We start from the raw sequence: 114784 nt of genomic DNA on the forward strand, positions 1-114784 counted from the left end.
CTCACATGTAGCGAGACCCTCCGGCTGGTGGAACGGACATTAGACATTACAGTCATCAACGCAATCGGCACGATAATCGACAGTAGCGATACTAGAAAGACCATCGGCAGTTGCGGCATCTGCCAACTGAGTAACAAAATCAACGTGATTAATACTATCGGAAGTGCCAATGTTTCGGCCTTCAGAGGGTATCCGGAAAAACGTTGTAATGCGGTGGCGGTCCTAACGCGCGCTTCGATGATACTCAAGCTTAAACCGATCACCGCTAGGGTAATGGCAAAGGGATACACTTGCGTTAAGTCAACGCCGGGTACCTGTTCTAGCACGAGTGGTAAAAGGCTTAGAAAAGGTGACCAGAGCACTGCCATACCGAACCCTCGGCTGAGCACCCATTGAGACAGCTGATCGATTCCCTGTTTCTGCTTAAGCTGATCCCCAACAATAATTACCGAGGAGAAGTTGGCTACTGAGGAGAAAAAGTGCATTCCCAGTAATGTCGTGATAAAGCTTCGTAGACCGGGCTTGCTTACTTCACTGCCTACCTGACTGGCCATGCCGATGAAGCTGATGGACGTTAATAGCATAGCCAGTTTGAGGTGTTCACCAAACAGTGCTTGAGTCGATAGAGCAGCCCCCTGACTCCATGCGAGCACTGCGGCCGCGATGCCAATACTTAATAAGATAAGAATCTGTTTTCGTTGTTTCGGCTTCAGGCGTGGCATCTCGATTGTTATATAAAGCCAGCACAGGAGTGTTGCGAGGCCGGCCAGCCCCACTGGGAACGCAATAGTGAGTAGTGTCAGTAGGCACATTGTGAGCACGATACAGCCGGAAATTTTGGCACCGGGCCAGCTTTTGCTTAACGTGTGAGAAAGTGAATTAGACATCATTGTGACCCTATGAGCAAAAAAAACTGGAAATTACTTAATATATTAATTATATTATTGGCATAGGGTAATCGCTACCTTTGAATAGGTAAATGGGCAAGCAGGTGTTTTGCTACGAAGATTGCACAAGACAATGCGAAGGTGAAAATCAGATATGCTAACAGAACAACAGATACAACTAGCGGCGGAAAAGCTTTATCAGGCAGAGAAGGACTGTACACAGATTCCTGCGTTGACGCTTGAACACCCCGAGATGACCATGGATGACGCGTATGCCATTCAGAAGACTTGGGTTGATCAGAAGATCGCCAACGGTGCCAAAGTTAAAGGCTATAAAATCGGGCTGACATCACGTGCCATGCAGATGGCTGTGAATATCAATCAGCCGGATTACGGCGTGTTATTGGATGATATGTTCTTCGCCGATGGTGCCGAGATTAAAGCGTCTGATTTCCCTGATCCACGTATCGAAGTCGAACTGGCGTTCGTCCTGAAAGATCGCTTGGAAGGGGATGATATCACCATCTTTGATGTCTTGAATGCCACGGACTATGTTATTCCATCGTTAGAACTGATTGCGGCTCGTTGTCATCGTACTGACCCTGAAACCGGTTATACCCGTAAGGTGTACGACACGATCGCCGATAATGCGGCGAATGCCGGTATTGTGCTGGGTGGTCGGCCGATTAAACCGATGGATATCGATCTACGTTGGGCGGGTGCGCTGCTCTATCTGAACGGTCAGATTGAAGAGACCGGTCTTGCGGCGGGCGTCTTGGGTCATCCGGCTAACGGAATCTGCTGGGTGTGTAAACGTTTTGCCCCTCACGGTGTGGCGCTGGAACCCGGTCAAGTGATTCTGGCAGGCTCCTTTACCCGTCCGGTTGCGGTAAAAGCGGGTGACACTATTCATGCAGATTACGGTCCACTGGGTGGTATCTCTGTGAAATTCGTATAAATAAGAGGACGTTATGGAACTTCCTGTTAATAAATTTAAGCAAGGCCTCAAAGGTGATAAGCCGATGTGGGGTTTGTGGCTCGGTCTACCCGATGTCAGTTGTGCAGAGATTGTCGCCGGTGCGGGGTTTGATTGGTTGCTGATCGATAGCGAACATGCACCGTTTGAACTGAGTTCAACGATGCATCATCTGCAGGCGATTGCGCCCTATGGTGTGCCAGCGATTGTTCGTCCTGAAGAGGGTCGCACGGCGCTGCTAAAACGGATTCTCGATATCGGCGCACAAACGGTCTTAGTGCCGATGTGTGATACCGCTGAACAGGCTCGTGAACTGGTTAAAGCGGTTAAATACCCACCGCAAGGTATCCGTGGCCTCGGTAGCTCATTAGCCCGTGCGGCTAACTGGAATCGAATTCCAGGCTATCTGCAGAAAGCCAACGATGAAATCTGTCTTGTGGTACAGGCCGAAACGGTCACCGCGATGGAAAACCTAGCAGAAATCGCGGCAGTTGATGGTGTTGACGCGGTCTTTATTGGCCCCTCTGATCTATCCGCATCAATGGGGCATATCGGCAACCCGGATCATCCTGAGGTGGTGGCGGCGATCGAGCAGGGTTTTGAGGTTATCAATGCGGCGGGCAAAGCTGCTGGGTTGCTCTGTATCAATCAGGCTAAAGCGCAGCACTATGTTGCCAAAGGTGCCAAGTTTGTCGGTATCGGTGTCGATACCCTGCTGCTGAGTAATGCAGCTAAACAGTTAGCTGAAAGTTTTAAAGCCGGTGACTCAACGTCTCAAGGGCAGGCTGAGTCTTCTCAGTCCAGCGGATATTAATTTTAGGTAGAGAGTTATGAGTAATAATCCAATCGTTAAAGGTAAGTTGGTGTGTGTTGCGCTGAATGATTCAGAGCAGTTCAATGCCATGCAAGCAGAGTTCGCAGAAGCGCCGTATAAAGGCGCGCCAACACAGCCGGTTCTGTATTTTAAACCGCATAATACTTGGAGCACCGATGGTTCCGTGGTTGAGTGGGCTGACGGTGCTGAGAGCATGGTCGTCGGTGCCTCACTGGCGGTGGTTGTTGGTAAAGAGTGCTGCCGTGTTAGCGAAACAGAAGCACTGGACTATGTTGAAGGCTATACCCTAGTCCATGATTTTTCACTGGTTGAGCAAAACTATTACCGTCCCGATATCAAAGGTAAGTGCTTGGACACTTCTGCGCCGATTGGGGCTGAGGTCGTTGCCGTTGCAGACCCTCAAGCATTGACCGTGGTGACATCGGTGAATGGCACGGTGGTTAATGAAACCCCGGTTGCACAGTTGGTACGCGGCGTGGCTGAACTGATCAGCACTATCTCTTATATCATGACGTTACAAGCCGGTGATGTGATTGCTGTCGGCTTCCCTGGGCAACGTGCTCCGGTAGCGAAAGGTGACAAGGTGAACTCGGTGATTGCCGGTGTCACAGAACTGAACAACACACTTGGCGAATAAGGGGATCATTCGAAATGAAACACGCACGCGTACTTTTTAATGGCTCCGAGCTGGATGTAACGGTTGAAGATTCTTTTGCTGAAACGGGCCTGCTGAAATCAAAAGTTGATGGTCAGTTGATCAATGAAGCTGATGTGACTTGGCTGTCACCGATTAAAGAGCCAGGCACTATTTTTGCCTTGGGTCTTAACTATGCGGATCACGCCGCCGAGTTGGCCTTCGAGCCACCGAAGGAGCCATTGGTGTTCCTGAAGGGGGCCAACACGCTGACCGGCCATAAGCAAAACGCTTACCGTCCCGACAATATCGAGTTCCAACACTATGAGTGTGAGCTGGTGGCAGTGATCGGTAAAGAGGGCAAGAATATCGCCCGTGAAGATGCGATGGATTACATTGCCGGTTATACCGTGTGTAATGATTTCGCCATCCGTGATTATTTGGAAAACTACTACCGTCCTAATCTGCGAGTTAAGAGCCGCGATTCACTTTGCCCAATCGGTCCATGGTTGATTGACAAAGATGACGTAGGCGATATCAGCAACCTGAAACTGACCACTCATGTGAATGGTGAGTTGACGCAGGAAGGCACCACCGCCGATATCATTTTTGATGTACCTTTTTTGGTGGAATACCTGAGTAAGATTATGACCCTGAAACCCGGTGATATGATTGCCACCGGTACGCCAAAAGGTCTGAAAGATATGCAGCCAGGTGACACAGTGGTGTGTGAAATTGAGAAGGTAGGGGCGTTGGTAACGAATATCGTATCCGAGCAAACATTCTACGGCGACAAGTATTGAGGGATAGATTGATGAGTGCACAATTACAAGAGAATATCGCTAAGGCCGAAGGTTATTTAGCACGTTTTAAAGACAACACGCTGGGTCATTTCATCAACGGTGAATGGACGCTGGGTAGCGGTGAAACCTTCGATAACACCACACCGTTTGATCAAAGCTATCTGGGTAAAGTGGCAGCGGCGTCTGAAGATGATGTGAATGCGGCTTGTGAAGCGGCGGCAGCGGCAGCGGCGAGTTGGGCGGCCACACCGGGGGCAGAGCGTCGTAAAATCCTACACCGTCTGGGTGATGAGCTAGAAAAACGCGCAGAAGAGATCGCCATGGTTGAAGCAATGGATTGTGGTCAGGCGCTGCGTTTCATGCGTCAGGCAGCGGTTCGTGGTGCGGCTAACTTTCGTTTCTTCGCTGATCAAGCTCCTGAAGCACGTAACGGTTTGTCTTTGCATCAAGCAGAACACACTAACTTCACCGTGCGTAGCCCGATCGGTCCTGTGGCGGTGATTACGCCGTGGAACACGCCGTTCATGCTGTCGACTTGGAAAATCGCGCCAGCACTGGCATCCGGATGTACTGTGGTACATAAACCAGCAGAACTGAGCCCGCTGACCGCTTCTATCTTGGCAGAATGTGCCGATGCTGCCGGTTTACCGAAAGGCGTTTGGAACATGGTTAACGGTTTTGGCACCGTGGCGGGTAAAGCGCTAACACAACATCCGGCCATTAAAGCAGTGGCGTTGGTCGGTGATTCTGCGACGGGTAAGCTGATTCAGGCGCAAACGGCACAAACCTTGAAGCGTTTACACCTTGAGCTGGGTGGCAAAAACCCAGTGATCGTGTTTGATGATGCGGACTTTGAACGTGCCCTCGATGCGACTGTTTTCATGATCTACAGCCTCAATGGTCAGCGTTGCACCAGCTCTAGCCGTCTATTGATTCAGAGTGGTATCAAGGATAAATTCTTAGCGGCCCTGAAAGAGCGGGTTGCTAACATCAAAGTCGGCCATCCTCTCGACCCTGAAACGGAAGTCGGCCCGCTGGTACATACCGGTCACTATGAAAAAGTGACTAGCTACTTTGAAATTGCTAAGCAGGATGGTGCCACTATTGCCGTTGGTGGTAAATCACTGCGCGATGAGATGGGCCCGGGTAACTTCGTCACCCCAACCCTGTTTGTCGATGCGAAAAACACCATGCGTATCGCTCAGGAAGAGATCTTTGGTCCTGTGTTGACTGCTATCGAATTCGACACCGAGGAAGAAGCGATTCAACTGGCCAACGAAACGGTTTACGGTCTGGCTGGTTATATTTGGACTAGCAATACCGGTCGTGCCATGCGTATGGCTCACTCGGTTGAAGCGGGTATGCTGTGGGTTAACTCGGAAAACAACCGTAACCTGCCATCACCTTTCGGTGGTGTGAAAATGTCCGGTATCGGCCGTGACGGTGGTGATTGGAGCTTTGATTTCTATATGGAAACCAAAAACGTCTGTATCGCTCATGACACCCATAAGGTGCCTGTACTCGGTCGCTAATTAAGCGACCGATTGACGCATCTGATATCGACAGCTGGCTGAGATACTCTCTTTGCCAGCTTTTTCCGTCTTTAGGTAGCATGATGCTGGGTGATTTTGAACCTAGTGTGAAGCAAAAGCGGACACATTAATCGGAGTAAGTTATGCCTCATTTCATTATGGAATATTCAGCCAACCTAGACGATGATCTAGATATTCCAGCCCTGTTTGAAAAGCTCAATGAAACCGCCATCGCCACCGGCGTCTTCCCTATCGGTGGTATTCGCACACGGGCTGTTCGTTGCGAACATTTTCGCGTAGGCGAAGGTGACCCAGATAACACTTTTGTGCACCTTACCGCGAAAGTGGGTTCGGGTCGTACCCCTGAAGTCCTCAAAGCCGCCTCAGACGCTATCTTTGAAACCTTTAGTGTCAGCCTAAAACCGGTTTTTGATCGTCGCTGGATGAGCGTTGGTTTTGAAATGATTGAGCTACACCCCGAGCGCAACTATCGGATGAACAACATCCATAAAAAACTGGCTGATAACGCTTAAACGGACCCTGTCAAAGTGACATCAGCTCGGTTTGCCGGACAACCTTTTATCGTCTGAGATGTTTGATCTGATAAAAGGTTGTGTCTTTTTGATAGTGTAGCTGTATGTATATGAGTCTTGTTAATAATGGCTTAGGAGTCGTGGTCAATTAACCTTAAGCGGTTTTTGCTTGTTGTATTCGTTGATTGAATTTATCGTTTACCACCAAGGCTAACAAGATGATGCCGCCACCGATAGATAAGCGCAAAATATCTGCATCGCGGTTCCAGAAAAGGACGTTAACTAAGATTCCGGCAGGGATGAGTAAATTGTTGGCGACCGCTAATGTGCCAACACTCACCTGCGTTGCGCCTTTATTCCAGGCGAAATAACCCAAGCCTGATGCTACAACACCCAAATAGGTCAAAATTGACCACTGAAGTGTGGTGGTGGGGAGTTTCTCGGGGTTGCCTAGCATCAGGTAGCAAGGGATAACGACGGCCAAAGCCCCCATAAAAAACCAACCAAATACTGTGCGCTGAGGTAGGTCTGGACGCTCTTTGGCAATGATACGCTTGTACGCCACTTGTCCTGATGCAAAGCAGAGATTAGCCCCTTGAACAATCAATAGGCCTGTTAAGAAGCCTTCATCAATACCCTGATAACGGATGGTAATCGCACCGACCACTGCGAGTAATGCGCTGATGACAAAGCCAATATTAAGCCGTCGATCCAGTAAATCATTTAGCAGGGTGATGTAAATGGGCGTCATGACTGTAAATAATAAGACTTCGGGTACTGATAGATAGAGAAAGGACTGATAATAAAAGCCATACATAATGCCCAGTTGGAACGCGCCACATACCATCAGTTGTAAGGCCATTTTAGGCTTGATTTGACGTAGCTTTAAAAACGGCAAGAAAATGATGGTAGCGAGTGCGACGCGCATCAATACAGAAAACCAAGCATCGACTTGTCCTGCAAGATAAACACCGATCAAGCTGAAAGAAAACGCCCACAAAAAGGTGACGGCAATAAGCATTGGCATGACAATCAGTTCCGCATAGATAAAGTGGCGCTCAGTTTAACGATTTCTCCAATTTGGGTAAATCTGTTTACTTAAATAATTCGCAAAGGTGACAGAAGGTTATTTATTGATCGCTTCTTTGTTGAAAGCTAATCCTGTATATCTTCGGTATTAAGATATAGTGCTGTCCTTGTTTATTTTCTTAGCCAATGTTAACTGTGGCTTTGACATGACGCGATAAAAACACGTATATTTGCTGCCGTCGAATTGTTTCGATTTCGTTCTCGGGGCGGGGTGAAACTCCCCACCGGCGGTAAAGAATTATTTCTAAGCCCGCGAGCGCCTTTAAGATTGTTCTTTTAGGGTCAGCAGATCTGGTGTGACTCCAGAGCCGACGGTGATAGTCCGGATGATAGGGAACGTGTCAGATAAAATATCCAACTGAGCCGCTTATTAGTGGCTTAGCTGACGTGCTATAAGCAGTATTTTCCTGTCCGTTCGCCCTGATTCTCCTTTTATTTATGGGTTTTTACAATGAATCAGAGCTCAACGAATTTCACTATTGCAAAACAACGAATTGCTTTTCTACATGCGACTTGGCATGAAGAGATCGTTCTCAATTGCTTGAATGGATTTAAACAAGAGTTAACTACGCGCGGTTATGATGCATCGCTGATTGAGGTGATTGCAGTACCCGGTGCTTTTGAAATTCCATTACAAGCGAAACTGCTGGCAAAAAGTGGTCAATATGCCGCCATTGCATGCAGTGGGTTGGTGGTTGATGGTGGTATTTATCGCCATGACTTTGTGGCACAAGCTGTCTGCAGCGGCTTAATGCAAGTTCAATTAGAAACAGAGGTGCCGGTTTTAACCGCGGTACTCACGCCCCATCACTTTCATGAACATGATGAACATAAAGATTATTTCTCGCGTCATTTTATAAAGAAGGGTGTTGAGCTAGCACATGCGTGTGATCAGGCGATTCAGTTAACCGCAAACGCGAAGAAAGCATTAGTCAGTTAAGCGTCTATGGATAATATGGCGTTGCTACCGTCAGGGTCTGTCGACGTCATCTATCATATTAATCGTACACGGATCGCTATAGAAAACTCATTAATATTGCCGTGTCTGTCCCATCACAACTCATCTCAATTAGATGATTATACTTTAACAAGCTCGGCCGAATTTTTGCCGCCTATAGCGAAGCGAATCTTTTTTAAAGATCCCCATAGTGTGAAGACACATATGCCTGAGTGTATCGGTTGCTTCGCCAATTATATCGGCAACGACCGCAGCGGCCGTTGTTCTACGATTATAGGTATTTTGCAGTAACTCTGGTTAACATCAAGAGCGTTCCACGCTGTTAAATAAAGTCGGACGCAATAGTAGCGGTATGACCCCTTTATAACAGGTAAAGCGATATCCTAATCTTTACTTGAGCTAAAGCTGTGTCCCAATTGTCACGTCTACTGACTCTATCGTTATCGTGAAAAGGGGTGACTGGTTAATCTTTCGTTGCAATAAGCTGGGCATGAAGAATGTGCTATTCCGCTGTTTGAAGGAAACTTTGCGCGGATCTGACCGGTTGAAAAGAGCCAGTTAAGAAGTGCCTGTCCCAATTGAATCTTGATAGTCAGCTATAGTGTATGGGTGGAGTGGGCTATTTTGGGCTACATTGTTGGATAACGGGTGGGATTGAGGGCAAGAGTGAAGCGTTATTATTCAGGCTTTGTTCCCTTATCCCTGTGTCGCAAGATAACAGGCCACCTTATCTAGACAATAGTGAACATGCTGACATGTTGATCAACATGTTACGTTTCAATTTCATAAGTTATGGAGAAACGAATGAATCAGCGATATATAGCAAAATTATATGCCGTTTTCTTACTGCTGTTGTTATATGGCTGTACACCGCTTATTGGCCCTCATAGCCCTGCGGCCTATGAGAACGCCACCTCACTCAAGGCTGAAGTTTTAACCGTCCTGAGTAAAGCGAATACACCCTATGCGGATAATGAAGCTGCGATTGACGTGATCAAACTTAAAGCGGAAATGGCATACGAGTTTGTCAAAGGTGTGCCCGGTAGTCAGCAGTCTGCTAAGCAGTGGGAGATACTGAAAGATCCTGAGGGTGATCTTTTAGGTCAATTCTTCAAACGTTGGCAGCAGCGGGGCAGCCTTTCTGACATTCTTATTCAAGAATATAAGGCGTTAGCGGCGGATGCATTTGACGAGATTATTTGCTTAGAAGCCAATAAGAAGGAAGCGACAGACTGCATCGTAAGAGGAGCACCTAATAATGGCTGATTTCGATGATTTTTTAGCAGCATTAAAAGACAACGCCGAAGTATTAGCAAAAGAGATCTTTGATGGTTATAAGGATCAAGCAAAGCAGGATGCCGAGGCATTTATTGATAAAGCCAAAGATGACCTAGAACGCTGGACGCGTCTACTTGCCAAGGGTGATATTAACGAGGAAGACTTTAGCGATCTCGTCAATGCTAAAAAGGCGCTGGCGGAAATGTTTGCACTTCGTCAAGCGGGTCTCTCGCTGATTAAGTTAGAAAAATTTCGTAAAGGTTTTATCAATCTGGTGGTCGATACGGCCTTTGAGGTTTTTGTTTAATTCCCTTCAGTACTTGGTCGCTAGGGCGCGGTGAGTTTATTCTACCGGCTGCATTCTAGGTGGCTCTAATCTAATGATCAACGATCGCAGGATGAGGTGTGTTTGTGCCTATCCTGTGGTGACCTCGGTTACGCGTGAAGAAAAACTCATACCTTGCAGGCCTTCGATCATTATTTCGACTACAATATTCGCCGTTCAATCGACTGTATGGTAAGCAAAGCCGGAAATTCGCACGCCATACTTGATTCAACAAAACGTTATCCTGCCATTCTTCATAGCGCATACAAAAGGAAATCGTATGACAGAGCTAGGGCTATACCTCGGCCTTCTTATATTAATTATTGGCGCAATCGGTTTGATTATTGCTGCTTTCAGAACAAGCATTCTCTGGGGATTAGCTGTTTTATTTCTTTGGCCCTTTTCCATCTTTTATGTGATTTTTCACTGGCAAGAGGCAAAAGGCGCATTCAAGCTACAAGTGTTTGGTTTTCTACTCCTTTTCGTCTGCGCTCTTATCAATGAGGACGGGACGTCTTCAGCGGTTAACGTTATTCGATCGGATGGGGGGTATTTTGGGTCAAACCCGACTCGTAATTCTATATCTGATGTTACACATCAACGGTTCAAATGCGATGGGCGGCAGCACTGTAGTCAAATGCATTCGAGAGCTGAGGCGATATTCTTCATCAACAACTGTCCTAACACGAAGATGGATGGTGATCACGACGGTCGGCCTTGCGAAAATGATTCTAGATTTTAAGCTATCACTGCTCACCGTGTTATTACGTTTGTTATGAGGAAAGTATTCAATGACGCGTTGTTTTAAGCCGATGAGTGGGGTCGTCATTGCATGGCTAATGGTTGGCTGTACGCATATACCACCGTTGCCTGACTCACAGCATTACCATGAAGTTTTATATCAATGTGAGCGAGGTAGCGCGATGGTTCATTTCTATCTGCAACAATCTCGGGCGCTGCTGATCCGTGACAATCATACAATTGAATTACGACAGGAACCGGCCGCGTCCGGTTTTCGCTATAGCAATGTCAAAGTCACTATCAGAGGCAAAGGTGATCGAATGTCACTCGAAATAGGGCGGATGATGCCGATTGCTTGTGAAGCTGAATAGGGACTCGCTTAATCGATTATTGTCTTGGGGTTTAATGTCTTATCAGGCGGGTGAAGAGCTGGACAAAGGCACATTGAGAAGTGTGTTAACCCAGTATGAAGAGGAGCCTTTACCCGTAAATATCATTCATATGGAAGGTCGTCGGGTTAATGCGAAAACTCGACGTTTTATCGATTTGGCTGTGCAGACCTTAAAGCAGAACCCTTTTATTATTTCATAACCTTCCTGCGGCATGTTGCGCTGAAGGTTTGCGACTTTCTCAAGCCGTTATTTTAAGAGCTTATTTTGAATGCCTGTCCTAAGTGTCAGTTCAAGTGTCAAAGGTTGTTGTGTATCAATGCGGGCGAGGTGTTTTTACCTTATCGTTCCTAAGGTGTTGTGCTCCTTAGCAAAACTTTACATAACCTTACATGAAAGGGCTCATTTGTGTTGTGACGAGCCGTGTAGAATAGGGTTCCGGATTTGAACAAGGGAGCAAGGCGGATGCTTCTTTCTCTTTGTCTGCCCGGTATGCATCGGTATTCTCTATCGGTGTTTTAAATGGAATTTACTGAAGACGATCGATCATGAAACAGATTAAAATTTTCTTTGTTGCGTTGTTGTTGATATTGACTGCGGTATGGCTGTTGGCTGATAGCTTACTCCCAGAACCGTTCACTTATTTCAGTTTTCGTCATGTGTTTGTGCAATACAGTGGTGTGATTGCCATCGGCGTGATGAGTATTGCCATGATGTTAGCGTTACGGCCGAAATGGCTTGAACCTCATCTTGATGGGTTAGATAAGATGTACCGCTTGCATAAGTGGCTCGGGATTACCGCGTTGGTGGCCTCAGTGATTCACTGGTGGATGGCGCAAGGTACCAAGTGGATGGTGGGATGGGGCTGGTTAGCTAAGCCAGAACGAGGCCCGCGTGGACAAGAAACGCTTGGTTTTATTGAGGGCTTGTTTCGTAGTCAGCGTGGCTTTGCTGAATCGGTGGGCGAATGGGCATTCTATGCCGCTGCTGCCCTAATAGTGTTAGCGCTCATTAAGCGGTTTCCCTATCACTTGTTTATTAAAACGCATCAATTGATCTCTATTGCTTACCTCGTGTTGGCCTACCATGCGTTAATCTTAATCGAATTTGATTATTGGTTGCAGCCTGTGGGTTGGTTGATGGCGCTGTTACTCGCGGGCGGCAGCGTTGCAGCTGTCGTAGCATTGACGGGACGGATAGGCAGAGATCGGAAAGTGACAGGGGCGATTGATGGTCTCATTTATTTCGATGCCTTGCGAACATTAGAGATCAGTGTGCAGCTGAAGCGTGGCTGGCATGGACATCGAGCGGGTCAGTTTGCCTTTGTAACATCCAACCCCAAAGAGGGGGCTCATCCTTATACCATTGCGTCTGCTTGGGATCGTGATGATGGGCATATTGTCTTTATTACTAAGGCTCTGGGGGATCATACCCGACGTTTGCGCAACACGCTTAAGACCGGTATGCCGGTGACTGTGGAGGGGCCCTATGGTTGCTTTGATTTTAACGACCCTCAAGCGCGTCAGATTTGGGTCGGGGCGGGTATTGGCATAACGCCTTTCATTGCACGGCTGAAAGAGTTAGCTAAAATACCGGGTGATAAACCCATCGATCTATTTCATGCGACGGCTGATTATGATCAGTCTGCTATGGATAAATTAACGGCGGATGCTGAGGCGGCAGGGGTTAAACTGCACGTGCTGGTGAGTGGCAGAGATGGCCGTTTGGATTGTAATCGAATCTGTCAAATAGTGTCTCAGTGGCAGTCTGCCAGCGTGTGGTTTTGCGGCCCCTCTGGATTCGGTTCCTCGCTACGAAAAGATTTTTTGGCGCAAGGTTTATCCGCTAAACACTATCATCAAGAACTGTTTCAGATGCGCTAGATTGGCGTTGATGGCGTGAATGACTAGGGTGTAACGCAGGCTAAAAATACAGTCGCTTGCTGGCCTAGAAAAAGGCTGACAAACGGCGAATTTAGTTGTCATAATAAGATCATAGATTTTTTGCGCGTTGCATGGTCTAGGTCAACAAACTATTGTCATTAACCGGCTATAGTTGCAAGCTTGAGTTGTATTTTAGAATTGTATTTTCAATAAAGGGATTGTTTTAATATGTCTATTCATGAATTTTTTGTTCCTAATGTATCCCTAATGGGCGAAGGCTGTTTTGGTAAATTGCCTGAGCGGGTAAAAATGCTGGGCGGTAAAAAGCCGTTAATCGTTGCAGATAAAGGTATGACGGGTTTAGGTTATACCGCTCGCCTCACCGAGCTGTTACAAAGTGCAGATATTGCCAGCGTTGTGTATGACGATACGGTGCCTAACCCAACGGATACTAATGTCGCCGAAGGTTTGACTGTTTACAATGAGAATGGCTGCGATATGTTGATCTCATTGGGTGGCGGTAGCGCACATGATTGCTGTAAAGGTATCGGTCTTGTTGCCTCCAGTGGTGGTACGATTCATGATTATGAAGGTCTAGATCAGGCGACAGCGCCACTACCTCCTTATATTGCGGTCAATACAACGGCGGGTACGGCGAGTGAAATGACGCGTTTCACTATTATTACCAATACCTCAAATCACGTTAAAATGGCAATTGTTGACTGGCGCGTAACCCCCGATGTAGCGATTAATGATCCTGCGTTAATGGTTGATATGCCACCCGCATTGACGGCAGCTACCGGTATGGATGCGCTGACTCATGCGGTTGAAGCTTATGTTTCGACGGCAGCAACACCGATTACCGATGCGTGTGCAATGCAGGCGATTCGTCTGATTGGTAAATACCTGCGTAACGCCGTTGCTCGTGGCGATGATATGGAAGCCCGCGATAAGATGGCCTATGCAGAATACCTTGCTGGTATGGCGTTCAATAATGCTAGCTTGGGTTATGTACATGCGATGGCGCATCAACTCGGCGGTATGTATAACCTGCCTCACGGTGTATGTAATGCTTTGCTACTGCCGCATGTTTGTCGTGTAAATATGATTGCGGCCACTGAACGTTTCGCTGATATCGCAGATGCCTTAGGCGAAGTAACAGATGGCCTATCTGAGCGTGATGCTGCGCTGTTGGCAATCGATGCGATTGAAACCTTGGGTCAAGATGTCGGTATTCCTCGCACATTGGGTGAGTTGGGTGTTAAGAGTGAAGATATTGATACGATGGTGGGTAATGCGCAGAAAGATGTTTGCTGCCTGACTAATCCTCGTAAACTGAGTGATGCCGAAGTGGCTGCGATCTTCCAGTCTGCACTATAAGTCTGTATTAAGTCTGTATTATTAATCAGTCTTGCTTAAAAACTAAACACCCGGGTGGATTACTTCACTCGGGTGTTTTTTTAACTTAGCCGTAGCGTTATAAACATTAGCGGGTAATCAGCTACCCTCTTTGATTGACTCTGTCTAGTCTATCTGCTGCTACTTAGATAAGACTTTTATGAACATAGTTCTCTGCTATCACCGCATTGCTTGATGGTATTGATAGGCTTAAGCGGAGATAGCCGCTATTTCGATGCACTTTTCACCGTGCTGATGGCCTTGTATAGCTTTATTAATCCGTTTAGTCATTCTCTTTCGTTGCTACTGTTGTTACTACTGTTGTTACGACTGTTGTTGTTAATGATGCTGCTGTGGTTGGACGAGGCATGCTCACATGATTTTTAGGCGAAAAGAGTATGCATTTATTATTGCCTCACGGTGTGTGATTATCGGCGAATAATTGATCGGTGGTTTCGGACAGAACGTGATTAAAGACGAGCCTCGTTGAGCGGCGTGTCGATGTTGATGGTAGGCATATACGGTGCTCAATTATGGCCGCTATTGACTCAAGAGACAGTAAGACTACTAGTCTGAGATCAATTAATCGGCTATTTGTCTGCATTTTCCTTATTTTAAAGCTGTTTTGAGTGATTAATGCTCAGATAATAGCGACGATATATTGTATGATTGCGCGAGGCTGGTGGACAGACCTACAGGTGTGAAATTGATCATATGCGAACGCTTTGATGACCACGAACACCGAACACTATTTTAAAACTAATAATACTGTTAAAACTTAATTTATTCAGAGAGAAGTGCCCATGTCGAATAAAGAAAAGAACGTTCATGCCCATGACGAAGATTTTCTGTCCCCAGGGGATCGCCGTGATCCTGACTACAAAGACCTTGATGAGGTATCACTGATACCGGTATCCGGATTGCGGCTTTTAGGCTTGATCGGCGGGCCAGTAGTGGCCGCCATCATCCTGATGTTTTCTGCCCCAGAGGGTATGCCGCTCGAAGCATGGCGTTTAGTGGCAATGGCTTCTTGGATGGTGATTTGGTGGCTAACTGAAGCGGTGCCTATTCCTGCGACGGCACTGTTGCCGTTAGTGCTAATGCCGTTGTTGAGTATCGATAAAATTAAACCCGTGGCGGCTAATTATGGTCACCCACTGATATTCCTCTTTCTGGGCGGTTTTTTGTTGGCCGCAGCCATGCAGCATGTTGGCTTACATCGTCGCATCGCATTGAAAATTGTCAGTTTAATTGGCACATCACCTTCACGTATTATTCTGGGTTTTATGTTGGCGACGGCCTTTCTGTCGATGTGGATTTCGAACACAGCCACCACCATTATGATGTTTGCTGTCGGTCTATCCGTGATTGATTTTGTGTCTAAGCAAACCGATGATAAGAAAATGGTGCGTAATTTCGGTGTGGCGCTGATGTTATCAATTGCCTATAGCGCCTCAATTGGCGGTGTGGGAACGCTTATTGGTACGCCACCTAACGCGCTGTTGGCGAGCTTTATACAAAACACATATAACATTGAAATCAGCTTTTTTAACTGGATGTTGCTGGGTGTGCCGGTTGTCGTCATTATGTTACCGGTCGCCTGGTTACTGTTAACCCGAGTCTTATTTCCGTCGCATCAGATTGCCATTAAGGACCCCAGTGCGGTTGTAAAGCGTGAATTGTCGGCGTTGGGGATTATGTCTCGCGGCGAAAAATTAGTGGCTGTGGTGTTTTTGTGTGCAGCATTGGGTTGGATCTTCCGTAAGTTTATCGTTGAGCTCACAGGCCTGCCATTGAACGATACCATCATCGCTCTGTTGGCGGCGTTAGTGTTATTTGCGGTGCCTATTTCAGCCAAAAAAGGTCAGTTCGCGTTGGATTGGGAAGCGGCACGTCATGTGCCTTGGGGCGTTTTGTTACTGTTCGGTGGCGGTCTGGCTCTTGCAGGCGGTTTCAAAGGTACAGGTTTAGCAGAGTGGATCGGCAATTCCGTTGCTGGGGTCGAGGTGAGTACACTGGTACTGGTACTGCTGGTTACCGTAGCAATTGTTTACCTGACTGAAATTACATCTAATACAGCATCAACGGCCACTTTTTTACCGATATTAGCAGCGGTCGCTGTGGGGTTGGGATTAGATCCTTTGATACTCTGTGTCCCTGTGGCGCTGGGCGCTTCAATGGCCTTTATGATGCCGGTGGCTACTCCACCTAATGCGATTGTATTCTCTTATGAGTTGATGGAATTAAGAGATATGGTGCGAGCAGGTTTCTTGCTTAATATAGTTGCGATTGCGGTGGCTTTCGGACTCTTTACTCTGCTGGCTGACTTTGTCTTTGGGGTTAGTATTTAAGCGCTACACTTAACGTCGAGCTGCGAATGCAACGATTGCCGCTCGGCGTTTATCTCCGTATATGACTTTTTTCAATGCTTCAGCATACGATTACCGTTAACGTCTCAATCAGCGTATCAAGTTCCGACCTAACTTAACGCGATTTTTCTCTCTATAGATTGAACCAATATTTTTAATTGTATTCTTACTTATAGCAACGAATAACTGATCGTTGGTATGCTAGGCCAGATAATCTAGGGCTGTCTGTTAGTGTTTGAGGCTCTGTAGACTGATGTAATAGGTTCAATATAAATATCAAGGAGTGTCTTATGTTAAAGCGTTATGTGATTGCGCTTACGGCTATTCTCTGGGGTTGTCCAGGGTTTGCCGCCGAGGGAATGGTTAATATTGCTAGCGAATATAGTGTGTCTGAAACGGGTGATCGGTTAGATAAAGTTTTAACTAAAAAAGGCATGACTGTGTTTAACCGAGTGCAACACTCGGAAGCTGCTGCTAAGGTTGATATCAATTTACGCGACACTCAGGTGATTATTTTCGGTAATCCGAAGGTGGGTAGCCCTCTGATGGCCTGTCAGCAAACGGTTGCTATTGATCTGCCACAGAAATATCTCGTTTGGCAGGATGTTAGCGATCAGGTTTGGATCTCCTATAATGATCCGGCTTATCTGCAGAAGCGACACGAGATTGAGGGCTGTGATGCGGTGATCAATAAAGTGGCAAAAGCGCTGTTAGGCATGGCGAGTGCGGCGGCCCAGTAAGCTGTTGCTGTTGTTATAAACGACTGCCATACAATCCTTAACATTGTTAATCGTCTTAAATGCTTACCATGCTCTGTATATTGACGATAAAACAGTGTGATGTTGTGGGGCAGTCAATTTTTTAGCTTCTTCCTATCCATATTTTTAAGTTGTATGTGGTGGCTGCTTTGCGGCCACTATCTTCACAGTCTTCATAGCGCTTTTCGAAGGGCTACCTCCTTATTGCACATCGTTTTAGCGATGTTGACATCGATGTTACCGAGTACGCGCTAAGGTTGATGATCGTCAGCGTATCTGTGTCGGTTAATTTTTTGAACAAATGTTTGAATTGCATCTAGACTTACAGAAACGGCTTAAGTGATTTCGTTAGCTAGACATGTGCTTAGTTGCCGATGTCGATAATCCCTAGAGTAGCTTGGACGTTAGGTTGAGGTTTTACAGAGGCGCTGTGTATGTTGAAACGCTATCTCATCATGTTGCTGATCGGTCTATGGGCCTGTGTCGCGATTGCCGCGGAAGGTGATGACAGTAGCGAGGCATCCATACTAACAACTCAATTAAAGCCTGAATATATTGTTGCTCTTTCCGTGTTAGCAACGGCGGCTTTAGTGCTGATGTGGGGGTTATTTTGGCACTCGGTGGCTAAGTCTCAGGAAAATGTAATGGATATTCTCAGGAGCCCAGCATTTTTTAAAACAGTCACGGTGATGGGCGTGATTGCAGCCACGGTGGTATTAAGTTTGGCAGGCCGCCTCGAGGGAAATATAACGGGAGCCATTTTGAGTGGGATTGCCGGCTATGTTTTGGGGCAACTATCGGGAAAAAATGAAAAATAAACGTGTGAGCGTTAACGCTTTGAAATAAGGGGGCATCTACTATGAAAAGATCCGAAATTGTTCGTTTACAGGAACGTGTGGGGACGTTAGGCGATGGTTTTTGGGGGCCGATGAGTATTGCTGCTTGTCAGCAACATCTTAAGAGTTTGATGCCATCGCCTCATCCATTTCCCATTGAGGGGACGCCTGAATTTATTGAGTTTTTTGGTCCTCACGGCGATAAGCAGTACAGCCCACCACGCAAAAAAATCATCCTGCCATTTACTATTTTTTACGCTGATACGCCGGTAAAAACTCTTTGGGCACATGAACAGTGTGCTGACAGTTTATTACGGGTATTCGAACGGCTAGCAGAGGTTTATCCTGATGACGCTGCACGAGAAGCTGCCGGTATTCTGGTTTACAATGGTTTATATAACCCTAGATTAAAGCGCTACAGCTTAAGCTCATGGTCGATGCATGCGTGGATGAATGCCATTGATATGAATGCCGGTCGAAATGGAAATAAAACGGCTTGGCCGGTCAATGCCTCAATGCCCATCGAGGTGATGGAGTGCTTTGCACGGGAGGGCTGGTTATCTGCCGGTGCCTTTTGGGGGCGTGATGCGATGCATTTTCAAGCCACTGCGCCTAGTGCATGATGAGATCCTGAGTGGAATTAACGCTCTCGGTGACGATGAGTTGATATGATGTATTGTGTTTTAACCGAGTGATGATGCACCGGTACATCGATCTTGGAGTTGAACATGGCCATGATAAGCTGCGATGATTGTCATCAGGCGATCTCGGATAAAGCGGATAGCTGCCTCCATTGTGGTTGCCCAGTTGGGGTTGAGCAGTATGATGACAAGCGACGCATTAAGACCGCATGGGAGGCGGTGAGTCGTGCAAAAACGCCGATCAATCTATTTGCTATCGCGATGATGTGCTGTGCGTCTATTTTAGGGATGAGTGCGACTCAGATTGATAACGCAACGGCGCTAACGGCTTTCACCTATACGTTGCATGTGTTTATGGCGATCACGGGGATGTTTTTCGTTACTATTCTGTTTTGTCGTAAAGGCGTTTATCATCCTGATGATTTAGCCAAAGCCAAACGTGACGGCGTGAGTGATGAGTTGGGGGTTGATCGGCCGCTGATCGCGGCGCTGTTAATTGTCATTATGCTAACGGCTTATGCGGTTTATCAGGCAAAAGCCGCCGAAAGACAGTCGCAGACGTCGACTCAATCGCAGCAGGCCGCTAGCGTTACTGAATAGTGCTAGCTTAGGCTTTAGGTGTATTATGTATCGCACGCTCATGCGAATGCAGCCTGAGTGGAGTAGCTGTCATTGCGATTATGGGTTCAGATTAGTCTTCTCACTGCGGCTCTATGCTAATCATTATTCCCCCCGTTAGATGAGATCGATAAATTCCATGTTTGAGTTAAAAACCCTCGCGCTTTATATCCTCACCGCGGTTGCTGAAATTGTCGGTTGTTATCTGCCATATCTCTGGCTGAAGCAGGATAAAACAATCTGGTTATTACTGCCGGCGGCACTCAGCTTAATGCTGTTTGCTTGGCTATTATCGTTGCATCCGACGGCAGCAGGGCGAGTCTATGCGGCTTACGGTGGCGTTTATATTTTCGTCGCTTTGGTATGGCTTTGGTTGGTAGATGGCATTAAACCCACCGCTTGGGATATGGTCGGTGCCAGTGTGGCATTACTCGGTATGGCGATTATTATGTTTGCTCCTAAATCGGTTTGATCAGTGATAGTTTTACGTACTGTGAAAGTGATATGAGGGTGAGGTGAATGTATGTTAGGGCCGAATTGTGAGTGTTGTGATAAAGACTTGCCACCTGATTCAACAGAGGCTTACATGTGCAGCGATGAATGCACCATTTGCCATGATTGCGTTGTACACCGTTTAGCGAATGTTTGTCCTAATTGTGGAGGTGGTTTTAGTCCGAGGCCAATACGTCCTGCAATAGCGCGTCGAGTAGGGGGGAGTTTGCACCATCAGCCAGCCTCAACGGCACGCATTCATACTCCCTATACCACGGCAGAGTTGAGCGACTGGCGTGATTCAGTTAAAGCGATCAAGCCTGAGGATCGATAAACTAATCAGAAGGGATTTTGTTATGGATATCACAACGCATTTTATACGGCTGGCAGATTATAATCAGCGCATGAATGGTCAGGTCTATGACGCTTGTGCCAAGCTGACGGTTGATCAGTTAAACAGAGATTGTGGTGCGTTTTTTGGGTCTCCACTGGGAATTCTTAACCATATTTTGGTGGGGGATTTACTGTGGTTATTACGCTTTTCGTTACATTCCAAGGGGTATCATTCACTCGCCGAACTTAAGGCTTTGCCGAGTCCAGTGACATTGGATGAGATACTCTTTGCGGATTTAGCCTCCCTTATGGCTGCACGACATCGGGTTGATACGGCCATTAAACAGTGGCTAGTATCCGAAGTTAGCGCTGATGATTTTAACCGTACGTTACGTTATCGCAATTCGAAGGGGCAGGTGAGTGAACGTGAATTCGCCGGGTTAGTCAGCCACTTCTTTAATCATCAAACCCATCACCGTGGTCAGCTATCGACGCTGCTTTTTCAATATGATATCGATGTGGGCGTGACGGATTTATTGATCGATATTCCTGATCTACAGCAGGCTGCGGATCAACAGAGCTTGAGGGATTAATCTTTGTTGGTATGCCGCCAAGCGCCGCGTATCAGAGAAGGGGTTATTCGCCCTGACTACCCTTGATCGCAAACAGTGAAGCGAGTAGCGCCAAGGATACCAATACCAGTGGTAGCATATTGATGCTGAATTCAATCAGCAGTGGAGTGATTTGTGCGACTAACGAGCCAATGGTTAATTGGAAAAAGCCCAGCATTCCCGTCGCGGTTGCCACCGCGCCGGCGGTCGATGAGATAGCCGCCGCTTGTGCGCTTGGCTGACTTAAGCCACGACCATAGGTATACAACGCCATTGGAATAAAGAGTGTCAAAAAACTGAAGGGAGTGAGTAAAAACAGCCCGAGCATGAACAATGCACCGATGCCTGAGAGGCTATTGCCCGCCAACATCATTCTTCGAGTGCCAACTTTCGCGGAAATCTTGCCGGCGGTCAGGCTGCCAAACCAAAAACCACCCGCCACCAGTAGAAACCAGTTACCGTAATCCGCGGAGTTACCCTGTAAAAACTCAGAGACTAAGAAAGGCGCGCTGGTCATAAAGACAAAAAAGCCGGAGGCGATCATGGTGGCCGATAGTGCACAAAAAACATAATTTCGGGATGACAGCACGGTGCCGTAGCGGGTAAAGCTTTGTAGCAGCGAGCCCGTGTTAGATTTTGCTGTTGCGGTTTCCGGCAGCGTGAAGAGGGCGCCAAGCCAAACGAGGGTGCCGAGTATCATCGATACCCAAAAGACCGATTGCCAGCCCACCGCTAAGTTAAGATAGCCGCCCATGGTGGGGGCCAGTGCTTGAGCCGAAGCGATCCCCATGGTGATATAACCAAGCATCCCGGCGGCTTTATCTTTACCATGCTGATCGAGAATAATACTACGGGCCAGCAACATCCCGGTACAGCCGCCAGCAGCCTGAAGAATACGGGCCAGCAGTAGTTGCCATACCTCAACGGCAAAGGCACCCAGTAACGCACCCAAAATATGCAGCATAAATCCCCAGAAAAACACTGGCCGACGGCCATAGCGATCGGCTAATGGGCCGCTAATCAGTTGACCAATGGCCAACGTGAGCAGATAAAAGGTAAAACCTAACTGGATTGTAAATGGGCTGGTATCGAACTGCTCAGCCAACACGGGCATCACCGGCGCATAGAGGTTGAGCGCCACGGGACTGGCAATCGCCATTCCGGCTAACAATAAAATGGGAGTTTTGACTTGCGCGGTGGAAGAGGTTGGCATAGTGGGGTTATCGTTCTGTCAGGCTTGCTTGAAAATACTTAATAAGTTAACAGAATACACCCGTAGAACTGAGATCACCAGTAAAACGGGTAATCTCAGCGGTTTCTATCGATATGTTTTAGCGCTTATCGGTCGATCTCACTAAAGCCTTTTTGTAGGGCGTAAACGATCTTATCGACCTCTTCTGTGCCGATAGTTAACGGCGGCGAGAGAATGATCTTAGTGCCAACTGGGCGTACAATAACACCTTCACGCAGGGCTACAGCCGCGATTTGATTAGCAAAGCCAGACATCGGATCGATTGGCTCGCGGGTGGTCTTATCGGTGACCAAGTCGATCGCCAGCATCAAGCCCTTACCGCGTAATTGACCGACGGATGGGAAGTCACTCAGGGCATTGGTCAACTTGGTTAACATCTCCTGTCCCTGAACGGCAGCATTGGCCGGAAGGTCTTCATCTTGGACAATCTTCAGGTTAGCAATGGCAGCGGCACAAGCGACTGGATGGCCAGAATAGGTATAACCATGCATCAGAGCACCGGTGAAGCTTTGGCAGTTTTCGATCCCTTGTGCTACGCGTTCATTGATGACGGTTGCGCCTAATGGAATGTAACCGGAGTTGATGCCTTTCGCGAAGCACTGAATATCCGCAGCAACGCCCCAACCCCGGACACCAAACATGTTACCACTACGGCCAAAGCCCGTGACGACTTCATCGGCGATCAGCAATACGCCGTATTTATCACAGACAGCACGAATCAGTGGCCAGTAGTTAGCCGGAGGAACGATAACGCCGCCAGCCCCTTGAATTGGTTCAGCAATGAACGCCGCTACGGTGTCAGGCCCTTGGAAAAGAATTTCTGCTTCCAGTTGTTTCGCACAGAGGTGACCCAGCTCTTCAGGGTTCTCGCAATTCCAGGGATTGCGGTATAACCAAGGAGTATCGATATGCACACAGCCTGGCAACATTGGTTCATAGTTAGTACGGAAGACAGTGTTACCGTTGACCGAAGCACCACCGAAATGAACGCCATGGTAGCCTTGTTTAAGGGAGATATACTTGTAGCGCTGAGATTGGCCGATTGCTTTCCAGTATTGGCGAGCAACTTTTAGCGCGGTTTCAACGGCGTCGGAGCCGCCTGAACTAAACATCACTTTGGCCATGCCTTCCGGCTTAGTCATCTCGATGATCATATCGGATAGCTCAAGCACCCGTGGGTGGCTGATACCATCAAAGATCTGGAAATACTCGAGTTCATCCAGCTGAGCTTTAATGGCATCTTTAATTTCGCTGCGGTTATGACCGGCGTTAACGTTCCATAAGCCACCGACACCGTCGACTAGCCAGTTACCTTCACGATTCTGAACATAGTTACCGTCACCCTTAACAATTTGAATATGGTTGCGGGCATTGGGATCACCAGGGTGAACCATTGGGTTCCACAGGGTTTGCTTGTTTTCACTCATTTGATAACTCCGGATGCTTCTTGTTGTCAGAGCCGCAGCCATACAGCGATATGCACATGTTGACGTATGAACACAGGCTACGGGGTTAGATTTATTATGAATTGATCAAGCGAGGAGGGTATCAACCAGAAGGTTGATATAGGTGGGTCTCTGTTCACCTCATCCCTGAGGTCGGTGTCTATGGGGCAGAAATTAATGAAGGTTATAGAGCAATGATGTTATTTCAGTCTTACTGTTTACGCCGGTTTTGGTGAAGATATGTTGTAGGTGAGTTTTAACGGTTGCCAGGCTGCAATCAAGGCCTGAAGCGATGCTTTTATTCGGCAACCCCTGACTGACCAGTTCGACCACCATGCGCTCTTTTGGCGTGAGTTGGTATTGATCGCAAAACAACTGAAACTGACTATGCTTTGGTGCGGCTAGGCTTTGTTCCAGTGAGAACTGCATAAACTGGTGTAGTTGGTTCGCTTTACGAATATCTTCCATACGCATTTCGGGTTGCTGTTTGGAGGTAAACAGAGCGAAGCCGGCGATCAGTTGATTATCTACCCGCAGAAACAGCTCGACAATATCTTGCACGCCCCAAGGCGAGACGAAATCGCGGTAATAGGGGTGGTTATAGCGCTCTTGAGTATTGACCAGGTCATTCATTTTAACGACCGAGACATCGGCCTGTTCGACAAATTGAGTCGGGTGCAGCGGATCGAGCTTATAAAAGGTATCCATGTATTGTCGATGCATGGCGGGTTGAAGCTGCCATGTTTTATAACAGATCGGCTTACGCTGGTTGTCCACTAAATAGGTGGCAGCCTTGGAAACATTGAGCACACTGGTCAGAAGTTTCAGACATTCGTCTTGAAAATTGTATAGGCCAGCGGGGTAAATATTATCGTTTTTTTGCATTACCAGCTCCTGATTCTCAACCAAGAGAAACAGAGTACGATAATTAACCAGCAAAAACAACTTAATATATTAAGTTAAAAGCGTGTTTATTTGGACATACAAAAACGCCTGATCATCGTTGTTATCCAACAGGGATCAGGCGTCAGTGGGTTATCGCATCGGGGAAGTTACCCTGAGCGTTTGGTTTTATAGTTACTCCATAGATAGACCGTAATCGATAACACAATCAGAGACAGCAGTGTCAGACTGATCGGACGGCTAATAAAGATACTCAGGTCGCCGTCGGCAACACCCATCGCTTGGCGAAAACGGGTGAGAAAAACCGGCCCGAGTACCAGCCCTAGAATGATCGGAACCGCAGGGATATCATTTTTACGTAATACATATCCAAACACTGCAAAGCCTAAGGCGATCAGAGCATCGGAGAACTGGTAGTTTTGGCTATAACTACCGACAAACCCCAGCACGAGTATAAAGGCGCCGATAAAGCGTCCCCGAATGCGGGTTAGATTGACGATCCATTTGGTCGCAAAAGTGAGGTAGACAAACACGACGATGTTCATCAAAAACAGCGAGATATAAAGCCCAGAAATAAACTCGGGGCGTTCGGCAAAGAGGGCTGGGCCCGGCACATAGTTATGTACCATGAATACTGCCAACAGCATCGCCATTAGCGCATCAGCGGGAATGCCGAATGCCAGTAAGGGGATCATCACGGAGGCTGTGACCGCATTATTGGAAGTTTCTGAGGCGATAATACCTTCAGGAGCGCCATGGCCAAATTTTTCCGGTGTCTTGGAGAATTTTTGCGCCAGCGTATAGGAAAAGAACTGCGAACCAAATTCGCCCACCCCTGGCAATAGTCCCATGACAACCCCTAAGGCCGCAGAACGGATGACGGTGATCTTGTGCTTTAACAACACGCCGAAGCCGCCAAATAGCCCTTCACCTTCGAGTTTGGTGACACTGGAATCATTTTCACGGACAGAGAGCAGTACAAAGGCTTGTGACATGGCAAACAGGCCGATCACGGCTGGCACCAATGGGATACCGTTAATTAGCCATTCTTGATGAAAGGTGTATACCTGCGTACTGAATGACCGATCTAGACCGATAGTGCCAAGGAACATACCGAGCCCCAACATCATTGCCGCTTCGACAACATGTTTACGGTGGGCTAGCACGACAAAAATCATCCCAAGAGCCGCCAGCATTGCAAATTCAGCTGAGCCAAACAGCCGAGCAATTTGAGACAGCATCGGTGCCAGCAGCACGAGCGATAGCACGCTGATAATGCCGCCAACAAAGGATGAGGTGTAAGCAATAGAAAGGGCTTTCTTACCTTCGCCACGCAAGGTCATCGGATAACCATCATAGGTGGTTAACACGGCCACAGGGGTGCCCGGTGTATTCATTAGAATGGCCGGTATCGCACCGCCATACCAGGCACCACCGTAGACCCCTAACAATAGGGATACACCGGCAAGAGGTTCCATTGAAAAACTCAGCGGCAAGAGAATGGCAATGACACCCGCAGGTTCAAGGCCTGGTATTGAGCCAATGGTAACGCCGATCAGTGCACCGATAATAATGGCCAGTAACACATTGAGTGTACCGACTTCGTTTAAACCTAATAGTAGGGTTTCCATATCAAAGTTACGTCTTATAGATATTGGTTAGCAATGTCAGACCAGCTATCCGGTAGCAGGCTGTACAGCCATACATCCGGCAACCACAGGCTGACACCGACACGGAAAATCAAGATCATCGCCGCGAGAGTTCCCAGCGTCGCCAGAAACCAAGTGCGATTCAGCAGGCGAGATAGCCACAACAGAGTTGTGGTAAACAGCAGAGTCGAGAGTGTAAAACCCAATACCGACAGCGAATTGATATAGACAAAGAAAAGAACTGCCGAAATCAGAGCGGTACGGTAGCTACTGAGGGTTTCGAATAGAGACTCGATAACGTTCCAGCGCTTAAGGAAGCCATCGTTGATGGATTGAATAACCCGCACACTGGTAAAGATGACTAATAGCGATAGCCCCACGGATGATCCAAACATTGGCTGTAAAAACCAACCTCGCTGGGTGTGAATCAAGGGCGTTTGAAAGGGTAATAAACACAGTAATATCAGTGCTAGTGCGAGGATACACCAGTAGATGCCATAACGTTTTTCCTGAGGCAGCTCGTCGGTATCATTGTCGGTGTTATTTACCAGACTACTCATGAGTTAGACCCTTATTATTTTGAATTAGCAGGGAGAGACTGCAGCGAACCGAAGTGGAGGCTGCAGTCATTGTAGGCATTACTCTTTCATGTACTCCAGTAACGCTTTAGAGGCTTCATAGTCATTGGCGACCACGTCTTCAGCGAATTTGCCGCCGATCCAATAAATACCAGCACCGGTGGTGGCACTAAGCTCTTTAACCCGATCGCTGGAAAGAGCTTTCTCAGCAATCTCACCGATACGCTGCTTAACTTCTTCAGGTGTACCTTTCTTCACAAACAGGCCATTCCAAGTCGTTTGGCTTATACCGGTTTGTTCATTTAGTGTGGCAACATCAGGCGCAATGCTGAGGCGATCGCGGGTTAGCGATGCGAGCAGCTTAACATCGCCGGATTGCAGGCATGAAAGAATCAGCTGTGTCGTGGTGTTAATGACATCAGCATCGCCATTTGCAAGGGTAGAGCAGTCAAGCAAATCGAAAGCGGCATCAGAGGAAAATTTTATACCCTCTTGGGCAGCGGCTTTAAAGGTGACTGCAGTTGGCAGTGCCTGATAGCCAAAGTGACCTAGAGATATATTGTGAGTCTGGGAGTATTCGGCTAGTTCTTCAATGTTGTTGTATTTGGAGTCAGCTTTAGTGGCCAGCACAAATGGGTAATCGAGGAAGATACCAATAGGCTCAAATGAATCTTTGTCATATGGGGCATTACCGGATAGCAGATGGGTGGTAAGAATATCGGCCACAAATGAGCCGATGGTCAGGCCATCAGCCCGAGCACGGGCGACGTTAGAAGCCCCCACAATACCGCCACCGCCAGGTTTGTTTACGACAGTCGCAGGCTTATCCGTTTCTTTTGCCATCTCTTCCGCAATTATGCGGGTCAAGATATCTTCAAGATCACCCGGAGGCCATGGCACTACGAACTTTACCGGGCGGTTAGGGTAGTCGGAGGCATTTGCAACTGAACCGATAAATGGAGCCGTTGCAAGTGCAGCCAGAGCACAGATCTTTATTATTCTCTTCATGGGCATTCCTCTAAGTTTTTTCGGTTGTTATAAATTATTTTTTCTTTAATGGTACGATCAGTACAGGGATCTCACTATGGTGAATCACCTTTTGGGCTGTTGAGCCCAGAAAGACGCGAGACATGGACGAGGTTTCTCTATCTCCCATAATGATCATGCTTGCATTCAGCCGCTTAGCCGCTTTCAGGATAACCTGATCGGGCTTGCCAGGCGAAACCTGAATTGTTGGTTCATAAGGCAGCTCGAAATCATCCTCGAGCTCACTGTTAAGAAATGCTTCTATGCGCTCGCCGATACGTTTCTTGAAACTGTCGATCAATTGTTGCTTATGTTTTTGCGATGCATTGACCGGCAAGAAATCGTCGATAAAATCATCCATCGGTTCGAGTGCGTGCAGGAATACGATACGTGCGTGGTTATTAATGGCCTGTTTGACGGCCATCCGAAACGCCGGTCGGCTGCCTTCAGTGATATCACTGGCGTACAGAATGGTGTCGATGTCAGGTAGCATATTAATAGTCCGTTTGAATTTTTCTTACATCTCATTACAGAGCAAAATGCCGCCACTGAATATCAACCATATGGTTGATCGGGCTTTTATACGATCTTTATCAGCAGCAGAGCCAGCCGTCTCATCCGTTTGTGCAATTTACCGCTGTGCAACGGCGATCGGTTTCTGTTGCTGTCTGTAATCTATTTAAGCGGATTTGATAGGGGGGGCTCTATCGGCCAAAGGGTTGAGAAGGGTAAGTTAAGGACAAAAAAAAGAGCTTACCGGGGTAAGCTCTGAAAAGCCTTCAACAGAAGACGTGCGAAGCGACGCACTCACTGGATGTTGTTGCAAGTCTATCCATGGTGTCAGTAGTACGCTGCCTGTCAAGCCAGAACAACAGACTATGCTATTAAGCCTGTTCGTTACGCCGTTCGGTATCGACCAAAGGGTTGAGCCAAGGTTGCTGTTACCACCGAGCGAACCATTAACTTTGGTTAAGGCAGGCTAGCGTGAACTGTTTCTTGCCCCGACGTAGCAGCACAAATCGTTGATGCAGTGCCACGGCCTGAGTAATCGCTTGATCGGCATCTGTGGCGGTTACGCCATTCAGTTGTACCGCGCCGGCAGCGATGAATTCTCGCGCCTGACGGCGAGAGGAAGCCAGATCTGAGCTGACCAGTAGATCCGTCAAGGTCATGGGCAGGCTCACCTCGCAGCAGGGCAAACCATCCTGTTCGAGTTGTTGAAACTCCGCCTGGTTTAAGTCCTCGACTTGACCACTAAACAGCGCGCTGGAGATTCGTTGAGCCTGTTCAAGGGCGCAATCACCATGCACGAGGCGGGTCATCTGTTCGGCTAGAATACGTTGCGCTTCGGGTTTTTGTGCCCGCTGTTGATCATCTTGCTCTATTTGCTGAATCTCTTTTAGAGATAAAAAGGTGTAATAACGCAGAAATCGATACACATCGGCATCGGCGGTATTGAGCCAAAACTGGTAGAAACCATAGGGCGAGGTCTTGTGTGGGTCGAGCCAGATAGCGCCGGATTCGGTTTTACCAAACTTGGTACCATCGGCTTTAGTGATCAGCGGTAAGGTTATGCCGAATACCGATTGTTGATTGAGGCGACGGGTTAGATCAATGCCGGCGGTGATGTTACCCCATTGATCATTACCGCCAATCTGTAGCGTGCAGTCATAGCGGCGATTCAGTTCGGTAAAGTCGTAGGACTGAAGCAAACTATAGGAAAATTCAGTAAACGAGATGCCTTGATCAGGGCGTTCGATACGTTGCCGCACGGACTCTTTATTAATCATCGCATTGACGGAGAAATGCTTACCGATATCACGCAAAAAAGACATGATATCCATGCCGGCCATCCAATCGCCATTATTGGCAATGAGGGCGGCATTATTCGTCTTATCAGTATTGATAAAGTGGGATAATTGATGGCTAATGCTTTGAATCCAACGATCGACGGTTTCGGCCGTGTTGAGGCTGCGCTCAGTCGCTTTAAAGCTTGGATCACCAATCATGCCGGTGGCACCACCAATCAGTGCGACGGGGCGATGGCCTGCCAGTTGAAACCGCTTCAACATCAATAATGGCACGAGGTGGCCAATATGGAGGCTGTCTGCGGTAGGATCAAAGCCACAATAGAGCGTGCGGGGCGGTTGTAGGTGTTCAGCCAGTGTATCGATGTCGCCACTGTGTTGGGCGATCAGTCCTCGACCCTGAAGGTCATTGAGTAACGTGTTATCGGTCATTTGGGTGTCATTATCGGTAATTTAACAGTAAGCGGGGCGTTTACCCCGCAACGGACAGCGATTATTTGTTGATATTGATAACCTGCAGACGGGTATATTCGAGCATCCCTTGTTCGCCAAACTCGACACCGAATCCAGACATTTTACAGCCACCAAAGGGTGCGTGCGGCAGTACTTCGGCATGGCCATTGATCCACGCGGTACCACATTCAAGGCGGCTGGCTAATTGCGTCGCGGTGTCAATATCCGCCGACCAGATAGAGCCGCCAAGGCCTACATCGGCTGCATTAGCGCGGGCCAGCGCTTCTTCAACATCCTGATAACGGATAATTGGCAGTACTGGGCCAAACTGTTCTTCATCGACTAAGCGAGTGCCGTCAGTGATATCGGCGACCAGGGTTGGTGGGAAGAAGTAGCCAGGGCCCGCTAGTCGTTCGCCGCCGCACAAAATCCGAGCGCCCTGTGCTTTAGCATCATCAACCAAGGCGGTGACGATTTTTAATTGATTCGCATTCTGTACGGGGCCAAAGGTCACCTCGGCGTCCAGACCATTACCGACTACCTGCGCTTGGGCCAGTTCGACCAACTTGTTACACAGCGCATCATAGATATCATCATGGACATAGAGGCGTTTAAGGGCTGCGCAGGTTTGTCCCATATTCAGGAAGGCGGTTTGAAAAATACCTTCGGCCACGGCATCAACATCGACATCAGGTAAAATAATCGCCGCATCGTTACCGCCAAGTTCTAATGTCAGGCGTTTAAGGTTGGTGGCGGCGCTGCTCATAATCCGCTGACCGGTAGGTGTTGAACCGGTAAAGACTATTTTGCTGATACCGGGGTGGCTGCTGATCGCGCCGCCGATTTCCGCTTGGCCTGTGACCACATTGAGCACCCCCGCAGGCAGGACTTGGTTGATCAACTCTACCAGTCTGAGGGTGTTCAGTGGGGTATATTCAGAGGGCTTGCAAACAACCGTATTACCGGTGCGCAGGGCCGGCATGATATGCCAAATGGCGATCATTAAAGGCCAGTTCCAAGGGGTAATAGAGGCGACAACACCCAATGGCTTATGATGTGCTTCAATCCGCTTATGCTCGCTGTCTTCGATAATGTCGACGGGGATTGGAAGGTCGGCATTGTAACGGGTCCAAGCGACGGCACCGGCCACTTCTGCATGGGCAAGAAACATCGGTTTGCCCTGTTCCAAGACAATGATCTCAGCCAGTTCATCGGCATTGGCGGCGATAACATCCGCGATGCTGTGCAACAGCGCCTGACGTTCGGCATCAGGGGTGTGTTGCCAAGATTTAAACGCTTCGGCAGCGGCCTCGACCGCCTGATCGAGCTGATCAACAGAGGCCAGTGGGGCAGACGCAACCACCGTTTCAGTTGCCGGGTTAATAACATCAAAATTTCCGGCGGCTCCGGCTACTTTTTCGCCATTGATGGTTAATGAAAATGAGGTCAGCATCTTGATTCTCCTGAAGACAAGAGAGCCCTGCATAGACAGGGCTCTATTATCGTTATATGGATATAGCTTTTTAGAAAGGTACGATGGCCAGTACCTGAACATAGGTATTGGTATTGGTATTACCTTGGGTGTTATTAGCAGATTTTGGAGTATAGAGACCGACAAGAGGACTGATAATTAAGTGCTCATTAACCACCCATTCTGCCCAGATATCAACTTCATCTGCATCATTGTCTCCGCTATTGGCCGCAGTATCTTCATACTTGAAATACATTACACCAACAGTGAGTGTCTCAGCGGGGTGTGCTGTTACAGAAAAATAATGAATATCTGAATCCGTTGCAAATGGGCCTGCATAGCTTGCGGCAACTTCCCCCTGGAACCAGGTACCGTATCCACGATTGAAGCCGTAAAATAATGGATCATATCCTGTATCGTAACTGGTTAAGCGGTAGTTAACGCTTGGTGACCATGGAATATCGGCAAAGGTCCAGCCTGCTTCGGCATACCATGCGTTGGTATCAGCACCGGTCACGCCATTTTCTTGGGTTGTATATTCGGAGGACAGGAACAGGTTTTCAACACCGGCATTACCTTGGTAACGAATACTCGTTGTTGTTTGACCGTCGCGACCTTCATGGCCATTAAATGCGGCTTCGTTAGCATTAACACCGAGACCTTTCACGTGTAGCAGACCGAAAGTACCGTGATCAGCAGTATATTCTAGGTTTGCACCTGCAAGCTCCATGCTTGATTGTCCTGGATTGTCTGATTTAAGCCAGAATAGATCAGAGCGAAGACCGGTTTCAGGGCCTGCTCTTAGTACGAAGGTGTTGTCGAATGCGCGTCGACCGCCCAGCCAGTATGCACCACCATTATCCAGACTAGTGCCATAATCATCAAAACCTTCTCCTAAATTCAAGGCGTCGCCATTGATGATGAAACCGTCACCAAAAGAAATATTCTGACGACCTAAAGAGATCTCAAACATATCTGTTCGGAACCCTGCATAGAGGTCCTCAATTTCAGTATGGCGTTCTTCACCTGTAGTAAATCCGGCAGCATCACCATCCCCCCAGGTTCCTGTACTCATAGCATTGATTGCACCAAAAAGTGATCCGCTATTTCCGACATCAAAACTGCCTGAAAAACCATATTTGGCATAGGCTTCTGTCCATGCAGGGGACTCTTTAGTTTGTGATCCGATTGGGTAATTTTCTTCACTACTAAAATATCCAGCAATGATTTCAATATCCAGATTGAGTTCTTTGCCATCATCTTTAATTAGGTTGTAGGCAGAGGCAGAACCTGAAGCCAGGGCAATCGCTGAACCCAAAGCTACAGCGGAAAGCTTTTGTTTAAAGTGTTGCGTCATCGACATGATCCTCCGAGGGATTCTTGGTATTTTTTTATGGCAGCGGTGGTTACTGAAGGGGTAGATAACCACACATGCTGCAGCTTTATTCGACCTGTTATCCGGTTTAAAAGTAATCAACCTTATGGTTGATAAGTGGGGCTTGTATTTTTATTCAGGTTCTGGAAGGTTACTGATGAGGGAGCTGGTTAGTGTATGGCACTGTATAAAAATGTATTTCCCAATGAGTTTCAGCGTAAAGCGTTGGAGTTAATTTATGATCTGGCTCACTCTCAGTGAACAATTTTTTCTGATAGAACCGGAGATGCATCACCGGGGGTAGGTGTTTATAGTCGATGCACCGGCATTGAAAAGCAGTCCGATACAGCTTGTGGCAAAATGGATCAGCTTAGTCCGAAGCGATGTCAGTCATACCGATGACTGGGTGGTGACTCTGGATTTGTAGATGTCTCCGTATATCCTCAAGCAGGCAATTTATTATCAGGAATTTATAGTGTTGAATAATCATCGTTATGTGGCAGATATTTTTTAGCTATGACAGCCGTGTTATCCATGTGGCGTGAGGAATTATAGCGAGGTTGAGTTAGCACTAGTGCTAAGCTACAGACGTTTTTCGAATACAGTCTGAATGCTTTTATATGCCACAGCGAACTGGTAGCAAACGTTCTTTAGGATCGTCAGGGATCGTGTTTTAAGATAGATGTGATCATTTCCCCAGAGCCGGATGATGTGTAGCTCAGGCTGAGACACTATCGACTTACTCATAGCCGACTTAATGGTTTTATTGGTCTTTTCATCTGCGAGAAGGTGAGAAGCATGATGAGTAAAGAAAGCGGAGTAATGTTATGACGCAGTAGCCAGCGCATTCATTTTCTTGCCAACTTATACTGTATGGTGTAGAACTATTAATATATTAAGTAAGCTAGAGTGATAATATAACCTGATGAGGTACTGTGATGATAGCCGGTCTTAAGGTAACACAATCCAGTCTATCGTCTCTCCAGGATGAGAGTCTCAAACTTTTTACTGACGTATTTGGTATTCAAAAGGCGGCCGCCTATATGGTTGATAGCGGCTCGAAAATGTTTTCGTTTAAAAACTTCAACTTACAAACAGCTATGCAGCGGGAATATCTCGAGCATTTCCACCATTTAGATCCGTTCCATCCAAGCAATGTTGAGGATGAGGCGGCTGTTCAGCGATTGAGTGATGCGATTGCGTGGCATAGGCGGAATGACGACCCTTACTACTCCAAATTTCTGAACCGCTGGGGGATCGATGATACGATAGAAGTATACCTTCATTCTGAAGGGCGTATTGTCGCTGGGTTATCACTTTTTTTGGATGAGGGGGTTAGTGAGCTGCTGAGTGCGGATATGAAGCGAATCGAGAGCTTACGAAGATTCTTACAGTTCTCGATAGAGAACTATCTTGAATCACCTCAGCGGCGTAACTTTGAAGCGGTTTGTGACGAATACCATTTGACTGCCAAAGAGCGCGTAGTGCTGGAGCACGTTATTCAGGGCTTACCCCATAAAAGTATTGCAAATTGTTTGTGCTGCAGCTTGTCTACAGTAAAAACACACCTTCAGAATATCTTTGAGAAAATGGCGGTGCGTAGTAAAGCAGAAATAATTTCATTGCTTTACAGTCAACTAAACTATCATTGATGATCTGAAAAGAACTCCGCCCTCTTATTCAGGGCGGGGTTCTTTAAGGCAAAACGAATCAGAAAATTGCCAGATAATGTTTTACCATCTCATCTGACTCAATAATCCAGTCCAGATTTTCACCTTTTTCTATATACCAGCTCTCACCCGGGTCAAACGTCTTGCGTTCGCCACTGATGTTATCAACCAGTGTCACACACCCTTTAACCAAAGTCGCGTGTTCGGCAAAAGTGTGATCAACCTGGAACTTGCCTTGTGTGCAGGCAAAAATACCCAGGATCTGCGGATCGCCTTCCTGACCCACCAGTGCAGCGCCACTCGCCTGAGGGGCTCCTTCGAGTACTTTGGCCCCGAGATTAGCTACACTGCCAAACGGGGTAAGTTCAGTGGTATTTACTTTATCATTCAATATCAGCATCGTTGTTTCCTCTTTAGCACAATTGTTCAATGAATGGCGCACAGATCTGGCGCAATCCACCAGTGGGTAGTTCAGTGAAACTTCGCTTCAAGCTGGTGCCAGCATTTTCCTGCGGTCACCCAGAGGGCGTTGAGCGGACCTGCAGCGAATATGTTTGGATGTTTAATTCTGGACAAAATATCGAAGTTGCCCGGTTCGCCGCAGGCTGCGCCGGCCAGTGATTTGGCCACCAGGTGAGAGGGCCCAACTCCGAAGCCCGCGTAAGCCTGAGCGAAGTAGACATTCGGATGGCTCGGTAGCTGGCCGACTTGCGGGAACAGGTTTGTGCCCAAGGCCATACGGCCACTCCAGCTGTAGTCCACCTTAACATCGCCCAGTTGCGGAAATACGTTGCGAAGATTTTTGCGCAGGTGGCTCTCCAGATCCCTGGGCAGGTACTCCATAAAGTGGGTAGCACCGCCAAACAACAGTCGGTTATCCGCACTGATACGGTAGTAGTCAAGGACTGGGCGGTTATCACAGATCGCTGCCCTGGCGGGCATAAATTGTTGAATCACATCCTCAGTGAGAGGCTCTGTGGCGATGCTGAATGCGTTCGTTGTGACGAACCGTTTGTCAAGAATAGTATCAAGACCGTCAAGGTAGGCATTGCATGCATAAACCAGCTTGTTCGCGGTGACCTTGCCGCCCGGCGTATGCACAATGACCTTGTTGCCTTTTTCGATATGCGTTACGGGGGTCGACTGAAATATACGTGCCCCCAGTGCTTGTGCAGCCTGAGCCTCGCCAAGCACCAGGTTCAGCGGGTGAAGGTGGCCAGAGCCTTTGTCCAGCAATCCGCCGATATAGCGATTGCTGCGAACAACCTGGTTCAGCTCCGTGCCTTTTAATAGCTGTGTTTCGAACGGGTATTGCTGCTGCTTCAGGAACGTTTGCAAACCTGCCAATGCATCCAGTCGTTTCTGATCGTAAGCCACGGTGCAGTAGCCCCAGTTGAAATCGCACTCAATATTGTATTGATCAATACGGCTTTTCAGCGTTTGAATGGCCTCAAGCCCCATGCTGTAAAGCTGTGCAAACTGTTGGTCTGTCAGTTGCTTTTTGATCAGCTCCGGGTCATGACCTATTCCGCAGATTGCCTGACCACCATTTCGGCCAGAGCCGCCCCAGCCGATCTCACGGGCTTCCAGCAAAATTACATCGACACCGCGCTCAGCAAGCTCAAGAGCCGTATTGACTCCGGTAAAGCCGCCGCCAATGACACAGACTTCTGCTGTTTGATCCGAGGTTAACGCACTCGCGTCCAGGGAATATTGTGTGCTCGCTGTATAATAGGAGTTGATATCGTTCATAACGTCACCAGAAAAGACGGAAAAGTCACCCAATCCGCGTTGTTTAGTCTGGCTTCTATATTGAGCGCCGCCCCGGCCTCTGGGTATCGACCACATGGACGAATTTTCGCGAAGCCGTGGCTGTATTGTCAGAGTCTGCTGGTGAACATGGAGTCAATGGAGAGAAATTCTGGTACCGGTTGTGTCGTGGTCAGGCAGTAAGGATTTTCAATTACAAACAGTCTGAACTCACCATAGAATTTAGATTGATGAGCCTTCTATGCTGTTGCTTTTGGTTAAATCTTCCGCAATGTTAGAACCGTACATTTTGTTACTTGCGTGGCTGTTTAAGGCAGACTGTGATTGGGTCGCTACCCAGAGTTTATAAAGTCGTGCCTACCAGATCAGCAGAATAGGGAGCAGAGGGTGGGGGGACGTATTTTTATGAATTGATCACTGCTTTACGAACAGGATAAACGCCTATGAGAGTATCAACTGCCACAGGTTATTCCTCCCATGTTTGCCAGAGGTATTTAAAAACGACTGATCTCTGCGTGGTTTTTGATTTGACATCAATAACCAAAAGACATTCAGCCGTTTTGTTTACGGCTTCATGAAAAACTTGGGTTAGCTAGCAGCTATTTTTGAAGACAAGGGTATGCAGTTGCATTCAGCTTCAATGCTTTTGCGCCAACTTTAAAATTGCTCAGTTGATCCGTATCTTCACCCTGGTAGCCAACAATCTTTCCACACGTACGCATTGCCTGAAAATCGACCAGTAATACCCCAACTGTTGGAATGATCTTTTCCTCCCAGACAAACAGATATAAATCTTCAGCAACTTTTCGGTAAGAGCAATAGTCAGTGTCACATAAACCAACTTCATTACCTTTTAAGCAGTTCCAGGTGTATGCATTCTGTCGTAGATAAATATGTTCATACACTTCATCATCTGTATAAGAATATTCAACTCGCCAGTTCAGTAATTCATCAGTTTCCGGATGAATTGCCTGATCATCTGCAGTAAATTCCCTATCTACAGTGGCACGTGCAAAATCTACTTTAACGGCGCGAAGATTTTCGCCAGATAAAGCCCGATACAAAATTGGACGTTCGATCTCTTCACGACTTGGCATTACTGATATAACTGCAGTCGCGACACCTTTATTCAGATCTAATGCAAGAGATACTGTCGTTCCAGCTTCCGATTTTTTTTCGAAGTCAATAAAGTAAATGCCTGAGCGTGGATTAACACAAGTATAACTTTCTGTGTAAGTCTTTTCATCACTCTGAATAGTCCAGTTCAATTCACTTTCAGTAATAAAGTCATGCTTTATCACCCAGCCATTCTCAAAATTAAAATTGAAACTCTTTCCTGCTAAATCGTTTACGTTATCAAGGTTGTTGGCCCCAAAACCGTGAGACAATTCATCCACTGAAATCCAATTTGCCTTTTCACTCATGTCTATCACTCCGAACTTTAATTAGTCGCTCATTATTTACTGATCCTGATGGCAATATATATCGACCGTGTGGCCGATGCTGACTACACAACTAGGCCGCGGCGGTAAACCAAGACGTGGCCTTCGAATACACGGCGGCGATTGAGATCGCTAGAAAAAGCGCAAATATGCTGGAATTGAAACTAGGGGATAGGTGCCGTTATTCTGCTTACCGAGAAGGTCGATGACGATCATCATGGATGTCCATTACTGACTGATCGTTACCGGCAATAGACTGCTGAGCTGCTGCTCTATCGAGGCTAGGCAGACTGACACGCTGAGTGGCAGCAAATTGTTATAAGGGTGTAATGCATAGACGGGGTTAATGGGGAGCTGGTAGTCGCTAAAGATTTCTCTGATGGATGATCTTGACTGCTCAAGTAAGAAGTCTGGTATTAGGCCAATACCCGCGCCTTCATGGATGAGCGTGGTAGCGGTGTTGAACGAATCAACTTTGCACAATGTGGAGGGTGAAAATTCAAATTTATCGTCTGTTTGGCGATGCAAAAATTGATGATGGATCGCCGAGCCTTGCCAAATATTAGCGATATACAGCGTATTTTCATTCACGCCTTGCTCGATTATATCGGCGGCGGCACAGAGAACATCTCTAAATTCGCCAATACGTCTTTGCTTTAATGTACTACTGCCCGATTCACCCACCCTTATCGCTAAATCTATATCATCAGCGACGATCGCCAACGGTTGATCGCTACTCAGTAGTTCAACGTTAAGTAATGGATGCTGCCTGATGGTGCGAGCGATAGCGGGGGCAATTAATGAACTCATTAATGCGTCGGGTGCAGTGATTCTTACAATTCCTTGAGCCTCTGCACGCGTACTTTTTGCTTCCTGCCATGCGGTATCGGCAAGGCGATTGAGTTCTCGGCAGTGATGGTAGAATGCTTTTCCTGCCTCCGTTAATGTCTGCCGTCGCGTCGTGCGCTTCAAAAGGGCGATGCCCAGTGCCTGTTCAAGCCCCGTGAGATGCTGACTAATAACGGATTTGGACAGCTGAAGGTGCTCAGCGGCTGCGGTAATAGAGCCCTGTTCGACGACGTGTGCAAAAACCGACATATTGCGTAGCTGAAGCATTTTATTGTTCGCTAAAATGAAACAAACAATTCTGATCTGTTTGTTTTTTCGTGTCAATCATCCCTTTATGCTGATGTCAGATTATTCAATAAATCGGGGAAACAGCATGTCGACAGCAAATGAATTAGCACTCTGTAAAGAGGGTATTAGTGCTTGGCAACAAGCCTTTAACAACCAAGATGCAGAAGGCTGTGCAGCGCAATATACGCAAGACTCTGTGATGGAGGCTCGCCCTTTTGGTCTATTCAATGGTCGGAGTGAGATTCAAGCATTCTGGCAAGGGATCATCGATCAAGGGTTCGCAGAGGTTGAGTATTCAGATGTTAAATGGGTCGAAGCCGAGGGCGGTTATCTATTAAGTTCGCGCTGGACGATGAATAAAGCCTTCGGGGTTGTTCACCGTGAATTATGGGTGATTGATCGTGATGGTAAGGCCCGTTTAGCGGATGACTTATTTGAAGTACAGGGTGAACGATAACGAAGCGTAGAGTCATAGTTGAGATTCTCGATCACCTTTTAGCGACGCTGAAGTGAGCATGCTTGAAGAAACGAAATGTCATTTTAAAGAGAAATAGCGGTGCCGATAACTTAACATGTTAACTAATGTTGTGTATTATCGACCCATAGATCGATTCCAATGGGTCGGTGCCAACGGGACACGCTGCCCGATAACGTTAAACGAGATTGCTATGAAATTAGAATTGAATGACAGCTCTTTGCTAAAGACTAAGGCGTTTATTAATGGGCAGTGGGTTGATGGTGATACGGGCGAAAGCTTCTCCGTGCTTAACCCTGCAACCGGTGCAGTGGTGGCTGAAGTGGCCAGTGTGGGTCAGGCGGAAACAGCTCGCGCGATTGCGGCGGCGGATGCCGCGATGCAGAGCTGGAAAGCGCTGCCCGCTGGTCAACGTTCTGAGGTGTTGGAGCGCTGGCATGGGCTGATTATCGACAATATCGATGATTTAGCGGCCATTATGACGATTGAGCAGGGTAAGCCGGTATTCGAGTCAAAAGGTGAGGTGCTTTATGGTGCCTCTTATCTGAAATGGTTTGCCGAAGAAGGCAAGCGCATCTATGGCGATATTCTGCCATCGGCAGGCGACCGTCGTAGTATCGTAATCAAGCAACCGGTGGGTGTGGTCGCGGCTATTACACCTTGGAACTTCCCTAATGCGATGATCACCCGTAAGGCGGCTCCCGCGTTGGCTGCTGGCTGTGCCATCGTATTGAAGCCTGCCGGAGAGACACCGCTGTCGGCATTGGCGTTGGCTGAGCTGGCTAGTCGTGCTGGGTTGCCTGCCGGTCTGTTCAGCGTGCTGCCGAGCGCTCGTTCCTCTTCCGTGGGTGGTGAAATGACATCCAATCCAACGGTTAAAAAGCTGACCTTTACTGGTTCGACCCCGGTGGGCAAGCTGCTGATGAAGCAGTGCGCCGATACGGTTAAACGGACCTCTATGGAACTGGGCGGCAATGCCCCTGTGATTATTTTTGACGATGCCGATCTCGATTTGGCGGTCAAAGGTGCGCTGGTTTCTAAATACCGTAATTCAGGTCAGACCTGCATCTGTGCCAACCGCTTGTTAGTGCAAGAGGGTATCTATGATGCGTTTGTCGAAAAATTTGCGGCAGCCGTTAAGGAGTTTCGTTTAGGCTTTGGTTTCGATGCTGACACCACGCATGGGCCGGTTGTCTCTGCTAAGGCGTTAGGTGATATCGATACCATTGTGCAGTCTGCGGTTAAGCAGGGTGCTAATGTCGTGACCGGTGGTAAACCATCCGCGTTGGGTCACTGCTTTTATGAGCCGACCATACTGACTAATGTCGATGACAGCATGAATATCTTTTCTGAAGAGATCTTTGGGCCGGTTGCGCCGGTGTTTAAGTTCAGCACTGAAGAGCAAGCGATTTCGATGGCTAACGATACCGAGTTTGGTTTGGCGGCTTATGTGTTTACTGAAAATGTCGGTCGTATCTGGCGCGTATCTGAAGGGATTGAATATGGTATGGTCGGTGTCAATGAGACGGCGATCAGTTCTGAAGTGATCCCTTTTGGAGGCGTAAAAGAATCCGGTCAGGGCCGTGAAGGGTCTAAATATGGTTTGGATGATTACTTGGAAACTAAATACATCTGCATGGGCGGTTTACAGCGCTAAGTTCACGTCTTTACGGTGACGCTAGTGATAGCGTCACGATAAACATGCGTCGTCGAGAGGATGGTTAATCATCATGCTCGGGGACGCTTTTTTTGTTTTGCGTTTTGTCAGCAGTGACGATCACTGCTGTATTATTGTTTCTTCCAGCGGTGATAATAGGTTGTTGACCTTATCGTACGTTTCTTGATATTCCTCACTGACTTCTGAGTCTGCCACAATCCCGCCACCGGCCCAGCAATGAATGTCGCCGTTTTGACAGATTAAGGTGCGAATGGTGATGCTGGTATCTATCTGCCCAGAAAAACTGAGATAGCCGATAGAACCACAGTAAACTGAACGCCGATTAGGCTCGAGCTCTTCGATAATCTCCATCGCACGAATTTTAGGTGCGCCGGTGATCGATCCCCCCGGGAAGCTGTGCTCGAGGAGTTCTATCGGGCTTTTATCGGGGCGGAGTTTACCGGTGATGGTGCTGACAAGATGATGGACGTTCGCGTAGGATTCCACGGCAAACAGTTTGGGGACTCTGACACTGCCGTGTGCGCAAACCTTACTGATATCGTTGCGCATCAGATCGACAATCATGAGATTCTCTGCACGATCTTTCTCGCTATCATGCAGTGCTAGTTTCAGTTGCGCATCCAACGCCGGATTATTGCCCCGTGGACGAGTCCCTTTAATTGGTTTGGTGGTGACGCGGGCATCGCGGACTTCAAGAAACTGTTCTGGCGAGTGCGATAAAATGGCGCCGTTGGCGGTTTCTATATATGCAGAATAGGGCGTAGGTGCATGCTCTCTAAGCCGTTTATAGGCATGCCAAGGATCGCCCTTATATTGACTGCTGAAGCGCTGAGCAAAATTGACCTGATAGCAATCACCTGAATGAATATAGTCATTGATACGTTCAAGCGAGGCGTAATAGTCCGCTTTGCTCATATTGCTTTCAAAGTGATGGCTGAGGGTAAAGTCATCCGCTAGTTCAGTCGTATCCTGAGTAAGCTGTTGTAAAATCGTGCGGGCTTGAATCTCATCAATCAGCGGAGTGGTGAGTAACACGGCCGTTTGATGTTGATGATTTACGATCACTGCCCAGCTGTAGATACCGACCTGCATGTCGGGCAGATCAATATCGCAGTGGGTTTGTTCCGGCAGGGTTTCAAGACTACGTCCCAAGTCATAGGCAAAGTAACCGAGTATCCCGCCGCAGAAAGGCAGGGCCTTGATATCCGACTGCTGAGGCGCAGGGCAGCTCGCCTGATATCGATTGAACAGCGCTTGCAAATGGGTAAAAGGGTTACCGTCTAGCTGTTCTTCTGAGGCTGGGTGGCGAATTCGGGTGACTCGATTCTGATAACTGAGTTGCGCCGCGGGATCAGCCGAGAGGATATCATACTGTCCGTACAGACTGGCGGGTTTGCCACTATCGAGAAACACCGGTGCCGGTAAGTGCCGGATACGTTCAAAGTAGGGAATAGAGCTGGGTAAATAAGGGAGTGGAAAAGTTCTGTACACCCGAGAAACCTTCGTTCTTGCCTGTCTTAGATAAGATCAGCCGTTGTTATGTTCGCGACTCGTTAAGCGATAGCCGTGCCGTTAAGTTAGGGTGGTTGACCCTCGTTATTAATAACCGTGTAACCATTATCATGTTTAAGCCCTATAAAGGTGACTTAACGCGAAGAAATTAGTTTCGATTGTATCTGGCTGAGGTAGTTAAAGCGAGACGTTAGTGAGTTTTTAACGCTTAGCTTAGGGAAGGTGCGAATAAGTCTGTTATGTTCTCTGCGGACATTAGAATGGCCAGATACGCGAAAGCCAGTGCAGCGAAATGTCTGGACCTTTTGAAGCTGGCTGACAAAGTAGATGACCATTCTAATATCCGCCCTTTGGGGCTTTCAGAGAAGCAGGATCTCAGCGTTAACATTTTTCGACGTACAACCAGTATGCCTGTAACGGTTGCCTTGATCTCCAGCTTCTCTGTCAGCCAGAGGCGTAATTGACTTATTCGCACCTTCCTTAGATTAAAAACCAAGAAAGTGCTCCTGCTTGTTAATATACCGGCCTAATAGGCATTCATTTTTTGAGTGCGAGAGCGTTATGATCAATCAGCTACAGGAGAAATGCCAACAGTCGTTATTGTTGAGACTCAGTTCTGTTGTTTGCGAGGCTGTTGCCCCATTTGTGGTCAGCCATTATTTTCGGAGTGATGTCTCGGGCTAGCATCGGTGTGCTGTTAATCTTCGCAGCGAGTGATTAACAGCAAGCGTTTGTGCAACATCCGAAAGCGGCGCTGAAGCAATCTTTAAAAAAACTGATGGTGATGAGGTTACGGTGTCATTGGGGGGCTTCTTAGCTAACGGATATCACAGCGGATAGCTACTTGCAGACGAAACGCATTATCTGGCGAAGATACATAGCCGAACCTGTACGGTGTTTAGCAACGACTCGTCAGTTTGCTCTGCTAACCTTATCGATTAACCTCGTATGAGCTGCTTTCTAGCCTTTTCCTGATTTTTATTACTGCTTGAATTGAGCTAAATAAACTCTATGGCTGCGGGTGTGTTACGGGATTAATGAGGGGCCTCTATCGCATAGGGTAGGCGGGTGTGGGCAATAAACAAAAAGGCCCGATAACGGTACACCGTCATCAGGCCTTTTTTGTAGCGCTGCAATCATATAGTGATCGATTAATTACTCAATGATCGAGCTTAGTAGTCGAGCTTAGTAGTCGAACTTAGTAGTCGAACTTAGTAGTCGAACTTAGACGCTGTGTAGATCTTGAATGCTTTTTCCCAGATCTCGCCTACTTCACCGTTACCAACAGGCTTGCCGTCTAGCTTGGTGACCGGTGCAATCTCTTTAGAAGAGCTGGTGATCCACAATTCGTCAGCATTACGGACTTCATCCATTGTAACGGTGCGTTCTTCCAATGTCAGAGAGCCGTCTGCCTTGATGCTGTCGATGATGATGCGACGAGTAATACCCGGCAGGATCTGGTTGTCCTGAATAGGGGTGCTAATAACGCCATCTTTAACGATGAAAGCGTTGCATGAACTACCTTCAGTCAGTTCGCCTTTGGCATTGAATAGCAGTGCTTCATCGTTGCCGCTAGAGTGACCTTCCTGATAGTGGATCACGTTACCCAGCAGAGCTGTCGATTTGATGTGGCAACGCTGCCAGCGCAGGTCTTCAGTTGAGATCAAGCTGTATTGGTGTACCTGTGTGCGATCAGTAGGTTCAGGGGTCTTGATACCAAATGCGAAGCAAAAAATGGTTGGCTCAACGCTTTCGGGGTAAGCGTGGTTACGCTTAGTGTCAGTACCACGAGAAACGTGCACATACACACCGAGGTTTTCACCTAGGTCGCTGTTTTTAGCAATCAGATCGTCAAGCAGGGTCTTCCACTCGTCAGCGGTGTGGCTGTTTTTGATCTCGATGGTCGACAGACCCTTGATCATACGGTTGATATGAGGCATCAGGCCTACAGATTTACCGTTGTAGTATGGAATTACTTCATAAATACCATCGCCAAACAGAAAGCCGCGATCCAGTGGAGAGATGCGGGCTTCTTCTAGTGGCAGGTATTCGCCATTCAGGTAAGCAATGCTCATATTAACCTTCCTTAAACGTGTTAGGGACTGTGCCTAGCAGGCAGCCACAGACAATAAACCAAGCCTGTGTCACCTTATAGCAAGGTCCAAAATTATTTGACACTGAGTCGCTGAAAAAATTGATCATGCATCGATCGGAGGACAGCTTCCGGGTCGCGTGATTATGCAGCAAGCCGGCCCGTGCTTGTGGCGGTGGGCGACGGATTAACTGCAATCTTACTTGTTGGATTGGCCTCAGTGTCTTAGAAAAGAGGAATAGTTGCAATAGCCAGGAAAAGATAAGAAAAAAAATCTGTTTGTGAAATTTTTTTAGGGGTATATTTCGAAAAAAATTATGAGGTAGTTATTAATACTGTTGGTGATATAGCTGCTGGGCTTTGTCATGGAGTATTTTGTAGGCTGTTAACGATAATTTCACGGCCGTTCTTAGCTAATAGTTGCGGCAGAATGCGATCATCATCAAGCCGCCAGCGGGCGCAGAAGGCGAGCGCCGGGGGGGTAGGTCCTGGATTAAATTGCACCAATTTCCCCTGCTCAAGGTAGGGTCGAATGACGGGTTCTGGTAATAGAGCCATGCCTGCACCATCGAGTGTGAGGGTGAGTAGGTTGGCGACGGAGCTGCAGGTATGAAACACTGGGGTTTCATCTTCTGAACGAAAGAGTTGATATAGATAATCCCAGGGACGCGTATCGCGGGGAAAGCTTAGAATAGGTGAGTGGCATAGCTGTGCTACATTCTTGACCGGGTTAAGCGATAGGCGTTCCGGCGTCGCACACCAGTATTGTGAAAAACTGCAAAGTGGTTCGGTGATCAATTCAGGTTGATGATTATCACCGGCGACCATCAGAGCTAAGTCGAGTTGATTCTCTTGTAACTGACGGATAAGGGTCGGCGTGACATCGCTGATGAGCTCAAATGACATCAATGGGTGTTGTTGTTGCCACTGTTTTAGCAGTGATGATAGATAAAGGTGTGCCAAGGTGTCGGAAATACCGATTCGTAGAATACCTTTTTGCGGGTTTTGATCGGTTATCTGCTGCTTCATCTCTTGGCTAATGGCCAACAGCTTTTCGGCGTAGGGGAGTAACTGCATGCCGCGTGATGAGATGCGGGTGCCACTTTTATCTCGATAGAAGAGTTGCGCGCCAAGCTCCTCTTCGAGCGCGTGAATTCTCGCGGAGATTGCCGGTTGCGTGGCGTGCAGTTGTTGAGCCGCAGCATGAAAACTACCCAAGCGGGCGACTTTTACAAAGGTATTCAGGTTTCTCAGACGCATAGATATAAGGCTCAGCCGATAGTAGTGCCACTATATACAAGCAGCTCAGTGGTGGAAAGTCATAGTGATGGGAAGTCATGCACTGATGACGTTTTCATGAGGATAGTGTGCGCCGTTAACGATTTGAGCCTTGCTGTTTTAAATGCTTAGCAGTTCGTGAGTGGCAGCTGAGTGGAAAACTTAATCTCTTCCATGGCAAAGCTCGAGGTGACATCGGTTAGCCCTTTGACGTCACTGATCAGTTTTTTATAAAAGCGATCGAACGAGTGGATATCTTGTGTGGCGACTCTGAGGAGGTAATCCCACTCGCCAGCCATGCGATAGCATTCCATCACTTCATCAAAGGCTAATACCGTTGCAGCAAAGTCAGTTAACCATGGCTGTTCATGTTGCTGCGTTTTGATATGCACAAACACCGAGACGCCCGCACCGACTTTAGCGCTATCGAGAAGCGCGACTCGGGCTTTAATGATGCCACTATCTTCCAGCCGTTTAATACGTTTCCAGCAAGGTGTGGTGGTTAGGTTAACCTGCTCGGCAATATCCGCCACCGAAAGGGTAATATCTTGCTGTAGTAATGTCAGAATTTTCTTATCTATACTATCCATGAAAAACTGATCTCAATTAAACAATAGTTAAGAAAAATTATTCTATAGTTGATCGGTTTTTACCAGTATAAGATAAAAAATATCTCTGTTGATCAGCGTACACTTTAGGTCTTGATAGCGGGATTTAGGAGTGTGGTTATGAATGCTTGGATACAGCAGGCGGTGGCGTTGATTAAAGCAGATGCGCAGCGCTCTGCGGATACTCATTTGATTAAGCTGACGCTACCGGTATTGTCTGGCGTCGATCTGTATCTAAAGGATGAGAGCAGTCATCCGACCGGCAGTTTGAAGCATCGCTTGGCGCGATCACTGTTTTTGTATGCGCTTTGTAATGGACAGATATCTCAGAACACCACGGTGATCGAAGCCTCATCTGGCAGTACCGCGGTGTCAGAAGCTTATTTTGCACGCATGATTGGTGTGCCATTTGTGGCGGTAATGCCGCGAAAAACCGCTAAGGCAAAAATTCAACAGGTCGAGTTTTATGGTGGCCGTTGTCACTTTGTTGATTGTGCCACGCAGATGCATGCTGCTGCAGTTGCCTTGGCTAAAGAGTGTCATGGGCACTTTATGGATCAGTTTCGCTATGCTGAACGGGCGACCGATTGGCGTGGTAACAGTAATATTGCGGAGAGCATTTTTAGACAGATGCAACTTGAGCAGCATCCGGTGCCCGCCGCGATTGTGATGAGCGCAGGCACCGGCGGAACCACGGCGACGCTGGGCCGCTATATCCGCTATCGAGGTTTTAACACGTCCTTGTTAGCCGTTGATCCGGAAAATTCTGTATTTTATGATGTTTGGCAAACAGGGGATACAAGCATAGAGATTCAGCAGAGTGGGCGGATTGAAGGGATTGGTCGACCCAAAGCGGAGGAATCATTTCAGCCGCATGTTATCGATCGCATGATGACGGTGCCCGATGCCGCTTCTGTGGCGGCGATGTATTGGTTAGAGCCGTTGCTGGGGCGAAAAGTTGGTGCCTCAACGGGCACGAATCTATGGGGGATGTTAACCCTTGCGGCAGAGATGCAGCAGCGAGATGAACATGGCTCTTTAGTGACGTTGATTTGCGATAGCGGTGAACGTTATCTGGATAGTTATTATGATGCTGCATGGGTGGCGCAAAATATCGGCGAGCTTGAGGTTTATCAGCAGCAGTTAGCGGGGTTGTTCACGCATGGATATCGCGCGATGATGTAGCGTGAGCGAGGGATGTTAACGCAGGTTATGTCGGGGTCAGAGACAAAAAAACCGCCGCTGGCGGTTTTTTTTAATCAGCCGAGTGATTAGTCGGTGTAACCGATTAATGCCCGTAATCCGGCAATCACGCTGTCGCCTTCTTCTAAGGATAGACCGTCTTCTGTAAGTTCGTTGATACGTGTGACGCCATCGACACTGCCGAGTTTTGACAGGTATTCAATAATGGCTAACGGATCGGTTTCACCTAGCAGATCACGACCACTCCATAGGCTGAAGAAGGTGATTAGACCGTATGCGCCCCAGTTGGACACATCGGCAATCAGCAGTTCATCGACGCAAGTTGCAGCGGGCATGATATCCAGCCCTTTAATCGCCTCAGTAATGTTCCCCATGCCGATCTCATTACCGCCATCGCCAATGCCGATGGTGGGACATTTTGCGTTATTGACGAAGGTATCAAAGCAAGCGGTGCGGGCGCTGATGCTTTCGCCGCGCATATTGTAATAGCCGCCATCTTCCGCTTGACCAGGACGCTCGATTGACAGTACCGCATCAGGGTTGTAGTTGTAGAGTGCTTGAAACGCTTCCAGCGTGCGTTCTTGATGTTCGCCGACGCGGATCTCATGCACACGATATTTGTCCATCAGTGCTTGAGAGACGGGAGGGCCACACACCAGCACCGGTGTGGCGCCAAGCTTTTCGAGCGCATCATAAAGGGCAATCGCGCCCAAAGGGCCGTCGGTTTCAAAGGTATCAACCACCGGAAAACCGGTGCCGATCAAAACATGGCCACGGCATTTATACAGGGTGCGCGCCGCGCGGAGGTAATAACCGGTTGCGAGGGCAGGTTGAACCGTTTTCATACCGCGTAGGTTACGGGCAACGAGCAGGTCTTCTACTTGTTTGCTGAGCACGGTTTCGTTGATCTGATTCTGTGACATAGCGGATTCGCTCTTGAGTAAGTGGGTTAGGTGGCTGACGTCAAACAAGCGTCAGCCACATGATCTATCGGTATGGCTGCAGTGGTTGAGGTCAGTCAACGGGGTCGGGCTCGGTATTGTTAAATCGAACATGTGCCAAGCAGTGTAGGTTGTGAGCATCATCAATGGTGATCTCATCAAAGGTTATCCTTGAACCGGGCAGGAGTTGCGCCATGCGGGCCGTATCCATTGCAATCATCGAACCAATTTTGGGATAGCCGCCGATGGTTTGCCGGTCATTGAGCAACACGATGGGCTGGCCATCGGCGGGTATCTGAATGGCCCCGTGACAGATGCCTTCCGAGAGGATGCCATCAATAGCTGGCTTGATTTCTGGCCCTTCTAAGCGATAGCCCATACGGTCGGCACGATCGGTGACTTGGTATTCGCTGCTGAAAAACAGTCGCTTTTGGTAATCACTAAATGCATCCTGCTGATAACCGGTAATCACTCGAAGACTAATATTGTCGGCGTAATCGGGGCGATGTGCTTCGGCTAAACGGAAGCCTCGGTGTTCAACCGGAGGCTGACAGTTGAGGTAGTCACCTTGTTGAAGTTTTTCGCCGGTAAAGCCGCCAATGCCTTCACGGGTAACGGTGGCGCTGCTGGAAAAGCTATGCTCGACTTGGAAGCCGCCACTCACCGCTAAATAACTACGTGCGCCTTGAGCAGAAAAACCGACCTCAATTTTATCGCCCGCTTTAATCTTATGGGCATGCCAGCGATCTTGCTCAACACCGTTAATTTTCAATGGCATTTCCGCACCGGCTAGGACAATCTGTGCATCGGTTTCCGCTTGTAGCACTAAACCACCAAAGCTAATCTCTAAGGCAGTGGTGTTCATGGGGTTATCGACTAAGCGGTTGGCCCATTTAAAGGCGAGTGCATCGAGTGGCCCGCCGGTCGTCAAGCCAATACGGTGCTGGCCAAAGCGGCCAGCATCTTGAATCAGTGTTAATAGGCCGGGCTGTATGACTTTAAAGCCGCTCATTTGATCTCTCCCAGTTCGCCACCTTGAGCAAAAAACTCGTCACGGCTGATCGGGTTGAATTTGATACGGTCACCCACCTGTACCGGCATCGTGGGGCTGGCCTTCGGATCGAACATGCGTGTTGGGCATAGACCGATCAGGTTCCAGCCGCCGGGGGATACCGCCGGATAAACCGCCGTTTGACGGTCGGCAATGGCGATCGCGCCGCGAGGAACCTTCATTCGAGGCGTTGATAGACGTGGCGCAGCGATACGCTCATCTACTTCGCCGAGATAAGCAAAGCCCGGCGCAAAGCCGATCGCATAGACACGGTATTCCATTTCGCTATGCAGCTTGATGACCTCATCAATACTCAGATCGGCGCGTTGTGCGAGGGCGTCAAGGTCGGGACCTGATTCGCGACTGTAATACGCGGGGAGGATAACAAGATTGCCTTCATGATTGTCGCTGTTATGCCGTTGGCCTAAGACTTTGCGAATACAGCGACGTACTTCGATGTGATCGGTCATCAGTTGATCATAGATGACCAGCAACGACGCGTAGGAGGGCACCATATCGATCAGCTTGCCATCGAGTTCTGACTCAAGGATGGTGACAGCCTGCTGTACTTGAGCAGACACGCGAGGATCGGTTTTCTCACCAAAATAGACAATCAGGGCGTTTTCACCGGCGACTTCAATACGCATGTTGGCTGCTTCTGTACTCATTGGCGAATCAACCCGCGTATTTCTTCAATTGCATTTACGCCATCCATATTATCGCCGTGAACACACAGTGTGTCTGCGCGCAGCGATAATACTTCACCGCTGACGGTGGTCACGCTGCCCTGTTCTTTGAGTTGCTTAACCTGAGCGAGCATCTTCTCTTTGCTATGTACCGCGCCAGGCTTAGTGCGCGACAGCAGTTTACCATCATCGTCGTAACAGCGATCGGCAAAAATTTCGAACCAGAGTTCAAGGCCGATGCTATCGGCTTCCTGCTGATGCAGTGCTGCTTGAGGCGTGCTTTGCAGCATGAGCACTAAGGGCCGATGATATTCAGAAATCGCTTGCATGATGATGGCACGCGTGGCGGTATCGGCCATCATATCGTTGTACAGGGCGCCGTGGGGTTTAACGTAGGTTAGCGTGATGCCCTGCGTGCTGGCCATGCCATCAATGGCTGAGATTTGATACAGCAGCATCGCTTTAAGCTCTGCTTCGCTGACGTTGAGGCTGCGACGTCCAAAGCCAACGAGATCCGGATAACCAGGATGTGCACCAACGGTAACCTGATTTTGTTTTGCTAGGGCCAAGGTCTTTTGGAGTACCAATGGATCCCCCGCATGGAAGCCGCAAGCGATGTTCGCTTGATCGATAAAAGGCATGACCGCTTCATCCAAGCCCATTTTCCAAGCGCCAAAGCTTTCACCCAGATCACAATTCAGACGTAAAGACATATTGAATCTCCTGTTATTGTTACAGAATAGCCAAGCGGCTGTTAGGCAGATCGGTGATCAGCATGTGGCCTGGGCTGTGAGTGATGCAGAAATCGGGTTTAGCTTGTTCAATCGCAACTTGAGGGGTGACGCCGCAGGCCCAAAAAACGGGTAGTTCACCCTCTTTAATGGTGACAGCGTCACCAAAGTCGGGGCTATTGATATCGTTAATACCGATTTGCGCCGGATCGCCTAGATGTAGCGGTGCACCGTGTACAGATGGGAAGCGGGTACAGATTTGAACGGCGCGAATTGCATCCGCCGCTTTCATCGGGCGCATACTGACAACGGTGGTGCCGCTGAAGCGACCTGCGCTTTTACACTCGATATTGGTGCGATACATCGGCACGTTAACACCTTCGGTGATGTTACGTACTTCCAAGCCGTCGGCGATGAGTGCTTCTTCGAAAGAGAATGAGCAGCCGAGTACGAAGGTCACGAGATCATCACGCCAGAAGGAGGTGAGATCGGCTACTTCTTGAGTGAGGACGCCTTTTTCGTAGATTCGGTATTTGGGGACATCGCGACGAATATCGATATCTTGGCCTAGCTCCGGCAGCATAAATTCGCCAGGCTGACTGGACATGCCGACAATAGGGCAGGGTTTGGGGTTTTTTTGGCAGAACTGCAGGAAATCGTTAGCCCAGGCTTGCGGCATTATGGCGAGGTTTCCCTGAACAAATCCTTGGCCGTAACCTGAGGTGTTGCCGGTAAACTCACCGCTACGAATCTGTTGGCGGATTGCAAAAGGTGATATCTCTTTGTTCATCAGTAAAGCCTTATTCTGCGGGCCGCAAAGCGGCGGTTCTTGAATGTATGTAACCTATCAAAGCTATTGCTTCACGCGAGAAGCGGTGGTGATGTATGAGCCTCTGCGTATGTTGCAGCGGACATATTCGTAAGGCACAGCGATAGCGTTCGCCTTGCCGTGATAACAGGATACAGGAGGCTAATGAAAACGCCTGTATAGTCAGTATCGGGGATGACCGATCAGCATGAAGGATCAGTCGAGTGACTGACAATATCAGCGGCTGAACGGTTGATCAATGAAGTCTGTTGACGATTAGTGGGCGTCCATCCACTGTTCAACTTGCGCTTTGGAGCGACCAAAAAAGACCACCCGTGCAGTTGAATTCAGGCTGCCATTGTGCCCGATGCTACGACGATAAACCCACCAGCTGTTTGCGTTTTTTTCAATGATTTGGTCAACGTGACGCAGTTGCTGAAATTGGTTCAGCGGTATCATTGTGCTCATGGTATTGGTCGCTCTCCTAGTAGATTCATCACTATTATCAATATGACCTTTATTGTGGCGCTAGCGCGGTAACCTGTCTAATGAATAATCGCTAACAGATCTGATAATAATTTTTTATCAGGATCGAAGGCACAAGCTTAAGAGTGGCAGCTGCTATTATCAGGTGCCATATTATCAAGTGCTATTAATGGTGTGACCTAGGGGGATGAGTGTTGTCTAGCTGAATTCTGTTGTTAACCTGTTGAGGTTACGTTACACGGCTACCTTATCCATGGTTTCTTTCACCCAAGTAAGGCTCTCTTGATACGCTTCATTGAGATGTTGAGTTGGGTAGGTTGATACTAAGGCATCCCAATCCCCATGAATAAAACAATTAACCGTTGTTAGTAGTTCACCATAGACGCCTCGGCCCTCTTGAATGGCATTCTCCAGCTCTTCACTAAGGAAGACTTGTTTCAGAATTTCTTCTTTGGGTGTGTTGAGCAGTGCATCGAGACCGGCAAAAATGCCCATCATAAAGGCACTCGAGCCTGACAGATGAGGCTGAGTATCGGCGAGTAGTTCGCACATTCTCGCGCGGACAAGGGTGTGTCGAGTTAATTCATCGGATTTACTTTTTTCACCGGAAAAAGCAATGAGAGTGCACCAACGTTTTATTTCTGCAGTGCCTAGCATGGTGACCGCTTCGTCAATGCTGTCAATTTTTCTGATGAGATTGAACAACGGTGAGTTGACGATACGGATTATCTTCAATGTTAATTGAGGGTCTTTTTTGACGATTTGACTGACAGCAACGGTCGTGACGTTGGGGTCGGCTAACAGTGCTAAGAGTTCTAACATGACAATTTCATTGGAGTTTAGCTTCCGCCCTTCAACCAGCTGTGGTTTGCAGAGGAAATATCCTTGAAATAACTTAAAGCCTAATGCCTTGCAGCGATTGAACTCTTCTAGGGTTTCAATTTTTTCAGCTAGCAGAATGACATTGAATCGACGCAGCAGCTGTGTATGCTCCGCCAGCTGTTGATTGGTCATCGCTAACAGATCGAGTTTGACGATATGCACGAGCTCGAGGATTGGGTCGTATTCTGGAGTATAAATAAAATCATCCAGTGCCATGCGATAACCCGCCTCGGTGTAACGTCTCACCGAGGCAATCAGCTCATCATCTACCTCCATACCTTCGAGAATTTCGAAGACAATATGTTTACGAGAAATTTCCGGAATATTTTCTGACTCAATCATCTCTTTAGTCAGATTAATAAAGGCCGGTAAGGTGGTGATTTTTTTGGATTGACAGATACTGGTGTAATTGTTGAGTAACACCTGAGAGGTGGCACTGTTGCCATCGGTTATCAGGCAAGGCGCCTGATTATTGGTATCTCGGTAAAGTAGCTCATAAGCGACTACGTTGAGATTTATATCGTAGATTGGCTGGCGGGCCATTAAAATATCCTGCGCCATGCATTGCTCCTTTAAGTGGCCTGATCAATCTAGTAAAACCTGCTAAAAGGGTTTGACGCTATTATAGCGCTTTTTGTTGGTGACGTACCGACTACTTTACCCTAGACGAATCATTTTAAGGGCTATTTTTTCTGAGTTTGGTTGCTCCCGGTTATACAATTGCTATGATATGAGCCTAAATAGAAGACTTCGAAGGATTGAATGACGTGACAGTTACTTACTTAAGAGCAGTGGTATTAACGGCGTTAAGTCTGTGTTCGACAGCGGCCTTAGCGTTTGATTATTTTTTAGTGAATGATGATTCGGCGGTCTATGCCGCGCCGGAGAGTCAAGAAGTGCTCACGCGTTTGCACAAAGGTAGTGTGTTACTGCAAATCGATCAGCAAGGGGCATGGTCGAAAGTGTTTTTTCTATCCGCTGATAAACAACCGCTCAAAGGTTGGATGCTGAGCGATACGCTCCGTCCACAGCAGCAGGGGAGCCGTGCTGATAACACCTTGATTGTCTCGGTGAAGAGTCTGCGATTGCGTCAGGGGCCAGGGACTGAATATCCTGTGGTCGGCAGTTTAACACAGCATCAGCAAGTGGCTGAGCGGCAACGTGAAGGCGATTGGGTGAAAATTAGTTATCGCAATCAAGCGGGTAACACCCTCGAGGCTTGGACTGCGGGGCGTTTTCTACGTTCTTCTGCATCCTTGATGGCGGCGAATGAGAACGCTTCTGAAGAACGCCCTACCACTGCCCGCGTGAGCAGCGCAACTGGGGTATATCAGGTTGGTGGCACCCATGTTAACTTTCGTTCCGGACCCGGTACGGAGTTTTCTGTCGTCGGTAAGCTGAATGCACCACAGCGAGTGGAGGCGATTAAACAGCAGCATGGCTGGCTCAATATTCGTGTCGAACAAGATGGGCGTTTGCTCTCAGGTTGGATCCTGAAGCGGCTGCTGAAGCCGGTTAACTAAAGCCGGTTAACTAAAGCGGGTTAATTAAAGTCGTTTTAACTAAACCGATTAACTTAAGCTTAGCACCATTAGCGATGATAAAAATATGCCGTTATTGTTGCTGTTGGTTTCTCAGCGCTTATTTGAGTTGTTTGAGGTTGAAAGGTTATGAGTCATCGAGTCATGCAGATCCGTCGAATGCCTGATGCTTGAGTCTTTGATTGAGTGATTTTGAACGTTATTGTTTGTTTTTACGTAACAAAAAAGGCTGAACATGGTTCAGCCTTTTTTTTTAAATCGAAGTTATTCTTCTTCGGTTAGGGCATCATCGGTATCCGCCATGACTGGAACGCTAGCGCCTTTTTTGTTAGTTTGAATATCACGTATTTTAGCCAGCTGTTTATCGATTTTTTGTGCCATGGAATCGAGTGCAGCAAATAGATTTTCTTCACTGGCCTTAGCAAACAGATCTTTACCGGTAGCGTGAACTGTCGCCTCGACAACGGCTTCTTTGCCATTGCTTTTTTCAATAGTCACTTGGGCACTGGTGATAACGTTGTAACGTTTTTGACTCTCCTCTAACCAGGCTTCAATTTTTTCTCGTAATGCCGGAGAAACTTTATCATTGCGGTTGGTAATATTGATATTCATGATGTAACCCTTACTGCAAACTATGCTTTATGTCACACCTACAGAATGCCCTTTTTAGATTTTATTGCAAGCGAATATGTCATAAAAAATAAACCATTTTATGTTCATTGATTTTACTTAGTTTTTGTGACTTAAATAGGGATTAGTTAAGGCTGAAAAGGGTTGCAGATGAGTTTGATCATTACGGGAGATACTGCCCCCCTTGATTTGAGCAAACAGTTGTTCGCCGGGTTTAATGCCGAGTTCTTCCGCTGCCCAACGGGTAATCGATGCCTTGAGTTTATGTTGTCCGGCCTGAAGCGTGACTAAACAGGCTGACTCATTAGTCGGCGTACTGCTGATGACGTTCACCGGGATAATATTACGGATGCTGCTTTGTTCTGGTGGCGTGCGTACCAGTGATATATCGCGGGCATGAATGCGCATTCTCACAAGGCTTAGCTCAGGGGCGCTGATAAACGGCGTCCATAAGGTGAGATCATTGCCTAGGTCCAGACAGCTCATCGCGTAACGGTGACTGTGTTGCTTGATGTGCGCTTCTAAAATCACGCTGATATCGTCATCGGGTTGCCAAGCGAGCATGGCGTCAGAATTCCAGATATCAGCGACAGCACCATGCGCGATCACCTTACCTTGATTCATCAATACCATCTGATCAGCCAGTCTCAATAACTCATCGAGGCTATGGCTAACATAGATAATCGGTATATTTACCTCTCTGGCCAGTTGTTCGATGTAGGGTAGCAACTCTTTCTTGCGCGGCTCATCCAATGAGGCGAGGGGTTCATCCATCAAGAGCATGGCCGGTTGACTCAATAGGGCGCGGCCGATGGCTACGCGCTGTTGTTCACCCCCAGAGAGTGCGGCGGGATAGCGCTGAAGTAGATGCTCTATACCTAATAACTCGGCAATGACATGTTGCTGATGTGTGTCTTTGATGCGTTGACCATAACTCAGGTTGCCGCTAACCGTATAGTGAGGAAAGAGTCGAGAGCCTTGAAAGACATAGCCGATATGACGCTTTTCTGGCGCTAGATTGATATGGCGGGCAGTATCAAAGACGATGCGATCACCGATGACAATTCGGCCCTCATCGGGCTGTTGTAGTCCTGCCACTAGATTAATTAGCGAGGTCTTACCCGCCCCAGAACGACCAAATAATGCGGTGACGCCGCTGGATTGTAAATTGAGATCGGTATCGATGAGGAGTTCGCCAAGGTGTTTCTTCACGGTTATCTGCAACGTCATAGAGCGAGCCTTTTTTGTGCCATGCGCGTGAGGCGTTCAGAGATTAGCAGGGCCGCTAACGCAACCACGATGGAAATTAAGCACAGCCGAGCCGCCTCGGCTTCGGCGCCAGGCGTCTCAATAAAACTGAACATGGCCAGTGGCAGGGTGCGGGTTTCATCCGGAATGTTCGATACAAAGGTGATCGTAGCGCCAAACTCGCCAAGACTGCGGGCAAAAGCCAAAATAGTGCCTGCCAATAGGCCCGGTATTGTGAGAGGCAGGGTGATGGTGATAAAGACCTTTAACGGCGAAGCGCCGAGGGTGCGGGCGGCTTGCTCAAGCTTACTATCGACAGACTCTAATGATAGGCGGATGGCTCGCACCATTAAGGGGAAGGCGACAATGCCTGCGGCTAAGGCAGCACCTTGCCAGCTAAAGCTAAATGACAGCCCAAACCATTCATATAAGCGACTGCCGATAGCACCTTGCCGGCCCATACTGATGAGTAGCAGATAGCCGATGACTACCGGTGGTAACACCAGCGGTAGATGGATCAGGCTGTCGAGTAGCTGCTTGCCGGGGAACTGACGACGCGCCAATAACCAGGCCATGATAATTGCCAAGGGCAGACTGAAAAGCACCGCACAGACAGAAACCTTTAGGCTGAGCAGTAAGGCGCTGATTTCATATTCACTGAGCATCGCTGAATTCGCTGACTAATGGCTGAAAGCCATAGCGACTGAAAATGGCTTGGGCAGCATCAGAAAAGAGAAACTGATAGTAGTGGGCAACCTCTGCTGAAGGTGGCTTTATCAGGGCTGCAGGATAAACAATGGCTTGATGAAGGCTGACGGGAATCTGTTCAATGGTGCTGACCTGACGACTCTGTAGCGCATCGGTGTTGTAAACAATGCCGAAAGGCGCTTCACCGCGTTCGACTAATAACAATGTTGAACGAACATTTTGCCCGAGTGCGAGGCGTGTTTTTAAGCGCGACCATTGACCGCTACTCTCCAATGCCTGACGGGCGTAAATGCCCGCGGGGACATGCTCAGGATTAGCGATGGCTAAGCGTTGATCGCCGAGCTTATCGGCAAGGGAGGTGAGCTTGGTTGCGCTGTTGCTAGGATAGAATTTACTGGCAATTAAGACCAAGCTGTTTTGCAGTAGAGGGGTGATACTGCTGGCTTGAACGGCCTGTTGTTGGGCGAGAAAATCCATCCAACGACTATTGGCTGAGATAAATACATCGGCGGGCGCGCCTGAGGCAATCTGTCGGGCTAAGGCCGATGAGGCGGCGAAAGAGGCGACAACTTTTTGCTGATAGCGCGTTTGATAGAGACGGTTGATCTCTTCAATGGCGTTGGTCAGTGATGAGGCGGCAAACACGGTGACTGGACGTGCCTGTAACGCTAAGGGGGCTAAGAATAAACACAAAAATAACAATATTTTCGGCATGATGAGGCCTGTGGCTAGGGTCTACAACGTGGGTTGCTGACGCTGTCTATTGGTTAAGGTTATAGGCATTGTTTCGTTATATAATAAGATATATAGCGCAACGTTATATATTTTTTTATATAACGTCAAATGATGATGCTGATAGGAGTAGCTGCTGATGGAATTAACCGCACAACTGAGTCTCTCATTAGAGCAACAGGTGTATGCCAATCCTCGACGTATGGCGCTATTGAACTGTATCGTTGAGGCGGGCTCGCTGAGTGGTGGAGCGAAGCTCGCAGGGATGAGTTATAAAGCCGCTTGGGATGCCATCAATGATATGAATCATCGCGCTGAAAAGCCGGTTTTATTATTGGCTACGGGGGGGAAAGGTGGCGGGGGTGCTCAGTTAACCGTGTTTGGTGAGCGGTTGGTCAAGTTGTATCAAATGCTTACCGACATACAAAATCGTGCCTTAAATGCGTTACAAGATGAAACGGTTCCTCTGGATAGTTTGTTGGCAGCGATATCGACGTTTTCTGCACAGAGCAGTGCGCGGAATCAATTTATTGGACGCGTCTCACGCATTGTTAGACAGCCGCTTCACGAGGTTGTTTATGTTGTGATTGGTGACGCTATTGAGTTAGCGGCGGAAGTGACACATAAAAGTCGTGAACGTTTGCAGCTGAGCCCCGGTCGTGAGGTCTTATTATTGGTTAAAGCGCCAGCGATTCGGTTTGTCGATGGTGAAGGTGCTAGCGAAGCAGTATCGACTGCTGAATCGAATCATCTTCAGGTTAAGGTGGTCAGTGTGTCTGCTTCTGCTGCTGAACAAGAGGTTATTGTCGAGGCCGCCGAGGGGCTTCAGCTATGCGCGGTCACTCAGCGGCGCATCGATTTACAGGCGGGGCAAATGGTCGAGGTTGCGGTAGAGCCAAAGCAGATTGTCTTAGCCGCTCTTGAGCATTAAAAACCGGGCACATGCCCGGTTATAATCGAGTTTTTCTGAGTGGCTTAACCTGAGAGTTAGGGGGTGCCGTTGAGTATGATCGGAGTCGATTTTTGATCAGGCGCTTTAAAGTCAGTTGTATTCAGCTCGCCATGAAAGCCGAATCCAGCGGGTTGAGTTAGGTTAATACCGATATTAATGTAATCTCCTTGAGCGCCGAGCATGGCTAGCCAGTGTTGATTAATAAAGCCATAACCCACTCCCAGTTCGCCTGCGACATCATCATTGCCTTTGATGCCGAACAGTTTAAATTTATCGAAGCGTTTCTCTAACAGGCTGAAAGATATGCTTGTGCCTGCGCCTTCAACATCACCATCACTTTTAACATCGACACTACGAAAGCCGATAACCAGTTGTGGCGTTAAGCTACCGCCCAGTTCCCAGTTAAGACCAGCGAAGATTTCATCTTTCGATTCTTCAACATCGGTCAGCGTGGTCATTGGCGGAGCGATGCCTGCGAAACTGCTAAAAGACAATATTAGCAAGGCAGAGCTTAAAAATAGCTGAGTGATTTTACGCATTTGTCATTCCCTAGTTGTATTGGTTAAATACTCACTATTCAAGCTAGGTCATAAATGCTTAGTCAGCAAGTATTTAGAGGCTGCTTGCCATTCGCAGTGCTAGGGCTTCAATGGTGAGTGAAGGAGACTCTCCTCCGCCACTGCTCGGGAAAAGGCTGGCATCGCAGATGTAAAGGTTTTGCCAACGATGAGAACGTCCGACAGGATTGGTGACAGATGTGAGTGGATCATAACCCATACGGCAGGTACCAAAGACATGGGTTGATGAAAATAAATCGTAACTGCCATAGGACTCAACGATCTCGGTGATGCCTGAGGCTTGAAGAATGTTGCTGCACTGTTGCGCCATAAACTCAAGCCGCTTTAATTCTGTGTCAGGTAAGAAACTATGAATTTGTGCTAGCGCTAACCCATGTTCATCTTGTGTTGTTGCGTCCAGATCAATGAATGAGCCAGCATTGGGTAGCGATTCGCCAATCGCACCCACCGAAACGGCCTGACCAAACTGTTGTCGCATCGAGGCTTTAAATTCCGCCCCCCAGCCCGCAACGAGGCGACGAGCATAATTCACTGGACCGCTGAGATCGGCTTCGGCTGTTGTCGAAGAAAAGCGACAACCACCGATGATGTTAGGAATACTGTCTGGTGCATTAAAATCCCAGCAGATGCCATCGGCGGGCAGTCCTTTGAAGGTTTGCAGCGGCGCATCACTCATTCCGGTCAAGGTCCAGCTTAAGGTCTCCATAAAGTGTTGCCCCACCTGTCCCGATTCGTTGCCAAGCCCTTCTGGAGAATGCGTATCGGCGGAGTTGAGTAATAGTCTTGGCGTTTCTATCGCGCCACAGGCGAGGATGATGATCGGCGCAGAGAATGAAAAACGCTGGCCAGCATGATTACCGCAGATAACCCCTGAAATTTTTTGATTACCATCATTCTCTAGTTTTATAACGCTAAGATCGGTTTTAATGGTTAGTCTGTTGGTTAAGCTGGCGCGGCGAATAAAGGTTACATCGGCGGAGCCTTTATCGCCTCTGGGACAGCCTCGATTACAGTTATGACAATAATTACAGGAGGGTCTGCCATCATAGCTATGGGATAGCGCGGCCCGATTATTAGCTTGCCAATGCAAGCCGAGTTTAGCGGCACCCCGTTGTAATATTCGACTAGTGTCGGCGAAAGGATGGGGGGGCAGCAGTGAGGCTCCGGTATAATCTCGGCCGACAATATGAGTGTCGCCGGCGACACCGATGAGTTTTTCCGCCTGATTATAATAAGGCATGAGGTCTTGATAGCTCAGCGGCCAGTCAGCGGCAACATTAAAGCGAGAATGCATGTTCATCGCATCTTGATGGAGGCGATGACTCTCGCCCGTAAATTGCAGCGTACTGCCCCCTAGCCCTCTTACATGATGATAGCCAGCATCGGAAGGAATGCGCGTCTCTTGGTTGGATAGATAACCGTTTATCGTGTTTTTAGAACGCAAATGTTGCCATCGAGGTTCAAGCTTCTGCATGGGGGCGAAGGTGTATTGCCCCTGACTACCCGGTTTAAGCGGAAAGCGCGATAGTTCCCAGTCTGCGTTGCTGAGTGGATAATCAGTTGCGGGATTGAAACGAGGGCCTGCTTCAAGCATTAGCACGTTGTAACCGGCTTGAGTCAAACCATAAGCGGCGGCGCTGCCACCGGCTCCAGAACCGACGATAATGACATCAAAAGGGCTGGTGTTATTCATTTAACGTTTCCGTTGACCTATTTCTGGGTAGCCGATGGGTTGAGGGGGGGTAAGCCCCAGCGTTTGATGAATGTGTTCAGAAGCGTAATAGAAACTGACTGCATGATAACGAACATGCATGAAAAATAGGCCGGGTAGGCGTCTCGGCGATGCGGACTGATCCATCCACTGGAGCAACTCTAGCTTGTGACTATCTGGCAGAGTGACAAAATTGCCAAAAGCTTCTCTATTTAGCCAACCACATCCACGGATCAATAGTTTGTTCAGGTTGGCATCGCTATCGGCTAATTGCCACAGGGATTGATCGATACCCAATTGAGTGGCAGCAGGAGAGAAGGCGTCAGCCGGTAGAATCATATCAACGAATGCGCCAAGCGTTGCTGCAAAGGTGTGTTCCGTTTTGTGCCTGACGGTGGCAGCCAACAGAACGGGTGGCGTCGGCAGTATAACGCTGTAGAGTGTTGCAATCAGTAACTGTCTTCTGCTTAACGGTTTCATCCTGTATCCCGCGTCAATTCTTTTTGACCCTGCGTATGATTTGTCACAGTATTAATGAAGATGACGATTTAATGGAATAGAGTCAATGGTTGAAGGGCTAAAAAAAATATCCACCTCAGCATTAGCGAAAGCCTTAGGCAAGAGCAGTCGACAGATGTTTGCTGAATTAGAGGCGTTGGGCTGGCTTAAGCGTGCACAGGATCAGTGGCAATTGACGCGTAAAGGTGAGTTTGAGCAGGGTAGTTATCATCAGAGTGAGCGCTATGGGCGCTATATCGTCTGGCCCGAAAGCGTTCTCGAGCATCGGGCGCTGGTTAACCCTGAAGATCAATTGACGACCGCGAAAGGCTTAGGTTTGAAATTAGGCTTATCGGCCTCAAGAGTCAATCAACTGTTGGCTGACCTAGGATGGATATCCCCATGGTTGAAAGGTTGGCGTATGACGTTACAGGGCGAGGCTCAGGGCGGAATACAGCAAGAGGATGCGAGTACCGCGATTACGTATGTCTCTTGGCCGAAACAGCTGACCGAACATGTTGTTTTTAAGCGGTCGGTTGAACAGTTTAAGCAATCAAAGCCCGAGCATCCAACAGGAATGCGTTATAGCGCTATGGATGGTCACGTGCTGCGTTCTGATGCAGAAGTGAAAATTGATAACTGGTTGTATCTTGCGGGTATTGCTCATGCCTGTCATAAGCCGTTACCTCTGGATACGTTAGCCATCGCAGACTTCTATATACCACAAGCTCGTGTATATATTGAGTTCTGGGGGAGTGAGAATGCCCCCACCTATCTGACCGATAAAATGCACAAGAAGACACTCTATGAAGCCAATCACTTAGATGTTATCGAGTTTGAAGAGCAGGATCTGAAACATTTGGATGAGATACTGCCGCGTGAGTTACGGCGCTTTGGGTTGGCATGTTAATAGGGCTGTTACTTGCGGTGTGATTGCTGATTTAACCGCGCTATTAATAGTCATCAAAGACTTCAGTCGATATTCGCGGTGTTGAGTCAGCAATCTCGAGTCATGGTGTTTGCATGCTGCTATTTATGGAATCGACATGCCTCGCTGGACGAATTCAATCTTGCCCATTTTTGCCATCCAGGCGCTGACATTGGGGAAGTCATCTAATTCAATCGTTTGCCATTGGTAACGGCAGGTCCAGGGGTAAATCGCGAAGTCGGCGATACTGAGATCTTGATCGAGTATGAAGGTACGGCCACTTAAGTGTTTGTCGAGCACGCCCCATAGACGTCGAGCCTCTTCGTTATAGCGCTGCTGTGCATAGGGCACCGCTTCTTTCGCAAAACGGTTAAAGTGATGCGCTTGCCCTAGCATGGGGCCAAATCCGCCCATCTGCCACATTAGCCACTGCAGGCATTCGATCCTTTTGAGTGGATCCGTTGGCATGAAGTTACCGGTCTTCTCAGCCAAGTAGATTAAAATAGCGCCGCTTTCAAACAGCTGAATTTGTTGGCCATTAGGCCCGTCTTCATCGGTGATCGCCGGAACTTTATTATTGGGACTGATGCGTAAGAAGTCGGGCTTAAATTGATCATCGGCGAGAATATTAATTGGGTGGACCCTATAAGGCAGTCCGGTGGCTTCCAGCATGATGGATACTTTACGCCCATTGGGCGTACCCCACGTGTATAAATCAATCATTGATGGTTTCCGCTCTGGCTATTGCGTGAAATGCTTGTAAATATCGATGAGTTCTTCCTGATGGAAGCTGACGATGATCAGTTCTTGTCCCGGTGTAATCAGATCTGGATTTTGCCCGAGAACGCCTTGATGATAATTATAGACATAGGTGTCTTTAACTTTTTCATCCAGAATGGTGCCAAGAAATGAGCTGTTTTTATTGGCGAGCCGCTCATCGGCCTGCGAAGGGATGTCGGCACGAATTTTTTGATCTTTCAGCTGAATACCGCTGGCAAATGTTTCGATCAAACCCTGCTGTATAATACCCCATAAGCCTTGCTTATCGGTTTCGTTGACGCCGTGAATATAAAACAGCCTGTCGGCACCGCTATCAGGATTGTTGAGTAGTTCTTTTAATCTTATCTGATCGGCTAAGGGTAGGTTACTGGCTAAGATGATGGCATTTTGCTGTTGTGCTGAGTGACCGATGGTATTGAGTTGGACGCCAAAGGTGGTGGCATGATCGTCATCTATCGCTTGTGTGCCGGCTTCGGTTGTCGTTTTATCTACGGGGAGTTTGAGCAATTGATTTTCAGTGACAAAATTATTCGCCGCACCAATCTCAATCACCTCATCGGGTTTCGCGGTAAGACTTTCAATGTGACGCTTTGCCGCTAATTTGGATAGTTCATCTTGCGGTGTTGCTGGTGCGGATATCTGATTCGATTGAGGCGCGTTGAGGTAGAGATAGCCGCCAACACCGACACTAGCCAGCACTATTAATATCAGTAAGTTTCGCATTTATCCCCCGTTAGAAATCATGAGCCAACTGTACTTAACTTATAAAGAGTGGTTTGTTTTCATAAGGTTCAGACTAAAACAGATTTCCTGCAGATAAAAGCGAAATTACGCCACGGCTATGAGTGATGATGATGTTTGTGGTGACAGAATTTACGCTTCACTTCTATACTGAGTAGGGTATCAGTCAGTATGAGGTGTATTGGCAGGGGCTTAAATGAGTGCTTTTAGTATTGGCAGACCTCCGCATATGCCTGTTTACAGGATAGTTAGCGGTAGTGTAAGTGGCGGGTGTTGAGATGACAGAGCAGATCGAAGAAATTTTACAGTTTTGGTTTGGCGAGCTGCAGCAGGGTTTTCCTGTGACTCATCGGAAATCGCTTTGGTGGTTTGGTGATGAAGCGATCGATCGGCAACTCGAAGAGTTGTTTGGTTATCGGGTGAGACAGGCGCTGAGAGGGCAGCTAGATGATTGGGCGGGACAACCTCGTGGCCGTTTGGCGCTGATTATTTTATTGGATCAATTTACACGCAGTATCTATCGCGGCTCGGCGGAGGCGTTTTCCGGTGATGATAAGGCCGAGCAGCTATGCCGAGAGGGTCTTAAAAAAGGTCATGATGCCGCACTGGAAGGTAGCGAAAAGCTGTTCTTCTTGATGCCGTTAGAGCATGCAGAAGATGTGGCTGCGCAAAACCTGTGTATCGCACAGCTCGATAATATACTCTGTGAAACCCCGATGGCGCTGCGTCATCATATCGATAATGCGCTTGATTTTGCGCATGAGCATCGCAATCTTATTGTACGCTTTGGCCGTTTCCCTTATCGCAATAAAATACTGGGTCGTTCTTCAACGCCTGAAGAGTTGGCTTACCTGAATCAACCCCATAAACGTTATGGGCAGTAGATATTTGCATCGAGGTATAAAAAAGTATTTACTAAACATCAACATGCGTGACATTTAAGGAATTATAAGGTGATAGGTATCAGGCAGACTGAAGGTCACAAGACGATAATGATCATGATCATTTTAGTGGCTTCAATAATCGTATCTGTGGCTCTGTTCCTGAGTGTACGGTCTTATGAAGAGCGGGGCGCGGTGCAAGCCATTCGTCAGGCGATTGAGCAGCGGTTCGATATGACTGACGCGGTGCCGGTGAGTAAGGCAACGGATATTGAGGCGCTGTGGTCTGCTTATCAACCGCAAACGGAATTAACGGAAGCAGATTTCTATCGATTGGCTGACCCCATAATCGTTAGTTATCGAACCTCTTTACCGTTTCTAATAGCGCTGTTGGTGGGTGGATTAACCCTAGTGACGCTTAGCTTAGCGATGCATATGAGGCGTCAAGCGGGGGGTTATCAAAAAATCATTGCCGATCAGGAGGCAGCGCTGAAGCAAAGTCAAGAAAAGCTGGCGTCGATGATGATTGTTGATGAGTTAACCGGACTCAGCAATGGGCAGCATTTCAATGAGGTATTGACGATGGAGTGCGGTCGAGCGGTAAGAGAGTTTAACCCGCTAACACTGATGTTGATCGCCATCGACTCGGTCAGTGAGCCGTCCTTAGAGGATGATTTTAACGATCAGCAAGTGTGTCGGATTACGCAGGTGCTTGAGCGGGTGATATCACGCCCCGGTGATCGGGTGGCCAGAATAGGTGCGTCTCGTTTTGCATTGATACTGCCTGCGACCAACGAGCAGTCGCCGATGCTGGCTAACCGTCTCTGTGAGGAAGTGCAAAAAATTGAATTAGCGGGACAGCGCTTGAGTATCAGCATTGGTATCAGCACGATGCAACCATCAGCTTCGCTAAACGCGGAAAATATTCTTGCGCAAACGCAAGCCGCTCTGACAGAGGCACTGCAAAATGGTAGCGGACAGATTCGTGCGAGCATACAAGGTACGCAGGAAGTTCCACTGATCATCTCTAACTAGGTGAGTGATAAAGGCTGGTGACGGGGTTGTTCGCTAGCCTGACATCAGGCGGATAGTCGCTTATCCCGGTTAGATTAATTGAGGTTGTTGGGATTGTTGGGATTGTTTAGATTGTTGATATGTTCCTCAAATAGCTCGATCCAAACTAGATAGCGTTGTTGTAAGGCTGGATTTTTCGCCGGTTCGAAGCGTGTGTCTGGTTGGATTTTTCTTACACTGTTGGGCAGTGTCTGCCAGGCGGCACCTAAGGCGGGAAGTTCATGCTGATCATAGCGTAACACCGTCAGCCCACTCAGATCGGCGACGCCCTGACAAAGTGAATTGAATCGACTCGCTTGGCCGTCGATAATAATGTGCTTCGCTGCTGGCAGTGATGACATCGCTTTTAGATTTCGACAGATTAAGAAAATGATGCTTTCCATCACCGCTACCATCTGAGCTTTAGGATTGCCCGAATCATTCACCCAGCAAGAGCGTTCTAACGGCTGCCAATAGGGCGAACCTACGCCACCGATCATATTCATAAACAGCGGTGGATCGGGGTAATCGGCTATCCATGAATCAATGTCACGTGATTCAGGGCGGCTATGATTGAAGGCCCATTCGAGTGCATTAGCGGCACCATTAAGTGTAGCTTCAGCGCTATAGCGTGGCTGTTGAGCCGCTTGAATCAGGTGGTGTAGTAGTCGTTCTTGAGGGTGAAGGCCACGTTCCGTTATGGCTCTATTCATAACCCCGCCGCTGCCGAGATGAATATACAGATTATCCTGAGAGGGTTCGCCTAGCGCAAAGAGGGCGGCGGCCTGATCGCTACTAACAAAATTCAACGGTAAACTTAAGCCCGGCAGATTTAATGTGCCAAAGGGGAACTGACAGGGCCGCACGCTTGGCAAAAGTGAATCGGGAAGCTGAAATAGCTCGACTAATTCAGGGTGCCAGCCCTTATCTTTAAGAGAGTACAACATCGTCCTCGCGGCGCTAACAGCATCGATTAGGTTGGGCTGCTCATGTAATAACTGTTGGATTAGCCAGGCAGAAATGGGCCCCCCACGAATACGATGTTTGGCGTTACTGACGTTCATGTGTTCCATGCACCAGCGTAACTTGGAGGCGGGTAAATGAGCATTCGGGTAAAGGCCGGTCAACTGTCGAATCATGCTTGCCAGAGGCATGAGTGCTTGAATATGAGACAGACCACGCTGATCTTGCCAACTGAGCACCGGTGTTAAGGCTTGACCGTTATCCGCATCCCAGCAGAGTAAGCTAGAACGTTGTGTGATCAAGGCGGCTGTTTTTAGTCGCAGTCGTTGCTCGCGTTGGAGTTTGCTGATGGCCTCAAGGGCCGCCTGTTTGAGAGAGATGAGGATGGCTTGAGGTTGTTGTTCGGCCCGATTTGGCGGTGTGAACTGCGTTTTTATCGGGACTTTGCCTTGGCTGAGGCAGGTGCCTAGGCGATCATACACCAGTGCTTGGCAGTATTCGCTGCCTTGATCCATCACTAGGCAGAGATCAGTGCGCATTGACTGTCTCCGCGATTGAATGCGCTAATATTATAGTGATTGTCGCCATGATTGCTCGCCTTCCTAATGCTTTATCCTTGATTATTTATACCCTAACAGCAGGGAGAGTGTAAAATTCAATTGTAAATTCAGTCATAGGTAATGTTGTGAGCAGTCCGACATCGGTTTTGAATCATCTTGAAGTGTTACTCAAACAGGCTCGTCAGCGTTCGCACCGATTATTGGTGGTGCTCAGTGGCAGTCAAGCATGGTGTCAGACGCAGATGACAGGCTTCGCCGAGAGTACTTTGGCCGATCATGACGTGGCCAATCGTTGGCTTTGGATTGGTGATGCGGTCAGTGGCTTAACGCCGCCAACATCGGTTAAATCGGTCGCGGCGAAACAGGCGCATCAATGGCTTGGTCAAGAACGAGATGGGATTGTGTTTGACTGCTGGAGTGGCTTCAATCCTAATGGTTTTGGCCAAGTGGTGGGAACATTGGTGGCAGGAGGGCTATTTATCTTAATCACTCCCTCGCTAGCGCAGTGGCAGCGTTTTAATGATCCTGAATATCAACAATTGGCGGTGCCGCCGTTCAGCGTCGATGATGTTGGCCGGCGGTTTATCAGGCATCTGCAAAATACTATTGCGGCGGCGAGTGAGTTGCTGCATTTTGATGAAGCCATGTCGACAGCCGAGTTAGCAGAAGTGATCGCTCACGATGCGCTCGATAGGTCCGTTAACAGCGTTAAACGTACGCCTATAGAGGCCGATCAATCGGTCTCTTGCATGCTGCACGACACGCTGCAGTCACCCTTTAAAACTCAGGATCAGCAACACGCGGTGCTTAAATGTCTGCCTATCATGAGTCAGTCGCGCGCGGTCACGGTGATAACGGCTGATCGAGGTCGTGGTAAAAGCGCCGCATTGGGTATTCTGACGGCTCGGTTGATGCAGCCGTACGCTCAAACGATGGGCCATCCGCCGTTGGAGATTATCATCACCGCGCCTTCTCGGGGCGCCATACAAGTGGCGGTGGGGCTGTTGGAAAATCAGTTATCAAGCTTGTCATCACGTGAGCGGGATAGCTGGAGGGTCGGCGCGAGTCGGTTGCGGTTTATGCTACCCGATCAATTAGTGCAACAACGTCCTGTTGCCGATTTACTGCTGGTGGATGAAGCGGCGGCGATTCCAGCCCCCGTATTACTTAACCTACTCGATTATCCTCGTGTGATTTTCGCCTCTACAGTGCACGGTTATGAGGGCACTGGGCAGGGCTTTGCGGTACGCTTTATGCCTTATCTTGATCGCTTGGTACCACAGCGACAGTTGCTACGGCTGCAGCAGCCGGTGCGTTGGGCGGCGGGCGATCCTTTAGAACGATTCAGCTATCAAGCGTTGTTGCTGGATGCCGAGCCGGCTCATTTAGCGTCGCAACCGGTTAAAGGCTTAGCCTATTGTTTTAGACCACTCGATCGAGATGCATTGCTGAGGGATAGTCGTCTGCTGAAACAGCTGTTTGGTTTACTGATCTTAGCGCATTATCGAACCACGCCCGGTGATCTACGTATTTTACTGGATAGTCCCAATATCGAAATTTGGGCGGGCTTTAGTGAACAAGCCGGAGAACAAACACTGGTGGCGGCGGCTTTGTTGGCCTATGAAGGCCCGATTGATGCACCACTGGCTAGCGCTATTATGCATGGCACGCGGCGACCCAAGGGACAATTGATACCACAAACATTGTTAGCCCATTGTCAGTTGCCCGCTGCTGCGAACTGTCGCGGGCTACGTGTTATGCGTATTGCGGTTCACCCTCAGCGGCAGCGTTTGGGGATCGGTACGCAGTTACTGACGGCGATTGAGCAAGGTTGTACTGATATCGATTGGTTGGGCGCTAGTTTTGGCGCAACGCCTGTACTGTGCCACTTTTGGCAGCAGTTTGGTTTGCAATTACAGCGTTTGGGGCATCATCGCGATAAAGTCAGTGGTACTCAGGCGGCGGTCATGTTGCGGGGCATCTCTGCTGCGGGTATCGCGTTGCAACAACAGGGAGCGGCTAAAGCCAGGGAGCAATTGCAGCGACTATCTGCAGTCGATGCAGCACTTATTGATGCGGATTTATTGACGGTGCTGACGACTGAGTCGCACAGCCCTTCGAGCTGTGCAGGCGAAGCATCATAGCGAAGGCGGGTTTAACTTATGTCGCGGGTGACTGGGTAGCGCTCAGGTGCGGCAGTTTCAAGTATCTCTATTGGGTCATCAAGGCTAATGATACCGTGATTGAGCGCAATTAAATTTTGCCCGAAATGGGCTTCACCGTCGCGCCCTTTGCGGTATTTTTTTAACACACTTAGCGGCTCTCGATCGGGATTTCGTTGTAGCGTGGTTGGATCGGTGGTGGTGAGAATGCAGCGGCCACAGGGCTTGACGATCTCAAACTCAACCTCACCAACGCGGATCCGTTTCCAGCTATCTTCGGCGTAAGCCTCGCAGTGTTCGATGACCAAGTTGGGACGCATCTGCTGCATCAATACGGTGCTTTGGCAGCGTTGATTCAGGTCATCGAGTGAGGCTTGAGAGATCAGTAGTAAAGGGTAACCATCGGCAAAGGCAACTTGATGAGCAGGCTTGTCGCTGACAGCTCGCTCGGATTGCTCGCCGAAAAGATACAGTTTACACGGCTGTTGCATGAGTGCTTCAAACCAGCGTTGTGCCGATTCGCCACAGTAGCGGGCACGAATCTGATCGTGCCAGACATTGATCTCATCATACTGTTGACTGAGTGCGGCATATTCAAGGGTGAGTGGCTCGACCCCTGGGGCAGAGATCATTAAGCCTCCTGGGAGGAGGGCCGTTTTGACAGTTAGGAGTTGAGGGTGGGTGCGTGCGGTGAGGAACTTACCCTGTTCATTACACAGCACCAGCTGACGGTCGAAGGCCAGCCCCGTGGCAGTCACCGAGCTACGGCTTAAGCTGACAGGGGCGGTGGATTTGATGGGGTAAACCGTGATAGCGGAAAGACTCGGCGACATCTTAGATACTCTGGTGATTTGTGTTGGCGTTTGGCAATACTCAGCCCAGCTAGTGATGCCTATCCTCGCTTTGATCGGCTTAAAAAGCAATTGCCTGAGTAACTGAGTAACCCATCGATTGCCTTAAGGGGTCATACTGTAAAAGGTTGAGTCGCTTATGTACGTTTATTTTGATGTATAGTGCAGGCTCTGAGAGGTTGCTAATGTTGAATCGATTGATGATGAGGTCGGTATGGAAATCACGCCTGAGAGGCTACAAAAACTGGCGAATATGCAGATGCCATTTGGTAAATATAAGGGCCGACTCCTGTTAGAGTTACCCGAGCCCTATTTGGTCTGGTTTGCCGGCCAAGGTTTTCCGTCAGGCGAGATTGGTATTTTGTTACAGATTCTATATGAAGTGAAACTCAATGGGTTGGAAGAGGTATTACGCCCCTTAACCAAGTCCTATTGATGAGCGTGATGAGTTGCTGCGATTGCATTTGTCACGCATACTTTGAATCTGATACTTGCTAAGTATTGCACTATAGCCATACCGGACCGCGATTGTTAGCTAAACGGGAGAACTTCTATGACACGTTTGCGCATATTTCTGACTGCCTTGCTGCTGATCTTTATGCCGGTTAACGTCAGCGCCGCTTCAGCACAAGAAATTGAGGCCAAGGTTAATCAGGCACTACAAGCGCTGTATCAGCATAGCTCAGCGGGACAAACGCTAACCCAGAAAGCGGTCGGCGTATTGGTTTTTCCTGAAGTGATCAAGGCGGGTGTGGGGATCGGTGGCGAATACGGTGAAGGCGCGTTGCGCGTTGGCGGCAAAACGGTGGCATATTATAATGTCGCCGCCGCTTCTATTGGTTTTCAGCTAGGGGCGCAGATAAAATCTCAAGTGCTGTTATTTATGACACCAGATGCCCTGACTCAATTTCGTAACAGTCATGGTTGGGAAGCCGGTGTCGATGGCAGTGTTGCTCTGGCAAGCCTCGGTGCGGGCGGTACCCTCGATTCACATACCCTACAACAACCGATTATTGGCTTTATCTTTTCCAATAAAGGCTTGATGTATAACTTGAGTATCGAAGGTTCGAAAATAACGCGGATTAACCGGTAACGGGTGAGCTAATGTGGTATCGAATTAGGCAATATAAAATGCGAAATCAAATAATAACTTTATGGGTGGCGAGTGCATTGTTGTTAGCCCCGCTATCGGTGCAGGCTAAAAAACCGGAATGGGCTGGCAACGGTGCAGAGCAATCCGCTGCAGATAATCAGCAGCGATACAAAGAGTCCGAGCAACCGTCTCACCGCTTTGATGATAATGAGCAGCATCATATTCGTCAGTATTATCTTGGCGATGACTATGTGCATGAGACTGAAGGAAAGGGCAAGCATAAGCCGAAGCCGCTGCCGCCGGGGTTACAGAAAAAACTTGCGAATGGAGGAAAGCTGCCTCCCGGTTGGCAGAAAAAAGTTATTGCAGGCGGAGTTCTCGATCACGATCTGTATCGTCGTTCAGAGGCCTTACCTTATGAGCTGGAGCGACGGTTAGACCGCATCGCCGGAGAGGAGCATCGTCGCATAGGTCATAAGATTATTCGAGTGCTTGAAGGGAATGCCACCATTATTGATGTGATTGATATACTGGATGGCACAGGCCTGTTGGAGTAAACCTCTGGCGAAATATGTGGAGTGAAGGTATAGATGACCCCCGCCATTAAGTTAGCTAAACGCGCAAAAATTAATTTCAGTATGCATGAATATACGCACGATCCTGATTGTGAATGTTATGGTGACGAAGCGGCTCGGGCGCTGAATGTCTCGCCTCAGCGGGTTTATAAAACGTTGATGGTGGCCATTAATGGGGATAGTCGGCAGCTCGCCGTGGCGATTGTCCCTGTCGTTGGGCAGTTAAATTTGAAAGCGGCCGCCAGTGCATTGAAGACGAAAAAAGTCACTATGGCCGATCCGCAGCAGGCGCAGCGGAGTAGTGGTTATTTAGTGGGGGGTATTAGCCCACTGGGACAGAAAAAACGCTTGCCAACCTTGTTAGATGATTCGGCTGAGGCATTTGACACTATTTTTGTCAGTGCCGGAAAGCGGGGTTTAGAGGTTGAGTTAACTCCTGCAGATCTCTTGCAACTGACGCAAGGTAGGATGGCGAGTATTGGTCGTTAGGGAATTGATTTTTGCTAGTGGTTTGCACCGCTAGGGTGAGGATAAAAAGGAAGGCAATGAACAATAATCAAGAGATTATCGTGCGATTGCGTGAGCGTATCCCCTCATTTGAGTGTACACCGGGGTGTCACGATTGCTGTGGTCCTGTAACAGCCTCATCGGAGGAGATGTCGCGCTTGCCGGTAAAGTCTGATGCGGAGCATGAGGCGGCATTAAATGAGTTTAATTGCGTCCACCTAGGGCCGAATGGTTGTACCGTCTATGCAGAACGGCCATTGATTTGTCGCTTGTTTGGTACTACGCCGCGCTTAGCCTGTCCGAATGGCTGTCGCCCCGACGAGATGATTGAGCCACGGGTTGAAAGGCAGGTGCATGATTTAATCGCGAATACGCGACAAGTGTTGGTTTAGAGAAGACAGAGTAACTGACGTTAAGATGGTAAAGCTGTGATTAGCGTGCTGCCGAGGGTAGTGCTCGATACTGTTGTATAATCACTGATGACGCAATCGTTGACGACACCGCTACTGATGAGGCAACCACTGACGCTTATCGACAGCGACGCCGATAAGGCTGATGAGATGATATCAGCCTTATCTTATGCGCTGGTTTATTAGCCGGCTTTTTGCTGTTCTAAAAATTGACTGCCTTTGCGCCCGGGTTTGAACTGAGAGGCTTCTAGGTCATGCTTATGCAGTAGTTTATAAAAATCGGTGCGATTTCGTTGCGCAATTTTAGCCGCCTGAGTGACATTGCCGGCGGTGATATGCATGACTTTGGTTAGATAGCTGCGTTCAAAGCTAGAGCGGGCTTCATTAAATGAGGGGATGACGCGGTCTTGATTAGCGATCGCTTGATTGACTAAGCCTTCACTGATAATCGGCGCGCTAGATAGCGCGACGGTTTGTTCAACGACGTTTTCCAGTTGACGAACATTGCCAGGCCAAGCCGCCTGAGCCAGTATGTGTAATGCGCCAGGAGAGATACCCTTTACTTTAGGGTTATGGCGTTTGGCGGATTGCTCGACAAAATAGCGTGTCAGTAACGGAATATCTTCGGGTCGATCCCGCAAAGGCGGAAGATCTAGGTTGACCACATTGAGTCGGTAGTAAAGATCTTCGCGGAACTCACCATCTTCCATCGCTAATTCGAGATTACGATGCGTGGCGGAAATAACCCGAACATCAATGTCGATGGACCGAGTTGAGCCAACCGGCCGAATGGTACGTTCCTGAATCGCTCGCAGCAGCTTAACTTGTAAGGTGCTTGGCATATCGCCAATTTCATCGAGAAATAACGTACCGCCTTGCGCCGATTGGAATAAGCCTTCGTGTTGAGAAACCGCACCTGTAAATGCCCCTTTGGCGTGACCAAAGAGTTCGGATTCGAGTAGTTGTTCCGGTAGAGCACCGCAGTTAATCGCCACAAACGGTTTGTCATTTCTGGGGCTGGCATTGTGAATCGCTTTGGCCATCAGTTCTTTGCCGGTGCCGCTGGGGCCGGTGATTAAAACGCTGACATTGGATTTGGCAACCCGCTCGGCTTGACTGAGGCGCTCGTTCATCAGCGGGCTTTGAGTAACGATTGCGCTGCGCCAACTATCATCCTGCGCATGAGCGGATTCTAGTGCCGAATTAATTGTGCTCAGCAATTGTGCTTTATCAATCGGCTTGGTTAAGAAACCAAAGATGCCTTTTTGCGTCGCATCAACGGCATCTGGAATCGAGCCGTGAGCGGTAATAATCACGACGGGTAGGGCCGGGTGATCTTCTTGAATGGCAGAAAAAAGCGCCATCCCATCCATCCCGTCCATGCGCAGATCACTCAGGACCAGATCCGGTGTCGTCTGCTTAATGCGTTGTAGGGCTTCAACGCCGGAGCTTGCCGTGTCTATGCGAAAACCAGAAGCGCTAAGACGTAGGCTCAAGACTTTAAGGATGCCTGGATCATCATCTACGATCAGGATGAGTGGCTGAATCGACTTCATTTTTATACTCCTCTCTGTCTTTCTAGTGAGACAGGTCATTCTCAATGCGAGTTAATGCTTCTATTTGCTGCTTGAATTTATCCCGTTCAGCGGCGACCGCTTTACGCTCAAGATCCGCGGTGTTCAGAGCACGTTGTAATGTCATCACCGCTAGTGTGTATTGATAGCGGACCAACAGATATTGCTGTGTATCACATTGGCTGTTATTCAGATCAAGCTGTTCAAATAGCCTGATAGATTGTCTGATTTGAGCGGTCGTGTTATCGGGCTGACTCAGTAGTATCGCCAACAGAGTGGTTTGATCGTGTTCGGCAGCGTGTTTTAACATGGCGGATTTGGTCGCCGCAGAGGCTTGTTGATACGCCTGTTCTTGGGCGATCCAGTGATGCATGTCTTGTGTACTACAAGCGGCTGTCATGTGACTGTCTGTGGGTAATAGTTGCTTTATTTGGCAGCCGCTGATGACCAAGGTGATTAAAACGATTAACAGTCCTTTACTCATCGATAGTTTGTCCTAGGTTTGGAAGAGTGATCATAAAACTAACGAAACCATCCTGATTGCTATGAAGTTCTAAGGTGCCACCCATCGCTTTGATTGATTCTCGTGCGATGCTTAAGCCGATACCCGATCCTTTGACCGAGCCTTGACGTCGATTGACGCCTTGATAAAAGGGATCAAACAATTGAGCTAAGTCGGTCTGCGGAATTTCAGGACCGGTATTGCCAATCTCTATTTTTAAGTCGTTATGTTGTCTTAACAGCGTGATTTTTAGGAGACCGTTTTCACTGCCATAAACCGCAGCATTAGAGATCAAGTTACTCAGGGTTCGTTGCAGCAGATCTTTATCAATGGCCCAAGAGAGATCTTGCTGCGGTAAAGTAACGTGCATGTGTTTCTGTTTGAGTAACAGTTGATGGGAGGTGAGTGATTGTTGAATAATGGGTAAAATGAACTGATCTTTGAGCTCATGCTCTCCCCCATGCTGCAATCGATTGTAGTCTAACAGTTGTTCGATTAGCGATTGCAACGAAAAGCTGTTTTCCTGCATCAGAGAGATTATCTCTTTCTGATTGTCTGTCAGTGGCCCGGCAAGTTCTTCCGCGAGCAAATCGGTGCCTTCTCTGAGTGTCGTTAATGGCGTTTTTAATTCATGCGACATATGCCTTAAGAAGGCTTGTTTCTCTTGTTCCAGCAGTTGTAGATGGGTTTCTAGCCATTCCAACTGTTGATTCAGTGCTAGGAACTCTTTTGGGCCTTTAAACGGTTCAGACATATCTAAACGACCGTGGCCTAATGCTTTGATGCGTAACATGAGTTGCTTGACTGGCTGAGTGATACGAATACTAAAAAACAGAATCAAAATGGTGGATAGCGTAATCAGCAAACCGGCCTGAAGCCATAAGATATTTTGTTGCTCTTCTGCTTTTGCATTGAGAAATTCCAATCGCTGATCTAGTTTTTTCCGAGTGTCATCATACAGGGTCTGAGTTAGCGGCACCAGTTGACTGACCTTATCGCCCGTCGCCGTATTCAGTGGTAAGGTTTCCAGTGCAGAGATCAGCGTGAAGATCGTTTCAATGTTGTCGGAATCAATCAGGAAACTATGTAGCTGAAGCAGCGTTTTATACTCTGATAGTTGCGAGCGGAAGCGATCCTCTATTTGTGTTTTTTTAAGCACGTCATATTGTCTGGCAGAGCGAACCAGATCGCCCGATAACTCACGCAGATGTTGGCTACGACTGAAAAAATCGAGTGCTTCTTTGGCATGCTCGCGTCCTTGACGAGAAAGCGTCACCATGGAGTCGGTTGCCTGATAGATGAGCACACCAAGCGGTGCCACGACCAGAAAAAACGCTAGCACCACCAGTTGCATCAATGATCGCGTTTGTAGCGACGAGTTATTCACCGTATTTATATTATTGATAGGGTCGCGTTCCTGGTGTTTGCAGCATCAGATAATTCTCAGCGCTGAGAGGTTTAGAATATGTCGTAAGCCTTTGGCTTCTGCTTGCAATGGTTCTATTTCTTGCTGATTGAGGACGCCATCATTGTTGATATCCAGCCGATGAAAGCTACTGGCGAGTGATGGGTGCTGTCGCATTTCGGTTAATGAAATCTCATTATCATGATTTCTATCGAGCGATTCAAACATCGATAATGAACGCGAATTTTTACGAGGAGCTTTTTCTTTAGGAAGCTCGGAGCGTATATGTTCAATCACTTCTAGATTTGTTAAGCGCTTCAATGGTTGAGTGGCTTCGGCCTGAGTCAGTGTTGTGGTCAAGGTTAATAACAATAGGGTAAGGGTCCGGTACATGCTAAGTCCTTAGTAATTGGCTAATGATGTTGTATTTAGCAATTACTGTGCCTAGCTATAATAATTTCCTTTTTAAACAATGCTTTATTGTTTTTTTGATGACGCTATAGCGTGTCTATTATGAACTAACTTCATGTAACTGTCTCTTAAAAGCGACCTTTATTTTTAGGATGTCTATAAGTCATTTAAAAACAATAACTTATAGGGTTGTTTATTTAAGACAGTGGGTCCGGACTGATGAAACTGTTGTGCTCGGGTTCCTGTAAAATAGGGTTGCTTAAGCGGCCGATGTTTTCGATCTCTATGGTAATTTGATCGCCTGGCTTCATATAGCCGCGCGGTTTCATTTTTACGCCAACACCGCTGCAAGTGCCGGTAGCAATGATATCGCCGGGTTTTAGCGTGCAAACCGATGAGAGTGTTGCAACCAATTGATAGCAGTTGAAAATCAGATGGCGAGTGTTGGAATGCTGACGCAATTCATCATTGAGCCAGGTTTTGAGTTCTAAGTTGTGCGGGTCGATGCTATCAGCCGTGACGATCCAAGGCCCCATAGGGCCATGACTATCAAATGATTTACCCAATGTCCAAGTGGGCGATTTGATCTGCCAGTCTCTGACGGAGACATCATTCACAATGGTGTAGCCTGCAATAACCTTGGCAGCGTCTTGTTCACTAATGTTGCGGCAGTATTGTCCAATGACGAGCGCCAGCTCACCTTCATAATCGAGCTTATCAGAAACATGAGGGCGGTAAATGGGTGAGCCGGGGTGAGTAATGCAACTGGATTGTTTGTTGAATAGCGTGGGGAACTCGGGTACGGCTAATTCTGTTTCATCAATATGGTCTTGATAGTTGAGCCCAACACCGATAAATTTTTCGGGTTGAGCAATGGGCGCTAATAATTGTATATCGTCAATAGCGAGCGGCTGCGATGCGGTTTCTATGAGTTGTTCAAGAGCCGCTTTTAGAGAGGCAAAACGGCTCAGAAGTTCGGCCATAGAGCCTGCAAAAAGCGTTTCTGGAATGGCAATCACTTGTTGTTCAGTGACGCAGCCTAGCTGTTCTTTGTTTGAATGTATAAACCGTGCAAGCTTCATAACCCGCCGTTCCTAATGATATGAAAGTGATCGTGATTTTAGCAGAATTTAAACTAATCATGCGCCGAGGTACATCACTTTAAGATAGCGACGTTGCAGAGTATGCTAGAAAGCATTTATTGAGTGATGAAATGCGGCAACTGATGAACCGAGCATCTGTTCTACTGATATCTGTGTTATTAACGCTAATGGTGACGGGCTGTGTGGTCAAGCAGCCTCAGCAGCAGCTTTTTCCTTCGCAGTTGCCGTTACAGTCGCTTGCAGGCGTGGTGATACAGCGTCAGCAACAGCTTTGGTTTCAACCCTGTTATGAAAAGCGCTGGTGGCCTATAGAAGACTTTACCCCGCAACAGGAGCTGAGTGAGCATTATCAGCGGTTCACCGGGTTTAGTAAAAGTGACTTATATGTTGAGTTGCAGGCGGTTGTTGATCCTGCTTTTGACAAGCGTCTGCTGGTCAAGCAACTCGATACCGTCGGCGGTACCGCCGCAACCTGTCATTTCCGCTTGGCCGGGGTGCTATTTCGGGCCGCGAGTAGTGATCCGCACTGGGTGGCAGATATATTGACTGATCGTGTGATTGTTAAGAGTGTTAAACCGTTGGCTAGTTTTCAGTTTCAAACACGCGCGCAAACGCTGACTGTTGACGAGACGGTTAGTTCAGATGAGTTGGGGGCTGCTGCCAGTCAAGGCAAGGATTTCGCGGTTATCGCGCGTTATACTGAGAAGATAGTCAAGCAGGGTAAGCAGCCGTTTGAAATAACCTTGATTAAACAGCGTTGTGTCGATAGCGAAAGTGGCGCTTTGTTGCCGTTAACGGCGCAGATGATGTTTTATGACCGAGCGTATCATGGCTGTGCCCGTCGAGGTCATACACAGACCGATGAGATCGCTGGCTTTTATTGGTATCAGCCTGAGGATGGTCATCAGGTGATGTTTAAGCTTTCGACTGATTATCAAGTACAGCTGGTAAGCCGTGATGCATCAGGCAAGGCGATGACTGAACATGGGCATTGGCAATACCTGAAATCCGGCAAATTGATTTTCAGTATGCAAGATGCCGAGCAGCATGAATATTTGATGTTATTTCGCCGCGGTACTGGAGGCCAATTAGTCTTGCAGACGGGCGCAGATCACTGGGTGGAATACGGTGCAACGTTTAAGCTTTGGCGACCTTCAGGGCTGCAGGGTGGGGTGCTGTTGCCCCGAGATAAGCCCGAGCAGGATTCCAAGCGGGATGCCCCCCTAGTCGCCGAACCAGCCTCAGTTACGTCACTCACCGCCCCATCGATACAAGCTGCCGATATGGATGATGAGCTATTAAATGAAATTATAATTGATGAGATTCAGCAGCCCTAAGCGCCGATCCGGGTTATGTAAATAGCTTGAGCAATTGATCTTTCGCTTGATTGATCTCTGCGGCTAAATAGTCGCTACCGCCTCGATCGGGATGTAGCTTTTGCATGAGTCGACGATGTGCTTCGATGACTTCATCTTTTGATGCGCCGGGTTCTAAGCCCAGAATTTGATACGCCTTATCGGTATCGGAGGCTTCGGTGGACGAGTGATCATCGTCACGCCAACTATCACCAAAGCGTTTATCCAGATAGGTTTCAAGTAATCTTGCCGACTGAGCGTCAGTTGAACGGCAATCATTGAGTAGTTCGATAAACTCCGCTTCAGTTAATGTCGACAGCTGTCGCCCTTGAAAAGGGCCTTCTAAGACCTCTCCCTCGAGTGTGCCAGTAGCGTGATCGAGTTGCATTTTTATCATGCGACTCTTGACCTCTGAGGTGTTGCCAGCCGTGTTCTGATTGTTTTGATAATGCTGAAATAATTTACCGAAAATGGGGATCAGCGGAATAATGCGCCGCGCGAAGGGTAGCAGGATGGCAAATACGGCGCCGAGCCAATGTAGTTTTCCGCTAAAGGTTAAGTAAAAAAGTGCGGCGGCGAGTACCGCGGCAATCAGCATGAAGTTCGCTTTGCGTTGATCGGCGGGGGATTTGCTGCGCAACCAAACAAACCAGCCAAGTAACAGTAAGCCGAGCAGTATCAGTACAATGGGGTTCAAGATTGGAATCCTTAGGGTTTAAGCTGATGAGTGAGTTGCAGAATGTCTGGATGCCCTTGATTCGCGTATTTCAGCAGCGCTTTTCGGCCACCAGTGGCATAGATCGCGACGGCACTGAGTAAGGCTTTCAGGGTTGAGGCGCTGGTGTTATCAAAGCGACAATAGGCGCCTCCAGAAAGTTGCGCCATCTGTTTGAATGTATGGGCCGCGCTGATATCGTGTCCCTCTTGAAAGATAAATAAAGGTGTCGCGTGAATGCCCAGCTGTCCGGCCAGTTGGCAGAGAAAATCAGCGGGTTCTTCAACGCAGTCACCAATAAAGATGATGGCTTGTACCGCTTCTTGACGTGTTTGTTTCAGGCTATGTTGAAGCAGCCGAGCAATCTGCGTATGGCCACCTAGACATTGAACATGATTCATCTGATTAAGTAGACTGTCGGTGTTTTTCAACCATTGACTGGCGCTGAATTGCTGCATACCGCCGTAATGACACAGTTGCACGCTGAGCCCACCGAGATCTTGCGTTTGTAAAAACATTTCGCTTTGCAAGTGGCAAGCGTGATCCCAGGTTTTCTCTCGGCTAGCGGTAGCATCCAGCGCAAAGATGAGTCGCGCATCGCCCTGCTGCGGTACTGAGAGTTGCCGAGCTTGTTGCAGGAAGGCTTCAATTTCCTGATCGCTGGAGGTCGGTTTCAGGACGGATTTATTTTTCATCGGCGGCAGACCTGAATAGTGTGTTGACTGAAATACTCATTTATTTGAAAGTTTGGCAGAAAAAAAGAGGCCTTGCAGCCTCTTTATGGTTTAAAACAGAATGATTTAGTGAATTGGGCCGATATAGCGGGTGCGTTTTTTCGCTTTGAGGTAATCCATATCGACTAGCACCAAACCATCGACACAAAAGTTAAACTCAGCATCAATGCCAAAATCTAAGAAACGAACACCGTCAGACTCACATACGTCGGCATACTGTTTGTACAGGGTTGGTACCGCGCAGTTAAGGAAGTCCATCTGTTGTTTGAGGGTTTTGAAGTCTTCTTTATAGTCGTTGCCAGAGAAAAGTGTCTGCAAATGAGCGCTGACTTCCGGCTTTATGGTGTAGGGAGTCAGTGATCGGCCTAGCCTTTCCTTATCGGGGAAATAGAGACTGTAAAAATAGACCAGTAGATCTTTTGCATGTTGCGGATAACGATTGCTGAGGCTGACTGGGCCGAACATGTAGCGAACCTTGGGATGCCGCTTTAAATATGCGCCGATACCATACCAAAGATAATCGAGGCTACGCTTGCCCCAGTATTTCGGCTGCACAAAACTACGGCCGAGCTCAATGCCCTGTTCAAAATAATGTTGCATGGCTGGGCTGTAATTAAACAGTGTCGAGCTATAGAGTTGATCATCTTGGCTGTTATTCATTTTCCAAGCTTCAGCCAGGCGATAAGCGCCAACAATCTCAAGCTCTTCTTCATCCCAGAGGATTAAGTGGCGATAGTGAGAGTCATAACGATCAAGGTCGAGTTTTTCGCCGGTGCCTTCGCCGACACAGCGAAATGATACCTCTCGGAGTCGACCGACCTCTCGCATAACGGTCGAATCGGCGTGATAGTCGAATAAATAGATGCGTTTTCCATCGGCGGTTTCGCCGAGCAGTTCAGACGCCTTGAGTTCTTTTTTTAAGGCTTGACGGTTTTGCGGGTGAGCGATGGTTTTCTCTGTTTTGAATATCGGTTTACGGCCTTTCGCCAGTCGATAGAGGTGCTTGCGTACCATTTTGCTTTTTTCTTGAGCCGCGAGCGGTAATTTGTCTAATTGGCTGTAGGGGATCGGTTCGCCAACCTTAAATTGTAAGTTCATGGCGCGCTTATTAAACATTTCTCGAGGCAGTAATAGCGCGGCCAAGGCTTTATTCAAGCCTGAGGCGGTATAGAACAGTGATGAGTTTTTCCCACCGATGAAAATCGGCAAGATAGGGCAGTTGGTTCTTTTGGCAAAGTGAAGGAAACCCTGATTCCAGCTATTATCTTTGATGCCGGTCGGGCCAGCACGAGATACTTCGCCGGCAGGAAAAACAATGACGGCCTCTTCGTTGTGAAGGGCCTTATTGATATTGGCGATATCCTGTTTACGAGTGGCTTTATTTAGGTTATCAACGGGCAGCAATAGTGGGCTGAGCTGAGTAAAAGATGCCAGCATATCGTTGGCAACGATACGCACATCTTTACGTATTTCGCCGATCATCTTCAGCAGTGCAAGACCATCCAGTGCCCCTAAGGGGTGATTTGCAATGATTAGCACTCGTCCGCTAGAGGGAATGTTCATCTGATCTTTATTGCTTAGGCTGTAAGTGAAATTGAAGTAATCCAATACCCGATCAATAAACTCAAAACCGTGATAGTTATGATTCTCGGTTAGAAAGCGGTTGACCTCTTGTTCGTGAAACAGGCGCCGTAGCGCAAACAGTGCCGTTTTACGAAGAACGGATGGCTGCGATGCAAAAGAGGGGAATTTATGGGTGATAACCTGTTCAACGTTGATCACAATCTCTGACCTTTCCGATTACTATTCAGCGTCAATTTATGTGATTAATATGACAGTCAGTGGTCAGAAAAATGACTATCCGATGACGGCGGTGTTTGGCTTGTATTATCAATCAAATTCAAACGCATCCTTCCACGGGTCTTTATCGTTCACGCGTCGGCCATGATTTTTGCGTCGATCCGGCTCATAACGGATCTGTTCTCGACGGTTCTTATGATTGCGACGATCAATGCCGCAGCGTTTTTCGATCAAGGGACGTTCGTGATCATTGGCTTTGTTGCTTTTTTCGCTTGTCATAACATCTGTCCTACGGTGTCTACTTTAAGCTTAGAATAATTTTCATTTAAATCGAGAATCATCGTGACTCTCTTCGTCACCGATCAATGCCGCGAGGTGGCGGGTGAATGTTTGCAGATGGGTGATCTGACGCCTTATAATGCAGTTATCTAAATTAGTGTTTTTTAATATTTCGCTGTCGATATTTAGATCGTTTTAACTTATTGAGTCTAGATAAGTTGAGTGTAATAAATTGAGTCTAAATAGGAGTCTGACGAATCATGAATACTCTCAACAGGACGTTTGCGCGCCGGTTGTTTATCTCATATCTAATTGCCACCACTGAGCGGCCGAGTGTGCCTGCATTGATCGCACTGACCGGCTGGCCACGACGCACCATACAAGATGTCATCAAGGTGATTCCCGGTATGGGGGTGAATATTTACTTCAAGCAGGATGGTCGACGTAATAATGACGGTTATTATGTGATCGATAGTTGGGGAGCAATCAATTCAGAATGGGTTAAATTGAATATTGATCGCATAAAGCGGAGCTTGGAACTTAAATAACTGTTTTTATATACAGTATTTCATAGTAGGCTTGAATAAATACAAAATGAGTTTGTGTTAATTTGGGCGATGAAGTGACTGAGCAGCCGTTACGAAAAATTATTCATTGTGACTGTGATTGTTTTTTTGCCGCAGTCGAGATGCGGGATAATCCGTCCCTGCAAGATATTCCATTAGCCATTGGTGGTTCATCTGATCGCCGTGGTGTGATTTCTACCTGTAATTATCCCGCTAGAGCGTTTGGTATTCATTCCGCCATGGCGACTGCCCAAGCCCTGAAACTGTGTCCGCACTTAACGGTCTTGCCCGGTAATATGGAGAAATACCGTCAAGCATCGGCTGCTATCATGTCGATCTATGCTGACTATACTGATTTAATTGAGCCTTTATCACTGGATGAAGCCTATCTGGATGTGACCGATGCTAAGCATCATGGTGGTAGCGCTACCTTAATGGCGCAAGAGATACGTCAGCGGGTCAGTGATACTGTGGGCATCACTATTTCGGCGGGTGTCGCTCCGAATAAGTATATTGCTAAAATTGCCAGCGATTGGCATAAACCGGACGGCTTGTGTGTTATCACGCCGGATAAGCTAGAAGACTTTGTGCTGCGATTGCCGGTGAAGAAAATCGTGGGTGTCGGTAAGGTGACAACGGCGAAACTTCAACAGATGGGTATCGAGAACTGTGCCGATTTGCGGCAGTTAAGTTTGGCGCAATTAGTTAATCGATTTGGTCGGTTTGGTAAGCGATTATACGAGCTAAGCCGAGGAATTGATGAACGGCCGGTGAAAACCACGCGGGAACGCAAATCGATCAGTGTTGAACATACGTTTGCCGTTGATTTACCTGATTTATCCTGCTGTGTCGATAAACTACCGGCGATGCTGAGTGAGCTTGAACTTCGGTTTCAAAAGCATGCTCAGCAGCGAGAGGTTGCGGGGGCGGTGATTAAGTTGAAGTTTGCCGATTTCACACAAACCACGGTTGAACAACAGAGCGGTGAATGTTCATTGGCGCTGTATCAGCATCTTTGTCAGGAGGCTTGGTTGAGAGGCCGTAAGGCGGTACGTTTAATCGGTGTGGGGTATCGCTTACGGCCCAAGAATGGTCAGCAAGTCGAACAGTTAAAGCTACTGTATTAAACGCTGATGGCGATAGCGGATAGTTAAGCGAGGAACCAAGTATGTTGCAACATGATGCCGCGATCGCAGCGCTAATTGATCGTTTACAGCGGTTGCAGCCGGACCCTGGTTATCGGGATGATCAGCAGGCCATATTTTGTTGTCGTTTAGCCTTGGATGCGTTGGAGCAGGGAAGTTATGGCGTGGCGGCTATATTGATTGATCCTCAGGGGCGACGGGTGGCACAGTCTGAAAACCGCGTGTTTAGTCAGGCGGGTTATCACAGTAGTGCTCATGCTGAAATGTTATTGATCGATCAGCTTGAGGCGGGGCTAGTGCCTTATCAGCCAGAAGCGTTGACGCTATTAGTCACGCTCGAACCCTGTCCGATGTGTTTAGCGCGGTTGTTGCTATCGGGCATTGGCTCGGTGCGCTATATCGCCGCTGATCATGCCGGTGGCATGTTAACTCATGCCGATAAATTACCGCCCGCTTGGCGTAATTTGATGCAGTTGCAACAGCACTACAAAGCCCATGTCTCGCCGAGTGTAAAACAACTGGCCGCCGATATCGCCGCAACGCACTTAGCTAGTCTTCGCCATAAGCTGTTGTTGCATATACGTCCCTAAGTCTATTTTGTGCAGATGCACAGTGCTATAATTCCGCTTTTTTTGCCGTCAGTCTTCTACTCAGGAAAAGTATTCTATTATGCTGCAGCTGATTTATAAACGTTCTAAAAGCATGAAATCCGATCTGTTATCCGGTCTTACGGTGGCACTGGCGCTGGTGCCGGAAGCGGTGGCCTTCGCGTTTGTAGCGGGTGTCGCTCCTTTAGTAGGGCTTTATGCCGCCTTTATGGTGGGCTTAATTACCGCCGTCATCGGTGGCCGTCCTGGAATGATTTCCGGTGCGACCGGGGCGCTTGCGGTGGTGATGGTGAGTCTCGTGGCTGAACACGGGATTGAATATCTGTTTGCTACCGTTGTGTTGATGGGGATTTTCCAGATATTAGCCGGTATCTTTAAGCTAGGTAAGTTTATCCGCATGGTGCCGCATCCGGTGATGCTCGGGTTTGTTAATGGTCTCGCTATCGTTATCTTTTTAGCGCAGATGAAGCAGTTTCAGGTGGCGGATGCCGATGGCGTACTGAGTTGGATGCAAGGTGAGCAACTGGGTGTGATGCTCGGGCTAGTGGCTTTAACGATGGCGATTATTCACTTTCTACCGAAATTAACCAAAGCGGTACCGTCGACATTAGTGGCTATCTTGGTAGTCACCGGACTGGTGATTGGGCTAGATATTGATACGGCTCGAAGCGTACAGGATGTGCTAGTCGATATGACCGGTGATCCCGCGGCGAGTATTGCGGGTGGTTTGCCGCAGTTTCATATTCCGATGGTCGATCTTAACCTTGAAACCCTACGGATTATTTTGCCTTATGCGCTGATTCTGGCGGCGATTGGCTTGATTGAGTCACTGCTAACACTGACTCTGATCGATGAGATTACCGAAACTCGTGGTCGGGGTAATCGTGAATGTGTCGGTCAGGGCGTTGCCAATGTTGCGACGGGTTTCTTTGGCGGCATGGGTGGCTGTGCGATGATCGGTCAGAGCATGATTAATATTGGCTCGGGAGGAACAGGGCGAGCATCCGGTATATCGGCGGCGCTATTTTTACTGCTGTTTATCTTGGTCGGCTCTAGCTGGATTGAGATTATTCCGGTCGCCGCGCTGGTCGGTGTCATGTTTATTGTCGTGATTGGTACTTTTGAGTGGGCCAGCCTCAACTTGATGCGAAAGATTCCGCCTTCCGATGCGATTGTGGTCGTCGTTGTGACGGTGGTAACGGTACTGACGGATTTAGCGATTGCCGTCATTGTGGGTGTCATTGTGTCTGCGCTAGTGTTTGCTTGGAAACACGCTAAGCATATGCGTATCGATACCAGTGTTGAAAATAATGGCTACTTGAAGGTTTATAAGCCGCATGGGCCGCTGTTTTTTGGTTCTGTTCAAGCCTTTCGCGATAATTTCACACCTAAGTTTGATCCAGAGGAAGTGATCATCGACTTTGCAAATTGTCGAGTGATGGATCATTCCGGTGTGGAGGTGATTGACTCATTGGTAGAGCGGTATGAGAAAGCGGGTATTGATATTCATATTCGTCATCTGAGTGATGAATGTATTCGTTTGCTAGAAAAAGCCGGTACTGCCGTTGAGATCAATCGGGAAGAAGACCCCAATTATAAAGTAGCAGCCGACAAGTTGGGTTGATTTAAACAGTCAATGATTAAACGCCGCGGTGATCATCGCGGTGATGATGGATAACGGATATTAACGATGGAAATTGAACTGATTATTGCTTTTGTTGTGCTAGGAACGGTGGTTGGTTTCCTCGCCGGTTTGTTGGGTATTGGTGGTGGTCTGGTCATGGTGCCGGTGTTAACCTCATTATTTATCTGGCAGGGGCTGCCCGTCGATCAGGTAGTTCATCTGGCGCTGGGGACATCCATGGCTTCGATTGTCATGACATCGATCTCAAGTATGCGCGCGCATCACAAAAAAGGCGGCGTGCTATGGCCGGTGGTCAAACGGATTGCGCCGGGGATCGTGGTGGGAGCGTTTTTAGCGACGTTTTTGGCTTCGGTGCTCAGCTCGACCTTTCTCGGTGTGTTTTTCTCCTGCTTTCTGGTGTATGCATCAACACAGATGTTTCTTAATATTAAGCCAAAGCCGAGCCGTAATTTGCCCGGCACACCGGTGCTGTTTGCCGCAGGCAGCGTGATTGGCAGTATCTCGGCCTTGGTTTCTATTGGTGGAGGAACCCTCACCGTACCGTATTTAAGCTGGCACAATATTGATGTTAAAAAGGCGATTGGTACGTCTGCCGCGATTGGTTTGCCGATTTCGGTGGCAGGCACCCTTGGCTATATTATCAATGGCTTATCCGCAGACATGCAGATTGATTACAGCGTCGGTTTTATCTACCTGCCTGGCGTGATCTTAATCTCATTGATGAGTTCATTGATGGCGCCTGTTGGCGCACATGTGGCGCATCGCTTGCCGGTGCCAGTGTTAAAAAAAGTATTTGCTGTGCTGCTGTTGGGTTTGGCGATTAAGATGATTAGCTCGGTTATCTAAGCGCTAGTCTATGTTGCTGCTTTTTGAGGGTGATGCGTTGCAAGCCTCGTCGGCACTTTACTGGGTTGATGGCTGAATGCGTATCGGGGCTGCGGTTTATGTAGTATTGCAGCCAAACCGGAGACATAAAAAAAGAGCTGCAGTTTCCTGAGCTCTTATTTCTATAATCCATATCGCTGTGGTGTTAGCAGTTCCATACTGCAGCCCCTTCATCATCCCAGAAGAGGCTTCCCATCCGTGGAAATTATGTAGCGAAATACCCGTTAGCATCCTGCCAATGGGTCATCTCCTTATCGCTTTACGACCTCCTTGTCGTTTCAGCGTTTCGTCATCCTTAAAGAGTGTCGATCCAACGAGAGTCATTATGGCTATATCGTTATAATCTGGCTATAGGAAAAAGTCTTAAAAATGTCTGATTCGGGCGACTGATCTGTATGATAGTAGCGACAATCGCTGAGACCTTTGGCTTTCGTTTTTAGTCAATCTATGAATAACGGCGAATATTTTACGGTTACTTGGCCACTAATGGCGCTTGATCGAAGCTAATGCCTGCCCAGCCCTGAGTGATAAAGTTACGGATATTGCCATGATCCTTGCCCTCGGGATGTTGTAGAACATCTTGACGGTAGAAGCGGCCAAAGCAGTTGAGGGTATGTTGCTCGGATAAATTATTCAATGTCGCAAAGGCAAAGATTTTACAGGAGCCCTGATTGGTGCCTGCTTCGTTGATCAGTTCGCCATTGGTAAAGCGGCTGGGAGTGTAATCATAGTGGGCTTCGATAACGGCCATGGTGTCTTCGAAGTCGATCGTATTGGGTTGCTCTAGTTGTTGGATAAACTGCTGTAAATTCATTCAGAACTCCTGTCTGGCTGTAGATCGTTAAGTATCAATTGCAAGGTTTTGTTGCTGCTGTTGCAGTAGGGCATGCACAAGTTCGGTATTGGGCACTTGAATGTTGAGTTTAGCCGCACGGCTGATGATCGCACCGCTGATACCATCGAGTTCCAAGGGGCGGCCTTTTTCTTGATCGACCAGCATGGAGGTTTTAATTGCATCGAAGTTGCAGATTAGCGCATACATCTCATCGATATCCGCTTGACTGAGTGTGACATCATCCACCGGCGATACGGCGGCGACTTCTTGCATCATCCGATAGACGGTTTTACCGAAGGTTGGATGTGAAGTGAGTGCGTGAGTATCGAGACGTGTCAGCGCTGAAAGGGGATTAACGCCATTATTGATAATCAGTTTGCGCCACAGTTCGTAACGGATATCGCTACTGATCTGAGTTGGAATGCCGGCTTCATTGAACGCTGCGGCAAAGGCTTCTAACGTTGAGACGGGAAAAGTCTGCTCGCTGTGATGATTCGGCCAGCTACCCATCACCACCTGTGCGGGGCCGGTGGCTTCGATTTTACCTGGGGCGATGATATGGCCACCGATGCGAACGGCTAAACCGCCGAGTGTACGATGAAGTCCTAATGTTTTGCCTATTAGGGGCTCGTTATCAACGCCGTTTTGTAGCGATAGCATCGGTGTTTCTGCGGTCGTTAGCCAAGCGCTCATCTCTGCGAGTAGGCTGGCAGTACCGCCCGCTTTAAGTGTTAGCAGGATAAGGTCGAAATCATGGCATTGATAACGATTTTGTAGCGTGTGATTATCGAGCGCTTCAACCGGTTGATTGAAGCTTAGCTCGGGATGACAAATACTCAGGCCGTGAGTCTGCAATGCCTGCAGGTGTTCACCACGGGCCAGGTATGTTACTTGATGTCCTTGTTGCTGAAGTCTGGCACCGTAGTAGCAGCCGATGCCTCCAGCGCCAATAAAAAGAAAACGCATTGTGTTACCTATTCATCTTGTTTTCTGAATGAGGTTAGCACTGTACCTTATGCGGCGATGATTTCCAGCACGATAGAGCGGATCTATCACGCTTAACCGCGGCTGACGCCGGGGTTATTGCGTGCTGGACGACGGTTGCCCGGTTTAGCGGGGGCATTGCCGTTATTGGATCGGCCACCACGGTTTGCCGGTCGCTGAGGATTGCCTGAGGCTTTGGTTTGCGCCCCTTTAGCGGCAGTCGACTGACGCGGGTTTGCCGCTTTGCTATTGCCGGAAGGTTGTTCTTGACGATTACCCGACTGACTGCGGTGACGTTTGTTTTTGCCCGCGGGTTTGTGTCCTCGGGCGACATCAGCGGAGCGTTGACCATCCTGATGGCCTGTCTGAGGCTTGGCTCTTTTCGGTTTGTTGGGTTTGCGTTTACGCTTGCTCAGGCTCGATTCCGGCAGGTTATGCAGCGGTTGAAACCCGAGCACCTCTTCGCGTTCGAGTAGCCGTCCAATCAGGTGTTCGATATCCGATAGTTGATCAAATTCATCGGCACTGACTAATGAGATGGCCTGACCGCTGGCCCCGGCACGACCGGTACGGCCGATACGGTGAACATAATCTTCAGCAACATTGGGTAGATCGAAGTTAACCACCTGCGGTAGTTGATCGATATCCAAACCTCGCGCGGCGATATCGGTAGCCACTAATACCTGAATCTTGCTCTGCTTGAATTCCAGTAGCGCTTTGGTGCGAGCGGATTGGCTTTTATTACCATGTATCGCGGCGGCTTTGACCCCTTGCGCGTCTAGGTGCTTGCAGAGCTGATTAGCGCCGCGTTTGGTCCGAGTGAAGACCAATACCTGATGCCATTGATGTTCTGCGAGTAGATGACTGAAGAGCGCTGATTTTTGTTTCTTATCAACCGGACAGATCCACTGCTTGACGTTGTTCGAGGTGGTGTTGCGCGGGGCGACAGAGATCTCAACCGGATTGTTAACCAAGCCTTTAGCGAGTTGACGGATCGAATCCGAGAAGGTCGCAGAGAACATCAAGTTTTGTCGTTGTTTTGGCAGCAGGTTGATGATGCGTTTGATGTCATGAATAAAGCCCATATCCAGCATCCGGTCGGCTTCATCTAGCACCAGTACTTCAACTTGATTGAATTTGACGGCATTTTGGTTATACAGATCCATCAGCCGACCGGGCGTGGCGATTAAAATATCGACCCCTTTGCGCAGCTGCATCATCTGAGGATTGATACTGACACCACCAAACACTACCGCCGAGCGTAAGGGCAGGTGTTGGCCATACTCACGTACGCTTTCAGCCACCTGAGCGGCTAGCTCGCGGGTTGGGGTCAAAATGAGGGCGCGAATCTGCGTGCCTTTGGCTCGCTCACCCTGACTCAGACGTTCAAGCAGCGGTAGGGTAAAACCGGCGGTTTTGCCGGTGCCGGTCTGGGCCGCAGCCATCAGGTCTTTGCCTTCCAGTACCGCCGGAATCGCTTGGGCCTGAATTGGCGAAGGGGTCTCGTAACCTTTATCGGTAACGGCATCAAGTATCGGTGCCGATAGGCCCAGATCAGTAAATTTCATGCACACTCTCTATAACTACATTGTCGAAATGACAGGAGCGCGAAGGATACAGCAAAGGCGTCCGAAATGGCAGTGATTATAGCGTTTGTCCGCGACAACTGAGTTGCCAGACTTCGACCGCACCGGTATTGAGGTTGGTGATGACATTAGCACCCATTTGGCTGAATGACTGACCCAGAATATTGGCTGGAGAGAGCGTCGAGGGGGGCTTAACTGAAGTCTCTTTTTGCTGCTGTCGATGACGCCATTGTAGTGCTTCACTCGACCAGTTTTCAGCCTGTTCGAGTTTAAAGTGGTGCTGCTGTAATAAAGCGCTGATCGCTTCAAAGGTGAGCAGATGGGACTGTTGTGCGTTACTGGCCCAAGGCACGGGGTAGCGCATGCTGTGAGGGTTGGGGCCCTGCAGTACCTCATGTAATAGCAGTGATCCATGACGGCTGAGTATGCGACGGCACTCTTGCAGGCAAACATCGGTGTGAGGAATGTTTAATAAGCTGTGTTGAAAGATAATGCAATCAAAGTGGTTATCTGCAAAGGGGAGCTGACGGGCATCGCAGGTAATTAGCTGAGGTGAGGTAGGCGGTGATGTTAGCGCGCTAATCGCTTGATTTAGGCGATTAAAGCGGTGCGTGATATCGATACCGACAACCTCGATCTGAGTCTTAGCGTTGAGCATGCGCATCAAGCCGCCCACACCCGAGCCGATTTCTAGAATACGGTGGGGTTGATCGTGTTGCAGTTGCTGAAGGAGTTTCTCCGAGGCCTTAATGCCGCCAATATGGAGTTGATCTAAAGGCGCTAATTGATAGCTCGAAGGGCCATCGGGATAACGTTGACGGAGTTGCTGTAAGAGGAAGGCTTCGTCTGCGTGATGGCTGTAATGTTGATCGATATCCACCGGCGTATCCTTGCTGTTGATCTGTTATTAACGTGATGAGGCGACCGTTATCGTCATAAAAACGGGGTCAATAGACCCCGCTTATCTTATCACTAAGGGATCAGATATCATCGAGCCCCAATTCTTTGATCGAGATTTCGCGCATTTTAAACTTCTGAATCTTACCCGTTACCGTCATCGGAAATTCATCAACAAATTTAAAGTAGCGTGGAATCTTAAAGTGAGTGATCTGACCTTTACAGAACTCCCGCAACTGATGCTCGGTAACACTCTCAGAGTCGACACTGAGTTTAACCCAAGCGATCAATTCCTCGCCATATTTTTTATCTGGAACGCCGGTCACCTGTACATCGGTAATGTTCGGGTGCGTATAGAGAAACTCTTCGATCTCTTTAGGATAAACGTTCTCACCACCACGAATAACCATATCTTTGATGCGCCCCACGATCTGAATGTAACCTTCCTCATCCATGGTCGCGAGATCTTCGGTATGCATCCAGCCGTTTTCATCGATGGCTTTTTGGGTGCCTTGTTCATTGTTCCAGTATTTGAGCATGACACTGTAACCGCGAGTACACAGTTCGCCAATTTCGCCGCGCGGAAGGACGCGCCCAGTCAGTGGATCGACAATCTTACTTTCTAGGTGGGGCTGAGTACGGCCAACCGTGGTTACCTGTTTATCAAACGGATCATCCGCAGCGGTTTGCGTCGATACCGGACTGGTTTCTGTCATTCCGTAGGCGATCTGTACCTCTTTCATGTTCATTTTAGAATTCACCGCTTTCATCACCTCCGCAGGGCAGATGGAGCCTGCCATAATGCCGGTGCGCAATGAAGAGAGGTCATAACTATCAAAGTCAGGATCTTCCAATTCGGCGATGAACATGGTCGGTACCCCATAAAGGGCAGTGGCCTTCTCTTTTTGCACCGCTTCCAATACCGCTTTAGGTTCGAAACCGTCGGTGGGGTAGATCATCGTCGCCCCATGGGTGACACAGCCGAGATTACCCATCACCATACCAAAACAATGGTAAAGAGGAACCGGGATGATCAGGCGGTCTTTAGCGGTAAAGTTTTGGCTTTCGGCGACAAAGAAACCGTTATTGAGGATATTGTGATGACTCAGGGTGGCACCTTTAGGAAAACCGGTTGTCCCCGAGGTGTACTGAATATTGATCGGATCATCGAACTGCAGGGTTGCCTGAATATCCTTGACTTGCTGTGGATCGACTTGCTCTGCTTGTAAAACAAAGTCATTCCAGCGCCACATGCCAGGATGTTGTTCGTCGGCTAGGTTGATAATGCATTCAAGTGTTTTCAGCTTGGCTGATTTTAGTTGGCCGGGCTCGCATTCATGTAACTCGGGTGCTAGCTCGAGTAGCATCTGCGTATAGTGAGAATGTTTAAACGTGTCGGCGGTCACGAGAAACCGAGTGCCGGACTGGTTGAGGGCGTATTCGAGTTCATGCAGGCGATAGGCTGGATTAATATTGACCAGAATGGCACCAATTTTAGCCGTGGCAAACTGGGTGACCGTCCACTGATAGGTATTCGGCGACCAGATGCCGATACGGTCACCGGGTTTAAGCCCAAGGGCGAGTAGTGCGCGGGCGCATTGCTCAACTTTGTCATGAAGCTCGGCGTAGCTCCAATGAATATCCTGATAATGTACGATTAATGCATCGTTATCAGGGTAGCTGGCGCAGGTTTCATCAAACTTATCGCCAATAGTCATGCCCAGCAAGGGAGTGTTGCTGGTGCCGCTGGTATAGCTGGGTTGTGTGTTGCTCATGGCTGTTTCCCATCGTTATTTTTATAGATTGGGGTTTATCTTGCGCGCTATTATTGTGTTAGCGCATACCTTAACTGTGTCACTGTTGTCGATTGAGTGCGTGGTACTCTGGGTTGGGTTGCATATCGACAGAGCCAGCGACGCGGTTAGTCATATTGTAGAAGCCTGCCACATTGGCAATATCCCAAATATCCTGATCACTGAACTCGGCGTCTCGCAGGGCTTGTCGATCACTCTCGACGATACAGTCGGGTGAAGTGGTCATTTTGACAGCAAAATCCAACATGGCACGGTGACGCTGAGATAGATCGGCGGCACGATAGTTAATAGCGATTAACTCGCCTAAGGCGGGATTGCCGGAATATTTGCGTACCGCGGCACCGTGAGCGACGATGCAATAGAAACAATGGTTTTGCGACGAGACGGCTACCGCAATCATCTCGCGTTCCAATGCCGTGAGGTTACTGTCGCCGAACATCAGCTCGTTATAAAATTTTGAGAACACCTCTAACTGAGCGAGGTTTTGGCTATAAGCCTGTAGAACGTTAGGCACCATGCCTAATTTTTCATCGCAGACATCGAAGTATTTTTTTACCTCAGCAGGCAGTTGATCCCGTGTCGGGTAGTTAAGCTTGAGTGCGGTGATATGATCAGGTTGAGACATTATCTTACTCCGTCTTATTGTTGTCCTTCAGAGTGGTCAGGCAGATAGGCGCTTAATCATAACGACTTGTTACCCATATATTAGGGTAAACCCTAATGCTGATTCAAGGTTAAAATCACATCAATAGCGATTTTAAGTTAATTGTTGGGCTTCAAGTCGCTCTGAATAATGCGCATCTGTCTGCTGCATGGGTTAATGACAACCCATTGCTAAGGCGACCTTTGAGCCGCTAGTACGCCCTAACTGGCTGGAAATCCAATGCCCTGTTTGAGCTAATTTAGTTAGATCGACACCGGTTTTAATGCCCAGTCCATTGAGCATGTACAACACATCTTCGGTGGCGACGTTGCCCGAAGCGCCTTTGGCATAGGGGCAACCCCCTAAGCCAGCAACCGAGGCATCAATCACCGCTATACCCTCTTCGATGACCGCATACAGGTTGGCCAACGCTTGACCATAGGTATCATGAAAATGCGCCGCGAGTTTTTCGATAGGTACCTGTTGACTGACGGCTTCGAGCATCCGTTTTGCCTTGAGCGGCGTGCCGACGCCGATGGTGTCGCCTAATGAGATCTCGTAGCAGCCCATATCGAATAACTCACGACTAACGGCCGCCACTTGAGCGGGATCTATCTCGCCTTCGTAAGGGCAACCCATCACCGTCGATACATAGCCACGCACGCGGATATGGTTAGCCTGCGCCAGTTCAATCACCGGCGCGAAGCGTGCTAGGCTCTCTTGTATAGAACAATTAATGTTCTTCTGTGTGAACGCTTCTGAGGCTGCGCCAAATACCGCAACCTCTTCGACACCCGCTGCCATCGCGGCTTCTAGGCCTTTCAGGTTAGGCGTCAGTGCCGCATAAGTCACCCCCGGCTGGCGCGTAATCTCGGTCATAACGGCAGCGGCATCGCCCATCTGTGGCACCCACTTGGGGGACACGAAACTCGCCGCTTCGATATGACTCAGACCCGTGTCGCTGAGCCGGTTGATGAGCTCAACTTTAATGCGAGTATCGATGATAGGGCCTGATTCATTTTGCAGTCCATCTCGGGCGCCCATTTCGAATAGACGAACCGTGTTTGGCAATGCCATCGTTACGCCTCCGCGATATCAAGTAGGTTGAGTGAGATCAGTTCGGCACCATCGGCCACAAGATCACCTTCGGCAAAATAAATCTCGGCGACCGTGCCATCATCGGGGGCTTTCAGACTATGTTCCATTTTCATGGCCTCCATGATAACCAAGGTCTCACCGGCTTTAACCGCTTGACCCGGTGCAACCAACACGGCGACGACGGCACCATTCATGGGGGCGGTAAGGCTGTTATCGGCGGCATGATCTTCATTGCCAAAGCTTTCTCGCTGCTGTTCGCAGACAAATTGCTCACCTTCGTGGAACAGGGTGAGGTGATCGCCTTCGTTATACAGGTGGACACTCAGTTGATGCCCGTTGATAACCACCTTGAGCTGATCGTCGCTGAGGATGGCGTTGACCTGATAGCTAGCATCATCGATCTGTACCTCATAGTGTCCCTGAGCTTCAACACAAGGCTCCAGAACATTCAATTGATAGGCCGTATCGGCATGTATCAGCGTTAATGGCCGAACATACTCTGAGTTAAGCCGCCAGTGGTTCTGATAGCCGAACGGTGAATAGGGATCGTCTGGGTTATTCGCCTGTTGCTTGGTTTTCTCGCTAAAGAAGCACGCCGCCATGGCTAGGCAAAAAGCGGTATTGAGGTTGCTGACGGGAAATAGCAGGGCTTCATGTTTTTCAATAAAACCGGTATCCAGATCGAGCGCTTTAAACGGTGCACTCCCTGCTAAGTGACGTAAGAATCGCAGATTGGTGGTTAAACCGCTGATACGATACTCTTCGAGGGCTTGTTCCATCCGCGCGATGGCGCGATCGCGGTCATCATCCCAGACGATCAGTTTAGCGATCATGGGATCGTAAAACACGCTGACTTCATCCCCTTCGACGACGCCGGTATCAACCCGTACATGACGGTTTTCTTCAGGGGTGCGAAGATAACGCAACGTACCAGTGGCCGGTAAAAAATCATTATCGGGGTCTTCGGCATAGACACGTGCTTCCAGTGCATGGCCCTGAATGCGGATCTCATCCTGCTGTAACGGTAGCGGTTCACCACTGGCGATTCTCAGTTGCCATTCCACTAAGTCTTGACCGGTTACCATCTCGGTGACAGGGTGCTCAACCTGCAAGCGAGTGTTCATCTCCATGAAGTAGAATGAGCCATCGACATCGTAGAGAAACTCGACTGTGCCTGCACCAACATAATCGATCGCTTGCGCAGCGCGTACGGCGGCTTCACCCATCGCTTTGCGGGTCGCATCGGGTAGATTCGGGGCGGGGGCTTCTTCAATGACTTTCTGATGACGACGTTGTACCGAGCAGTCGCGTTCTGCGAGATAGACGCCCTTGCCCTGTTTATCACAGAATACTTGAATTTCAACGTGCCGTGGTTGCGTCAGATAGCGTTCGATCAACATATCTGGATTACCAAAGGCGTTCTTCGCTTCACGGCAGGCGGATACAAGTGCGGCATCAAACTCTTCAATCGACTCGACCACGCGCATCCCTTTACCGCCACCACCGGCGACGGCTTTCAGCAATTGCGGAAAGCCACAGCGAAGCGATTCGGCTTTGAGTACTTCGGGTGATTGATCATCACCATGATAGCCAGGCACCAGCGGCACCGAGGCGTGCGACATAATCTCTTTAGCGGCCGATTTTGAGCCCATCGCTTCAATGGCGCCGGTGGGTGGGCCGATAAACTCAATTCCATTATCGAAGCAAGATTTTGCAAACGCGGCGTTTTCAGAGAGAAAACCATAGCCTGGATGTATCGCTTGCGCGCCCGACTGCTTGGCAATCTGAAGAATCTTATCCGCGCGCAAATAGCTTTCACTGCTAGGGGCTGGGCCGAGTAGAAACGCTTCATCGGCCATGGCAACGTGGCGAGCATGTTTATCGGCTTCAGAGTAAACAGCAACACAGCGGATACCCATGCGGTGAGCGGTTTGGATAACCCGGCAGGCTATCTCCCCTCGATTGGCAATTAGAATTTTATTAAACATGCCGTTTACTCCTGAATCCAGTTCGGTTTACGCTTTTGTAGAAAGGCGCTGAGCCCTTCCTGACCTTCGTCGCTGACACGGATATCGGCGATACGACGGGCGGTATCATCAATCACCTCTGCGGTGATCTCTTTTTGACTAACCGCCGAGATAAGTTGCTTCGCGGCTTGCATTCCCTGCGGGCTGTTTTTTTGTAGCGTGGCGGTCATGCGGTCGCAGGCTTCGTCCAGTTGTTCAACGTTCTCGACGACTTCATGGACCAGGCCATACTGCTGAGCCGTGCGCGCCGAGAACGGTTCGGCGCTGAGGAAATAGCGCCGCGATTGACGTTCACCTATCGCGCGAACCACATAGGGACTGATCACAGCGGGAATTAAGCCAATCTTCACTTCCGATAAGCAGAAAGCGCTACTGTCGGCGGCGATTACAATATCGCAACAGGCGGCGAGGCCTACGGCGCCGCCATAGGCGGCACCTTGAATCAGGGCGATAGTGGGTTTGCTGTGGTTATTCAGTCGCTCCATCAGTGTGGCCAGACGGCCAGCATCGATTCGGTTTTCTGCATGGGTGTTGTTCGCCATGCGTTTCATCCAAGCCAGATCGGCGCCGGCGGAAAAGTTTTTACCGCGAGAGCGCAACACTAACACGCGTACATCGGGATCTGTCTGCGTCGCCTCTAGCTGTTCGATAAGCTGCTCGATCACCGCATCATCGAAAGCATTGTGCACTTCAGGGCGGTTAATGATCAGCTCTGCGATACCCTGACTGTTTTTTTCTAACAGCACCAATTGTTGTTTTATCGACATCGGTTCACGCTCCATTACATCCGGAATACGCCGAAGTGGGTGTCGCCCACCGGCTTATTGAGGGCGGCAGAGAGACTCATGCCGATCACATCACGGGTTTGCTTGGGATCGATGACGCCATCATCCCAAAGGCGAGCGGAGGCGTAATAAGGATGCCCCTGATGCTCATAGGTATCGATAATAGGTTGCTTAAACTGGGCCTCGTCCGCAGCTGACCACGATTCGCCGGTACGTTCTTTATTATCACGTTTGACGGTTGCCAGTACGCCAGCGGCCTGTTCGCCACCCATCACTGAGATACGCGCGTTCGGCCACATAAACATCAGATTAGGGCTGTAGGCTCGGCCACACATGCCGTAGTTACCCGCGCCAAAGCTACCGCCGATAAGCACTGTAAATTTAGGCACATCGGCACAGGCAACCGCGGTCACCATTTTGGCGCCGTGTTTGGCGATCCCTTCGGATTCGTATTTTTGCCCAACCATAAAGCCGGTAATGTTTTGTAGGAACAGTAGCGGTATTTTGCGCTGACAGCAGAGTTCGATAAAGTGCGCTCCTTTTTGTGCCGATTCACCAAACAGAATGCCGTTATTGGCGATAATGCCCACCGGATAGCCATGAATATGCGCAAAACCGGTCACCAGGGTGGTGCCATAGAGTTTTTTAAATTCGTCGAATTCGGAGCCATCGACAAGCCGAGCAATCACTTCGCGAACGTCGTAAGGTTTTCTCAAATCAGTACCGACAATGCCGTACAGCTCATCAGCTGGGTAGAGGGGGGCTTTGCTGGCCTGAGTCTTGATATTGACCTCTTTGCGGCGATTCAAGTGAGCGACACAGGTGCGCGCAATGGCTAACGCATGGGCATCGTTCTCGGCATAATGATCGGCTACGCCGGAGACTTTACAGTGGACATCGGCACCGCCGAGATCTTCAGCGCTGACGACTTCGCCCGTGGCGGCTTTCACTAGAGGTGGGCCGGCAAGGAAGATAGTGCCTTGATCACGCACAATAATCGATTCATCAGCCATCGCAGGGACATAAGCGCCGCCGGCGGTACATAAACCCATGACGACGGCAATTTGAGGAATCCCTTTGGCCGACATACGGGCCTGATTGTAGAAGATGCGACCAAAGTGATCGCGGTCGGGAAACACATCATCCTGTTGTGGCAGGTTCGCACCGCCGGAATCGACTAGATAGATGCAGGGTAGGTGATTTTGTTCGGCGATCTCTTGAGCGCGTAGGTGTTTTTTCACGGTCAGTGGAAAATAGGTGCCGCCTTTAACGGTGGCATCGTTGGCGATAATCATGCATTCGATACCGCTCACTCGACCAATGCCGGTGATAATGCCCGCGGCAGGGACATCGTCATCATAAACCTGATAGGCGGCGAGCTGAGACAGTTCTAATAGCGGCGAACCGTCATCGAGTAGGGTATTAATACGTTCTCGGGGGAGTAATTTGCCGCGGGATAGATGGCGTTCTTGATATTTAGCGCCGCCACCTTGATGAATTTTCGCTGTTTTATCGCGCAGGTCGTTGACCTCGGCGGTCATCGCATCGTAATTAGCACGAAACTCTTCCGCTCGGGGATTTATTTTTGTTGTAATGGTAGCCATGGCTCTTCCTCTGATATGACGCCCGTTCGTTAAGGGCGTCATATCGGTACAGTCTTTGATATCGTTTATCTCGATAAAAACGAGGGGCGGATTGCCCCACCCCCCAAACCTTCTAACGAAGGACTCACTGATGAAACAGATCTATTTATTGAGGAACAATTCGCGGCCGATCAGCATTCGGCGAATTTCAGAGGTGCCTGCCCCAATTTCGTACAGCTTGGCATCCCGCAGTAGTCGGCCGGTAGGGAACTCATTGATATAACCGTTACCACCGAGTAACTGAATCGCGTCTAAAGCGATCTTGGTGGCCATTTCGGCGGTATAGAGAATCACGGCAGCACAGTCTTTGCGTGAAGTTTCCCCGCGCATGGCGGCTTGAGCCACGGTGTAAGCATAGGATTTAGAGGCATTCATGAGAGTGTACATGTCGGCAACTTTGCCCTGTACCATTTCAAATTCACCGATCGCTTTACCAAACTGCACGCGATCTCGAGTGTAAGGGATAGTGATATCCATCGCCGCTTGCATAATACCTAGCGGGCCGCCCGCGAGGACTAGGCGTTCGTAGTCCAGACCTGACATCAGCACGCGAACACCACCGTTGAGTTCACCGAGAATGTTCTCTTTTGGCACAGGGCAGTCTTGAAACACCAGTTCACAGGTATTAGAGCCGCGCATGCCCAGTTTATCGAGTTTCTGATGGCGGGAAAAACCAGGGTAGTCGCGTTCAACGATAAAGGCGGTGATGCCTTTGGCGCCTGCCGCAACGTCGGTTTTGGCATAAATCACGTAGGTATTAGCATCAGGGCCATTGGTGATCCACATCTTGTTACCATTGAGTAGGTAATGATCGCCGTTATCCCGAGCCGTTAGTTTCATTGACACAACATCGGAACCGGCATTCGGTTCAGACATCGCCAATGCACCGATATGTTCGCCGCTAATTAATTTCGGTAAGTAAGCAAGCTTTTGCTCATGGGTACCGTTACGGTGTATCTGATTGATACACAGGTTCGAATGGGCACCATACGATAGACCAACGGATGCCGATGCGCGACTGATCTCTTCCATGGCGATCATGTGAGCCAGATAACCCATCTCGACACCGCCGTATTCCTCTTTGACGGTGATCCCGAGTAAACCCATATCACCAAATTTTCGCCACAAATCACTCGGAAACTCATTATCGTGATCGATCTGATCGGCGCGCGGGGCGATCTCTTGTGCCGCAAAGCTGTTGATCTGCTCTCGCAGCATATCTAGGGTTTCGCCGAGTCCGAAATTAAGTGAGCTATACTGTGCAATCATTTTTTGTCCACCTGGCTTTAGGAGTTAGCTGGGCCGCTTATGATGCGCGCCTCAGACGTTCCGGTTTACGTTTTTTGTTGTTGGTTGAGCGTTAATCTATGTTTATCGGGTAAGGCCTGCGCAAGGCAGTGGTTATACCGATGTCTACGTTGTTGCTGTTAATTCATTCATCGCTTCGCGACAGCGGGTTTCGGCACTGTCTAATTCGAGCTGTAGCATGGCGATATCGTTGAGCTGTTGTTCAAGTGCCGTTTTCTTTTCCTCTATTTTGGCCATTAATAAGCGTAGCTGTTTCATGCTGCCGGTGGGTGTTTCATCCCATAAGGCAAACAGTTCACGGGTTTCAGCCAATGAAAAGCCTAAGCGTTTACCGCGTAGAATCAGCTTTAGCCTGACTCTATCTTGCGCGCTGTAGACACGCGTCTGTCCGCGACGGGTAGGGAAAAGCAACTGCTGATCTTCGTAGAAGCGAATACTACGGGTGGTGACATCAAACTCACTGGCCAGCTCGCTAATCGAAAACGTTGTGGTATGGCTAATCGGCATCCTGATCTCGCTGATTCATTCATCATGTGGTTTTTAATGTAGCGGAAGTTTACGTAAACGTAAAGTAAGTATTTTAATGTCTCAAAATTGATATGTTTCGTATTAATTAAGTTAAGCTTATGATATTTATAGGTTTATTTTATTTTTTATGATTATTTAATTTCTATGTTAGACTAAAGTAGTACTTGTTTTCCTGTAAGGGAAATTGCTAACTTGAGCACAAGGTTGCAATGAGCATGATTCATTTTTTGCTCACCTGATAATAAAAACAATATAAACAATTTAAGTGGGGCTGGTTCTTCATGAGTGCCGACTATGTTCTCGAAACCAGAAATCTGGTCAAGGAATTCAAGGGCTTTACCGCCGTTGATGATGTAAATCTTAAAGTTGAGCGGGGAACAATACATGCGTTGATCGGGCCTAATGGTGCCGGAAAGACGACAGTATTTAACCTACTGACAAAATTTCTCACGCCCACACGAGGGACAATTCTATATAACGGAGCAGACATCACATCGATGAAGTCTGCAGCGATTGCCCGTCAGGGCATTGTGCGTTCGTTTCAAATTTCTGCCGTCTTTCCACATCTATCGGTGATGGAAAATGTACGCATCGCTCTGCAACGTAAAGAAGGTAACAGTTTCCATTTCTGGAAATCGGTCAAGGTGTTGGACAAGCTTAATGAGCGCGCCCTTGAACTGCTAGATGAGGTGGGGCTGAAAGAGTATGCCCATAGCATCACGGTTGATCTGCCTTATGGCCGTAAACGGGCCTTGGAGATCGCCACCACGCTAGCACTCGATCCCGAGATGTTATTGCTGGATGAGCCCACTCAAGGGATGGGCCATGAAGATGTTAGTGTGGTCGCCGATCTGATTAAAAAGGTGTCTGCCAATCGTACCATTCTCATGGTTGAGCATAACTTACACGTCGTCGCACAACTGGCGGATAACATTACCGTGTTGCAGCGCGGCGCTATTTTAACCGAAGGTAATTATGACACGGTGTCTAACGATCCGCAGGTACGGGAAGCCTACATGGGGGTTGAAGCCGATGATGAAGTCGCTCAAGCGATCGCTGCTGATAAAGCTAATGCAGACAAGGGGGAGACGGTATGAGCACAACCGGTGAAAAGATCCGTATTAATGATCTGCATGCTTATTACGGTGAATCCCATATTCTGCATGGTATCGATATGACCATTATGCAGGGCGAATTGGTGACACTGTTGGGACGTAACGGCGCCGGTCGTTCGACCACTCTGAAAGCGATTATGAATATGGTCGGTCGTCGTACCGGCATGATTAACGTTAACGGTAATGAAACCATTGGTATGGCAGCTCATAAAATTGCTCATCTAGGGGTGGGGTACTGCCCCGAAGAGCGGGGTATCTTCTCCAGCTTAAATGTTGAAGAAAACCTGATGCTGCCGCCGAATGTGCGTTCTGACGGCATGAGTATCGAAGAGATCTACGATATTTTCCCTAACTTGGCCGAACGTCGTTATAGCCAAGGGACACGACTATCAGGGGGCGAACAACAGATGCTGGCGATGGCGCGTATTTTGCGCACCGGTGCCAATATTCTGTTGCTCGATGAAATTACCGAAGGGCTTGCCCCGGTGATTGTACAAAAATTGGCTGAAGTTTTGTTAATGCTCAAGGAGCGCGGTTTAACCATCTTACTGGTTGAGCAAAACTTCCGTTTCGCGGCGCCGATCGCCGATCGGCATTACGTTATGGAACACGGTCATATCGTTGAAGAAGTTCAGCAGCATGAACTGAGTGAAAAAACAGAACTGCTGAATACCTATTTGGGTGTTTAACGCCCACATATCTTAGTCAGAAAAAAGCTCTAACCATGAAGTTCGATAAAAATAAAAAGTTCTCAAGCAGGAGTGACAACATGAAAGTAATAAAGAAAAGCCTACTGGCGGCAGCCATGAGCGTTGTAGCGACGAGCGGTGTTCAAGCTGCAGGTATCTCCGATGATGTGGTGAAAATCGGTGTGCTCGCTGATATGGGGGGGGTGTATGCCGATATCTGCGGTCAAGGTTGTGTTACCGCGGTAGAAATGGCGATTGAAGATTTCGGCGGTACGGTGTTGGGTAAGCCGATTGAGATGGTCAGTGCTGATGATCAGAACAAGCCGGATGTCGGTTCTGCCAAAGTGCGTCAGTGGATCGAAAGCGATAACGTTGATGTTGTCACCGGCTTAGTTGCCTCCTCGGTGACGGGAGCGGCGACTAAGGTGTTGACCGATGCCAAGAAGATTGCCCTGATCTCGACCTCGGCCAGTAATGCCTTCACCACTAAGGCGTGTTCTCCTTACAATGTGCATTGGACCTATAACGTTGCCGCGCTGGCAAACGGTACGGTGAAGCCGATGGTCGATGCAGGTAAGAAAAAGTGGTTCTTTATTACCGCAGATTATGCCTTCGGTCATGCCCTAGAAGGTATTGCGACGAAGGTCATCGAATCCAGTGGCGGTGAAGTGGTGGGGGCGGTGCGGGCACCATTAGGTACCACCGATTTTTCATCCTATGTATTACAGGCGCAAGCCTCAGGTGCTGATGTCGTGGGTTTAGCGAATGCTGGCGGAGACTTTGTTAACTCACTGAAAACAGCGGCAGAATTTGGTCTAACTGAGACCGTTGATGTCGCGGGACTATTGGTGTTCACCAATAATGCCTTGGCATTAGATCCGGCGATTGCGGCCGGCATGAAGGCAACGTCGGGTTTCTATTGGGATTTCGATGATCAAACACGTGAATGGTCTGCCCGCTTTAAGGCACGTCATGGTGTGATTCCTTCAATGGGACAGGCGGGTCAATATTCGATGACCATGCACTATCTGAATGCGGTTAAAGCGGCCGGTACCGATGAATCCGATGCGGTGATGAAGCAGATGAAAATGACCAAGCCGGATGATTTCTTTGCTCGTAATGCCACGCTGCGTAACGATGGTCGAATGGTTCACGATATGTTGTTGGTCAGTATTAAAGATGCTGCAAGTCGTCAATCTTCCGATGATATTTATAATGTTGAAGCCGTCATTCCAGGTGATGTGGCATTCAACCCAATGCTACCCGAGTGTGACTTCAAGTAAGGCTTATGAACAACGGATAAGTATTTACTTGAAATAGGGCGTGGTGTTTTAGCCACGCCCTATCTGATCTAAAAGATAGTTTGCAAGGCCTGTGTGGGATCGGTTAAAGCGTCGATCGCATATATTGTCCTTGCTTCTCTGGGTGATGTTATGGCGACGATATTTGGTATTAATCTGTTTGCGCTGTCGGGGCAATTGTTGGTGGGGCTGATCAATGGATCATTCTATGCACTGCTAAGCCTTGGTCTTGCGATTATTTTTGGTTTGTTAAAAATTATAAACTTCGCGCAAGGCGCGATGTATATGCTCGGCGCTTTCTTCGCTTGGATGGCCCTTAATTACCTGGGCATCAATTACTGGTGGGCGTTGATTTTGGTGCCGTTGGCAATTGGTTTATTGGCGATTCTCATGGAGCGCTTCTTAGTGCGACCGATTGCTAACGAGGATCATCTCTACAGTTTGTTACTAACCTTCGGTATTGCCTTGGTTTTACAGGGCGTCTTTACTCATGTGTATGGTTCATCCGGTCTGCCTTATCAGATTCCTGCGGAACTCAAAGGGGGGACGAGACTACCGTTTATGTATCTGCCTAATTATCGCGCCTGGATTATTGTTAGTTCGCTGGTGGTCTGTTTCAGTACTTGGTGGGTGATCGAGAAAACCAAACTAGGTGCCTACTTACGGGCCGGTACTGAAAATCCTCAGTTAATGCAGGGATTTGGTATCAACGTACCGCTGATGACGACTTTAACCTTTGGTTTTGGTGTGGCGTTAGCTGGCTTTGCGGGGGTGCTGGCGGCACCGGTGTATTCGGTGAGCCCCGATATGGGATCTAACATTCTGATTGTGGTATTTGCCATTGTGGTTATTGGCGGTATGGGATCCATCGGTGGAGCGATTTTAACTGGCCTCATGATGGGCGTAGTTGAAGGGTTAACCAAGTTTCTCTATCCGGAAGCATCGACGACCGTTATTTTCCTGTTCATGGTGATCGTGCTGCTGGTTAAGCCTGCCGGTCTATTTGGTAAAGAGGCGTAGGAGTTAAACATGAAAATAAATAAACTCTACTTGTTTCTCATCGTTGTGGCATTGGTTGCACCCAGCTTAGTGTACCCCGTGTTTCTGATGAAGTTGTTGTGCTTTGCACTGTTTGCATGTGCCTTTAATTTGTTACTTGGTTATGTCGGCCTACTGTCGTTTGGTCATGCTGCTTTTCTCGGTACTGGGGGTTATATCACCGGTTATCTGATGTTGGAAACCGGCATTACCCCTGAACTTGGGATTCTGGCAGGAACGGTGGGAGCTGGGCTGTTAGGTGCGGTTTACGGTAAGTTGGCGGTGAAGCGTGAAGGTATCTATTTTGCGATGGTGACCTTAGCGTTAGCGCAGCTAGCTTTCTTTTTCTATCTGCAGGCGCCGTTTACCGGTGGTGAAGATGGTTTGCAAGGGGTCCCCCGTGGCGCATTGTTCGGTTTGATTGATCTTGCGGATAATGTCGCGATGTATTATTTCGTTTTAGCGATCTTCATCTTTGGTTTCTGGGTCGTGCATCGCACGGTGCATTCGCCGTTTGGGCAAATTTTGAAAGCCATTCGTGAAAATGAGCCGCGGGCGGTATCGCTCGGTTATAACGTCAATGATTATAAGTGGGTCGCCTTTATTATCTCCTCGGCGTTGGCTGGCTTGGCTGGTTCGACTAAGACCTTGGTATTTCAGCTGGCATCGTTAACGGATGTGCATTGGCATATGTCTGGTGAAGTGGTGTTAATGACGCTTTTAGGCGGTATGGGCACTATTTTTGGCCCACTGGTGGGGGCAGGTGTGGTGATTTCTATTCAGAACCTGTTGTCCGGTGGCGAATTGGGTAACTATATTCATATCATCATGGGGGTTATCTTTATCATCTGTGTACTGGCATTCCGTAGCGGCTTGGTGGGTGAGTTCCAAAAAATGATGAAGAAAAACTTTAACTAAGGCGTGCGTGCTAACGATCTAAACAGTTTGTTAGTCGCCTCTCATGAGGCGATAAGGGGGATCATCGCGTGCCTCTTTTCGCCTTAAATTGAGCGCAAGGTTTATTCTATTTAAGCAGGAGTAGAGTTAAATGAGTCAGGATTCAATTGTCATAGTTAGCGCTGCTCGCACGCCAATGGGTGGCATGATGGGGGCGTTAAGTGATGTGCGCTCTCCCGATTTGTGTGCGACAGCAATTAAAGCCGCGTTAGCACGGGCGGATCTTCAGGGGACGGATATTGATGAAGTGGTGATGGGCTGTGTATTGCCGGCGGGGCTGGGTCAAGCACCGGCTCGACAGGCTGCCCGTGCTGCGGGGGTCCATGATGGCGCTGGAGCGACCACCGTTAATAAGATGTGCGGTTCCGGTATGAAAGCGGTGATGTTAGCACATGATCAGTTGAAGGCCGGACAGGTTGATATCATGGTGGCGGGGGGCATGGAGAATATGAGTCAGGCTCCTTATATGCTCCCCAAAGCGCGGGCGGGTATGCGTATGGGGCATCAGCAAGTTATCGATCATATGTTTTTTGATGGTTTGGAAGATGCCTACGAAGGTGGTTTGATGGGCAGCTTTGCGCAACAAACGGCCGATGATTTTAATGTTAGTCGTGCCGCGATGGATGATTTTGCCATTGGCTCCTTGGAAAAAGCCCTGCAAGCGATTGAGAGTGGTGCATTTAAAGATGAGATCGCCGCCGTCACGGTCAAATCCCGTAAAGGGGAGACGGTCGTTGATACCGATGAGCAGCCCGGTAATGCCCGTATGGATAAAATTCGACAGCTTAAACCGGCCTTTAAGCAAGATGGCACAATCACCGCTGCCAACGCAAGCTCGATCTCCGATGGCGGCTCTGCGTTGGTGTTGATGCGCGAATCTGAAGCGCAAAAACGTGGTCTTAAGCCGATGGCTCGTATCGTTGCGCATTCAACCCATGCACAGTTACCTGCTGAGTTTTCTATCGCCCCGATTGGTGCCATCAGTAAAGTGCTAGAACGGGCTGGTTGGAGCAAAGATGAGGTTGATCTATATGAGATTAACGAAGCCTTCGCGGTCGTGTCTATGCTAGCCATTAGCGAGCTAGGTCTGGATGCCGATAAAGTTAACGTCAATGGTGGTGCCTGTGCGTTGGGTCATCCGATTGGCTCCTCCGGTTCCCGTATTTTGGTTACCTTACTCTATGCGCTGAAGAACTTAGGTAAAAGCAAAGGCGTCGCGAGTCTCTGTATCGGTGGTGGCGAAGCGACTGCGGTTGCCGTGGAGATGCTGTAAATCCCCGTAACACTCAAAGGTTAGCACGATCACAACAAGGCCGATGCAGGAATGTATCGGCTTTTTGGCTTTCAACGTGCGGTTGATACATCGGTCAGTTTAGTCATGCATATCTGTTGGCACGATGATGAAACGGCTTAGCGGATGTATCATTTTTTGAGTCAATGCCTGAAGGCTGTATTGTTAAGGTTGTCGCTAATCGGCTGTTGCTGTTGGGTAAAAAATGATGTCTAGGCGCTCGTCTCCACAGGATTGCTAGCGACAGTATTGTCAATGCTTGGCAGATATACAGCGGTAATGAGTATCGCTGTGTCGTAAACGAGCATTGACCCGACATCTAGAGTCATCAAGAATAGCCATTTAATTGAGGCAGGATTGGGGCGATGATGGATATGAGTTTTAAGCTGATGTTTAGTGGTTTGGCGGTGCTATTAACATTGGTCGCCTTTGTGCCTTATATTCGTTCGATTTTGACGGGTAATACTCGGCCGCATGTGTTCTCCTGGTTGATCTGGGGTATGACCACGGTGATTGTCTTCTTTGCACAAATAGAAGCGCACGGGGGGGTTGGTGCCTGGCCTATTGGTTTATCGGGGGTCGTGACGGTTGGGGTGGCGCTGTTGGCATTTTATAAGCGAGGTGATATTAGTATTACTCGCACGGATTGGGGATTCTTTACGCTTGCACTGGCATCGCTTCCTTTTTGGTATTTTACTTCAGACCCGCTGTGGACGGTGGTAGTGCTAACGGCAGTCGATCTACTGGGATTTGGACCGACAATCCGTAAAGCGTATGGTTTTCCTCATCAGGAGAGTCAACTTTTCTTTCTCTCATTCCTGCTGCGAAATGTTTTTGTCATCGCGGCTTTAGAGCATTATTCCCTGACTACCGTGCTCTTCCCGTTGTCTATCGCGATCGCCTGTAGCGGTTTGTTGATAGTGGTCGCTTATCGACGCAGGGTTGTCATGGCTTGACTTGGTTCAGGTCTTAGACAGGCGAGTAGTCTGACAACTCAAGCGCCTATCATCGTCCCTCACAGGTTATGAATCGGCATTTACCCATCGTTTAGGGCATCACTATAGCGGTGGGAGTTACAGGTGTTCGGCGGCGAGCACAGGATCAGGTGCAACGCTATGGCGGTGCTGGGTTAATCATCAATGGAGTCAGGTAGAATGGATGGGTTGCCTGCACTTATGATGCAGTTTGCCGCTGTTGTTGGTGATTTAACCGCAGTAACTGATTAATTTAACATGCTTTTTACATAGGCATTTCTCACCGGCTTTATTGGCGATAGCTGTTGTGAATAATCCTGTTGGCGTTAGAATGAATTCATTATGAGTTCACGCGATAGGGATATTTACCAATGACAGATCAATTCAAAGTTGTTTTTACTGGGGCGCTGCTCAACGATCGTGAACCCGCCGCTGTAATCTCTGCCTTTGCGGAAAAATTTCGCTGTAGTGAGGCTAAGGCGCGCGGCTTAATTACGGCGGGTAAAGCAACCGTAATTAAAAGCGGATTAGAGCGACTTAAAGCGGATAAATATCAGACCGCGTTGACTGCGATTGGGCTTGAGGTTGAGGTAGTCGCCCTTAAACCAACTGCGCTATTCGGATTGGAAGGTGATGAGGCGGATAGCGATGAGACCACTAGTGGTACTGCATCAGGTCTTAGTTCATGTCCTAAATGTGGCTCGAAAGAGCTGTCTGATGATCGCTGTCTCAGTTGTCATATTGTGATTTCTAAATACTTGGCATTGCAGGCAGGTGGTGTCGCGCCGAGGGCTTCGGAGTGGGTGGCTCGTGCGCAACCGTCTGATCAGGAGGAATGTGTTAAGAACGCTGCAGATGGTGTATCAAATTCTGCCTCAGATAATATTCAGACGAACCCCTATCGGACTCCCGAAGCCGAATTAACGCAAGCTTATGACGATGGTGATTTAACCGGCCCAGTCACGCTGCCCGCGAGTCATGGTTGGCGCTGGCTAGCAGAGGGGTTTAATCATTTTAAACTCAATCCGGTGGCATGGATTGTTGCCATTATTATTTGGCTTGTGCTGTCGACCATCATTAGCATTATTCCCGTGATCGGTTCACTCGTGATTACCTTGTTATCACCGGTGATTACCGCCGGCTTCATGCTGGGCTGTCAGGCACAGGATGAGGGAGATGATTTTAGTATTGGACACCTGTTTAGCGGCTTTAGTCATAATGTCGGACAGTTAATGCTGGTCGGCTTGCTCTATCTGGTCGCGATTGTTGTGATTGTTTTGGCCTTGTCTCTGTTTGTCGGTGGTGCGGTGGTTATGTTTGGCGATAACTCACAGAACATGGGGCCGGGCATGATGTCTGCGCTGTTATTACCCATGCTCATTGGCTTTCTCTGTCTCGTGCCGGTGATGATGGCGTATTGGTTTGCTCCGGTGCTGGTGGTACTGAATGATATGTCAGCGATCTCAGCGATGAAAATGAGCTTTAGTGGTTGTCTTAAAAACATGCTTCCCGGTTTGCTATATTCCATCATGATGATGGTTTTATTTGTCGTGGCGATAATTCCATTCGGTTTAGGTTTGCTGGTGGTGATACCGATGATTGTCGCCTCGATGTATACCGCTTATCGCGATATTTTCTACTCATAAAGTGATGCACGGAATGAGCGTCAATTCGCTGACGCCTCTAACCGATACGCTTAGCGAGCACGAAACACCAGAGGGTATTCGGCTTGAATTACGTCTAGCTGGGCCGATTGTACGTGCCTGCGCTTGGAGCATCGATATGTTGATCCGAGTCATATTGTATGGCTTGGTAGCGGCTGTATTTGCCTTCTGGGGAGGGATTGGTACCTCGTTGATGTTGATTCTATTCTTTTTGATTGAATGGTTTTATCCGCTGTTGTTTGAACTGTATAACGGTGCCTCGCCGGGTAAAAAAGCCATGGGGTTGAGGGTTATTCACGATAATGGCACGCCCATTACCTTCGCATCTTCGTTTATTAGAAACCTGTTGCGAACGGCAGACTTCTTACCGTTTCTGTATGCAACCGGTTTGCTATCGATGTTAATGAATCGAAAATTTCAGCGTCTCGGGGATTTGGCTGCTGGCACAGTCGTTATTTATCATGACAATAAACCAGAGCGGATTCAGTTGCCTGAAGTCGAACGTCGACGACCACCGGTGGATCTGAGTGTTGATGAACAGCGCGAACTGATTCGCTTTGCCGAACGTTGTCCGCAGTTGAGTCGCGATCGGCAGATAGAGTTAGCCACGTTACTCGGCTCCGTGACGGCTAAGCGAGGTGTTGCGGCGGTCGAAGAGCTACTCGGTTATGCTGCGTGGCTGACGCGAGGTGATCGATGAAGCAAGCGCAATTTGAAGCGCGCTATCAACCGCTTTGGTCGCGTTTAGATGAGCAACTGAAGCAACTGGAATCGTTTCGCTTTCGCCATCGTGCCGAATTACCCGCCGATCTGCCTCAGCTTTATCGTCAACTGTGCAATCACTATGCTTTATCGCAATCACGTCGTTACAGTCCTCAGCTAGTTGAAGCGTTGCATCATTTGGTGCTCCGTGGGCATCAGCAATTGTACCGTCGACGAGGGGCTTGGTTATGGCGTTTTTTGAGCTTTATTAGCTGTGATTTTCCGCGTAGCTTGAGACTCAATCGAGGCTATTTTGCGGTCGCGTTAGTGCTATTTTTACTACCGGCACTATTAGCGGGTGGCTATTGTTTGCATGATGATAGCTTTATCTACAGCCTGATGAGTGAGGCGGAAGTGACTAAAATGGAACAGATGTATCGCCCCGATACGGCTCGATTGGGGCGTACGCTAGAACGCAGCGCTGATTCTGACTTCGCCATGTTTGGTTTCTATATTTACAACAATATCGGCATTGGTTTCCGTACTTTTGCGATGGGTATCTTGGCGGGAGTGGGGACGGTATTGACACTATTTTATAATGGTTTGGTGATTGGCGGTGTCGCCGGTTACCTCACGGGGCTAGGGTACAGCGAAACCTTTTGGCCGTTTGTGAGTGGCCATTCATCTTTAGAGTTGACGGCCATTGTGATCAGTGGGGCTGCGGGGCTAATGGTTGGGCGTGGCGTGCTGTGTCCCGGTCGTTATCGTCGTTTAGACGCGATTAAGCGGCAAGCGGGTAGAGCGGTGCCATTAATCATGGGGGCGGGCCTCATGTTGTTGGCTGCGGCGTTTATTGAAGCGTTTTGGTCGGCCAGTCAGATGCCAAACGTTGTTAAATATACTGTGTCGGCGATACTTTGGTTCAGCATGATCGTTTATTTTGTCTATGCTGGCAGGGGGACGAGTGGAACTCGATAAGCTCGAAATATCGTTACGACAGCGCACGCCTTGGGAAGCGATTGACCTTGGCTTTGCGTTAGCGCGGCGATGGTTTATGCCGTTGTGGTTACTTTGGCTGAGTACCGCGGTGCCCTTAGGTTTGGTGTTATTTGTATTTTTCTATGATCAGTTTTGGTTACTGATGCTGATTATTTGGTGGTTTAAGCCGCTCTATGAACCCGCCTTAATGTTTTGGTTAAGTCGTGCCGTATTTGGCGAGCGGTTGCCGATTAAAACGGTATTACGGCAGTGGTGGACGGTGGTCCGGCCGCAGTTACTGCGTAATTTAACGCTACGGCGGTTTAATCCCTCTCGTTCATTTACCCTGCCGGTAGCGCTGCTGGAGGGATTGCAAGGAAAAATGCGTCGCAATCGTCTGCGAGTATTATCGCGACATCAACATGCGTCGGTTTGGCTGAGTGTGATCGGTATCCATCTCGAAATGGTGCTGCAGATTGCCTTCATGACCACGGTTTTTGTCTTGATACCGGAAGATTTGCGCTGGGTTAGTTTCGATGATCTTTTTTTTGCCCCGGGGCAGCTGAGTGATTGGCTGCAATTTGCCGGTGGGTTGCTGTGTCTATCGATTATCGCGCCTTTCTATACTGCTGCAGGCTTCGCACTTTATCTTAATCGTCGTAGTGAACTGGAAGCTTGGGATATTGAAATCAGCTTTCGACGCATGGCTGAACGGCTTAAAGCGACGACTGTGGCCGGCTTACATCGAAGCTTGAGCGTTGTGTTGTTAGTCACGACTGTTGGGCTGATGTCTGGGTTGACGAGTTCGCCGGCGGCCGCTGCTCAGCAGGTTAATCCTCGAGAGGCGAAATCCCTGATTGAAACGGTCCTAGAGGACAAAGCGTTCGGACGGCTGGAAGAAACACACTATTGGCAATATATCGGTCAGCCTGCTGAGCCGGAGGTAACGGATAATGGCTTTCTCGATGGGCTTGAGGCATGGTTCAGTCGCGCCTCGGATTCGTTGGACGGTATGGCCGTGATGGCTAAAGCGATGGTTTGGTTTGTCGCTATGGCATTGCTTATTTTCTTACTATGGCAAGTGATTAAACAGCGTCGCTGGTTATTAGGCGCTCAGTCGAGGGCGACTGCGCCTGATAAGGAGGCTCCCGTGGCGCTTTTTGGGCTGGATTTACGTCCCGATGCATTGCCCGAGAATCCCGCCACAGCGGCACATCAATTAATGCAGCAAGGGGCTTATCGAGAAGCCTTAAGTCTATTGTATCGCGGCGCTTTAGTATATCTGGTTACGCAGTCGCAGCTTGAGATTCCCGATAGTGCGACCGAGGGAGAATGTGAAAAGCTGGTGAGCGCGAGTCAGTCAGCGCGTGATGCCGAGTATTTTAGTCATTTGACGCTGCATTGGTTACGTATGGCGTATGGCCATATGCCGCCGTCAGAGGCATCGCTGTTGAGTTTATGTGAACGTTGGCGAGAGGTGTATGGCCGTGTCAACGATTAATCGAGCCGTGTTATGGGGATTAGCGGTGCTATTGATCGCCGTACTGTCTTGGTACTGCCTGTGGTTTTTTGATCATTATCAACGGCAAGCGCAAACTCAGCGAGTGGATGTATCACCTGAAGCGCAACGTAACGTGTTCCTCGCCGCCGAGCGTTTTCTCGCTGAATTAGACTATGAGGTTGAAAGTTTTCGCGCTCGCGATTTAACCACTCAATTACCCTCTACGGACGATGCGTTATTGTTACGACGGATGCAGCCGGATCTATCG

Annotated in this window: 114 protein-coding genes and 1 riboswitch (2 of these 115 cut by a window edge); of the genes, 55 read left to right on the forward strand and 59 right to left on the reverse strand. The window is 48.5% G+C overall.

Annotation, left to right across the window (positions count from 1 at the left end; genetic code table 11):
* Positions 1-887: the 5' portion of a hypothetical protein gene (locus Q4488_RS01885; protein WP_303578752.1), read on the reverse strand. 439 nt of this gene lie to the left of the window's left edge; only the first 887 of its 1326 coding nucleotides appear in the window; the start codon lies at positions 885-887; its stop codon lies beyond the left edge, outside the window.
* Between the two features lie 154 nt (positions 888-1041).
* On the opposite strand from Q4488_RS01885, the gene hpaH reads away from it, so the two are divergent.
* The 6 genes from hpaH (at position 1042) to Q4488_RS01915 (ending at position 6200) form a co-directional block, all read left to right on the forward strand.
* On the forward strand, positions 1042-1845 hold the full coding sequence (gene hpaH, locus Q4488_RS01890; RefSeq protein WP_303578753.1) for a 2-oxo-hept-4-ene-1,7-dioate hydratase: 804 nt from the start codon (positions 1042-1044) through the stop codon (positions 1843-1845).
* 13 nt (positions 1846-1858) lie between these two features.
* Positions 1859-2677, forward strand: a complete 819-nt coding sequence (hpaI, locus tag Q4488_RS01895) for a 4-hydroxy-2-oxoheptanedioate aldolase (RefSeq protein WP_303578754.1) — start codon at positions 1859-1861, stop codon at positions 2675-2677.
* Between the two features lie 16 nt (positions 2678-2693).
* Positions 2694-3335, forward strand: a complete 642-nt coding sequence (locus tag Q4488_RS01900; RefSeq protein WP_303578755.1) for a fumarylacetoacetate hydrolase family protein — start codon at positions 2694-2696, stop codon at positions 3333-3335.
* 14 nt (positions 3336-3349) lie between these two features.
* Positions 3350-4135 carry a fumarylacetoacetate hydrolase family protein gene (locus Q4488_RS01905; protein WP_303578756.1) on the forward strand — a complete coding sequence of 262 codons (786 nt, stop codon included), beginning with the start codon at positions 3350-3352 and terminating at the stop codon, positions 4133-4135.
* Between the two features lie 11 nt (positions 4136-4146).
* On the forward strand, positions 4147-5667 hold the full coding sequence (gene hpaE / locus Q4488_RS01910; protein ID WP_303578757.1) for a 5-carboxymethyl-2-hydroxymuconate semialdehyde dehydrogenase: 1521 nt from the start codon (positions 4147-4149) through the stop codon (positions 5665-5667).
* A gap of 143 nt (positions 5668-5810) precedes the next feature.
* Positions 5811-6200 (forward strand): 5-carboxymethyl-2-hydroxymuconate Delta-isomerase, encoded by a 390-nt coding sequence (locus Q4488_RS01915; RefSeq protein ID WP_303578758.1) that lies wholly within the window; start codon positions 5811-5813, stop codon positions 6198-6200.
* 154 nt (positions 6201-6354) lie between these two features.
* Here the strand turns inward: Q4488_RS01915 and Q4488_RS01920 are convergent, their stop codons facing one another.
* Positions 6355-7227 carry a carboxylate/amino acid/amine transporter gene (locus Q4488_RS01920; protein ID WP_303578759.1) on the reverse strand — a complete coding sequence of 291 codons (873 nt, stop codon included), beginning with the start codon at positions 7225-7227 and terminating at the stop codon, positions 6355-6357.
* A 255-nt stretch (positions 7228-7482) separates the two neighbouring features.
* Positions 7483-7631, forward strand: a riboswitch (FMN riboswitch).
* A 109-nt stretch (positions 7632-7740) separates the two neighbouring features.
* Between Q4488_RS01920 and Q4488_RS01925 the strand changes: the two genes are divergently transcribed.
* The 16 genes from Q4488_RS01925 (at position 7741) to Q4488_RS02000 (ending at position 20901) form a co-directional block, all read left to right on the forward strand.
* On the forward strand, positions 7741-8229 hold the full coding sequence (locus Q4488_RS01925) for a 6,7-dimethyl-8-ribityllumazine synthase (RefSeq protein WP_303578760.1): 489 nt from the start codon (positions 7741-7743) through the stop codon (positions 8227-8229).
* An 822-nt stretch (positions 8230-9051) separates the two neighbouring features.
* Positions 9052-9513, forward strand: coding sequence for a hypothetical protein (locus Q4488_RS01930; RefSeq protein WP_303578761.1), 462 nt, complete (start codon positions 9052-9054; stop codon positions 9511-9513).
* Positions 9506-9832, forward strand: a complete 327-nt coding sequence (locus tag Q4488_RS01935; RefSeq protein ID WP_303578762.1) for a hypothetical protein — start codon at positions 9506-9508, stop codon at positions 9830-9832. The genes Q4488_RS01930 and Q4488_RS01935 overlap by 8 nt, the downstream gene beginning before the upstream one ends.
* A gap of 298 nt (positions 9833-10130) precedes the next feature.
* Positions 10131-10592, forward strand: a complete 462-nt coding sequence (locus Q4488_RS01940; protein WP_303578763.1) for an excalibur calcium-binding domain-containing protein — start codon at positions 10131-10133, stop codon at positions 10590-10592.
* 49 nt (positions 10593-10641) lie between these two features.
* A complete protein-coding gene (locus Q4488_RS01945) occupies positions 10642-10962 on the forward strand; it encodes an MliC family protein (protein WP_303578764.1) in 321 nt (106 codons plus the stop codon).
* Positions 10963-10996: 34 nt separating this feature from the next.
* Positions 10997-11182: a hypothetical protein gene (locus Q4488_RS01950; RefSeq protein WP_303578765.1), complete on the forward strand. Its 186-nt coding sequence runs from the start codon at positions 10997-10999 to the stop codon at positions 11180-11182.
* A gap of 346 nt (positions 11183-11528) precedes the next feature.
* Complete coding sequence (locus Q4488_RS01955; protein WP_303578766.1) at positions 11529-12863, forward strand: ferric reductase-like transmembrane domain-containing protein; 1335 nt, start codon at positions 11529-11531, stop codon at positions 12861-12863.
* Between the two features lie 228 nt (positions 12864-13091).
* Positions 13092-14243, forward strand: a complete 1152-nt coding sequence (locus tag Q4488_RS01960) for an iron-containing alcohol dehydrogenase (RefSeq protein WP_303578767.1) — start codon at positions 13092-13094, stop codon at positions 14241-14243.
* An 821-nt stretch (positions 14244-15064) separates the two neighbouring features.
* Positions 15065-16612, forward strand: coding sequence for a DASS family sodium-coupled anion symporter (locus tag Q4488_RS01965; protein ID WP_303578768.1), 1548 nt, complete (start codon positions 15065-15067; stop codon positions 16610-16612).
* A 308-nt stretch (positions 16613-16920) separates the two neighbouring features.
* Positions 16921-17370 (forward strand): DUF302 domain-containing protein, encoded by a 450-nt coding sequence (locus Q4488_RS01970; protein ID WP_303578769.1) that lies wholly within the window; start codon positions 16921-16923, stop codon positions 17368-17370.
* 452 nt (positions 17371-17822) lie between these two features.
* Positions 17823-18206: a hypothetical protein gene (locus Q4488_RS01975; RefSeq protein WP_303578770.1), complete on the forward strand. Its 384-nt coding sequence runs from the start codon at positions 17823-17825 to the stop codon at positions 18204-18206.
* Between the two features lie 41 nt (positions 18207-18247).
* Positions 18248-18847, forward strand: a complete 600-nt coding sequence (locus Q4488_RS01980; RefSeq protein WP_303578771.1) for a M15 family metallopeptidase — start codon at positions 18248-18250, stop codon at positions 18845-18847.
* A gap of 105 nt (positions 18848-18952) precedes the next feature.
* Positions 18953-19465, forward strand: coding sequence for a hypothetical protein (locus tag Q4488_RS01985; RefSeq protein WP_303578772.1), 513 nt, complete (start codon positions 18953-18955; stop codon positions 19463-19465).
* A 157-nt stretch (positions 19466-19622) separates the two neighbouring features.
* Positions 19623-19955 carry a YnfA family protein gene (locus Q4488_RS01990; protein WP_303578773.1) on the forward strand — a complete coding sequence of 111 codons (333 nt, stop codon included), beginning with the start codon at positions 19623-19625 and terminating at the stop codon, positions 19953-19955.
* 51 nt (positions 19956-20006) lie between these two features.
* Positions 20007-20309, forward strand: a complete 303-nt coding sequence (locus Q4488_RS01995; protein ID WP_303578774.1) for a DUF1272 domain-containing protein — start codon at positions 20007-20009, stop codon at positions 20307-20309.
* 22 nt (positions 20310-20331) lie between these two features.
* Positions 20332-20901 carry a DinB family protein gene (locus tag Q4488_RS02000; protein WP_303578775.1) on the forward strand — a complete coding sequence of 190 codons (570 nt, stop codon included), beginning with the start codon at positions 20332-20334 and terminating at the stop codon, positions 20899-20901.
* Positions 20902-20944: 43 nt separating this feature from the next.
* Here Q4488_RS02000 and Q4488_RS02005 read toward each other — a convergent pair whose 3' ends face one another.
* The 10 genes from Q4488_RS02005 to Q4488_RS02050 form a co-directional block, all read right to left on the reverse strand.
* Positions 20945-22132, reverse strand: coding sequence for a multidrug effflux MFS transporter (locus tag Q4488_RS02005; RefSeq protein ID WP_303578776.1), 1188 nt, complete (start codon positions 22130-22132; stop codon positions 20945-20947).
* Between the two features lie 125 nt (positions 22133-22257).
* Entirely contained in the window at positions 22258-23598 is a 1341-nt protein-coding gene (locus Q4488_RS02010; RefSeq protein WP_303578777.1) for an aminotransferase class III-fold pyridoxal phosphate-dependent enzyme, read from the reverse strand.
* Between the two features lie 192 nt (positions 23599-23790).
* Positions 23791-24501: a helix-turn-helix transcriptional regulator gene (locus Q4488_RS02015; RefSeq protein ID WP_303578778.1), complete on the reverse strand. Its 711-nt coding sequence runs from the start codon at positions 24499-24501 to the stop codon at positions 23791-23793.
* 167 nt (positions 24502-24668) lie between these two features.
* Entirely contained in the window at positions 24669-26150 is a 1482-nt protein-coding gene (locus Q4488_RS02020; protein WP_303578779.1) for a tripartite tricarboxylate transporter permease, read from the reverse strand.
* A 14-nt stretch (positions 26151-26164) separates the two neighbouring features.
* A complete protein-coding gene (locus tag Q4488_RS02025) occupies positions 26165-26728 on the reverse strand; it encodes a hypothetical protein (RefSeq protein WP_303578780.1) in 564 nt (187 codons plus the stop codon).
* 78 nt (positions 26729-26806) lie between these two features.
* A complete protein-coding gene (locus Q4488_RS02030; protein WP_303578781.1) occupies positions 26807-27754 on the reverse strand; it encodes a tripartite tricarboxylate transporter substrate binding protein in 948 nt (315 codons plus the stop codon).
* A gap of 34 nt (positions 27755-27788) precedes the next feature.
* The gene (locus Q4488_RS02035; RefSeq protein WP_303578782.1) at positions 27789-28265 is read right to left on the reverse strand and encodes a universal stress protein; all 477 of its coding nucleotides are present in this window, start codon (positions 28263-28265) and stop codon (positions 27789-27791) included.
* 466 nt (positions 28266-28731) lie between these two features.
* A complete protein-coding gene (gene tyrS, locus Q4488_RS02040) occupies positions 28732-30012 on the reverse strand; it encodes a tyrosine--tRNA ligase (protein WP_303578783.1) in 1281 nt (426 codons plus the stop codon).
* A gap of 61 nt (positions 30013-30073) precedes the next feature.
* On the reverse strand, positions 30074-31486 hold the full coding sequence (locus tag Q4488_RS02045; RefSeq protein ID WP_303578784.1) for an aldehyde dehydrogenase family protein: 1413 nt from the start codon (positions 31484-31486) through the stop codon (positions 30074-30076).
* A 70-nt stretch (positions 31487-31556) separates the two neighbouring features.
* Positions 31557-32867, reverse strand: a complete 1311-nt coding sequence (locus Q4488_RS02050; protein ID WP_303578785.1) for a hypothetical protein — start codon at positions 32865-32867, stop codon at positions 31557-31559.
* Positions 32868-33817: 950 nt separating this feature from the next.
* Between Q4488_RS02050 and Q4488_RS02055 the strand changes: the two genes are divergently transcribed.
* Positions 33818-34531 (forward strand): LuxR C-terminal-related transcriptional regulator, encoded by a 714-nt coding sequence (locus tag Q4488_RS02055; RefSeq protein WP_303578940.1) that lies wholly within the window; start codon positions 33818-33820, stop codon positions 34529-34531.
* Positions 34532-34589: 58 nt separating this feature from the next.
* On the opposite strand, the gene Q4488_RS02060 is transcribed toward Q4488_RS02055, so the two are convergent.
* From Q4488_RS02060 to Q4488_RS02075, 4 genes are all read right to left on the reverse strand, one after another.
* A complete protein-coding gene (locus Q4488_RS02060; RefSeq protein WP_303578786.1) occupies positions 34590-34949 on the reverse strand; it encodes a cupin domain-containing protein in 360 nt (119 codons plus the stop codon).
* Between the two features lie 71 nt (positions 34950-35020).
* Positions 35021-36301 (reverse strand): FAD-binding oxidoreductase, encoded by a 1281-nt coding sequence (locus tag Q4488_RS02065; RefSeq protein ID WP_303578787.1) that lies wholly within the window; start codon positions 36299-36301, stop codon positions 35021-35023.
* Between the two features lie 617 nt (positions 36302-36918).
* Positions 36919-37743, reverse strand: a complete 825-nt coding sequence (locus Q4488_RS02070; protein ID WP_303578788.1) for a MoaF C-terminal domain-containing protein — start codon at positions 37741-37743, stop codon at positions 36919-36921.
* Positions 37744-37989: 246 nt separating this feature from the next.
* Positions 37990-38859, reverse strand: coding sequence for a LysR family transcriptional regulator (locus Q4488_RS02075; protein ID WP_303578789.1), 870 nt, complete (start codon positions 38857-38859; stop codon positions 37990-37992).
* 124 nt (positions 38860-38983) lie between these two features.
* Between Q4488_RS02075 and Q4488_RS02080 the strand changes: the two genes are divergently transcribed.
* Both Q4488_RS02080 and Q4488_RS02085 read left to right on the forward strand, forming a co-directional pair.
* Positions 38984-39355: a nuclear transport factor 2 family protein gene (locus Q4488_RS02080; RefSeq protein ID WP_303578790.1), complete on the forward strand. Its 372-nt coding sequence runs from the start codon at positions 38984-38986 to the stop codon at positions 39353-39355.
* 211 nt (positions 39356-39566) lie between these two features.
* Complete coding sequence (locus tag Q4488_RS02085) at positions 39567-41030, forward strand: NAD-dependent succinate-semialdehyde dehydrogenase (protein ID WP_303578791.1); 1464 nt, start codon at positions 39567-39569, stop codon at positions 41028-41030.
* A 120-nt stretch (positions 41031-41150) separates the two neighbouring features.
* On the opposite strand, the gene pabB is transcribed toward Q4488_RS02085, so the two are convergent.
* The 4 genes from pabB to Q4488_RS02105 form a co-directional block, all read right to left on the reverse strand.
* Positions 41151-42542, reverse strand: coding sequence for an aminodeoxychorismate synthase component I (gene pabB / locus Q4488_RS02090; RefSeq protein WP_303578792.1), 1392 nt, complete (start codon positions 42540-42542; stop codon positions 41151-41153).
* 1232 nt (positions 42543-43774) lie between these two features.
* Positions 43775-44638, reverse strand: coding sequence for an aminotransferase class IV (locus tag Q4488_RS02095; protein WP_303578793.1), 864 nt, complete (start codon positions 44636-44638; stop codon positions 43775-43777).
* Between the two features lie 380 nt (positions 44639-45018).
* Positions 45019-45915, reverse strand: a complete 897-nt coding sequence (locus Q4488_RS02100; protein ID WP_303578794.1) for a LysR family transcriptional regulator — start codon at positions 45913-45915, stop codon at positions 45019-45021.
* A 146-nt stretch (positions 45916-46061) separates the two neighbouring features.
* A complete protein-coding gene (locus tag Q4488_RS02105) occupies positions 46062-46523 on the reverse strand; it encodes an Lrp/AsnC family transcriptional regulator (RefSeq protein WP_303578795.1) in 462 nt (153 codons plus the stop codon).
* Between the two features lie 138 nt (positions 46524-46661).
* On the opposite strand from Q4488_RS02105, the gene Q4488_RS02110 reads away from it, so the two are divergent.
* Entirely contained in the window at positions 46662-47726 is a 1065-nt protein-coding gene (locus Q4488_RS02110; protein ID WP_303578796.1) for a PLP-dependent cysteine synthase family protein, read from the forward strand.
* A gap of 86 nt (positions 47727-47812) precedes the next feature.
* Here the strand turns inward: Q4488_RS02110 and Q4488_RS02115 are convergent, their stop codons facing one another.
* The 7 genes from Q4488_RS02115 to Q4488_RS02145 form a co-directional block, all read right to left on the reverse strand.
* Positions 47813-48667, reverse strand: a complete 855-nt coding sequence (locus Q4488_RS02115) for a DUF4392 domain-containing protein (RefSeq protein WP_303578797.1) — start codon at positions 48665-48667, stop codon at positions 47813-47815.
* 91 nt (positions 48668-48758) lie between these two features.
* Positions 48759-49697 carry a biotin-dependent carboxyltransferase family protein gene (locus tag Q4488_RS02120; protein ID WP_303578798.1) on the reverse strand — a complete coding sequence of 313 codons (939 nt, stop codon included), beginning with the start codon at positions 49695-49697 and terminating at the stop codon, positions 48759-48761.
* The gene (gene pxpB / locus Q4488_RS02125; RefSeq protein WP_303578799.1) at positions 49694-50404 is read right to left on the reverse strand and encodes a 5-oxoprolinase subunit PxpB; all 711 of its coding nucleotides are present in this window, start codon (positions 50402-50404) and stop codon (positions 49694-49696) included. Before pxpB ends, Q4488_RS02120 begins: the two co-directional genes overlap by 4 nt.
* Positions 50401-51135, reverse strand: coding sequence for a 5-oxoprolinase subunit PxpA (locus Q4488_RS02130; RefSeq protein ID WP_303578800.1), 735 nt, complete (start codon positions 51133-51135; stop codon positions 50401-50403). Before Q4488_RS02130 ends, pxpB begins: the two co-directional genes overlap by 4 nt.
* A 19-nt stretch (positions 51136-51154) precedes the next feature.
* The gene (locus Q4488_RS02135) at positions 51155-51943 is read right to left on the reverse strand and encodes a putative hydro-lyase (RefSeq protein ID WP_303578801.1); all 789 of its coding nucleotides are present in this window, start codon (positions 51941-51943) and stop codon (positions 51155-51157) included.
* A 294-nt stretch (positions 51944-52237) separates the two neighbouring features.
* Positions 52238-52429, reverse strand: a complete 192-nt coding sequence (locus Q4488_RS02140) for a hypothetical protein (RefSeq protein ID WP_303578802.1) — start codon at positions 52427-52429, stop codon at positions 52238-52240.
* Between the two features lie 252 nt (positions 52430-52681).
* Positions 52682-53890: an EAL and HDOD domain-containing protein gene (locus Q4488_RS02145; protein ID WP_303578803.1), complete on the reverse strand. Its 1209-nt coding sequence runs from the start codon at positions 53888-53890 to the stop codon at positions 52682-52684.
* 206 nt (positions 53891-54096) lie between these two features.
* Between Q4488_RS02145 and Q4488_RS02150 the strand changes: the two genes are divergently transcribed.
* Positions 54097-54852, forward strand: coding sequence for an SH3 domain-containing protein (locus Q4488_RS02150; RefSeq protein WP_303578804.1), 756 nt, complete (start codon positions 54097-54099; stop codon positions 54850-54852).
* 282 nt (positions 54853-55134) lie between these two features.
* On the opposite strand, the gene raiA is transcribed toward Q4488_RS02150, so the two are convergent.
* From raiA to modA, 4 genes are all read right to left on the reverse strand, one after another.
* Entirely contained in the window at positions 55135-55482 is a 348-nt protein-coding gene (gene raiA / locus Q4488_RS02155; protein WP_303578805.1) for a ribosome-associated translation inhibitor RaiA, read from the reverse strand.
* A 117-nt stretch (positions 55483-55599) separates the two neighbouring features.
* The gene (modC, locus tag Q4488_RS02160) at positions 55600-56730 is read right to left on the reverse strand and encodes a molybdenum ABC transporter ATP-binding protein ModC (protein WP_303578806.1); all 1131 of its coding nucleotides are present in this window, start codon (positions 56728-56730) and stop codon (positions 55600-55602) included.
* A complete protein-coding gene (gene modB, locus Q4488_RS02165; RefSeq protein ID WP_303578807.1) occupies positions 56727-57413 on the reverse strand; it encodes a molybdate ABC transporter permease subunit in 687 nt (228 codons plus the stop codon). The genes modC and modB overlap by 4 nt, the downstream gene beginning before the upstream one ends.
* Positions 57403-58170, reverse strand: coding sequence for a molybdate ABC transporter substrate-binding protein (modA, locus tag Q4488_RS02170; protein WP_303578808.1), 768 nt, complete (start codon positions 58168-58170; stop codon positions 57403-57405). The genes modB and modA overlap by 11 nt, the downstream gene beginning before the upstream one ends.
* Before the next feature lie 157 nt (positions 58171-58327).
* On the opposite strand from modA, the gene Q4488_RS02175 reads away from it, so the two are divergent.
* Positions 58328-59119: a TOBE domain-containing protein gene (locus Q4488_RS02175; RefSeq protein WP_303578809.1), complete on the forward strand. Its 792-nt coding sequence runs from the start codon at positions 58328-58330 to the stop codon at positions 59117-59119.
* 56 nt (positions 59120-59175) lie between these two features.
* On the opposite strand, the gene Q4488_RS02180 is transcribed toward Q4488_RS02175, so the two are convergent.
* The 3 genes from Q4488_RS02180 to Q4488_RS02190 form a co-directional block, all read right to left on the reverse strand.
* Complete coding sequence (locus Q4488_RS02180; RefSeq protein ID WP_303578810.1) at positions 59176-59679, reverse strand: hypothetical protein; 504 nt, start codon at positions 59677-59679, stop codon at positions 59176-59178.
* Positions 59680-59752: 73 nt separating this feature from the next.
* Positions 59753-61411, reverse strand: coding sequence for a GMC oxidoreductase (locus Q4488_RS02185; protein WP_303578811.1), 1659 nt, complete (start codon positions 61409-61411; stop codon positions 59753-59755).
* On the reverse strand, positions 61412-61909 hold the full coding sequence (locus Q4488_RS02190; protein WP_303578812.1) for a gluconate 2-dehydrogenase subunit 3 family protein: 498 nt from the start codon (positions 61907-61909) through the stop codon (positions 61412-61414).
* 85 nt (positions 61910-61994) lie between these two features.
* Here Q4488_RS02190 and Q4488_RS02195 point away from each other — a divergent pair, with 85 nt between their 5' ends.
* On the forward strand, positions 61995-62837 hold the full coding sequence (locus Q4488_RS02195) for a hypothetical protein (RefSeq protein WP_303578813.1): 843 nt from the start codon (positions 61995-61997) through the stop codon (positions 62835-62837).
* A gap of 123 nt (positions 62838-62960) precedes the next feature.
* Here Q4488_RS02195 and Q4488_RS02200 read toward each other — a convergent pair whose 3' ends face one another.
* Positions 62961-63578 carry a glutathione S-transferase family protein gene (locus tag Q4488_RS02200; protein WP_303578814.1) on the reverse strand — a complete coding sequence of 206 codons (618 nt, stop codon included), beginning with the start codon at positions 63576-63578 and terminating at the stop codon, positions 62961-62963.
* A gap of 18 nt (positions 63579-63596) precedes the next feature.
* On the reverse strand, positions 63597-64358 hold the full coding sequence (locus Q4488_RS02205) for a hypothetical protein (protein ID WP_303578815.1): 762 nt from the start codon (positions 64356-64358) through the stop codon (positions 63597-63599).
* 296 nt (positions 64359-64654) lie between these two features.
* On the opposite strand from Q4488_RS02205, the gene Q4488_RS02210 reads away from it, so the two are divergent.
* Together Q4488_RS02210 and Q4488_RS02215 are read left to right on the forward strand one after the other, a co-directional pair.
* The gene (locus tag Q4488_RS02210) at positions 64655-65260 is read left to right on the forward strand and encodes a DUF924 family protein (protein WP_303578816.1); all 606 of its coding nucleotides are present in this window, start codon (positions 64655-64657) and stop codon (positions 65258-65260) included.
* 114 nt (positions 65261-65374) lie between these two features.
* On the forward strand, positions 65375-66292 hold the full coding sequence (locus Q4488_RS02215; protein WP_303578817.1) for a GGDEF domain-containing protein: 918 nt from the start codon (positions 65375-65377) through the stop codon (positions 66290-66292).
* Between the two features lie 74 nt (positions 66293-66366).
* Here the strand turns inward: Q4488_RS02215 and Q4488_RS02220 are convergent, their stop codons facing one another.
* Complete coding sequence (locus tag Q4488_RS02220; RefSeq protein ID WP_303578818.1) at positions 66367-67812, reverse strand: FGGY family carbohydrate kinase; 1446 nt, start codon at positions 67810-67812, stop codon at positions 66367-66369.
* A gap of 146 nt (positions 67813-67958) precedes the next feature.
* On the opposite strand from Q4488_RS02220, the gene Q4488_RS02225 reads away from it, so the two are divergent.
* On the forward strand, positions 67959-69977 hold the full coding sequence (locus Q4488_RS02225) for a tRNA(Met) cytidine acetyltransferase TmcA (protein WP_303578819.1): 2019 nt from the start codon (positions 67959-67961) through the stop codon (positions 69975-69977).
* 11 nt (positions 69978-69988) lie between these two features.
* On the opposite strand, the gene Q4488_RS02230 is transcribed toward Q4488_RS02225, so the two are convergent.
* Positions 69989-70828, reverse strand: a complete 840-nt coding sequence (locus tag Q4488_RS02230; RefSeq protein ID WP_303578820.1) for an MOSC domain-containing protein — start codon at positions 70826-70828, stop codon at positions 69989-69991.
* A 232-nt stretch (positions 70829-71060) separates the two neighbouring features.
* On the opposite strand from Q4488_RS02230, the gene Q4488_RS02235 reads away from it, so the two are divergent.
* From Q4488_RS02235 to Q4488_RS02255, 5 genes are all read left to right on the forward strand, one after another.
* Entirely contained in the window at positions 71061-71282 is a 222-nt protein-coding gene (locus Q4488_RS02235) for a DUF3820 family protein (RefSeq protein ID WP_303578821.1), read from the forward strand.
* Positions 71283-71399: 117 nt separating this feature from the next.
* Complete coding sequence (locus Q4488_RS02240) at positions 71400-71939, forward strand: YSC84-related protein (RefSeq protein WP_303578822.1); 540 nt, start codon at positions 71400-71402, stop codon at positions 71937-71939.
* 38 nt (positions 71940-71977) lie between these two features.
* Complete coding sequence (locus Q4488_RS02245; protein ID WP_303578823.1) at positions 71978-72496, forward strand: hypothetical protein; 519 nt, start codon at positions 71978-71980, stop codon at positions 72494-72496.
* Between the two features lie 33 nt (positions 72497-72529).
* Positions 72530-73003: a Cys-tRNA(Pro) deacylase gene (gene ybaK, locus Q4488_RS02250; RefSeq protein ID WP_303578824.1), complete on the forward strand. Its 474-nt coding sequence runs from the start codon at positions 72530-72532 to the stop codon at positions 73001-73003.
* A 56-nt stretch (positions 73004-73059) separates the two neighbouring features.
* On the forward strand, positions 73060-73413 hold the full coding sequence (locus Q4488_RS02255; RefSeq protein WP_303578825.1) for a YkgJ family cysteine cluster protein: 354 nt from the start codon (positions 73060-73062) through the stop codon (positions 73411-73413).
* Positions 73414-73613: 200 nt separating this feature from the next.
* Here Q4488_RS02255 and Q4488_RS02260 read toward each other — a convergent pair whose 3' ends face one another.
* From Q4488_RS02260 to Q4488_RS02280, 5 genes are all read right to left on the reverse strand, one after another.
* Positions 73614-74987, reverse strand: coding sequence for a sigma 54-interacting transcriptional regulator (locus Q4488_RS02260; RefSeq protein WP_303578826.1), 1374 nt, complete (start codon positions 74985-74987; stop codon positions 73614-73616).
* A gap of 22 nt (positions 74988-75009) precedes the next feature.
* On the reverse strand, positions 75010-75489 hold the full coding sequence (locus tag Q4488_RS02265) for a hypothetical protein (protein WP_303578827.1): 480 nt from the start codon (positions 75487-75489) through the stop codon (positions 75010-75012).
* On the reverse strand, positions 75482-76861 hold the full coding sequence (locus Q4488_RS02270) for a sensor histidine kinase KdpD (RefSeq protein WP_303578828.1): 1380 nt from the start codon (positions 76859-76861) through the stop codon (positions 75482-75484). Before Q4488_RS02270 ends, Q4488_RS02265 begins: the two co-directional genes overlap by 8 nt.
* Before the next feature lie 78 nt (positions 76862-76939).
* On the reverse strand, positions 76940-77305 hold the full coding sequence (locus tag Q4488_RS02275; RefSeq protein ID WP_303578829.1) for a hypothetical protein: 366 nt from the start codon (positions 77303-77305) through the stop codon (positions 76940-76942).
* Between the two features lie 215 nt (positions 77306-77520).
* Positions 77521-78405 carry a fumarylacetoacetate hydrolase family protein gene (locus Q4488_RS02280; protein WP_303578830.1) on the reverse strand — a complete coding sequence of 295 codons (885 nt, stop codon included), beginning with the start codon at positions 78403-78405 and terminating at the stop codon, positions 77521-77523.
* A gap of 143 nt (positions 78406-78548) precedes the next feature.
* Between Q4488_RS02280 and Q4488_RS02285 the strand changes: the two genes are divergently transcribed.
* Entirely contained in the window at positions 78549-79763 is a 1215-nt protein-coding gene (locus tag Q4488_RS02285; protein WP_303578831.1) for a hypothetical protein, read from the forward strand.
* A gap of 13 nt (positions 79764-79776) precedes the next feature.
* Here Q4488_RS02285 and Q4488_RS02290 read toward each other — a convergent pair whose 3' ends face one another.
* From Q4488_RS02290 to Q4488_RS02305, 4 genes are all read right to left on the reverse strand, one after another.
* Positions 79777-80478, reverse strand: a complete 702-nt coding sequence (locus tag Q4488_RS02290; RefSeq protein WP_303578832.1) for a DnaJ domain-containing protein — start codon at positions 80476-80478, stop codon at positions 79777-79779.
* An 11-nt stretch (positions 80479-80489) separates the two neighbouring features.
* On the reverse strand, positions 80490-81191 hold the full coding sequence (locus Q4488_RS02295) for a VWA domain-containing protein (RefSeq protein ID WP_303578833.1): 702 nt from the start codon (positions 81189-81191) through the stop codon (positions 80490-80492).
* Between the two features lie 105 nt (positions 81192-81296).
* Complete coding sequence (locus tag Q4488_RS02300) at positions 81297-83012, reverse strand: lysophospholipid acyltransferase family protein (RefSeq protein ID WP_303578834.1); 1716 nt, start codon at positions 83010-83012, stop codon at positions 81297-81299.
* Between the two features lie 108 nt (positions 83013-83120).
* Complete coding sequence (locus Q4488_RS02305) at positions 83121-83309, reverse strand: hypothetical protein (RefSeq protein ID WP_303578835.1); 189 nt, start codon at positions 83307-83309, stop codon at positions 83121-83123.
* A 260-nt stretch (positions 83310-83569) separates the two neighbouring features.
* On the opposite strand from Q4488_RS02305, the gene Q4488_RS02310 reads away from it, so the two are divergent.
* The 5 genes from Q4488_RS02310 to Q4488_RS02330 all read left to right on the forward strand — a co-directional run bounded on the left by Q4488_RS02310 (position 83570) and on the right by Q4488_RS02330 (position 88119).
* The gene (locus Q4488_RS02310; RefSeq protein ID WP_303578836.1) at positions 83570-83857 is read left to right on the forward strand and encodes a helix-turn-helix domain-containing protein; all 288 of its coding nucleotides are present in this window, start codon (positions 83570-83572) and stop codon (positions 83855-83857) included.
* A 74-nt stretch (positions 83858-83931) separates the two neighbouring features.
* A complete protein-coding gene (gene dinB / locus Q4488_RS02315; protein WP_303578837.1) occupies positions 83932-85002 on the forward strand; it encodes a DNA polymerase IV in 1071 nt (356 codons plus the stop codon).
* A gap of 41 nt (positions 85003-85043) precedes the next feature.
* Positions 85044-85610: a nucleoside deaminase gene (locus Q4488_RS02320; RefSeq protein ID WP_303578838.1), complete on the forward strand. Its 567-nt coding sequence runs from the start codon at positions 85044-85046 to the stop codon at positions 85608-85610.
* A 79-nt stretch (positions 85611-85689) separates the two neighbouring features.
* Entirely contained in the window at positions 85690-87252 is a 1563-nt protein-coding gene (locus Q4488_RS02325) for a SulP family inorganic anion transporter (protein WP_303578839.1), read from the forward strand.
* A gap of 66 nt (positions 87253-87318) precedes the next feature.
* Entirely contained in the window at positions 87319-88119 is an 801-nt protein-coding gene (locus Q4488_RS02330; RefSeq protein WP_303578840.1) for a sulfite exporter TauE/SafE family protein, read from the forward strand.
* 511 nt (positions 88120-88630) lie between these two features.
* Here Q4488_RS02330 and Q4488_RS02335 read toward each other — a convergent pair.
* The 12 genes from Q4488_RS02335 to Q4488_RS02390 all read right to left on the reverse strand — a co-directional run bounded on the left by Q4488_RS02335 (position 88631) and on the right by Q4488_RS02390 (position 102285).
* Positions 88631-88972: a HopJ type III effector protein gene (locus tag Q4488_RS02335; RefSeq protein ID WP_303578841.1), complete on the reverse strand. Its 342-nt coding sequence runs from the start codon at positions 88970-88972 to the stop codon at positions 88631-88633.
* 27 nt (positions 88973-88999) lie between these two features.
* On the reverse strand, positions 89000-89959 hold the full coding sequence (locus tag Q4488_RS02340) for a ketopantoate reductase family protein (RefSeq protein WP_303578842.1): 960 nt from the start codon (positions 89957-89959) through the stop codon (positions 89000-89002).
* A gap of 92 nt (positions 89960-90051) precedes the next feature.
* On the reverse strand, positions 90052-91545 hold the full coding sequence (locus Q4488_RS02345; protein ID WP_303578843.1) for a DEAD/DEAH box helicase: 1494 nt from the start codon (positions 91543-91545) through the stop codon (positions 90052-90054).
* A 76-nt stretch (positions 91546-91621) separates the two neighbouring features.
* A complete protein-coding gene (locus Q4488_RS02350) occupies positions 91622-92443 on the reverse strand; it encodes a class I SAM-dependent methyltransferase (RefSeq protein ID WP_303578844.1) in 822 nt (273 codons plus the stop codon).
* Between the two features lie 100 nt (positions 92444-92543).
* Positions 92544-94235: an AMP-binding protein gene (locus tag Q4488_RS02355; RefSeq protein WP_303578845.1), complete on the reverse strand. Its 1692-nt coding sequence runs from the start codon at positions 94233-94235 to the stop codon at positions 92544-92546.
* A 79-nt stretch (positions 94236-94314) separates the two neighbouring features.
* On the reverse strand, positions 94315-94899 hold the full coding sequence (locus tag Q4488_RS02360) for a peroxidase-related enzyme (RefSeq protein WP_303578846.1): 585 nt from the start codon (positions 94897-94899) through the stop codon (positions 94315-94317).
* A 192-nt stretch (positions 94900-95091) separates the two neighbouring features.
* On the reverse strand, positions 95092-95994 hold the full coding sequence (locus tag Q4488_RS02365; protein ID WP_303578847.1) for a hydroxymethylglutaryl-CoA lyase: 903 nt from the start codon (positions 95992-95994) through the stop codon (positions 95092-95094).
* A 2-nt stretch (positions 95995-95996) separates the two neighbouring features.
* Positions 95997-98003 (reverse strand): acetyl/propionyl/methylcrotonyl-CoA carboxylase subunit alpha, encoded by a 2007-nt coding sequence (locus Q4488_RS02370; protein WP_303578848.1) that lies wholly within the window; start codon positions 98001-98003, stop codon positions 95997-95999.
* 5 nt (positions 98004-98008) lie between these two features.
* Positions 98009-98809 (reverse strand): enoyl-CoA hydratase/isomerase family protein, encoded by an 801-nt coding sequence (locus tag Q4488_RS02375; RefSeq protein WP_303578849.1) that lies wholly within the window; start codon positions 98807-98809, stop codon positions 98009-98011.
* Between the two features lie 14 nt (positions 98810-98823).
* Positions 98824-100431 (reverse strand): carboxyl transferase domain-containing protein, encoded by a 1608-nt coding sequence (locus tag Q4488_RS02380; RefSeq protein WP_303578850.1) that lies wholly within the window; start codon positions 100429-100431, stop codon positions 98824-98826.
* 141 nt (positions 100432-100572) lie between these two features.
* Entirely contained in the window at positions 100573-101739 is a 1167-nt protein-coding gene (locus Q4488_RS02385) for an isovaleryl-CoA dehydrogenase (protein ID WP_303578851.1), read from the reverse strand.
* Between the two features lie 144 nt (positions 101740-101883).
* Positions 101884-102285, reverse strand: a complete 402-nt coding sequence (locus Q4488_RS02390; protein WP_303578852.1) for a MerR family DNA-binding transcriptional regulator — start codon at positions 102283-102285, stop codon at positions 101884-101886.
* Between the two features lie 302 nt (positions 102286-102587).
* On the opposite strand from Q4488_RS02390, the gene Q4488_RS02395 reads away from it, so the two are divergent.
* The 12 genes from Q4488_RS02395 to Q4488_RS02450 all read left to right on the forward strand — a co-directional run.
* Positions 102588-103403, forward strand: coding sequence for an ABC transporter ATP-binding protein (locus Q4488_RS02395; RefSeq protein ID WP_303578853.1), 816 nt, complete (start codon positions 102588-102590; stop codon positions 103401-103403).
* Complete coding sequence (locus Q4488_RS02400; RefSeq protein WP_303578854.1) at positions 103400-104110, forward strand: ABC transporter ATP-binding protein; 711 nt, start codon at positions 103400-103402, stop codon at positions 104108-104110. Before Q4488_RS02395 ends, Q4488_RS02400 begins: the two co-directional genes overlap by 4 nt.
* 80 nt (positions 104111-104190) lie before the next feature.
* Positions 104191-105393 (forward strand): ABC transporter substrate-binding protein, encoded by a 1203-nt coding sequence (locus Q4488_RS02405; protein ID WP_303578855.1) that lies wholly within the window; start codon positions 104191-104193, stop codon positions 105391-105393.
* A 150-nt stretch (positions 105394-105543) separates the two neighbouring features.
* Entirely contained in the window at positions 105544-106431 is an 888-nt protein-coding gene (locus Q4488_RS02410) for a branched-chain amino acid ABC transporter permease (RefSeq protein ID WP_303578856.1), read from the forward strand.
* A gap of 9 nt (positions 106432-106440) precedes the next feature.
* Positions 106441-107367: a branched-chain amino acid ABC transporter permease gene (locus Q4488_RS02415; protein ID WP_303578857.1), complete on the forward strand. Its 927-nt coding sequence runs from the start codon at positions 106441-106443 to the stop codon at positions 107365-107367.
* A 130-nt stretch (positions 107368-107497) separates the two neighbouring features.
* Entirely contained in the window at positions 107498-108679 is a 1182-nt protein-coding gene (locus Q4488_RS02420; RefSeq protein WP_303578858.1) for an acetyl-CoA C-acyltransferase, read from the forward strand.
* A 383-nt stretch (positions 108680-109062) separates the two neighbouring features.
* Entirely contained in the window at positions 109063-109653 is a 591-nt protein-coding gene (locus Q4488_RS02425) for a hypothetical protein (RefSeq protein WP_303578859.1), read from the forward strand.
* Between the two features lie 389 nt (positions 109654-110042).
* Positions 110043-111317, forward strand: a complete 1275-nt coding sequence (locus Q4488_RS02430; RefSeq protein ID WP_303578860.1) for a BPSS1780 family membrane protein — start codon at positions 110043-110045, stop codon at positions 111315-111317.
* Between the two features lie 13 nt (positions 111318-111330).
* Complete coding sequence (locus Q4488_RS02435) at positions 111331-112035, forward strand: RDD family protein (protein WP_303578861.1); 705 nt, start codon at positions 111331-111333, stop codon at positions 112033-112035.
* A complete protein-coding gene (locus Q4488_RS02440) occupies positions 112032-113015 on the forward strand; it encodes a stage II sporulation protein M (RefSeq protein ID WP_303578862.1) in 984 nt (327 codons plus the stop codon). The genes Q4488_RS02435 and Q4488_RS02440 overlap by 4 nt, the downstream gene beginning before the upstream one ends.
* Positions 113002-114516: a hypothetical protein gene (locus tag Q4488_RS02445; protein WP_303578863.1), complete on the forward strand. Its 1515-nt coding sequence runs from the start codon at positions 113002-113004 to the stop codon at positions 114514-114516. Before Q4488_RS02440 ends, Q4488_RS02445 begins: the two co-directional genes overlap by 14 nt.
* Positions 114503-114784, forward strand: partial view of a DUF4350 domain-containing protein gene (locus Q4488_RS02450; protein ID WP_303578864.1) — the beginning only. The gene runs 918 nt beyond the window's last position; 282 of the gene's 1200 nt are visible here — the first part of the coding sequence; the start codon lies at positions 114503-114505; its stop codon lies off the right edge, out of view. Before Q4488_RS02445 ends, Q4488_RS02450 begins: the two co-directional genes overlap by 14 nt.

Source organism: Amphritea sp. 1_MG-2023 (assembly GCF_030547545.1).
Lineage (GTDB): Bacteria > Pseudomonadota > Gammaproteobacteria > Pseudomonadales > Balneatricaceae > Amphritea.

Excerpts from the sequence above, each read along its gene's own strand:
- Q4488_RS02395 (WP_303578853.1), top strand. The coding sequence starts at position 102,588 with ATGAGTGCCGACTATGTTCTCGAAACCAGAAATCTGGTCAAGGAATTC.
- raiA (WP_303578805.1), bottom strand. The coding sequence starts at position 55,482 with ATGAATATCAATATTACCAACCGCAATGATAAAGTTTCTCCGGCATTA.
- Q4488_RS02115 (WP_303578797.1), bottom strand. The coding sequence starts at position 48,667 with ATGTCACAGAATCAGATCAACGAAACCGTGCTCAGCAAACAAGTAGAA.
- Q4488_RS01955 (WP_303578766.1), top strand. The coding sequence starts at position 11,529 with ATGAAACAGATTAAAATTTTCTTTGTTGCGTTGTTGTTGATATTGACT.
- hpaE (WP_303578757.1), top strand. The coding sequence starts at position 4,147 with ATGAGTGCACAATTACAAGAGAATATCGCTAAGGCCGAAGGTTATTTA.
- Q4488_RS02020 (WP_303578779.1), bottom strand. The coding sequence starts at position 26,150 with ATGGAAACCCTACTATTAGGTTTAAACGAAGTCGGTACACTCAATGTG.
- Q4488_RS02355 (WP_303578845.1), bottom strand. The coding sequence starts at position 94,235 with ATGAGCAACACACAACCCAGCTATACCAGCGGCACCAGCAACACTCCC.
- Q4488_RS02010 (WP_303578777.1), bottom strand. The coding sequence starts at position 23,598 with ATGAGTGAAAACAAGCAAACCCTGTGGAACCCAATGGTTCACCCTGGT.
- Q4488_RS02180 (WP_303578810.1), bottom strand. The coding sequence starts at position 59,679 with ATGCGTAAAATCACTCAGCTATTTTTAAGCTCTGCCTTGCTAATATTG.
- Q4488_RS02080 (WP_303578790.1), top strand. The coding sequence starts at position 38,984 with ATGTCGACAGCAAATGAATTAGCACTCTGTAAAGAGGGTATTAGTGCT.
- Q4488_RS02175 (WP_303578809.1), top strand. The coding sequence starts at position 58,328 with ATGGAATTAACCGCACAACTGAGTCTCTCATTAGAGCAACAGGTGTAT.
- Q4488_RS01990 (WP_303578773.1), top strand. The coding sequence starts at position 19,623 with ATGTTTGAGTTAAAAACCCTCGCGCTTTATATCCTCACCGCGGTTGCT.
- Q4488_RS02335 (WP_303578841.1), bottom strand. The coding sequence starts at position 88,972 with ATGAATTTACAGCAGTTTATCCAACAACTAGAGCAACCCAATACGATC.
- Q4488_RS01950 (WP_303578765.1), top strand. The coding sequence starts at position 10,997 with ATGTCTTATCAGGCGGGTGAAGAGCTGGACAAAGGCACATTGAGAAGT.
- Q4488_RS02095 (WP_303578793.1), bottom strand. The coding sequence starts at position 44,638 with ATGAGCATTGCTTACCTGAATGGCGAATACCTGCCACTAGAAGAAGCC.
- Q4488_RS02145 (WP_303578803.1), bottom strand. The coding sequence starts at position 53,890 with ATGGCGCAGGATATTTTAATGGCCCGCCAGCCAATCTACGATATAAAT.
- modB (WP_303578807.1), bottom strand. The coding sequence starts at position 57,413 with ATGCTCAGTGAATATGAAATCAGCGCCTTACTGCTCAGCCTAAAGGTT.
- Q4488_RS02265 (WP_303578827.1), bottom strand. The coding sequence starts at position 75,489 with ATGAGTAAAGGACTGTTAATCGTTTTAATCACCTTGGTCATCAGCGGC.
- Q4488_RS02075 (WP_303578789.1), bottom strand. The coding sequence starts at position 38,859 with ATGTCGGTTTTTGCACACGTCGTCGAACAGGGCTCTATTACCGCAGCC.
- Q4488_RS02055 (WP_303578940.1), top strand. The coding sequence starts at position 33,818 with ATGATAGCCGGTCTTAAGGTAACACAATCCAGTCTATCGTCTCTCCAG.
- Q4488_RS01915 (WP_303578758.1), top strand. The coding sequence starts at position 5,811 with ATGCCTCATTTCATTATGGAATATTCAGCCAACCTAGACGATGATCTA.
- Q4488_RS02435 (WP_303578861.1), top strand. The coding sequence starts at position 111,331 with ATGAGCGTCAATTCGCTGACGCCTCTAACCGATACGCTTAGCGAGCAC.
- Q4488_RS02390 (WP_303578852.1), bottom strand. The coding sequence starts at position 102,285 with ATGCCGATTAGCCATACCACAACGTTTTCGATTAGCGAGCTGGCCAGT.
- Q4488_RS02140 (WP_303578802.1), bottom strand. The coding sequence starts at position 52,429 with ATGAGCACAATGATACCGCTGAACCAATTTCAGCAACTGCGTCACGTT.
- Q4488_RS02030 (WP_303578781.1), bottom strand. The coding sequence starts at position 27,754 with ATGAAGAGAATAATAAAGATCTGTGCTCTGGCTGCACTTGCAACGGCT.
- Q4488_RS02105 (WP_303578795.1), bottom strand. The coding sequence starts at position 46,523 with ATGGATAGTATAGATAAGAAAATTCTGACATTACTACAGCAAGATATT.
- Q4488_RS02360 (WP_303578846.1), bottom strand. The coding sequence starts at position 94,899 with ATGTCTCAACCTGATCATATCACCGCACTCAAGCTTAACTACCCGACA.
- Q4488_RS02385 (WP_303578851.1), bottom strand. The coding sequence starts at position 101,739 with ATGATTGCACAGTATAGCTCACTTAATTTCGGACTCGGCGAAACCCTA.
- Q4488_RS02275 (WP_303578829.1), bottom strand. The coding sequence starts at position 77,305 with ATGTACCGGACCCTTACCCTATTGTTATTAACCTTGACCACAACACTG.
- Q4488_RS02005 (WP_303578776.1), bottom strand. The coding sequence starts at position 22,132 with ATGCCAACCTCTTCCACCGCGCAAGTCAAAACTCCCATTTTATTGTTA.
- Q4488_RS01945 (WP_303578764.1), top strand. The coding sequence starts at position 10,642 with ATGACGCGTTGTTTTAAGCCGATGAGTGGGGTCGTCATTGCATGGCTA.
- Q4488_RS02130 (WP_303578800.1), bottom strand. The coding sequence starts at position 51,135 with ATGTCTTTACGTCTGAATTGTGATCTGGGTGAAAGCTTTGGCGCTTGG.
- Q4488_RS02060 (WP_303578786.1), bottom strand. The coding sequence starts at position 34,949 with ATGCTGATATTGAATGATAAAGTAAATACCACTGAACTTACCCCGTTT.
- Q4488_RS02190 (WP_303578812.1), bottom strand. The coding sequence starts at position 61,909 with ATGAAACCGTTAAGCAGAAGACAGTTACTGATTGCAACACTCTACAGC.
- Q4488_RS02310 (WP_303578836.1), top strand. The coding sequence starts at position 83,570 with ATGAATACTCTCAACAGGACGTTTGCGCGCCGGTTGTTTATCTCATAT.
- Q4488_RS02110 (WP_303578796.1), top strand. The coding sequence starts at position 46,662 with ATGAATGCTTGGATACAGCAGGCGGTGGCGTTGATTAAAGCAGATGCG.
- Q4488_RS02400 (WP_303578854.1), top strand. The coding sequence starts at position 103,400 with ATGAGCACAACCGGTGAAAAGATCCGTATTAATGATCTGCATGCTTAT.
- Q4488_RS02325 (WP_303578839.1), top strand. The coding sequence starts at position 85,690 with ATGCTGCAGCTGATTTATAAACGTTCTAAAAGCATGAAATCCGATCTG.
- Q4488_RS02070 (WP_303578788.1), bottom strand. The coding sequence starts at position 37,743 with ATGAGTGAAAAGGCAAATTGGATTTCAGTGGATGAATTGTCTCACGGT.
- Q4488_RS02035 (WP_303578782.1), bottom strand. The coding sequence starts at position 28,265 with ATGCTACCTGACATCGACACCATTCTGTACGCCAGTGATATCACTGAA.
- Q4488_RS01975 (WP_303578770.1), top strand. The coding sequence starts at position 17,823 with ATGTTGAAACGCTATCTCATCATGTTGCTGATCGGTCTATGGGCCTGT.
- Q4488_RS02235 (WP_303578821.1), top strand. The coding sequence starts at position 71,061 with ATGGAAATCACGCCTGAGAGGCTACAAAAACTGGCGAATATGCAGATG.
- Q4488_RS02000 (WP_303578775.1), top strand. The coding sequence starts at position 20,332 with ATGGATATCACAACGCATTTTATACGGCTGGCAGATTATAATCAGCGC.
- Q4488_RS02410 (WP_303578856.1), top strand. The coding sequence starts at position 105,544 with ATGGCGACGATATTTGGTATTAATCTGTTTGCGCTGTCGGGGCAATTG.
- Q4488_RS02185 (WP_303578811.1), bottom strand. The coding sequence starts at position 61,411 with ATGAATAACACCAGCCCTTTTGATGTCATTATCGTCGGTTCTGGAGCC.
- Q4488_RS01940 (WP_303578763.1), top strand. The coding sequence starts at position 10,131 with ATGACAGAGCTAGGGCTATACCTCGGCCTTCTTATATTAATTATTGGC.
- Q4488_RS02405 (WP_303578855.1), top strand. The coding sequence starts at position 104,191 with ATGAAAGTAATAAAGAAAAGCCTACTGGCGGCAGCCATGAGCGTTGTA.
- Q4488_RS01925 (WP_303578760.1), top strand. The coding sequence starts at position 7,741 with ATGAATCAGAGCTCAACGAATTTCACTATTGCAAAACAACGAATTGCT.
- Q4488_RS02260 (WP_303578826.1), bottom strand. The coding sequence starts at position 74,987 with ATGAAGTCGATTCAGCCACTCATCCTGATCGTAGATGATGATCCAGGC.
- Q4488_RS02280 (WP_303578830.1), bottom strand. The coding sequence starts at position 78,405 with ATGAAGCTTGCACGGTTTATACATTCAAACAAAGAACAGCTAGGCTGC.
- Q4488_RS02285 (WP_303578831.1), top strand. The coding sequence starts at position 78,549 with ATGAACCGAGCATCTGTTCTACTGATATCTGTGTTATTAACGCTAATG.
- Q4488_RS02375 (WP_303578849.1), bottom strand. The coding sequence starts at position 98,809 with ATGTCGATAAAACAACAATTGGTGCTGTTAGAAAAAAACAGTCAGGGT.
- Q4488_RS01960 (WP_303578767.1), top strand. The coding sequence starts at position 13,092 with ATGTCTATTCATGAATTTTTTGTTCCTAATGTATCCCTAATGGGCGAA.
- Q4488_RS02100 (WP_303578794.1), bottom strand. The coding sequence starts at position 45,915 with ATGCGTCTGAGAAACCTGAATACCTTTGTAAAAGTCGCCCGCTTGGGT.
- Q4488_RS01920 (WP_303578759.1), bottom strand. The coding sequence starts at position 7,227 with ATGCCAATGCTTATTGCCGTCACCTTTTTGTGGGCGTTTTCTTTCAGC.
- Q4488_RS02015 (WP_303578778.1), bottom strand. The coding sequence starts at position 24,501 with ATGCAAAAAAACGATAATATTTACCCCGCTGGCCTATACAATTTTCAA.
- Q4488_RS02305 (WP_303578835.1), bottom strand. The coding sequence starts at position 83,309 with ATGACAAGCGAAAAAAGCAACAAAGCCAATGATCACGAACGTCCCTTG.
- Q4488_RS01965 (WP_303578768.1), top strand. The coding sequence starts at position 15,065 with ATGTCGAATAAAGAAAAGAACGTTCATGCCCATGACGAAGATTTTCTG.
- Q4488_RS02430 (WP_303578860.1), top strand. The coding sequence starts at position 110,043 with ATGACAGATCAATTCAAAGTTGTTTTTACTGGGGCGCTGCTCAACGAT.
- Q4488_RS02065 (WP_303578787.1), bottom strand. The coding sequence starts at position 36,301 with ATGAACGATATCAACTCCTATTATACAGCGAGCACACAATATTCCCTG.
- Q4488_RS02025 (WP_303578780.1), bottom strand. The coding sequence starts at position 26,728 with ATGAGTAGTCTGGTAAATAACACCGACAATGATACCGACGAGCTGCCT.
- ybaK (WP_303578824.1), top strand. The coding sequence starts at position 72,530 with ATGACCCCCGCCATTAAGTTAGCTAAACGCGCAAAAATTAATTTCAGT.
- Q4488_RS01970 (WP_303578769.1), top strand. The coding sequence starts at position 16,921 with ATGTTAAAGCGTTATGTGATTGCGCTTACGGCTATTCTCTGGGGTTGT.
- Q4488_RS02240 (WP_303578822.1), top strand. The coding sequence starts at position 71,400 with ATGACACGTTTGCGCATATTTCTGACTGCCTTGCTGCTGATCTTTATG.
- Q4488_RS02345 (WP_303578843.1), bottom strand. The coding sequence starts at position 91,545 with ATGAAATTTACTGATCTGGGCCTATCGGCACCGATACTTGATGCCGTT.
- Q4488_RS02425 (WP_303578859.1), top strand. The coding sequence starts at position 109,063 with ATGATGGATATGAGTTTTAAGCTGATGTTTAGTGGTTTGGCGGTGCTA.
- Q4488_RS02370 (WP_303578848.1), bottom strand. The coding sequence starts at position 98,003 with ATGTTTAATAAAATTCTAATTGCCAATCGAGGGGAGATAGCCTGCCGG.
- Q4488_RS02045 (WP_303578784.1), bottom strand. The coding sequence starts at position 31,486 with ATGCTGACCTCATTTTCATTAACCATCAATGGCGAAAAAGTAGCCGGA.
- Q4488_RS01980 (WP_303578771.1), top strand. The coding sequence starts at position 18,248 with ATGAAAAGATCCGAAATTGTTCGTTTACAGGAACGTGTGGGGACGTTA.
- Q4488_RS02135 (WP_303578801.1), bottom strand. The coding sequence starts at position 51,943 with ATGAACAAAGAGATATCACCTTTTGCAATCCGCCAACAGATTCGTAGC.
- Q4488_RS01995 (WP_303578774.1), top strand. The coding sequence starts at position 20,007 with ATGTTAGGGCCGAATTGTGAGTGTTGTGATAAAGACTTGCCACCTGAT.
- Q4488_RS02230 (WP_303578820.1), bottom strand. The coding sequence starts at position 70,828 with ATGTCGCCGAGTCTTTCCGCTATCACGGTTTACCCCATCAAATCCACC.
- Q4488_RS02200 (WP_303578814.1), bottom strand. The coding sequence starts at position 63,578 with ATGATTGATTTATACACGTGGGGTACGCCCAATGGGCGTAAAGTATCC.
- Q4488_RS02220 (WP_303578818.1), bottom strand. The coding sequence starts at position 67,812 with ATGCGCACTGATCTCTGCCTAGTGATGGATCAAGGCAGCGAATACTGC.
- hpaH (WP_303578753.1), top strand. The coding sequence starts at position 1,042 with ATGCTAACAGAACAACAGATACAACTAGCGGCGGAAAAGCTTTATCAG.
- Q4488_RS02245 (WP_303578823.1), top strand. The coding sequence starts at position 71,978 with ATGCGAAATCAAATAATAACTTTATGGGTGGCGAGTGCATTGTTGTTA.
- Q4488_RS02255 (WP_303578825.1), top strand. The coding sequence starts at position 73,060 with ATGAACAATAATCAAGAGATTATCGTGCGATTGCGTGAGCGTATCCCC.
- Q4488_RS02365 (WP_303578847.1), bottom strand. The coding sequence starts at position 95,994 with ATGGCATTGCCAAACACGGTTCGTCTATTCGAAATGGGCGCCCGAGAT.
- Q4488_RS02215 (WP_303578817.1), top strand. The coding sequence starts at position 65,375 with ATGATCATTTTAGTGGCTTCAATAATCGTATCTGTGGCTCTGTTCCTG.
- Q4488_RS02085 (WP_303578791.1), top strand. The coding sequence starts at position 39,567 with ATGAAATTAGAATTGAATGACAGCTCTTTGCTAAAGACTAAGGCGTTT.
- Q4488_RS01985 (WP_303578772.1), top strand. The coding sequence starts at position 18,953 with ATGGCCATGATAAGCTGCGATGATTGTCATCAGGCGATCTCGGATAAA.
- Q4488_RS02320 (WP_303578838.1), top strand. The coding sequence starts at position 85,044 with ATGTTGCAACATGATGCCGCGATCGCAGCGCTAATTGATCGTTTACAG.
- Q4488_RS02120 (WP_303578798.1), bottom strand. The coding sequence starts at position 49,697 with ATGAGCGGCTTTAAAGTCATACAGCCCGGCCTATTAACACTGATTCAA.
- hpaI (WP_303578754.1), top strand. The coding sequence starts at position 1,859 with ATGGAACTTCCTGTTAATAAATTTAAGCAAGGCCTCAAAGGTGATAAG.
- Q4488_RS02050 (WP_303578785.1), bottom strand. The coding sequence starts at position 32,867 with ATGTCGATGACGCAACACTTTAAACAAAAGCTTTCCGCTGTAGCTTTG.
- Q4488_RS02195 (WP_303578813.1), top strand. The coding sequence starts at position 61,995 with ATGGTTGAAGGGCTAAAAAAAATATCCACCTCAGCATTAGCGAAAGCC.
- Q4488_RS02440 (WP_303578862.1), top strand. The coding sequence starts at position 112,032 with ATGAAGCAAGCGCAATTTGAAGCGCGCTATCAACCGCTTTGGTCGCGT.
- Q4488_RS01900 (WP_303578755.1), top strand. The coding sequence starts at position 2,694 with ATGAGTAATAATCCAATCGTTAAAGGTAAGTTGGTGTGTGTTGCGCTG.
- Q4488_RS02270 (WP_303578828.1), bottom strand. The coding sequence starts at position 76,861 with ATGCAACTGGTGGTGCTAGCGTTTTTTCTGGTCGTGGCACCGCTTGGT.
- tyrS (WP_303578783.1), bottom strand. The coding sequence starts at position 30,012 with ATGACCGATAACACGTTACTCAATGACCTTCAGGGTCGAGGACTGATC.
- Q4488_RS01905 (WP_303578756.1), top strand. The coding sequence starts at position 3,350 with ATGAAACACGCACGCGTACTTTTTAATGGCTCCGAGCTGGATGTAACG.
- Q4488_RS01935 (WP_303578762.1), top strand. The coding sequence starts at position 9,506 with ATGGCTGATTTCGATGATTTTTTAGCAGCATTAAAAGACAACGCCGAA.
- Q4488_RS01930 (WP_303578761.1), top strand. The coding sequence starts at position 9,052 with ATGAATCAGCGATATATAGCAAAATTATATGCCGTTTTCTTACTGCTG.
- Q4488_RS02205 (WP_303578815.1), bottom strand. The coding sequence starts at position 64,358 with ATGCGAAACTTACTGATATTAATAGTGCTGGCTAGTGTCGGTGTTGGC.
- Q4488_RS02295 (WP_303578833.1), bottom strand. The coding sequence starts at position 81,191 with ATGAAAAATAAATCCGTCCTGAAACCGACCTCCAGCGATCAGGAAATT.
- modA (WP_303578808.1), bottom strand. The coding sequence starts at position 58,170 with ATGCCGAAAATATTGTTATTTTTGTGTTTATTCTTAGCCCCCTTAGCG.
- Q4488_RS02210 (WP_303578816.1), top strand. The coding sequence starts at position 64,655 with ATGACAGAGCAGATCGAAGAAATTTTACAGTTTTGGTTTGGCGAGCTG.
- Q4488_RS02415 (WP_303578857.1), top strand. The coding sequence starts at position 106,441 with ATGAAAATAAATAAACTCTACTTGTTTCTCATCGTTGTGGCATTGGTT.
- Q4488_RS02330 (WP_303578840.1), top strand. The coding sequence starts at position 87,319 with ATGGAAATTGAACTGATTATTGCTTTTGTTGTGCTAGGAACGGTGGTT.
- Q4488_RS02380 (WP_303578850.1), bottom strand. The coding sequence starts at position 100,431 with ATGGCTACCATTACAACAAAAATAAATCCCCGAGCGGAAGAGTTTCGT.
- Q4488_RS02420 (WP_303578858.1), top strand. The coding sequence starts at position 107,498 with ATGAGTCAGGATTCAATTGTCATAGTTAGCGCTGCTCGCACGCCAATG.
- pxpB (WP_303578799.1), bottom strand. The coding sequence starts at position 50,404 with ATGAGTACAGAAGCAGCCAACATGCGTATTGAAGTCGCCGGTGAAAAC.
- modC (WP_303578806.1), bottom strand. The coding sequence starts at position 56,730 with ATGACGTTGCAGATAACCGTGAAGAAACACCTTGGCGAACTCCTCATC.
- Q4488_RS02340 (WP_303578842.1), bottom strand. The coding sequence starts at position 89,959 with ATGCGTTTTCTTTTTATTGGCGCTGGAGGCATCGGCTGCTACTACGGT.